Below are 112,562 nucleotides of genomic sequence, written 5' to 3' on the forward strand. Positions count from 1 at the left end.
TCGAACACTGCGACAGGATCGTCTGGTCGAGTTCGCCGGGGCGCTGGGTGATGATGCCGAGCGAGACGCCGTATTTGCGGCCTTCCTTGGCAATGCGGGCGATGGCCTGGCGGGTCGGAACGAAGCCGAGGTTCGGATCCGACGGGATATAGCGGTGGGCCTCTTCACAGACGACCAGCATATGAATGGCGCCTTCGCTCCAGAGCGCGATTTCGAAGGCCATGCGGCAGAGCACCGAAGCGACGGAGTTGACGACTTCGGAGGGGATGCCGGCGAGCTGGAAGGTGCAGATCGGCCTGTTGTCGCCGGGAATGCGGAAGATCTGCGCGATCGTCTCCGTGATCGTGTCGCTGATCGTATTGCTGGAGAACATGAAGTGATAGCGCGGATCGTTGATCGCGGCGATGATGCGCATCTTCAGCGAGCGCAGGAACGGCTTTTCAGCGCGGCCTTCCAGCCTGCCGATGCGCTCATCGATAAGGGCGAGCAGATCGGCGATGCGGTAGGGCACCGGTGTATCGGCCGTGATCGAACTCTTTTCTGTCTGGCGGCGCACCAGCGAACTGTCGCTGCCGCGGAAGGCGCGTTTGGCTTCCGGCAGGATGTCGCGCAGCATGTCGAGCTCTTCCGGCACCGGCGGGCGACCGCGGAAGACGACCTCGGCGAATTCTTCGAGCCGCATCAGCCAGAAGGGCAGATCGAGCGTATCCGTATCGATGGTGACGGCGTGCTTGGGAAAAGCCGCGGCAAATTCGTTGTGCGGATCGAGGATGAGCACGCGCAGCTTCGGATCGGCCTCGATCGCCTTGTGCAACAGCAGCGAGACGGCGGTCGACTTGCCGACGCCGGTCGAGCCGACGACGGCGAAATGTTTCGACAGCATCGAGGGGACATGGATTGCCGCGTCGATGCTTTCATCCTGCGTGAGATTGCCGATGACGGCGGTGGCGCCCTTGCCGGCATCATAGATGCGCATGAGGTCGGCGGCGCGGATGCGGTGGGCGATGGCGCCGAGATAGGGGTAGCGCGAGATGCCGGTCGAGAATTCCTCGCGGCCATCGTCCTCGACGCGGACTTCGCCGAGCAGTTCCGTCTCGATGCGGAAGATATTGTCCTGGCCTTCGCCCCAGCCCTGGTTGCCGGTATTCATGGAATAGACGAGGGCGACGACGCGGTTCCTGCCGACGCTGATCGAAATCAGCCGGCCGACGGACCATAATTCCGTGAGATCGGTGCCGCCAGATTCTGCCACGGCGGCGATGGTGGCGCGCGATCCGCTGCATGCAACGACACGCCCGAGAAACCGATTTCCCGGTGCGAGGCTGTCGCGGCGATCCTGCTCGCCTGCTTTGCCTGTCGTCATCATGTCGTTGTTGAGCAAAGGGTTACTCCCTGCATTAACGGACAGGATATAACCGATCCTTTAACAAATCCTTCAGCCGCAGAATTGGACGGCCCATCGGACGGTGGGGCGGTTGACGGGCTTCCGATTTTTTATTGCGGAATGCGTTGACGCTGCGAAATTTTCTGTCTATCACTTCCGCCCATGACAATTTCGAACGTTCTTATCGTGGTGGGAAAGCGCATGGGCAGGATGGTGTAACCATCCGGCGATAGCCACCCATGCGCTAGACGAAGGCTCCTCGGGGGCCTTTTTTTATGCCCGAAATCAGGGTTTCCGACCACAAACTCAAATCCTCAGCATCAAACGGAACAGACACATGGCGAGCACGGACAATCAGGCGGACAGCAATCGGATGACGGGAGCGGAAATCGTTCTGCGTGCGCTGAAGGATAATGGCGTCGAGCACATCTTCGGCTATCCCGGCGGTGCCGTTCTGCCGATCTATGACGAGATCTTCCAGCAGGAGGAGGTCAAGCACATCCTCGTTCGCCATGAGCAGGGGGCCGGCCATGCGGCCGAAGGTTATGCCCGCTCGACCGGCAAGGTCGGCGTCATGCTGGTGACCTCTGGTCCCGGTGCCACCAATGCGGTTACGCCGCTGCAGGATGCGCTGATGGATTCCATTCCGCTCGTCTGCCTGACGGGGCAGGTTCCGACCTCGCTCATCGGTTCGGACGCCTTTCAGGAATGCGATACCGTCGGCATCACGCGCCCCTGCACCAAGCACAACTGGCTGGTCAAGGATGTCAACGAGCTCGCCGCCGTCATCCATGAAGCCTTCCGGATTGCGCAGTCGGGCCGTCCTGGCCCCGTCGTTGTCGATATCCCGAAGGATGTTCAGTTCGCCACAGGCACCTACACGCCGCCGGCCGATCACGCGATCCAGAAGAGCTACCAGCCGAAGATCCAGGGCGACCTAAACCAGATCCATGCAGCAATCGAAATGATGGCGAATGCCCGGCGGCCGATCTTCTATACCGGTGGTGGCGTCATCAATTCCGGTCCGGAAGCCTCCCGCATGCTGCGCGAGCTGGTCGAGCTCACAGATTTCCCGATCACCTCGACGCTGATGGGTCTCGGCGCCTATCCGGCATCCGGCAAGAACTGGCTGAAGATGCTCGGCATGCACGGCTCCTACGAGGCCAACATGGCGATGCATGATTGCGACGTCATGGTCTGCATCGGCGCCCGCTTCGACGACCGGATCACCGGCCGCCTGAACGCCTTCTCGCCGAACTCGAAGAAGATCCATATCGATATCGACCCGTCTTCGATCAACAAGAACGTTCGCGTCGATCTCGGCATCCGCGGCGATGTCGGCCATATCCTGGAAGATATGATCCGCCTGTGGCGGGCGCTGCCGAAGAAGCCGGAAAAGAACCGTCTCGATGCATGGTGGGGCGATATCGCCCGCTGGCGCGCGCGCAATTCCTTCGCCTATACTAGGAGCAGCGACGTTATCATGCCGCAATATGCGCTGGAGCGTCTCTTTGCCCTGACAAAGGACCGCGACACCTACATCACGACGGAAGTCGGCCAGCACCAGATGTGGGCGGCCCAGTTCTTCGGCTTCGAACAGCCGAACCGCTGGATGACCTCGGGGGGGCTCGGCACGATGGGTTACGGCCTGCCGGCAGCGCTCGGCGTGCAGATCGCCCATCCGGAAAGCCTCGTCATCGACATTGCCGGCGATGCCTCGATCCAGATGTGCATCCAGGAAATGTCGGCGGCGATCCAGCACAATGCGCCGATCAAGATCTTCATCATGAACAACCAGTACATGGGCATGGTGCGCCAGTGGCAGCAGCTCCTGCACGGGAACCGGCTGTCCAACTCCTACACGGAGGCGATGCCCGACTTCGTGAAGCTCGCCGAAGCCTATGGCGCGGTCGGCCTGCGCTGTGAAAAGCCTGACGATCTCGATGCGACCATCCAGGAGATGATCGACGTCAAGAAGCCCGTCATCTTCGATTGCCGCGTCGCCAATCTCGCCAACTGCTTCCCGATGATCCCCTCGGGCAAGGCTCATAACGAAATGTTGCTGCCGGACGAAGCCACGGACGAAGCGGTCGCCAATGCGATCGACGCCAAGGGCCGTCAGCTCGTATAACAATCAGGTAGGAAACCCAGGATCATGAACGCACACCTTCAACCGACCGGCTCTGCCTACTTCATCTCGCCGGAAACGGCAGCCGTCGAGAGCCATACGCTCTCGGTGCTCGTCGATAACGAGCCGGGCGTGCTCGCCCGCGTCATCGGCCTGTTTTCCGGTCGCGGCTACAATATCGAAAGCCTCACGGTTTCGGAGACGGAGCATGCGGCGCACCTGTCGCGCATTACCGTCGTCACCCGCGGCACGCCGCAGGTGCTGGAGCAGATTAAGGCGCAACTCGAGCGCATCGTGCCGGTGCACCGGGTAGTAGACCTGACGGTACGTGCCCGCGAACTCGGCCAGGACCGGCCGATCGAGCGGGAAGTGGCGTTGCTCAAGGTGATCGGCAATGGCGAGACGCGTGCCGAAACGCTGCGCCTTGCCGACGCCTTCCACGCCAAGGTGGTGGATGCGACGGTCGACCACTTCATTCTGGAGATTACCGGCAAGTCCTCGAAGATCGACCAGTTCATCGCGATCATGAAGCCGCTCGGCCTCATCGAAGTCTGCCGCACCGGCATTGCGGCGATGAACCGCGGCGCGCAGGGCATGTAAAGAGACATCCCGGGTATGTAAGGATTATGGCCCGGGCAGGTGATCACTCTTGTGTATGCGGGCGTCGATCTGTCAGACGCCCGCACTATCTGCGATCATTGATTTTCAACAATTCTGGTGCTGTCGACCGGTAGCTGATTGTCAGCTTTCCGAAGCGCGATGCGCTTCGCATTTCCAGTCCATTGGGCGCCTTCCCACGGCGAATATCGAAGGATGTTGGTGCCGCACCGAACCGGATGTAGCTCTTGCCGTTATCAAAAAAACATTCGGCTGGAGAACAGTCGATTGAGACTGTGTTGGAAAAGCCTTCATCCTCCTCAATGTGTATCTTGATCTGCATTTCGTCGTTGTCGCTGCGATAGATCACGCAATCCCGAGATCGCTCGCATCTGGTTTCCGCAGAGATTTTCGCGCCTCCTTCAGGAAGCAATATGTACCTGACCCTAAGCGCCTCATGCGTCAGGCCTTCGGCGAAGGTGACGTCGGGAACGAAACTGATCAGCATTGCGATACCGACCAGGAAATGACGGGAGAGCCGGAAACTTCGGTTGATGTTCATCCGCGGCGACCACAATCAGTGTTGAGGGCGATCGCTGGTTTGTTTCAGCTTTATGGCGAAATTCATGCCGCCACTGGCGCTAGAGCATCTCCAACGGCGTTTTCTTCGCCGGGGGCGGGAAGACCTCGTCGAGGGCTTCCCAGTCCTCGTCGGTAATGTCGAGGGAGACACAGCCGCGGTTTTCGCGGGCGCGCTCGATGTTCGACGTCTTGGGGATGACGAAGACACCGTCGCGTTCCAGCAGGAAAGCGAGCGCCAGTTGCGCCGGGGTCGCCTGATAGGCCTTGGCGATATGGATCAGGTCGGGATGGTGCAGGATGCGGCCCTGTTCGATCGGCGAATAGGCCATGATCGGGATGTTGCGGCCCTGGCACCAGGGCAGGAGATCGTATTCGATGCCGCGGCGGGCGAGATTGTAGAGAACCTGATTGGCGGCGACATTCTGCCCGCCGGGCACAGAGAACAATTCCTGCATGTCGTCGGTATCGAAATTGGAGACGCCCCAGGCGCGGATCTTGCCGGCGGCTTTCAGCGTCTCGAAGGCTTCGACAGTCTCGGTGAGCGGATAGTTGCCGCGCCAGTGCAGGAGATAAAGGTCGATGCGGTCGGTGCCGAGGCGCTCGAGGCTGCCTTCGCAGGCGGTGATCGTGCCGGTGCGACTGGCATTCCAGGGATAGACCTTGCTGACGATGAAGGTTTCGTCACGGCGGCCCTTGATTGCCTGTCCGACGATTTCTTCGGCGCCGCCGTCGCCGTACATTTCGGCGGTATCGATCATCGTCATGCCGAGATCGAGGCCGGCCTGGAGGCTTGCGATCTCTTGCTTCGCATGGCCGGCATCCTCGCCCATGCCCCAGGTGCCCTGGCCGAGCGCGGGGACTTCGGTGCCGTCGGGGAAGGTGATGGTGGGGATGGGGTCGTCCATGGCAGTTCTGGTCCTACAAGTGCTCAGCAGACTATCAGGTAATCCTGTCACCATGACAACAATGTTATGGCCGCTGTGGTTTAGGGCAGTTATGCTGACCTAAATCCAATAGACCGCCGCATCATCGACAAGCGCGGTGTGGGGAGGTTTCATGCCGCTGGATACGTTTCTGGCACTGCTGCTTTTTGCCTTTACGACCTCGATCACGCCGGGGCCGAACAACATGATGCTCTTCACCTCGGGTGTGAACTTCGGCTTCCGCCGCACGATCCCGCATATGCTGGGCATCGGGGCGGGTTTCCTGTCTCTGCTGCTCGGCGTGGGGTTGGGGCTCGGCGCGCTGCTGCATACGGTGCCGGCGGTTTATATCGCGCTGAAATTTGCCGGCGGGGCCTATCTCGTCTGGATCGCCTGGAAGATCGCGACCTCGCGCTCCCTCAGCGAAGGCAAGAGCGGGGTGAAGCCCATGTCCTTTCTCGGCGCTACAGCTTTCCAGTGGGTCAATCCGAAGGCCTGGGTCATGGCGGTGACGGCCATGGCGACCTACACCAACCCGCAGCTCTATATGATCAGCGTGCTGCTCGTCGGCCTCGCCTTTGCGGCGGTCAACGTGCCCTCCGTTTCTACCTGGGCAGGCTTCGGCTCGGCGCTGCGTGAGTGGCTGTCCGACCCGGCGAGGCTCAAATGGTTCAATATCACGATGGCGGTGCTGCTCGTGCTCAGCCTCTGGCCGATGCTAAAATAGCGTCGGCTTGATCAGCATCAACAAGAGAATGCCTGTTACCGCGAAGAAGGCCGGGAAGCCGAAGGCGAACCAGATGCGGTAGAGGCTGAAATAGGCCGGCGGCAGGGCCGTGCCCGCGGCGGCGGCGGTGCGCGCCAGATTGCGCAGCCGGATCTGGATCCAGACGACCGGCAGCCAGAAGATGCCGGTCACGACATAGAGCAACAGCGACAGCACAATCCAGCTTTCCGTCAGGTCCCAGCCGATGATGCGGGCGAGAAGATAGCCTGTCACCGGCTGGAGGATGGCGGCTGTCGCCGTAAAGATCGTATCGGCGACGACGACAGTGCCGGCGACGTGTGCGATCAGCGCGGGTTCGCGGGTGCGGTGGGCCATCACCATGAAGAAGGCGATGCCGGCACCGGTGCCGAAGAGCACGGTTGCGCCGACCACATGGGCAAGAAGCAGCAGCTCGGCGAGCATCAGCGTTCATCCAGAATGGCAAGGGCTGCCAGCGCCAGCAGCAGGGACGGCAGCACCTTGACGAGCGGGCCGAGCGGATCGAGCCAGAGGGCGGGCTTCAGCACCGTGCCGCCCAGGAGATAGACGAGCGAGACGGCGAGCATGCCGATGATGGCGCGGCGAGCAAAGGGTCGGAAGAGCACAGCGGCGCCGAGCGCCATATCGATCAGACAGGTTGTCATCGTCAACGCCATCGCGGCACTCAAGGGCATCAAGGGCAGGAAGTGGGCGCTCGCCTGGCTCGGAGCCAGAAGCGGGATCAGGCCAGAGAGAAGCCAAAAGAGCGACAGGCCGGCAATGATGGGCGCCTTCAGCAGATAGAGGCGAGCGAACCACAAGTCCTGAACGCCCGAGGGATTGGCGGCGAGCGTTGCGGCGGCCGAGAGTGCGGGAAGGCCTGACGGCGTCCGGCGGTTCATGCTGACACCTTCGGACATGACGGTCATGGCGGTGGAGCGCAGCGGCGAGCGCCAGCCGAGATGGCCGGCGATATCGGCAAGCCATGTGACCGGCCTTGCCAGCGCCGGTGGGACGGAAAGGACCGGAGCATCCGGCAGGCCGAGCCAAGCGCGGTGCAGCCTGACGAGATCAGCGAGCGTGTGCCGCTCTTCGGCGGCCAGTTCGATATCGCTGCCGGAGGGCAGCGTTCCGGAGATTGCGGCTGAGACTGCGGCGGCGACATCTTCGGCGGCGACGGTTTCGACTGGGCTATCGGCATGGATGAGCGGCAGGGCAAGCGGGAAGGATGAGAGTGCGCGCAGAAGTGCGGTGCCGCCATGGGCGTTGCGGCCGAGCACGAGGGACGGACGGACGATGACGTAAGGCAGGCCGGATGCCGCAAGCGCCATATCGGCGGCGCGCTTGGTGGCGAGGAAGGGCAGGTCGCTGCCGGCGCCATCCGTTCGGGCGGAGATCTGGACGATGAGCGTCACGCCGGCCGGTTTCGCCGCTTGCTGAAGCGCGATCATTGCGCGTTGCTGGGTGGCTGCGAGATTGTCTGAAAGACCGTCCTGGAGGGCGCCGGCACTGTTGACGACCACGTGCTGGCCTTCCAGCACGGAGGCCCAGTCGGCCACATTGGTCATCTTCTCCAGGTTGGCCAGGATCCAGCGGATAGCGGGCTGGCGAACCCGCGCCCGGTCGGGATTGCGGGCAAGCCCAGTCACTGCGTAGCCGTCCGCAAGCAACCGTGCTGCGATCGCCGAGCCGATGAAGCCTGTGGCACCGAGAATCAGGATGTTCATAGTGAGAGACTACCGAAAAACGGCATATCGAGCAGGGGGCGGCCATATAACGCCCGCGTATCGCTTGCAAGAAACGGTCTTGCTTTCATGCCCGATAGCTCACGCGATAAGGCGGGGATCGAGTTTCGCCATGGGAATAGCGCATTCGGTGACGATCCGCGCCGCCAGAGACGGGTCGAGCGGCGGCCTGACGTGGAAGAAGGCAAGTTCCAACGCCAGGCCGATCGCGAAAGGTCGCCTGCTGATAGGCACGAGATTTCGATCGAGAGCATCGGCCAACTTCGGCCACAGGCGGCGAACGTAGGCAAGGGGCGTATCGCCTGGCCGGTGCTCATCCATCAATCGCGGTATTCCGAACTGCGCATGTCCGATGGTTGAAACCACGTAACGAAGCGTTTCCGTCGCCATTTCTTGCGGGATCACAGCACCGGACCTTCTTGCCGCGCCGTATGTCAGGTTGAGCAGGGCATCATGGCTGTCCAGAAGGAAGGCGTTCGGCAGATTGCCGGTATAATAGCGGGAGCCATCCTCCGTTTCCATGGCGATGAGATCGGCGTCGTCACTGAGCTGTCCGGCGGAAGCAATATCAAAGGCGGTGAGGACGCACGAAAAACCGCCAACCGATCCCAGGGCTGCAAACAGGTCGATCGAATGAACGTTGCCGTCCGTCGCCATTTCCTGAAGCAGGTGATTGAGGAGTGCGCTTGCAACCAGCCCCGGGCTCTGCACGGTATCTTCGATCTCACGCCAGCGCGGATCGGCAGATGCCGAGCCGTCCGCAAGGCTCTCCATCTCCTCACGCGGAGGGGCGGACGGAGGCACGGGCGATCTGGTCGTGCGGCCGAATGTCGGAACTTTCATGTGTGCAATGGTGAGATGAAGCCATTAACGTTTGGTTAGGATGACAGCGAAAAATAAGGAGTTGCTTAATTAGCCTCTTCTTCAACCCTGCCGATGGCATTTATTGCGGCAATTCTTGACGAGAAATACGCTTGGCGGTCCTCCGATCGGCGCATAAGATCGAGCGCTCTACCTTGGGGAGCGCCATGCGGCACAGAGACGACCACGCAGATCATGACCACGATCACCATGATCATCACCACGACAACCACTATTCGGATATGCAGGCGCGCGTGAAAGCGCTGGAGACGCTGCTGACGGAGAAAGGGCTCATCGATCCGGCGGCAATCGATGCGATTGTCGAAACTTATGAGACGAAGGTCGGGCCGCGCAATGGCGCGCGTGTCGTTGCGAAGGCTTGGAGCGATCCGGACTTTGCCGAATGGCTGAAGCGAGACGCGACGGCGGCGATTGCCAGCCTCGGTTATACCGGCCGGCAGGGCGAGCATATGCGTGCCGTCTTCAATACGGCTGACACGCACAATCTCATCGTCTGCACGCTCTGCTCGTGCTATCCGTGGTCGGTGCTCGGCCTGCCGCCGGTTTGGTACAAGGCACCGGCCTATCGCTCGCGTGCCGTCATCGATCCGCGCGGCGTGCTGGCAGAATTCGGGGTGACGCTGCCTGAGAGCAAGAAGGTTCGCGTCTGGGATTCGACGGCGGAGCTGCGCTACCTCGTCATTCCCGAGCGGCCAGAAGGCACCGAGGGTCTGGACGAGGAGGCGCTTGCCGATCTCGTCAGCCGCGATGCGATGATCGGAACGGCGATAGCTGGCAGGCCGGAGGTCACCCCATGAACGGTCCACACGATCTCGGCGGGCAGATGGGCTTCGGGCCTGTCGCGCCTGAAGTGAACGAGCCCTATTTCCATGCCGAATGGGAGAAGCGGGCGCTCGGCATCACGCTTTCCTGCGGCGCTTTCGGCGCCTGGACGATCGACGAGAGTCGTCATGCGCGCGAGAACATTCCGCCGGCCGATTATCTGGCGGCGAGCTATTACGAGATCTGGATCCGCGGCGTAGACATGCTGCTGGAGCGTCACGGCTTTGCAAGCCACGAGGAGCTGCTGTCTGGCCACAAGCAGCACGACGGCACGGTGCCGAAGCGGGTGCTGAAAGCGGATATGGTGGTTGGCGTGCTCGCCAAAGGCGCTCCCTGCGACCGGCCAGTCGAGACTGCGCCGCTCTTCGTCGTCGGCGAGCGAGTGAAGACGAAGAATTTCAATCCCACGACCCATACGCGGCTGCCGCGTTACGCGCGCGCCAAGATGGGTGTCGTCGAGGCGGTGCAGGGCTCTTTCGTCTTTCCCGATGACAATGCCCATGGCAAAGGCGAGAATCCGCAGTGGCTCTATACCGTCGTCTTCGACGGAGCCGAGATCTGGGGCGAGGGTGCCGATCCGTCGCTGACGGTGTCGATCGATGCATGGGAGAGCTATCTTGAGCACGTGTGAGATGCCGTCCGAACTGGCGCAATTGCCCGGCCTGCCGAAGTCACTGCAGGGTGATCCTGCCTTTCCCGAGCCCTGGGCGGCGGAAGCCTTCGCCATGACCGTGCATCTGCATGAGAAGGGGCTGTTTACCTGGAGCGAATGGGCCGAGACCCTGTCGCGGGAATTGCACAGGCACGGCCGGGCCGAGGATGGCAGCGATTATTTCGACTGCTGGGTGGCGGCACTTTCCGATCTGCTCGTCAGCTGTGGCGTGGCGGATGCTGACGCGATCCTCGACCTGCAGGGGAGCTGGCAGCGCGCGGCGGAGGCGACGCCGCACGGCAAGCCGATCGAGCTTGCCAACGATCCCTTGCGCTGAGTTTTATTACGGTTCCCGCTTCACGATGGAAACTGCCGGTAACATTCCTCGGCGACCTTGCGCAGCATGTCGCGGGAGATTTCGCCGGTGACCGCATAGCCGAGTTCGCCGTCGATCCAGTAGAAGGTCTCGACATCTTTTGCGGAGGCGAAGCGGAAGCTCGTCGTCCTGTTTTCCTTGTTGCGGCCGACGATGACGGTCAGGCGTTCGCCGCCCTGATCCTCATACATGAACATGGCGCCCGGTCTTCCATCGACCGGCAGCAGGCGGCCGCCGACGAGGTGGAAGCCGAGGGATTTGAGGTCTGGCACCTTGAGGTCGGGGATCGCCAGCCGTTTGCCGAGCCAGGTCGCCAGATGCGCCTCCTCATTGGCAAAGACTTCGACCGGGTGGCGCACTTCGCTCGCATAGACGAGGAAGGCGGTTTCGGCCTGTTTCGGCAGGGTTTCGGATTCGGCAAGCTGTAGCGGCGGGCGTTCGAAGAGCGGCGGGATGAAGCGGTCGCTGAGCGCGCCGAGCGCAAAGAGCGCGACGGCGGCAGCCGCGAGTGCGGAGCGCATCTTCCAGGGGGAGGCGGGCTCTGCCGGTGTCACCAGCTGGAGATCGGTGTCGCGGCTCTTATCGTAGCCTGCAAACAGGGATTTGATGCCGGCATTCTGCGTCCGCCAGCCGGCGACCATGGCGGCTTCATCGGGGTTTTCGGCGAGATAGGCTTCCACGCGGGCACGGGCTGCCTCCGGCAATTGCCCATCGGCGTAAGCGTGCAGGTCCGCTTCGGTCACGGTGGGATTGGTCTCGTTCATTTCGGTCTCCGAAGCGTAATCACGTTGTCGGCTTTCATATGCTCGCCCATGCGCTGGCGTGCGCGCGACAGGCGCGACATGACGGTGCCGATCGGGATGTCCAGCATGGTTGCCACTTCGCTGTAGCTGTAGCCCTCGATGACGACGAGCATCAGCACGGCGCGGTATTCCTCCGACAGGCTGTCGAGGGCCTGTTCCAGCCGCAGGCGCTCCAGCGGATCGGCCTGAGCTTCGGGATTGGCCATTTCCTCAGCAGCATCGAGATCGACCAGCCGGTCGCGGGGGCCTGCGCGGCGGGTGTTGCGATAGAGGTTGGTCATCGTCGTCAGAACCCAGCCGCGCAGGTTGATGCCGCGCCACTGGCCGCGCCGGGCCAGAACCTTTTCCACGCAATCCTGAAGCAGATCCTCGCCTTCGGCATCCGAGCGGGTGAGGCTGCGGGAATAGCGGCGAAGGGAGGGGAGGAGGGCCAGGATCTGGCCCTCGAACGTGTCGGGTGGGGGCGTCTTCACACTTGCCTCATCAGGGCTTTGCGAGGTCCCAGACACCGCCGACGCCGTCGCCGGTGATGTCGCCGGACTTCATGTCCTTCACCCAATAATAGAGCGGCATGCCGTCCTTGGCCCACTGCTTCTTTCCATCCTTGCGTTCGACGAGCGAGTATGCACCATCGGCCTTGGCGTCGGAAGCGGCGAGGAAGGGCGGCCAGTTGGTGGCGCACTTGTCGTAGCAGTTCGAGACGCCCTTTTCGTCCTTCTTGTAGGTGTAGAGCGTCATGCCCTTTTCGCCGGCAAGAACCTTACCCTTGGCCGATTCGACTGACGTGACGGCGGGGGCGGCGAAGGCTGCGGTGGCGGTGGCAGCGACGAGCGCCAGCACGGACAGGAATTTCACGGACTTCATAGTCTCTCTCCTCGGGTTAGGCACGCATTCTTGCGTTACCGGACATGAGACACGGCAGGCTGCCGATTTATTCCCGCTTTCTTTTTCCCGATCCGCAGCTCCCGTTGAAAGCCACATGGGGTCGCGGCGGAGCGGTTTCGATGACGCTTCGAAGGCTAGGCAGGGTCTCGGAATATGCTAGTGTCGGCCCGCCTGCGTGACTGGCGAGACAGATGGAGAACCATCGGGAAGCGCAGGTTGTCGATGCCGCTCGCCTGGGCACAAAATGAATCCTTGTAGCCGTGTACCATGCCCATGCAGAACCAGAATCCTCGCCTTATCGAAGCCCTTTCGCAACTTGATCAGCTCACCAACTGGGAACAGCGTCCGCGCGGCGAAATGCGCGTCGGACTGGAGCCGATCATTGATCTCTCCGCCCGTCTCGGCAATCCGCACCACGCCTTCCGCTCGATCCATGTGGCGGGCACCAAGGGCAAGAGCTCGACCTCGGCGCTGCTCGAAGCGGGGCTGCGCCATGCCGGCATTTCCGTCGGGCGTTATGCGTCGCCGCATGTGGAGCACATTTCCGAGCGTGTCAGCATCAACAGCCGGCCGGTTGAGGAGGCTGTGCTGGCCGAGGCGCTCTTCCTGGCGCTCGATGCCTTGCGCGCTGCAAGGACGGAAGGGACAGCGGCAGAGGCTGCGACATGGTTCGATATGCTGACGGCGGCCGGCTTCCTGATCTTCCGGGATGCGGGCGTAAAATGGGCCGTGGTCGAGACGGGTCTCGGCGGGAGGCTGGATTCCACCAATATCGTTGCGAGCGACGTTTCCATCATCACCAATATCGGCCTCGAACATACGGAGATATTGGGCAAGACGCGCGCCGCCATCGCCTTCGAAAAGGCCGGCATCATCAAGCCGCATTCGACGGTGGTGACACCGGTTGAGGCCGACGATGAGGCGGGCGCGGTCATTGCCAAGCGCGCTGTCGAAATCGAAGCGCGGCTTATCCGGCCGGATTTTTCCGGGCTGAAGACGATTGCCGAGCGCAATGTCGCCGTTGCAGGTGCCGCACTCGACGTGCTGGGCGAACTCGGCGTGGAGGCGCAGGATGGCCGGAAGGTCGGCGGATGGCTGATCGACAAGGCGGCCGAGCAGGAATCACAATTGCCGGGTCGGTTGGAGCATTTCGTCGTGCCCGTCGCGGGCAGGGGCGTTTCCGTCGCGCTCGACGGGGCGCATGTGCCCTTCAATCTCGAAGCTGTGCTGGACGATCTCTTCGGCATGGAGGGGTTTGCCGGACCGGGTATCGCGGTCGTTGCGATTGCGGCGGATAAGGATGCCGCCGGGCTCCTCGAAGTGATGGGCGGTTACGGTGTCTCGCCGATCTTCACGTCGGTTTCGGACCGTTTTCGTTCGCCTGCCGAACTGCGAGAGCTTGCCGACACGATCGGCCTTGCCAGCGAAGTGATCGACGATCCGCAGAAGGCTTACGAGAAGGCGCTCGAGCGGGCTGCCGGCACCGGCGCCTGGGTGATCCTCACGGGGTCGCTTTATCTCGTTGGGGTTCTACGTGAGCGGATCATTCGGGAAGCCGCGAAAAGCTAGCGGCGCGAAATAGGGCCGATTGCGATCATCCTCGGTCGGCTTGCGATCCTGAAATTTCAGTCTCACGGAAGAGTGAAGCCTTCGTGCGTTCTATTTCTATTGCGCACAATTAAATTGTGCATTATTGATTTTAGCGTTGGCATTCGAAAGGAACACAACATGCGTAATTTTCTGAAGATTGCACTGGTTGCCAGTGCGCTAGCCGCGATGGCTTCTCCTTCGTTTTCGGCAGATGCGAAGCCGACGGTGGTTCTGGTGCATGGCGCTTTTGCCGATGCGTCGAGCTGGAACGGCGTCATCGAAAAGCTCGAAAAGGATGGCTACTCGGTGGTCGCTGCTGCCAATCCGCTTCGCGGGGTTAAGTCTGATGGCGATTATATCAGGCGCGTCGTTGCGGGCATCAAAACCCCTGTCGTACTCGTCGGCCATTCCTATGGCGGCTCTGTGATAACAGAGGCTGCGTCTTCGTCAACAAACGTGAAATCGCTGGTCTACGTCGCCGCTTTCGCACCCGATAGCGGTGAAACGGCGGCGGCGCTCTCGGGCAAATTTCCGGGCGGCACGCTGGCAACCGCGCTTGCCGAGCCCGTTGCGCTCGATGGCGGCGTCAAGGATCTTTATATCGATCAGGCCAAGTTCCATGATCAGTTTGCAGCCGACGTGCCGGAAGACGAGGCCAAGCTGATGGCGGCGACGCAGCGCCCGATCACCGACGCCGCGCTTAACGAGGCAAGCGACAAGGCAGCCTGGAAGACGATCCCGGCCTATTTCGTCTATGGCGATGCAGATAAGAACATTCCGGCAAAGGCTCTGCAGTGGATGGCCGACCGCGCGCATTCGAAGGATACCGTCGTGGTATCGGGCGCATCCCATGTCGTGATGGTCTCACATCCCGACAAGGTCGCAAAGCTGATCGAAGAGGCGGCTTCGAGCAAGTAAGCGATGATGCTGCTCATTGGAGCCAGCGCGAATAAAGCGTGCCGGAGATTTTCGCTCCGGCACGTCTGCGTTTGAGGTGAATTTCCGCCTTGCCTACGCGATGCGAATCCTGCCAAGTCGCTTCCATGCAATTCGCCCCTCAACAGGATGAAGCTCTGAAGGCCGTTTCGAACTGGCTGAAGGAAGGTAGGTCTCCGCTCTTCCGTCTGTTCGGCTATGCCGGAACGGGCAAGACGACGCTTGCCAAGCATTTTGCCGAGCATGTCGATGGCGATGTTCTGTTTGCCGCCTTCACCGGCAAGGCGGCGCAGGTGCTGCGCTCGCGCGGGGCATCGAATGCCAAGACCATCCATTCGCTGATCTACCGGCCGCGCGGCGAGGAAGAGGTGGAGGACGAGGAAACCGGCAAGACCTCGATCGCGCCGATGTTTTCCATCAACCGCCAGAGCCCGGTCGCCAAGGCGGCGTTGATCATCGTCGACGAGTGCTCGATGGTGGACGAGGCGCTCGGCAAGGACCTGATGAGCTTCGGCACGCCGATCCTGGTGCTCGGCGATCCCGGCCAGCTGCCGCCGGTGTCGGGCGGCGGCTATTTCACCAATCAGGAGCCGGATTATCTGCTGACGGATATCCACCGGCAGGCACGCGACAACCCGATCATCAAGCTTGCCATGCAGGTGCGTGAGGGCAACGAGATCATGTATGGCGACTATGGCACGGCGCAGGTGATCTCGAAGAACGAGGTGACGCAGCCGCTGGTCATGGATGCCGATCAGGTGCTCGTCGGCACCAACAAGACGCGGCGACGCTATAATCAGCGCCTGCGGGAACTCAAAGGTTTTACGACCGAACATCCGCAGACCGGCGACAAGCTGGTCTGCCTGCGCAACGACCCGGCCAAGGGCCTGCTCAACGGCTCGCTCTGGCAGGTCATGACCTCGTCCAAGGAAACGACGAAGCCCGGCATCAACCTGCTGGTCCGCCCTGAAGACGACGACATGGATCGGGGGGCTGCGAAGATCAAGCTCCTGAAGCAGGCCTTCGAGAATGTGGAAGGCGAGATTCCCTGGAACACGCGCAAACGCTATGACGAGTTCGACTACGGCTATGCGCTGACGGTGCATAAGGCGCAGGGTTCGCAGTGGAACAATGTCGTGCTGTTCGACGAAAGCTGGGCCTTCCGCGACACGCGCGAGCGCTGGCTCTATACGGCGATCACACGCGCGGCAGAGACGCTTACGATCGTCCGCTGAAGGTTGGCGTCCGCTAGGGATTGGCGTCGGCTGACGGGCCTTGCCGAGAATAATGTTCACGCGCAGGAAAGCGGTGGCGGCCGCTGACGGAGATGGGAATCAGGCCTGCACAACGCCGAGGAGAACCGCCTTGGCGATGGCCTGGAAGCGGTTGTTGGCGTGGAATTTCAGAATGATATCGGCTTCGAGCGCGCGTGCTTCCTCATGCTTGAGGTCGAGAGCGCGGGCGATGCGCGGCGTCGAATATCCCTCGGCCATCAGCTCCAGGCACTGGCGTTCCTGATCGGTCAGGCTTGCCGGATCCCTGTTGTCGTTGATCGGTGGCAGGTCGAGGCTGCTGTCGTAATCGAGAAGGTCGCTCACCTGCTGCAGTTGTCGATGCAAAGTCGACATCTCGGCCGTCAGCTCGCGCCTGCGCTGGGAAAGGGCCTCGTGGAAGATCGACTCGGCCTCTTCCTGCGAGGCCGCGCCGCGCAAAACATCCATCAATTCCTGGATGACGGCGATCGGCATGCCGGTTTCGCGGCAGGCGGTGATGACTGCCATGCGCATGACGTCATCCTGATCGTAAACGCGCATCAGGCCGATGCGGTTTGCGGAAATCAGGCCCTTTTCTTCGTAGAAATGCAATGTCCTGTGCGTGACGCCGAAAGCGTTCGCCATGTCGGCGATCGGAACGGGACCGTGTGGGAGATCCGGCGGCAAAGCGGCCGAAGGCAGGAACCGGTATTTCGACCGGGCCTCCGAAGCGATACCGGCGGCAGCAAACAAACGCTTGGAACCGTCTGGCATGAACCCTCCTGGGGCAGATAGTTGCACCTCATGCGGCTTTGCCAGTTGCTTCCGGAGCGCGGCGAGCGGGGTTTTCCTCTAGCGTTCTTATCGTTGGAAGAAGCAGGACTCGGCGTACTTACTCGTTACGCGACGTCCACATTAGGCGCGGACGTGTTCTTTTGTAAGTGCTAAAAATAACCGTTTTTAAATGGGATAGCAATGTTGCGGCATCTCAATCCGCCTCTTGCTTGACGTGTGGTATGATGAAACCACACTGTTCGCCGTCGTTGACCAATGATCTTCGAAGGGAACGAGAATTACTGTTTTTCGGTCCGCCCTGACTTCAATCATCGTGGCGCGCAGCCATCAAGGCCAGGCATGAATGCATGCGTGAATCTCATTGGCCTTCGCGGGCCGCTTGGCTTAAAAGCAGGGCCAGTTTTTCAAGCGCTGATGGATCTCGCCATGCCCGCCAAACTTTCCGTGAACCTCAATGCCATCGCCATGCTGCGCAACCGGCGCGATCTGCCCTGGCCAAGCGTGGAAGGGCTCGGGCGCATCGCGCTTGCCGCCGGCGCTTCGGGGCTGACCGTGCATCCGCGGCCGGACCAGCGGCATATCCGCTTTTCCGACCTTCCGGTCATCCGCAATCTGATCGACGACGAATTTCCGGAAGCCGAATTCAATATCGAAGGTTATCCGACCGAGGAATTCCTGGAGCTTTGTGCTGGTGCTGCGCCGGAGCAGGTGACGCTGGTGCCTGACGATCCCTCGCAGGCGACCTCCGACCATGGCTGGGATTTCCGCAAGCATCAGGCGTTTCTCACCGATGTCGTGGCGCGGCTGAAAAAGATGGGATGTCGCGTTTCACTGTTTGCCGACGGCGATGGCGACGCGGAGGCGGTGAAAGCCGCGAAGGCGACGGGCGCCGATCGAATCGAGCTTTACACCGGTCCCTATGGCGGCTGCTACGATGCGCCGGAGCGGGTAGGGCCGATTCTCGAGGGGCTCGGCCAGACGGCGGATGCGGCGATAGCGCTCGGCCTTGCCGTCAATGGCGGCCATGACCTGACAGTGGCAAACCTGCCCGCGCTGGTGAAGCGCATTCCTGCTCTCGCCGAAGTTTCGATCGGTCACGGGCTGACGGCGGATGCGCTGGAATATGGCATGGCGGAAACGGTGCGCCGTTTCTGCCGGGCCTGCGGCCAGAAGATCTGAAAGGAGAGGCCCGCCCTCGGTGGACGCGAGGGCGAGCCTTGAGGCCGGCTCAGGCGGTGAGAGCGGCCTTGTTGGCGACGAAATAGTCCTTGAGCGGCTGTGGCTCCTTGCCCGTCAGCTTGGTGAAATCGTCGGTGACGATGTCGAACTTGCCGGCGCGGATCGTGGCGTCGGCAGAAACCAGCATGTCGGCGACGAAGCCCGGCAGGCCGGCGCCGCGGATGCCCTGGCCGAGCTGTTCGTCGGTCACATCAACGACATCAAGCGGTTTGCCGGTGGCCTCGGTAACGAGGGTGGCGATTTCCTTTGATGTCAGCGACTGCTTGCCGGTCAGCGTGTAGGTGCCGGTGCTTCCGGCGGCGAGGACCGAAGCGATGGCGAGTGCGCAGTCGTCACGCGAGATGGTCGAGATCTTGCCGTCGCCGGCCGAAGTGAACCATTTTCCGGTCTGCAGATTGTGCGGCATGCCGTGCAGATAGTTGTCGTGATACCAGGCGTCGCGGACAATCGCGTAGGGGATACCGCTTTCCTTGATGGCGTTTTCGGTGCCGAGATGATCGGGCGCGAAGGTGACGAGCGAATTATCAGGGGCGGGCATGGAGGTGTAGCTGATGTGCTTCACACCGGCCTTTACGGCAGCGGCGACAGCAGCCTTGTGCTGGGTCAGGCGCTTGCCCGGCGTGTCGAGGGCGTCAGTGCTGATGATCAGCAGACGGTCGACACCGGCGAAAGCGGCTTCGAGGCTGGCGGCATCATCGAAATCTGCCTTGCGGGTTACGACACCCGTGGCGGCGAGGGTCGCGAGCTTTTCCGGGCTGCGGGTCGCGGCGACGATATTGGCCGGAGCGACCTTATAGCTTTCGACCAGATGATGGATGACACGCTGGCCGAGTTGGCCTGCAGCGCCGGTGACGAGAATGGTTTCGCTCATGATGTCCTCTAGTGGTTTGACAGGTGGTCTCAAAAAGAGAGTAACACTAGAATAGGAATTGACCTGAGGCTGTAAAGAAGGCAGTTTTTCGGGAGTTCGTTACCAAAAGGGAACCATCTATGGCCGGAACAGTCGTCAGTCTGAAAGCCAGAGCGCGCCAACCAAAAGGACCGGCCGATGGGCCGGGAGGTGCGCGGCGGGAGATCGATCTTGCCAGCCTGGATTTTACCAATTGCCCGGTTCGAGACGTGTTGCAGCAGATCGGCGGCAAGTGGTCGACGCTGCTTCTCGAGGCGCTTGCCAAGCAGCCCTATCGCTTCGGCGAGTTGCGCCGAATGATCCCCGATATTTCCCAGCGCATGCTGACCCAGTCGCTGCGCGACCTGCAGCGGGACGGCTATATCGAGCGGGAGGTTTTTCCGACGAAGCCGCCGAGCGTGGAATACCGGATGACCGAACTCGGGCGGTCGCTTTATACGGCGTTGTCGCAGCTTCTGAACTGGGCCGAGGCGAACCATGACGAGGTTCGCGCCGCGCGGCTGCGCTTTGACGCAGAACAATAAAAGAGGGATCAGGCGGACGAGCCGCCTGATCCGGACTTGATTACTTCTCACGGCCTTCCGTCAGGAAGAACAGGAAGGCGAGCGCCGGGAAGCAGAAGCCGATCCAGGCGGCCATCGTCCAGCCGCCGGTTGCGTAAGCCCAGCCGCCGAGTGCGGAGCCGATTGCGCCGCCGGTGAAGAAAGTCGCCATGAACAGACCATTCAGGCGGCCGCGATGTTCCGGGCTCAGCCCGTAGATCGCGCGCTGGCCGCAGACGAGATTGGTCGTCACGCCGAAATCCAGAAGGATCGCCGCAGCCGTCAACAGCACCAGCGCCATCAGCGAGCCGTCGGTGGCGAACTGGCTGATGAGGAAGGAACCCATGCCGAGCAGCATCGCGAGTGTTGAGGCGACCTTCGTCAGGCCTCGGTCGGCCAGGCGGCCGGCGATCGGCGAGGCGATGGCGCCGGCGGCCCCAGCCAGCGCGAAGAGGGCGATGCCGCTCTGCGATATGCCGAAAGCGGGGCTTGCAAGCAGCAGCGGCGCCGTCGTCCAGAACAGGCTGAAGGCGCCGAACATGCCGGCCTGATAGAGGGCGCGGCGCTGCAGCACGCGTGAGTTCAGCGCCAGATGGCCCATGGAGGCCAGCAGTTCACCATAACGCAGCTTCGTGTGGGGAACGCGGACCGGTAGGTTGGCGCGCAGCACAATGCCGAGTGCGATCATGACGGCAGCGGTGACGTAATAGACCATGTGCCAGGAGGAGGCTTCGGCAACGAGGCTTGCAAAGGGACGGGCAAGCATGATGCCGCAGAGCAGGCCGCTCATGACATTGCCGACGACCTGGCCGCGCGTCGCATCCGGCGCCATACTGGCGGCGAAGGGGACGAGGACCTGCGCTGCGACCGAAGCAAGGCCGATGCAGAGCGAGGCCGTGAGGAACATTGATGGCGTGGAGGAGAAGGCCGCGCCGATGAGGGCAAGTGCCGAGCCGACAGTCAGCGTCAGGATGAGACGGCGGTTTTCGAAGAGGTCGGCAAGCGGCACCAGAAGCAGAAGGCCGAGACCGTAGCCGATCTGCGTCAGCGTGACGATGAGGCCGGTTGCGGCGGGCGAGAAGCCGAGATCGGCGCTGATCAGGCCGGCAAGCGGCTGGCCGTAATAGAGGTTGGCGGCGACGAAGCCGCAGGAAGCTGCAAAAAGGAAGGTTAGCCAGGGGGATAGGGCGCGGGACATGGCCGCATCCGGCGTGGTGGCTGAAACGCTCATCAGAAACTCCACTAGGGCAATAATTGGGGAGGATTGAATGCAATTTAATCGTCTGCCGCCACCCGATCCCTGACCGAATGACGGTATTTCGGTCGTCAAGTCACGAGCCGCATTGCGGCCTCTGCCGCAGCCATCATCTCTTTCTCGCCGCGTCCCGTCCTCCCGATGACGCGCAGGCCCTTGGTGAGGCAGAGGAAGGTGAGGGCCGTGGCATCCGGGTCTACGGTCGGCGGAATGGTGCCATCGGCCTGGCCGATACGGATGAGATCGGCCATCAGCTTTTCGTCGGCGGAAAAGGCGGCGGCTACATGTTCTGCCGCTTCTTCGTCCAGCAGCGAGAGATCGTTTGCGCCGCCGACGACGAGACAGCCCTTGAGGCCAGCTTCGCCATGGGAAAGCTCGGTGTAATACGTGACCATCTGGAAGACCTTTTCGCGGCCGGTCTTTACGGATGCGATTTTCGCCTCCAGCCGGCCGCGGCCGAGTTGACGATAGCGCTTGAAGGCAGCAAGGAAGATGCCGCGCTTGTCCTTGAAAGCCTTGTAGACGCTGCCTGAGGCAAGGCCCATGGCTTCGGTCAGTTCGCTGATCGAGGCGGCGTGGTAGCCGCGCTGGGAGAAGACGCGCAGCGCAGCATCGAGGGCTGCGTCCATATCGAACTCGCGCGGGCGGCCACGGCTGCGGGTCTTCACATCGGATGTCAGGGTGTCAACGGTCATGGCGCCTAATTAGGGAATGACCGTTTCCAAATCAAGTAAAATTTCTGCGACGCAGCAAAATCAGAGATCGAGTACCCACGTCTGGCCATTGGCCTCAGGGCCGAACATTCGGTGTCTCTCCTCGGAGACAAGCCAGAAACCGGCCTTTTGGTAGATGGCGCGGGCAGTATGGAGGAAGTCGTTGGTCCAGAGCGAGATCTGCTTGTAGCCCTTGCGGCGCGAGAAGGTGATGCACTCATCGACAAGCTGTTTGCCGAGACCGAGGCCGCGGGCGGCCTTGTCGACATAGAGCAGGCGGAGTTTGGCGATGCCGTCGCCGCCATTGGTGATCAGCACCGAGCCGAGATTAATGCCGCTGCGCTCGGCGATCCAGCAATGCTCCATCTCGGGGTCGAAATTGGCGAGGAACTTTCCGGCGACTTCGGCGACCAGCCCTTCGAAACGCAGGTCCCAGCCATATTCCTCGGCATAGAAGCGTCCCTGGCTCTGGACGATCCAGCCGATGTCACCGGCGCGATGCGGGCGGATGATGGCGCTCGCCGGTTTTGCCTGAGGGTCAAGGATCGCGCGGATGGTCTGCATGGCGGCAACGGCGGCCTGCGGCTCGCCATCGGCCAGCGTGTCGAAGCGGGCAGCGATCTGGGCATTGGAGCGGCTGCCAAGCTCTTCGAACTGAGCGCGTCCCTTGGCGGTGACAGTGAGAATCTGGCTGCGCTGATCGGCGGGATCGAGCGTTGCCTCGATCAGCTCTTCCTCGCGGAAGCGCTTGAGGATGCGGCTCAGATAGGCGGGGTCTAGCTGCAGGTCGCGGGCGAGGGCGCCGGCATTGACGCCATTGTGGGCGCCGATCTCGAAGAGCACGCGCGCATCCGTCAGCGTGAAGGAGGTATCGAGATAGGCCTTGTTCAGAAGGCCGAGGAAGTTCGTGTAGAAGCGATTGAATTCGCGGGCGGATTCGATGAGGGCAATATCGGTCATGGCAGGGTCTCCTGACAGAAACCCTGCTGCTTTTATTTGACTGAGTCAACTAAATTGATGACTCAAGCCGCGTCTTCTTCTTCGTTTGGGAGTTCTCCCTCGAAGGCGAAATCGACGGCGGCGCGGGCGTGGATCGTCGTCGTGTCGAAGCCGGGCAGGGGCAGATGATCGGGATCGAGGATGAGGCAGATCTCGGTGCAGCCGAGGATGATGCTGTCGGCGCCCTTGGCGTGGGCGCGTTCGATTACGGCCATCAGTTTTTCACGTGAGCTGTCGAGCACCTTGCCGGCGCAGAGCTCGTTGAAGATGATGTCATGGACGGTCGTGCGGTCGGCGGCATCAGGCACGACGATGTCCAGACCGAGGCTCTTCATGCGGTCGGTATAGAAGCCGTGCTCCATCGTGTAGCGCGTGGCGAGTAGCAGCGGGCGCTTGCAGCCTGCTGCATGGATCGTCTTGGCGGTCTCGTCGATAATGTGGATCAGCGGCACGGAGATGTGTGTTGCAACTTCGGGCGCGATCAGATGCATGGTGTTGGTGCAGATGAGCACGCAATCGGCTCCGGCAATCTGCAGGCGCAACGCAACATCGCCGAGGCGGGAGGCAGCCATATCCCAGGCGCCGGCCTTCTGCAGGGCAACGATCTCCTCGAAATTCACTGAATGCAGAACGAGCTCGGCGGAGGCCAGTCCGCCCAGGCGCTCGCGCACCATCTCGTTGATGAGGCGGTAATAGACTGCGGAACTTTCAAAGCTCATGCCGCCGATCAGGCCGATTGTTTTCATGGATGGTCGCTCCCTCTGGTGTTTTAGGATGCGTTGATGATGCGGCAAATCGGGCGCGGTGTGTTTGCGTTGTTTGTGCTTTGGCATTGTTCTGTGCTAAACTTTTGTGTCATTTTTCAGTTTCCTGCAAAATTCCAGCGTAGGTTCATCATGATCGACGATCGCGACAGGCGGATTCTCGATATCCTGCAGAATGATGCGAGCATCTCCGTGACCGATCTTGCAGAACGCGTGGCGCTTTCGGTCTCGGCCTGCTCACGGCGCATCCAGCGGCTGGAGGAGAGCGGTTATATCGCGCGGCGCATCGTCGTGCTCGACCGGGAGCGGATGGGCGTGCCGACGACGCTGTTTGCGCTCATCAAGACGGCACATCACTCCGACGAGTGGACGGAGAGCTTCCGGCGGGCGATCAGTGACATTCCCGAGATTGTCGAGGCGCACCGGCTGACGGGCAATTATGATTACATCCTCAAGATCGTACTGCCGCGCGTGGAGCATTACGATGTCATCTACAAACGGATCGTGCGCAGAATCGAGCTTTTCGACGTGTCGGCTTCGATCTCGATGGAACTGTTGAAACATGGTACGTCCATACCCGTCTCCTATGCCTGACGTTGTGGGGAGATATGCCGAAACGGCGGTTGAATCCTTCGTTCGAAAGGCGACATTTGTTGCAGCGCAATGACGAAAGGGTAGGGTCATGAGCGAACATCATGTCGTCGTTGTCGGCGGCGGCTTCGGCGGGCTGCAGCTCGTCAACGGATTGAAGGGTGCGGGTGCGAAGATCACGCTCATCGACCGGCGCAACCACCATCTCTTCCAGCCGCTGCTTTATCAAGTGGCAACGACAATCCTATCCACCTCGGAGATCGCCTGGCCGATCCGCCATCTCTACGCCGACCGGCCCGAGGTGACGACGCTGCTCGGCGAGGTCAATGGCGTCGATGTCAAGGCAAAGAGCGTTTCGCTGCGCAGCGGCATGGTGCTGAACTACGATACGCTGGTGCTCGCCACCGGCGCCACGCATGCCTATTTCGGTCACGACGAATGGGAGCCGGTGGCACCTGGCCTGAAGACGCTGGAGGATGCGACGACGATCCGCCGCCGCGTGCTGCTCGCCTTCGAGCGAGCGGAAGTGGAAAGCGATCCGGCCGCACGCGACGCGCTTTTGACCTTTTCCATCGTCGGCGCAGGCCCGACGGGTGTCGAGCTTGCCGGTATCATTGCCGAGCTTGCGCATTTCACGCTGCCGAAGGAATTCCGCAAGATCGACACGCGCAAGACCCGCGTCGTGCTGATCGAGGCCGGTCCGCGTGTGCTGCCGGCCTTTGCCGAGGAGCTTTCGGCCTATGCGCAGAAGGCACTGGAAAAGCTCGGCGTCGAGGTGCTGAGGGGAACGCCGGTGACGCAGTGCACGGCTGATGGCGTGACTGTTGGCGAGAACTTCATTCCGAGCCGGACGATCGTCTGGGCGGCGGGCGTGCAGGCCTCGCATGCGGCGCGCTGGCTTGGCGTGCCGGCCGACCGGGCAGGGCGCGCTATCGTCGAGAAGGATCTGACCGCACCAGGCCTGCCCGATGTCTTCGTGATCGGCGATACGGCCTCCGTCATCAGGGAAAACGGCAAGCCGGTGCCGGGCATTGCGCCGGCCGCCAAGCAGCAGGGCGGCTATGTGGCGAAGGTCATTCGCGCCCGCATATCCGGCAAGCCTGCGCCGGCGCCGTTCAAATACTGGCATCAGGGCAGCCTGGCGACGATCGGCAAGAGTGCTGCCATCATCGATTTCGGCCGCTTCAAGCTCAAGGGCTGGCTCGCCTGGTGGATCTGGGGTCTTGCGCATATCTACTTCCTGATCGGCACGCGCTCGCGCTTTACCGTCGCCTGGAACTGGCTGTGGATTTATCTTAGCGGCCAGCACAGCGCCCGGCTGATCACCCAGCGCGAGACGATGCGCGACGACGGGTAGGGAGAGGTATTTTGCTTTCACGTCTTGTGAGGGTGCCGGCAGGAAAAGGGCAGTTTTGACGCTGACATCAGTTTATTGACGAGCGTCTGCTGCTTGCTCGGCGTCATCCTCGGGCTTGTCCCGAGGATCCGCTACGTCGCAGATGCTCGGGACAAGCCCGAGCATGACGAAAGTGCGGATGCGGGCTCAGCAGTCTAAGGGCGGCTTCCGGAGCCGCCCTTTTCATTTCATCAGGCTGCCAGCGAGGCGATGTCGATGACGAAGCGGTAGCGCACGTCGCTCTTCAGCACCCGCTCATAGGCTTCGTTGACCTGCTGGATGTTGATCTTCTCGATCTCGGAAACGATGTTGTGCTTGCCGCAGAAGTCGAGCATTTCCTGGGTTTCCTTGATCGAGCCGATCATCGAGCCGGAAATGCTCTTGCGGCCGGGGACCAGCGAGAAGGCGTGGACCGGGATCGCGTTTTCGGGAACGCCGACGACAACGAAGGCGCCGTCAACCTTGACGAGACCGAGATAGGCGTTCCAGTCGATCTCGGCGCTGACGGTGCAGATGACGAGGTCGAAGGCGCCACGGAGCTTCGTGAAGGTTTCCGGATCGTTGGTGGCGTAATATTCCTTGGCGCCGAGCTTCAGGCCGTCTTCCTTCTTGGACAGCGTCTGGGAGAGCACGGTGATATCAGCGCCCATGGCTGCACCGAGCTTGACGCCCATATGGCCGAGACCACCCATGCCGACGATCGCAACCTTCTTGCCGGGGCCGGCCTTCCAGTGGCGCAGCGGCGAATAGAGCGTGATGCCGGCGCAGAGCAGCGGTGCGGAGGCATCGAGCGGGAGGTTGTCCGGGATGGACATGACATAGCCTTCCTTGACGACGATCGAGTCGGAATAGCCGCCCTGGGTGCGGGTTTTGCCGTCGGCTTCGAACTCGTTGTAGGTGCCGACGAGGCCCGGCATATACTGTTCACGATCGAGATCGCGGGTGGCGCAGCCGACGCAGGAATCGACGAAGCAGCCGACGCCGACGCGGTCGCCGACTTTGAACTTGGTCACTTCGGAACCGACAGCCGTGACGATGCCGGCGATCTCATGGCCCGGTACGATCGGATAAACGGCATTCTTCCATTCATTGCGGACAGTGTGGATATCCGAATGGCAGATGCCGGCAAACTTGATCGCGATCACGACATCATCCGGGTTCGGATTACGGCGTTCGAAGGTGAAGGGGGTCAGCGGCTTGGAAGCGTCAGTCGCGGCGTAGCCTCTTGCGATAGGCATGGGAACCATCCTTTTTCGTTTTTGGAGGGGTGGGTAAGAGGATGGTCGGACTATTGCGCCGAACTGTGCCAAGGCGTTAGAGCGATACTCTCAGCTTTTTGCACGATCCTGCAAAAGTGAGCGGGCCACCTGTTTGCGAAATGAAAAAGGCGGCCTAGATAGAAGCGGTATCCCCGGCGTCGCACAGAAAGAGTTGCCGCATGACATTGCCCTTCAATCCCTATCAGGAAATCGTCGATATCGCGATGCGCTTTGCGCCTGATGATGGCGAGTTCCGGACTGCGATCGGCAATCTTCACATCAGCCGTCGCTCCAATCCGAGCGATCCGCTGCACAGCAGCTACAAACCCTGTTTCGCCTTTGTGCTGCAGGGCGCCAAGAGCCTTCGTCTTGGCAATGAGTTCATCAGCTACGGAACCGGGGACTATCTTCTGACCTCGCTCGATCTGCCGGTCGCATGGCGTATCGCCGAGGCGAGCCCCGAGGTGCCGCATCTCTGTCTGGGGCTCGCGATCGACTCCGAAAAGCTGCTCGAACTCTTGAGCCGCATCGATATTCCGCGCCCGGCCGCCCATACGGACGGGCAGCGCGGCATGACCGTCAACGTCGCACCGCCGGAGCTTCTGGACGCTGCCGTGCGCCTCTTACGCTTGCTCGATCGTCCAGACGACATTCCGGCCATGGCGCCGCTGATCGAACAGGAAATCCTCTATCGGATCCTGACCGGGCCGGATGGCGAGCGGCTGATCAACATCGCCACGGCCGACAGCCACAGCAACAGGATCGCGCGCGCCGTCGCCTGGCTGAAGGAGAATTTCGCCCGGCCGCTGCGCATCGAGGAACTGGCCGACCATGTCAGCATGAGCGCATCCTCCTTTCATCACCACTTCAAATCGGTGACGGCGATGACGCCGATGCAATATCAGAAGCAGCTTCGCCTGCATGAGGCGCGCCGGCTGATGCTGGTGGAGCGGCTGGATGCAGGGACTGCCGGCCATCAGGTCGGCTATCAGAGCCCGTCGCAGTTCAGCCGCGAGTACAGCCGCCTCTACGGCGCGTCGCCCGCACGCGATGTCGATGGCGCGCGGGATGCTGTCGCAGCGGAATAAGCTCAGCCCGGAAATTTCAGTGCCTTGTCGTTGCGGCATTTCGCGAGCTTCAGCTGGCGGAAGGAGAGGATGCGCGTGATGTGTTCCTTGCCATCGGTCTCGACACTCATGCAAGCGCAGGCATAGCCGTAATTGCCGTTGGTGCGCACATAGTCGTGCTCTGAAATGTCGGGGATGAGATCCATGCCTTCGGGCTCGTCATCGCTCCCCTGCGTCATGATCGTCCAGGTGTTTTCCGCATCGTCCAGCCACCAGTTGGCAGGCGTAGGGTTCTGGATCCAGCCGCAGCGCGTCTCGGCGGCAAAGGCCGGGAGAGCGAGGCTAAGCGACAGGGCGGCGGTGAGGGCTATTGTTTTCACGGGCGATTCTCCTTGGGCTTCGATGCTCGGCGATTTGTCTGCCTTCGAACAGCCGAATTCCACTGTTTCATATGATACGAAAAAATCTCCTGACGGTTCTTGACGGGAGCCTACGATCTGGCGCATAAACGCTACGAACCGTACCGTACGGTACGTAACTGGGGAGTTGAAACCGTGTCAGTCGATGTCGCAGAGCCGAGCGAGTTTTCGCCACGCCAGAACGCCGTTCTGGAGCAGGCGCTGCAGCTTCTCGTCGATGGCGGGGAGAAGGCGCTGACGACCTCGGGTGTGGCGCGCGCCGCCAACTGCTCCAAGGAAAGCCTCTACAAGTGGTTCGGCGACCGGGACGGTCTGCTATCTGCGATGATCGCCTATCAGGCGAGCAAGGTGCGCACCTTCGAGCGCAGCGGCGAGCGGCTGACCTATACGAGCCTGCACGACCATCTCGTCATCTTCGCCCGCGACCTCCTGGAGGTTCTGGCCGGCGACGTGTCGCTGGCGCTCAACCGGCTGGCGATCGGCCATGCCAGCGCACATGAGGCGCATCGCGACGGTTCCAAGCTCGGCAAGCTCTTGCTCGAACGCGGCCGCCGGCAGATCGACCGCCGTGCCATGGCGCTGATCGATGCGGGAAAAAGGGCAGGGCTGCTGCGTTTTATGGATGCCGATGAGGCCTATCATACGCTTTACGGCCTCATCGTTTCCGATTTGCATGTGCGCATGCTGCTCGGAGAACCGGGGCTCAAGGATACTGCACGTCAGGCGGAGAAGGCGGTCACAGCCTTCCTGCGCCTCTACGGCACGGAGAAAGTTCTGGCGGAGATGCCGATCCTCGGCTGACCGCTTTACTGACAGTCAACAAGACAAGCAAAAGGGAAGGAATTTCAATGCGCGTCTATTACGATCGTGATGCCGATCTCAACCTCATCAAGTCGAAGAAGGTCGCCGTCATCGGCTATGGTTCGCAGGGTCGCGCCCATGCGCTGAACCTCAAGGATTCCGGCGCCCAGAACGTCGTCATCGCGCTCAAGGCTGGTTCGCCGACCGTCAAGAAGGCCGAAGCCGACGGCTTCAAGGTCATGACGGTTGCCGAAGCTGCCGCCTGGGCCGACCTGATGATGATGGCAACCCCGGACGAATTGCAGGCCGATATCTACAAGGCCGACATCGCTCCGAACATTCGCGACGGCGCAGCCATCGCGTTCGCACATGGCCTCAACGTTCATTTCGGCCTCATCGAGCCAAAGGCTTCGGTCGACGTCGTCATGATCGCCCCGAAGGGTCCGGGTCACACGGTTCGCGGCGAATACCAGAAGGGCGGCGGCGTTCCCTGCCTCGTCGCCGTTCACCAGAACGCGTCCGGCAACGCGCTTGAACTCGCTCTCTCCTACGCCTGCGGCGTCGGCGGCGGCCGTTCGGGCATTATCGAAACCAACTTCCGCGAAGAGTGCGAAACCGACCTCTTCGGCGAACAGGTCGTTCTCTGCGGCGGTCTCGTCGAGCTCATCCGCGCCGGTTTCGAAACGCTCACCGAAGCCGGTTACGCTCCGGAAATGGCCTATTTCGAGTGCCTGCACGAAGTGAAGCTGATCGTCGACCTGATCTATGAAGGCGGCATCGCCAACATGAACTACTCGATCTCCAACACGGCCGAGTGGGGCGAATATGTCACAGGTCCGCGCATCATCACCGACGAGACCAAGGCTGAGATGAAGCGCGTCCTCAAGGACATCCAGACCGGTAAGTTCACCTCCGAGTGGATGCAGGAATACCGCGCCGGCGGCTCGCGCTTCAAGGGCATCCGCCGCCTGAACGACAGCCATCAGATCGAAGAAGTGGGCACGAAGCTGCGCGCCATGATGCCCTGGATCGGCAAGAACAAGCTGGTCGACAAGTCGGTCAACTAAGCGGTTCCAAGATTGTGATTATGAGAGGCCGGGACGAAAGTTCCGGCCTTTTCATTTACTGGCGCTGAGATACAGCCAGCGGGTCGGCTTGTTGTCGTAGCCGCCGCCATCGGCTTCATTGATCGCGATATCCCTCCAGCCTCCGGCAACGAGCAACTCCTGCAGCCATTCGCTCGAAGGATAGTTGTAATAGCGACCGAAGCTGTCATGGCCTTCGGTGGTACCGGCCTTGAAGCTCGCGTGGAAGACGCCCTGCTGCTTCAGGGCGTTGCGGATGAGGGTGAGGATGCTGGGGAGATCTGCGCGAGGCACATGCAGGAGGCTCGCCTCCGCCCAGACGCCACCGAATTCCTCGCTGGCCGAGAGATCTTCGAAGCGCATGACCTTCACCGGCCTGCCGACCAGCTTCTCGGCCTGCCGGGCAAGCTTAGCCGAGCCATCCGTCGGAGTGACGTCGAAGCCCTTGGACAGCATGTAGGCGCAGTCCTGTCCACCACCGCAGCCAAGTTCCAGGATGCGTGCCTGTTCGGGGAGGGCGGCTAGGAAGGCATCGAGCCTTGTGGCCTTCGGCTTGCGATCGCGGGTGGCGTAAGTCTCGGCGTTGTCGTCGTAAAAAGCGGATGTGTCATCTCGGCGAGTCATGGGTATCGATCTCGATTATTGGTCGGGTTGAAGATGTTTTTCGGGGAGTTGGTCAGCTCCGATAATATCAAGGATGAGCACGCCTTCCGGTTCTATGCGATAGAAGGCGACATGCCGTTTGTGAAGGATACGGCGAAGGCCGGCGCCGATAGAAGCAAGCGTTCTAATCGCCGCGAGAGTCCGGCGATCAAAAAACATGATCACGAGTTCTTCTCGATATAAACCACGCGGTCCAGGTTTTTGAAATGCGCGTCCAGTGTCAGGACGTCCGCATCGTGCAATTCGGCTGTGGTATAGATGATCGCATCGGCGAGCGCGAGTTTACGTCTGGCCGACACTTCGGCGGCGCGGCGAGCGAGCGTTGTATCGAGGGGCACAATGATGCAGGTGGCTGTATAGGCGAAGAATGAATCGACGGCGTCCTCACCACGTTCGCGCTCCAGCCATTTGGCGAGTTCGAGTTGGACGATAGTCGGGACGATACATTCTGTGCGCATGGGCATTTCGCCCTGCAGGCGGTCTGCTGCCGGGCCTTGTGTCAGCCATTCGATCCAAGCCGAGCTGTCGACGACGCGCATCAGAACCGGTCTTTCCTGTCGCGATAGTTGGTGGGGTCGGCGCCTTTGGCCATGCCCTTGAGATCGGCGAGTTCGGGAATGGGGATGAGCAGGACACCTTTGCCCTTCGGGATAAAGACGAATTCCTGGCCTGCGGACCAGTGCTGCTGTTCGCGCACTTCCTTCGGAATGGAGATCTGGAACTTGGCGGAGAGAGTTGCGGTTGCCATTCTTACCTTTCCTCTATCGATGATTAGATAGTAAGAATTTGGTTTGCTACGTCAATAGGGAGCCGCTTTCAGCAATAAAAAACCGGGCTGTAAGCCCGGTTTAGACGTGTCATTTTATCGAAAAATCGGTCGGGAACGCCGCAGCGTTCCCTGTATCCGGAGTTCAGAGAACCCGGCGCGTCCAGCCTCGCTCGTCGTTCGTGACGCCCTTCTGCAGGCTGACGAGCTGCTGGCGCAGGTCCGTGGTCAGCTTGCCGGTCTGGCCGTCTCCGATTTTGAACTCGCCGTCGGCATGGCGAACCAGACCGATGCCGGCCAGCACCGCGGCCGTGCCGCAGGCGAAGGCTTCGACGAGTTTGCCGCTTGCCGCATCGGCCTGCCATTCCTGGAAGGAGTAGGGGCGCTGCTCGACGCGCAGGCCCTTTTCTTCAGCCAGCACGATGACCGAGGCGCGGGTGATACCGGGCAGGATCGTGCCGCCGAGCGGCGGGGTGACGACCGTTCCGTCATTCATGACGAAGAAGACGTTCATGCCGCCGAGTTCTTCGACCCAGCGATGTTCGGCCGCATCAAGGAAGACGACCTGGTCGCAATCCTTCTTGGCGGCTTCGGCCTGTGCGACGAGGCTCGCTGCATAGTTGCCGCCGCATTTTGCAGCACCCGTGCCGCCGGCGGCTGCGCGGGTATAGGTGGTTTCGACCCAGAGCGAGACGGCCTTCGCGCCGCCCTTGAAATAGGCGCCGACCGGGGAGGCGATGATGCAGAAGATATATTCCTGAGCCGGACGAACGCCGAGGAACGCTTCGTTGGCGAACATGAAGGGGCGAAGGTAGAGGCTGGCGTCGCCTGAGGGTATCCAGGCCTTGTCAACGCGGACCAGTTCTTCGACCGCCTTCAGGAAGAGTTCTTCCGGCACAGCCGGCATTGCCATGCGGGCTGCCGACTGCGCGAAGCGGCGGGCGTTCTCTTCAGGCCGGAAAAGCAGGATCCGGCCGTCATCCGCCTTGTAGGCTTTCATGCCTTCGAAGATTTCCTGGGCGTAGTGCAGCACGGCGCTCGCAGGATCGAGCTCCAGAGGACGTCTCGGAGTAACCTTCGCATCGTGCCAGCCTTTGTCGGCAGTCCAGCGTGCCAAAACCATGTGATCGGTGAAGACCTTGCCGAAGCCGGGTGCCTCCAGTGCCTTGATGCGGTCGGCGTCGGAAACGGGAGACTTGTGGAATTCGATTTTGATTTCGGGAGAGGTCGACGTCGCGGTCATTGCTGGCACCTTGATAGTCCATTGAATAATGGCGCGCACACTACTGCCGCCGGGCTGGTTTTGGAAAGGTCTGAATCGGCCGGTTTCGGCTTTTTGATCAGAGGAATAATCGCTTGATGTGGCGAACCTTCACGAAACGAGGCAGGTCATTCGGTCCGGTTGGATGAAATCTCTGATGTCAGCCCAATCGGCCCCAAGGCTTTCAATTATAAGAGCTCAATCTTGTCACAGTGACAAGAAAATAGGTCAGCATTGTTGACATAAATTCCGCTGCGTGTTGAGCTGCTGATATTATAAAAAATACGAGGAAACCCCATGCTGAACTGGGACGCAATGTTTGCGACGCGCTCGTCACGGATGCGCGCTTCGGAAATCCGCGAGCTTCTGAAACTTCTCGACCGGCCTGACATCATCTCCTTCGCCGGCGGCATTCCGGACCCGGCGCTGTTTCCGGACAAGGAATTCAAGCAGGCCTATGCGGATATTTTCGACAGTTCGGCCGTGAACTCCGCCCTGCAATATTCGGTTTCCGAAGGCTACAAGCCGCTGCGCGAGTGGCTCGTCAAGCAGATGGCGGAGCTCGGCATTCCCTGCGGGCTCGACAATGTCTTCATCGTTTCCGGTTCGCAGCAGGGCCTCGATTATCTCGGCAAGCTGTTTCTCTCGCCCAATGATACGGCGCTCGTTACCTGGCCGACCTATCTAGGCGCGCTGCAGGCCTTCAATGCCTATGAGCCCTCCTACGATCAACTGACGCCCGGCGGTAACCGCACGCCGGACTCCTATCGCGAGGCTGCGGCGCAGAAGGGCGGCAAGGTGAAGTTTGCCTATCTTTCGGCCGATTTCTCCAACCCGACCGGCGAGACCGTCAACCGCGATGGCCGCGAGAAGCTCCTGAAGCTTGCCGATGAACTCGACATTGCCGTCATCGAGGATGCCGCCTACCAGTCGCTGCGCTACGATGGCGATCCGATCCCGCCGATCCTGGCGCTGGAGATCGCTGAGAAGGGCGATATCAATGATACGCGCACGATCTATTGCGGCAGCTTCTCCAAGACACTGGCGCCCGGCCTTCGCGTCGGCTTCATCGTTGCCAATGCGCCCGTTATCCGCAAGCTGGTGCTGATGAAGCAGGCGGCCGACCTGCATTCCTCGACCATTAACCAGATGGCGATTTCGGAGGTTGCCGAGCGCGGTTTTGATGCGCAGGTCGCCAAGATCAGGGCCGCTTACAGCCATCGCCGCAATTGCATGCTGGCCGCCCTCGAAAAGTATATGCCTGAGGGCACGAGTTGGACAAAGCCGGAAGGCGGTATGTTCATCTGGGTCACGTTGCCCAAGGGCATGGACGGTGCCGAGCTGCTTGCCAAGTCTCTCGAAAGCGCCAAGGTGGCCTTCGTTCCGGGCAAGGCCTTCTTTGCCGATGGTTCGGGCGCCAACACGTTCCGTGTCAGCTTCTCCTGCGCCAACGAGAAAATGATCGACGAGGGTATCAGCCGTCTCGGCAAGCTGATCGCCAGCGAGATCGGCTGATATAATTCAGGAATGGGCGGCGATCAGAAGATCGTCGTCCAGCCTTCATTGGCGGTTTCGCTCTTGCCGTAGCCGACACGATCGGCGACCGCGCCATCGGCATTGGTGAGGATGATGTCGCCGCCCTTATTGGCGAGCTGCGGGCCGCCATTTTCGGGATCAAGCTTTATGGTGCGGAATTCGCCTGGAGCGAGCGAACCTGAAAGCTTCTGACGGCGGCCTTCGCCATCTTCCAGCGCCCAGCCTTCGATCGATGCCGCAACGTCGGAGCGGTTGACGAGCGTCACCGTCTCATCCTCCGTGCCGTCGGGATGGTTCACCGGATTGATCATGGCAGCAACGATGCGCAACGACGAAGCGACGATCGGCTGCGGACGGCGGGTGCCTTCGCCGCGGCCCTGACCGCCCCTGTTGTCGCCGACGGGACGGCCGGTGTTGGCGTCGGTGTTCCAGTTCTGCGACTGGAAACCGAGGAAGATTGCTGCCCAATGGTCTTCGTCCGAGAAGTGGATCAGCAGCGCGCCGTCCTGATTGGGGCCGCTGGTTTCACTGAAACTGCCGCTGTCACCCTGATTCATATGGATGTCGTGAATGCCGTTGCCGGGCTCGAAACCGAAATATTCATCTGGTTTGTTGTTTTCCGGCCCCCAGGCTTCGCCGAAGGCGTAGAAATGGATGGACTTGTCGGCAATGCCTTCCTGCACGATCGGTTCGATGAAATCGCGCAGGTCGTTCTTTGGTCCGTCGAGCTGGAACGGGGCGACATTCATATCCTCGCGCTCGATCATGCCGCCGCGGACATAGTCGATCGCCGAGTCCTTTCGGTCGCTTCTGATATCGGTCAGGCCCATCGGCAGGGCGGCGAGTTCTGCGGTCAGTTCCGCGTGCTGGAAATCCATGACATTGGCGTAGAGCAAGTCATGCGGCGATTCCTTCGAGCGCACGTTCATGGCAATGCGATAGCTCACGCCGCCGGCCTCGATGCGGATTTCGATATGCGGATCGTTGTCGTCATCAAGGGCGAGCGCCGAAGCCGTACCCTTCAGCACCTTGTAATTGCGGAGCATGGTGAACCTCGTGGTGGGGGCGAGGTATCAGGATAGCATGGCGGAAATGCATCTTTTGTGACGCTGACCTTCCGCCATGCAACGCTTTGGAGAGCTTACTTCTTCAGGTGCGGCGCGAAGAGTTCCATGTCGGCTTCGCTCAGCCGCTCATTGGCGGTGTTGAGCTGGTGCCAATAGGGATAGAGGACCGGCGGCACGCTGACATCATCGAGGCGTTTGCGCTCGTCATCCGAAAGCTTCAGTTCAGCGGCGGCGAGATTGTCCTTGAATTGCGCTTCGGTGCGGCCGCCGATGATGACCGATGTGACCGCCTTGCGGCCGATCAGCCAGGCAAGCGCCACCTGGGCTGCGGAAACGCCGCGTTCCTGACCGATCGCCACCAGCGTCTCGACGATGTTCCAGAGGCGGTTTTCGTCGCGGATCGGTGGTTCGGTCCAGCCGGCGAACTGGCGGGTGCCCTCGGGGGCGGCCGCGTTGCGGCGATGCTTGCCGGAGAGCAGGCCGCCGGCAAGCGGGCTCCAGACGAGCACGCCGAGACCCTGGTCGATGGAAATCGGCAGCAGTTCATATTCGGCGTCACGGGCTTCCAGCGTGTAGTGGATCTGCTGGCTGACGAAGCGCTGGTACTTGTATTCGTTGGCGATACCGAGCGCCTTCATGATGTGCCAGCCGGAATAGTTCGAACAGCCGACGTAGCGCACCTTGCCCTGCTTGATCAGGGTATCGAGCGCTTCCATCGTTTCTTCGAGCGGCGTCTGACCGTCCCATTCATGGACCTGGTAGAGGTCGATGACATCGGTCTTCATGCGCTGGAGGCTTGCCTCGCACTCGCGGATCAGGTGGTAACGCGACAGGCCGCGGTCGTTCGGCCCTTCGCCCATGCCGAAGCGGGCCTTGGTGGCAAGCAGCACTCCATCAGGGCGCTTGCCGCCGAGCACTTCGCCGACGATGCGCTCGGACTCACCGTTGGAATAGACATTGGCGGTATCGATCAGGTTGACGCCGGCATCGAGGCAGATATCGACCATGCGGCGGGCTTCCTGCACGCCGAGATCGCCGACCGTCTTTGCCCAGCCGAGGCCGCCGAAGGTCATCGTACCCATGGTCACAGTGGAAACTTTCAGGCCGGAACGGCCGAGCAAACGATATTCCATTGAAATTCCTCCTCATGAAAATGGCCTGAGTGACGTACCGCAATGCCGTGCCGAGACAAGCCGCGGGGCGTTCACGCCTGCGTGAATTTACGCCTTCGCTGACGCCCGCGCGAGCATAAACAGCCGGTCCGGTAAAGACGAAGAGATCGGGGTTCTTTTGACAGCAAAATGCGCTTCGCTGCGTGAAGCCGGCTCGGCCCACGAATCCAGCCGCAAAAAGACTGGTATTTTCGGCGAATCCAAAGATTTCCGGCGCGATCGACAGCGGTGCCATGGCTGTGGTGACCTGTCATACCTTTGTAAAACGCCCCTAATATGGGAGGGGCATCGCAATCCGAGGATTCCTTCCATGAAAACGCTAGTCTCCGCCGCAGCCCTTCTCGCCGCGAGCCTTCTCGCTATCCCGGCTTCGGCTGCCAACCTCGTTCTCTACACCAGCCAGCCGAACGAAGATGCGCAGGCAACCGTCGACGGCTTCATGGCCGCAAACCCCGATATCAAGGTCGACTGGGTGCGCGACGGCACGCCGAAGATCATGGCGAAGCTGCAGGCTGAAATTCAGGCCGGTAACCCGGTTGCCGACGTTCTGCTGATCGCCGATGTCGTCACGCTCGAGCGCCTCAAGGAAGACGGCAAGCTGCTCGCCTACAAGTCGCCGGAAGCAGCAAACTACGACGCCGCTCTCTACGACGCCGGCGGCTACTACTATTCCACGAAGCTGATCACGACCGGCATCATGTACAACACGTCCGCCGCCATGAAGCCGACGAGCTGGAAGGATCTTGCCAAGCCGGAAGCGAAGGGCCTCGTGACGATGCCGAGTCCGCTCGCTTCGGGCGCTGCTCTGATCCATGCCCAGACGCTGGCTGCCGTTCCCGGTCTCGGCTGGGATTTCTACAAGTCGCTCGCCGATAATGCTGCGGTCGCCTCCGGCGGCAACGGTGTCGTCCTGAAGTCCGTTGCTTCGGGCGAAAAGGCTTACGGCATGGTCGTCGATTACCTGCCGATCCGCGAGAAGGCCAAGGGCGCCCCGGTCGAGTTCGTCTTCCCGAGCGAAGGCGTTTCGGCCGTGACCGAGCCGGTCGGTATTCTTGCCAGCGCCAAGAATGCCGATGCCGCCAAGAAGTTCGTCGATTACGTTCTCTCCGAAAAGGGCCAGGAAGGCTTCCTGAAGCTCGGCTATATCCCGGCCCGCAACGGCATGAAGCTGCCCGCCGGTTTCCCGGCACGCGACACGATCAAGGTTCTGCCGATCAATGCCGCCGAAGCACTCAAGAATACGGATAAGGACCTGAAGACCTTTACGGATCTGTTCGGTTCGAAATAATAGACCCATGCAGGGTTATGTACGTGCAAGAAGCAGCCAGCCCGTCTGGCTGTTTCCTTTTATTGTATCGGTGGTTCTTTTCCTCAGCGTGCTGCCCTTGGCGCGGCTCGCGGTCGTCGGCATTTCCGCCTTTGCCAATGGCGGCGTCATGGTGGTTCTGTCCGATCCCATGGTCTGGTCGGCGGTCTATTACACCATCGTCACGGCTGTCATCGGCACGATCATCTCGCTCGTCATCGGCTGCACCTTCGCCTATCTGCTGACACTGACGGATATTCCGGCCAAGAGACCGCTCAGTTTCTTCTTCGTGCTGCCGATGATGATCCCGCCACAGGTGACGGCCCTTGCCTGGGTGCAGATGTCGGGGCCGTCGAGCCCGCTTCTGAAGGCGCTGCATATCGCCCCGCCGCTGGGGTCGCCGCAGCCGCTTTATTCGGTTGCTGGTATTGCGCTGCTCTATGGCGTGCAGCATGCGCCGCTCGTCTATCTGGCGCTGAGGGCAGGGCTGATGACCCTACCGCGCGACGGGGTGGAGGCGGCAAGGCTATCAGGCGCATCGAGTCTCCGTGTCTTTCGCGATATCATCCTGCCGCTGTCGTTGCCGGGTGTCATAGCGGGAGCGGCAATTTCCTTCGTTTCCTGCACCGGTAACTTCGGCATTCCGGCCATTCTCGGCATTCCCGCCTCGATCTTCACGCTGCCGACGCTGATCTTTTCCAAGTTCACGGCCTTCACCGGCCGCACCTTTGGCGATGTGGCGCTGCTTTCTGCCATCATCGCGCTGATCTCGGTCGCCGGACTTGCCATTCAGGATCGGGCGTTGCGTGGGCGTGACTATCGCGTCATCGGTCTGTCGGGCGCAACGGCGGCCTTCGAACTCGGCGGGTGGAAGCTCATTTTCACGCCGCTGCTGTGGATCGTGCTGTTCTTCATGCTGGTGGCACCCTTCTTTGCGTTGGTGGCGGGCGCACTGGTGCCGGCTTACGGCGTGCCGCTGACTTTCAAGACCATGACGTTTCATGCTTTCGAGGAAATCCTCTTCCGGCAGGCGGTGACGCGCACGGCTTTCGTCAATTCGCTGTCGCTCGCAAGCGGGGCTGCAGTCGGCTTGCTGTTCGTCACGGTGCTGGCTGCCTATGCGCTGACGCGGCGCAAGGATATGCTGTCGCGTGTCGTCTCCAGCCTTGTCGAAATACCCTATTCGCTGCCCGGTATCGTCATGGCAGTGTGTTTCATCCTGGTCTTTGCGGCGCCGATCCCGGTGCTGAACGTGACGCTTTACGGCACGGTCTGGATCATCCTCATTGCCTATTTCTCCTCCTTCTTCGCCGTCAGCCTGAAGCCTGTGGTCAGCGCCTTCCACCAGCTCGATCCGGCGCTGGAGGAGGCGGCTCGGCTGTCCGGCGCCGGCTTCTTCCGGCGGCTCAAGGATATCATCGTGCCGCTGATTGCGCCGGCGGCAGGCGCCTCGGTCATCCTCGTTTTCCTGATCGCCTGCAACGAGCTGACGATCTCGGCGCTGCTCTGGTCGGCGGGTACGCAGACGCTCGGGGTCGCCATCTACAATCTCGATGACAGCGGCAGTTCCGATCTTGCCTCGGCACTGTCGGTGCTCGTCGTCTTCATGGTCGTCGCCATGATGCTGCTTCTGGAGCTTCTGGTGAAACGTCTGCCCAAGGGAGTGGTGCCGTGGCGAAGCTGATCCTCAATCAGGTGGCCAAGGATTTCGGTACGGGCAGGGCTGTTGTCAGCGGCTTTTCGCTCGATGTACGCGAGGGCGGCTTCCTGGCGCTGCTCGGCCCGTCGGGCTGCGGCAAGACCACGGTGCTGCGCATGATTGCCGGCTTCGAGACGCCGAGCGACGGTTCCATCCATCTCGGCGAGCGGCTGCTCGCGGACGCCGCGCAATCGCTGCCGCCGGAAAGGCGCAACATGGCGATGGTCTTCCAGTCCTATGCGCTCTGGCCGCATATGAGTGTCGCCGACAATGTCGGCTATCCGCTGAAGGTGCGCGGCATCTCCGGCGAAGCTTATAAGGCCAAGGTGCGTGACGCACTGTCGACCGTGCGCCTCGTCGATTATGCCGAGCGGCGGCCGGCCGATCTCTCCGGCGGCCAGCGGCAGCGCGTGGCGCTTGCCCGCTGTCTGGTGACCTCGCCCGATGTCGTGCTGCTCGACGAGCCGCTCGCCAATCTCGACCGGCATCTGAAACAGGAGATGGAAGAAACCTTCCGCGAGTTCCATCAGCGCTCGGGTGCCACGATGATCTATGTGACGCATGACCAGAGCGAGGCGATGGCGCTCGCAACCGACGTCGCCGTCATGTCCGAGGGGCGGCTGCTGCAGGTGGCGCCGCCGGCGGAAATCTATGCGCGGCCGGAGGGGCGCATGGTCGGCGGGCTGATCGGCCGCGGCGCGATCGTTACGCTGCCGGTCATGGGCGGCGAACGGCAGCTCGAATGGGACGAGTTGGAGGGCGCGCTGCATGCCGCCAATACCGATGGCGTCGATATTCTGGTGCGGCCGGAAGATGTCATCATCGGCGGCGAGGGGGCTCCTGCGACCGTCGAATCCGCGCTCTTCGAGGGTGAGCGTTATGCCGTGAAGCTGATGCTCGGCAACGGCCAGGCACTGCGTGCCTACAGCCGCGTGGCCGTCGTGCCTGATGAGATGGTACATGTCGTCATCCGGAACGGCTGGCGGCTTTGAGGGACAAACAGGGCTTTGCGAGGCGCTCTTTCGTCTTTAGTTGTATCTTTGATGCCAACCGGGAATGCCTGATGTCGCTTCGCCTTGCCACTTTCAATGTCGAGAACCTGCTGACCCGCTTCGATTTCACCCGCCGGGGCAGGAGGTGGAGCGCTACCCGCGTACCGGGTGGGACAGGCCGAAGGCATCCCACCATTGCCCCGTCGTCATGACATTGGATCTCCTATGACACCAAATTTTTCAGAAGATCTTTCAGCCTTTCCGCCGGAACAGACGGTTTTTCCGATCGCCGGCACCAATCTGCGCGTACTTGACGGCGATCATCCGCTGCTGACTGCCAACAGGGCGTCGATCCGCGAGAACTGGGAACGGGAAATCGCCGTCAATCCGGCGCTCTTCGATGGCCGCATGGTGCTGCAGCACCGGCTGAAGCTTTCCGAAGACGGGATTGCGAGCGAGGCTCACACCGTTCCCTTCTCGACCTTCATGTGGTGGCGCAGGCAGCCGGAGCGGAAGGGCGCCATCCATCTCTTCGCCTATCCCGTGCTCGAATCATCGGATGGCGCGCTGGTCGCGATCCGCATGGGGGAGCATACGGCCAATCCCGGCCAGGTCTATTTCGCCGCCGGTTCGCTGGAGCCCGAGGATGTCGTTGACGGACGTTGCGATATCGACAGCAACATGGCCCGCGAAGTGATGGAGGAGACGGGCCTCGATCTTGCCGATGCCGTTGCGGGCGAGGGGTTGCATGCCAGCCACATCCGCCGCTCGGTTTCGATTTTCAAGCTCTTCCGCTTCGATATGACGGCCGATGAGATGGTCGATTTCATTGGCCGGCACATGCTGGTTGCCGAGGACAAGGAAATATCGGGCGCGGTCGCGATCCGCACGGCCGATCCGAAAGCTCAGCCTTACAATGCCGCGATGCTGCCGATCATCGACTGGTATTTCGCGGGCAAGTAGGCCTGAAGCTTGCACTTGCGTGTGCTGTCGGGCAGGTTGGCGGTTCGATGACCGATTCAAGGAGGCCGATGTGGCGTTGAGCTACAGCGTCTATGACGTGTTCACCGACACCAAGCTTGCCGGCAATCCGCTGGCTGTGATCTTCGACGGCGAGGGACTTGGCGATGCCGCCATGCAGGCGATCGCCAGCGAAATGAACCTGTCCGAGACGGTTTTCGTGCAGCAAGCCGATAATCCCGCCTATACGGCGCGGATCCGCATCTTCACGCCCGGCCGTGAATTGCCCTTTGCCGGCCATCCCACGGTCGGTACGGCGATTGCGCTGGCGGAGAAGGCGCATGGGGCAGGATCACTCGACCTCGTTTCGGTGCTGGAGGAAAATGTCGGCCCGGTGCGCTGCGCCGTCAGGCTCCGGGAAGGCGAGGCGAGCTTTGCCGAATTCGACCTGCCGCGCAAATCCCAGCAGATCCTGCTTTCGCTCGACAAGGCCGGCATCGCCGACGCGCTGTCGCTGAAGACGACCGAGATCGGCTTCGAGAATCACGTGCCCTCGATCTGGAGCGCCGGCGTTCCCTTCCTCATGGTGCCGGTCCACGACGTCGGTGCGGCCAGGCGGATGGAATTCGATCCGCAGCTCTGGGAAAAGACCGTGCCCTTCGTCGATGGCGCGCTCGCCTCGGCCTATATCTACTGTCGCGGCGGCGTGAACCATGTCGCCAAGTTCCATGCTCGCATGTTTGCAAGCGGCATGGGCATTTCCGAGGATCCGGCCACCGGCTCGGCGGCGGCCGCTCTCTCCGGCGCGATCAACCATTTCGACCGGCTGACGGATGGGCATTACCCTGTTCTCATCGAGCAAGGCGTGGAGATGGGCCGCCCGTCCTTCATTCATCTACATATGGATATCGAAGGCGGGACCATTTCGAATGCCCGGATCGGCGGCCAGGCGGTTCGGATTGCGACCGGCACGCTCGACCTTTGATTTCATTGCATTTCCGGCCCCTGACAAAAAAACTTCGCAATTAACCAAAGAATTTTCGACAGGGCGCTAGACAAGCCGGACGATCCTATTTATATGCCCCGTCACACCGCGCAGCCAAGCACGGTACGGGTGATTAGCTCAGTTGGTAGAGCAGCTGACTCTTAATCAGCGGGTCGTAGGTTCGAGCCCTACATCACCCACCAATTTCTCTTTCAAAGAGAATGGACGTCGCAGATAAAGCCTTTAATACCAAGGGCTTGTCGGCTTGTTCGGGTTTTCTGATTCCGATGATCCTGCAAGCGGGAATCATCGGCGGCCTTGTCTTCATCATTCTGCGCTTGCCGGAAATCTCGCTCGGTATTTAACTCGTGGGCCGAGGTCACTGCCGCGGCATCTGCCGCCGCTGGCCGAACCCTGGAGGAATGTCGATGCGCAATGATAAGCAGGACCATGCCACCTTGGTCGGCGAACATCGGCTGGATGAGAAAGTTCTCGATGTTCTGCATTCCTATCACCGGCGAATCGATGAGGAGCGCCGCGATCCGCGTCCGGAGGCGCCGGGAGGACGCGATGGCGGGCAGGATCAGCGGATGCGGGCAGTCGGGCCGGAGACTGGGCGGTTTCTCAATATTCTCGTCCGCAGCCTGACGGCGCCGACGATTCTCGAACTCGGCACCTCCTTCGGTTATTCCGGCATCTGGCTTGCAGAGGCCGCGCGGGCGACCGGCGGGCGGGTGATCACCATGGAAGTGCATGGCTATAAATCCGCCTATGCACAGGCGATGGCGGAGACAGCCGGGCTTGCCGAGCATATAGATTTCCGGGTGGGCGATGCGGTCGCCATGATCCGCGAACTGCGGGGCAAGGTGGATTTCGTGCTCGTCGATCTCTGGAAGGATCTCTATCTGCCGTGCCTCGAAGCCTTCTATCCGAAGCTCAATGCCGGCGCGATCATCGTTGCCGACAACATGATTTATCCTGCCACCGAAGACGTGAAGATCTATGCCCGGGCTATCAGAACCAGGCCCGGCATCACCAGCGTGCTGTTGCCTGTCGGATCGGGGCTGGAGGTCAGCCGGTACGAGCCGGCGTGAGTGTAGGGCGATTTTTGATGATAAGCCACTCGGCTCAGTATCGGATCGTGACCTGGTCTAGTTCGTGCCGAATGCCCTGTAGTTCCATACGTGTCGGATATAAAATAAAAGCGATCTGTAGGACACAGATGGCCACTTGCGCCGTTGTCTTAAGAGCGAAATCAAGCGGCAACCCATCGTCATGTAAGTAGATGGTCAACATATGGGTTTCGCCGGGTTCCTCCTTGAGGCGCGTGCTCATGGAAAAACCATGCTCGTTTGGATGAGCTCCGAAGTCGATTAGGCGTTCGTACAATGTTTCGAAATGCTCGCCGATCTTCCTATCGGCCCTTTTTATGGCGCGTTTGATTGCGCCTGATGTGAATTCTTCGCGGACAGCTTTCTTAGCTTTCTCGCTTTCATTGCGATTCATCCAGCGTTTCCAACGTTCTTGATCCCCGTTGATAAAGAAGCCATAAGAAGCGTGCTCAAGACAAAGCCGGAGAAGCGCTTGAGCCTCATAGAGCTGACCGCCTATAACCAGGCCGGCTGCGGCACGATATGCGGAGTGAGCGCGTAGCAAAAAAGCCATTGGCATAAATGGCGACGGATTTTTCGCTCCCTTCAATAACTGTTCGAAGAGCCGGTCGAGGACTATCAAGTCAGCGAGCTGTGGGCGCTTTTTATGGAAAGTTGCCCATTGATTGTCGCGGAATCCTTGAATGTATTTCGATAGTGTGTCTTCGCCCCAGCCTGGCGGCGGTGATTTACCTTGTGTTGCCATCCATAATTCCCGCTGAATGACTTCCAACGAATCCTATATATTCCATCTTCGCACTTCAACTGTTGCGTGTCTATGTGGGTTGAATTGATCTCTAGTTGGTGTGCTTCAGGCGAAGAAGGTGAGGATTCTTGATAGATCGACCCGTTACGAGCTGCGTGAGTGCAGGGCGTTCCGTCACCAAATGCCGGGAACCAGCCGGTATCTTACCTTGAGGCAATAATCCTGATAGCCGGGCAGGTCGCGGCGCAAGTGGCCTTCCTCGTCCAGGAGGCGCAGGATCAGACCGACGAAAATCAGCGGCACGATCACGAGCCCCCACCAGGAACCGAGGGCGAGCGGAATGCCTGACGTGAGCGGCAGGACGGCGGCGTACATGGGGTGGCGCACCAACGCGTAAGGCCCTGTGGAGACGACCTTCTGGTCCTCTGAGATCTGGATCGTTGCCGAGGCGAAGGAGTTTTCCCTGAGGACGACCACGAAGGAAGCGAAGCCTGCCGAGATCAGCAGATTGCCTGAAATCACCGCCCATACGGGAACGGTCGACCAGCCGAAGCGGTAATCGAGTACCGAAACCAGGATGAGGGCGATCATCACGACGCTGGTGAAGAGCTGGATGCGCTTCTGCACCGGTTCCGTTTCGGCGGCCGGCCCGGCGCGCATGCGCTTTTCCAGAAGTGCCGGGTCGCGATAGTAGAAATAGGCCGATGATCCGGCCGACCAGGCGGCGAAGGTGGCGAGGAAGAGCCAGCCCTGCCAATAAGCGAGCGTGCCTGCCGCCAGGAAGACCATGACGGCGAGAGCCACGAGAAACTCGGCGTTGGCTTCGGCGGCCCTGCGGCCGAGATCGGGTGCTGCATTCTGCATGACGCCTCCCTGCGCTCATGCTTCGCGATCCATTTGAGGCTTTGTCTTTAGGATATGCAAAGCAGGTGCATGATATCAAACCATTGCCGGAGGCGCAGGTTTCAGCAGACAGGGCAGGGGTGCTCTGCCTTATGTGCCCTCGGGCGATTGGGCATGCTTTCCTGCGGGGATTGGGAGATTCGGTGGAAATGGGCAAATCCGTTGATGACGGTGGTGTGAAGATCAGGCTTTCCATCGTCGCGCCCTGTTACAATGAGGCCGAGGGGCTGAACGAGTTCTGCCGGCGGGCGCGGGCAGCGGCGGAGGCGGTTGCCGGCCAATCCTTCGAGATCGTCCTCGTCGACGACGGCTCCAGCGATGGTACGTGGAGCGTCATATCGGGGCTTGCGGCAGACATTCCGCAGGTACTCGGCGTCAAGCTTCTGCGCAATCACGGCCACCAGCTTGCGGCGACCTCGGGCCTTGCGGTGGCGCGCGGCGAGCGCGTGCTGCTCATCGACGCCGATCTTCAGGATCCGCCGGAGCTGCTTTCCGAGATGATGGCGATCATGGATCAGGGCGCCGATGTTGTTTACGGGCAGCGGAGCGAGCGCAAGGGCGAGACGAAGTTCAAGCTCATCACCGCCTCGGTCTTCTACCGGCTGCTGACGCGGCTGACATCCATTTCGATCCCGCAAGACACCGGCGATTTCCGGCTGATGAAGGCGCGCATCGTCCATATCCTTCTCAACATGCCGGAGCGGCATCGTTTCATCCGCGGCATGGTAAGCTGGATCGGAGGCAGGCAGGTGGCGCTGCGTTATACACGCGATGCCCGCTATGCCGGCTCGACGAAATATCCGCTGAAGAAGATGATCCGCTTCGCGATCGATGCGATCACCAGCTTCTCGATCATTCCGCTGCGTGTCAGCGCCTGGATGGGGCTGATCTCGGCGGTCTTCGCCGTGGGGCTGCTGATCTATACGCTCGTGCAATGGTTCGAGGGCAATGTCATCACCGGCTGGTCGAGCATCATGGCGGCTATTTCCGCTTTGAGCGCCATCCAGCTCATCGCGCTCGGCACGCTCGGCGAATATGTCGGGCGCCTCGTGCAGGAGCATAAGCGCAGGCCGATGTTCATGATCGACTGCGTGGTGCAGGGCGAGGTTACGTCCGAGTTGCCCGACGATTTCTCCGAACTCGATACCGCCAGCCGCAGGTCGGAACTCGGCAGGCTTTCGGCGGCAAGCGTGACCGCCAAGCCGATTGAAACGGCTGTTGGCCGCTGATCTGGGATTGTTGCCGAGCATGTTGACAAAAGTCTCGGACCTGGCGGCATTTGACCTTTCCGATCCGGCATAAGGGGCGTATGCAGACTGTATCCCTCCGCGCGGCTTGCCCTGTCGGTTCTCCCGCCTTTTCCCGCGCAATCCGGAATTCGCATTTGGCAGATCGATGACTGCAGTTCAGACGAGTGAGAACACAGATGAGGCGGCGAGCGCCCGCCAGGCGAAGATCGTAGCGCTGGTCGTTGCCGTTTCCTTCTTCATGCAGATCCTCGACGGTACGATAGTCACCACTTCGCTGCCGCAGATGGCGACGAGCTTCGGTGTGCAGCCGGTCGCTATGAGCATCGGCATCACTGTCTATATGCTCACCATGTCGGCCTTCATTCCGCTTTCCGGCTGGCTCGGCGACCGGTTTGGGGCGCGGCGCGTCTTTCTGATGTCGATTGCCGTCTTCGCCGTGGCATCATTGTTCTGCGGCCTGTCGGGAAGCCTCACCGAATTCGTTATTGCGCGCGCGGTGCAGGGGGTGGGCAGCGCGCTGATGACGCCGGTCGGGCGCATCATCGTGCTGAAGAACGCCCGCAAGTCCGAGCTGGTGCAGGCGATCGCGCTGATCACCTGGCCGGCGCTGACGGCGCCTGTCGTCGGCCCCGTGCTCGGCGGCTTCATCACCACCTATGCCAGCTGGCACTGGAACTTCCTGATCAACATTCCGATCGGCATTATCGGCATTGCGCTGGTGCTGCGCTTCGTGCCGGAGCAGCGCGAGGAACGCGTCGGACCGCTCGACATCAAGGGCTTTTTCCTGAGTGCAGCGGGGCTGACCCTGCTGCTTGCCGGGCTCGAACTGTCCGTCAAAGGGCAGGGCGGCTTCCTGCCGCTCATCGCGCTGCTTGCGGCCGGCATCGTGCTTTCGGTCATGGCGACGCGGCACTTCCTGCGGGCCGCCAATCCGCTGCTCGATCTCGCCGCCTTCAAGGTGCGGACCTTCTCTATTGCGACGCTTTCGGCGGGCACGGCCTGTCGCGTCGCCGTCAATGCGACGCCGTTCCTGCTGCCGCTGCTCTTCCAGCTCGGTTTCGGCCTGAGTTCGATGGCCGCCGGCACCTATCTGCTGGTCTATTTCCTCGGCAATCTCGGCATGAAGGTGGTGACGACGCCGCTCCTGCGGTTCTTCGGCTTCCGCAACGTGCTTTTCTTCAACGGTGTCATCGCCGCTGCCTCGATCGTCGCCTGTGGTTTCCTGACGCCGGAAACGCCCGAGATCGTCATCTCGGCGCTGCTCCTGATTGCCGGGCTTTCGCGGTCGATGGAGTTCACGGCGCTCAACACGCTCTCCTTTGCCGATATCGGCCCGGCGCAGAGAAGTTCGGCCTCGACGCTGTCGAGCATGCTGCAGCAGATTTCCATGCTGCTCGGCGTTGCGGTGGCGGCCGCCGTGCTGAACATTTCCTCGGGGCTTCGGGGTGCGGCGGATGCTACGCTCGGCGATTTCCGCTGGGCCTTCTTCGTGGTCGGCATGATCGGCTTCCTGTCCTGCCTGCGCTTCCTGCAGCTTGCTGCCGATGCGGGTGCCGAAGTTTCTCACCACCGCCGCTTTCAAAAAAGCTGACCGTCGCGGAACCATTTGCCTTCCCCTGCGTTTAGGGCACTGATTTTCAGTATCCGTGTTCGCATTTTTTTAGAGGGGCTCCGGCCGTGGCCGGGCAGGGGTCGACATTCTCGATGGCATTCTCCTTCGATCTGCCTGATATGAGGCGTCTTCTCGTACCTAAGGCCAAGTGCTGTTTACGCGCGCCTTTCGATGCAATACGACAGTCGCATGCAGAAAGACTCGGCGGCCTCACAGCCGGTATTGCTGCGGGAAAATGCCCGGAGGCAGAATGAGCGAGTCCAGTGGTGATACGGGCGCTCCAATCCGTATCCTCTATATCGATGACGACGAGGCGCTCGCGCAGTTGATGCAGAAGAATCTCGGCCGCCGCGGCTTTACGCTCGAATGGGCAAGCGACGGGGCGACCGGCCTTACGCTGCTTGCCGAAGGCGGTATCGACGCCGTCATTCTCGATCATGTCCTGGAGGCCGAGACGGGGCTCGATATCCTGCCGCGCATCGTGGCGATGCCCGACCATCCGCCTGTCATCTATGCTACCGGCTCCGACGATACGAGCATTGCGGTCGCAGCGCTGAAGGCCGGCGCCGACGACTATGTTCTCAAGGGCATTTCGCCCGACTATTTCGATCTTCTGGCCGCGGCCCTCGAACAGGTGCTGGAGCGGGCGCGCTTCCTCCGGGAAACGGCGCAGGCGCAGGAGGTCATCCGCCAGCAGCGCGACCATGCGGAAATGCTGCTTGCCGAAGTCAATCACCGCATCGCCAACAGCCTCGGCCTCGTCGGCGCGCTGATCCGCATGCAGTCCTCCATGACCAGCGACCAGGTGGCGATCGACGCGCTGCAGGAAACGCAGATGCGCATCAATGCGATCGCCAGCATCCACCGTCGTCTCTACACCAACCGGCAGGTCGGCACGGTGCAGGTGGATGAATATCTGAGCAGCCTCCTGACCGAGATCGAAGCCTCGATGCGAGACGAGAAACGACCGCATCGCGTAGTGCTGACCGCCCAGCCGATCAATCTTGCGACCGACAAGGTCATCACGCTCGGCCTGATCGTCAGCGAACTTGTCACCAACGCCTTCAAATATGCTTATCCGGATGGCGACCCGGGGGAGATCAATGTCATTGTCGAGCAGGAGGACGATGCGCTGAGGGTCATCGTGGAGGATGGCGGCCAGGGGTTCGACCCGTCCGATCCGGTGAAGGGAACCGGTCTCGGCATGAAGATATTGAACGCCATGGCCGGCAGTCTGAAATCCGAACTTGCCTACGATCCGGAGCATCGCGGCACGAGGGCGATACTGGTCTTTTCCGTAAGCTGACCGATCTTTTCTGTAAGCTGACGCTGGGAGAGCCGTCATGAATACCGATATCGTCTGCACACCGGATGAAGTCTATGACTTCTGGTTCGTCCGCTGCAGCCGGAAGGAATGGTTCAGCTCGACTGCCGAACTGGACGAGGAAATCCGGGCGCGGTTTCACGCAACCCACCTGTCGCTTGCCCGCAGCGTGACCGAGGACTGGCGCTCCAGCCCCGAGAGCCGGCTTGCCGCCGTCATCGTGCTCGACCAGTTTCCACGCAATATCTACCGGGCGACGCCGCTTGCCTTTGCGACCGACGGGCTCGCGTTGCGCGAGGCAAAGCTTGCGCTTGCCGTCGGCGCCGATCGGTCGCTGGAGGGCATCAAACGGACCTTCCTGTACATGCCGTTCGAGCATGCGGAAGATCTGGTGGAGCAGGACCGTTCGGTGGCGCTCTTTGCCGCGCTCGGCGATGAGGAATTCCACGATTATGCGCTTCGCCACCGGGCGGTGATTGCCGCTTACGGGCGTTTTCCGCATCGCAATGGCATTGTCGGGCGGCAGTCGAGCGAGGCCGAACTCGCTTATCTCGCGCGCCCCGGCGCCGGTTTCTGAGCGATCATCCGGAAATTCCGCCTTTCTGTTGCCTTTCTTTCCTATAAAAGCGGTCATCTTGATCATGAGACGAATCCACGCGGGGGCTTCTTGCGCTTGACACACTGGCTGCTTCGCACCGTTCTTCTGATATCGCTGGTGGTTGCCGGCCTGCATCTCGATGGGGAGGCTGCCTTCGCGCAGGCGCCGCAGCCGGCGGCTCAGGCCCAGACCCAGCCAGCCCAGACACAGCCAGCGCAGACGCAGGCAGTTCCGGCCCAAGCAGCTCCGGCCGAGGCGCCGCTTGCCAATACCGGCCTTGATCAGGCGCTGAAGGATATCGACAAGGCGAAGAACCAGCTTGTCTCGCTGCAGGACCGCGTCAAGCAGAATGCCGACAACGACGACGCTCTCGTGGAGCTTGCCGGCCAGGTGGATGAACTCGGCCGCGGCGTTATCGCCACATCCGTCAGCCTGCGCCCGCGTTTCGACCAGATCAAGAGCCGCCTGGCCGAACTTGGCGAGCCGCCGAAGGACGGCCAGCCGCCGGAGGCGCAGATCGTCACCGACGAGCGCAATGCGCTGACGGCGGAACGCTCGCAGATCAATGCCGTCACGGGAGACGCGGAAAACCTGTCGATCGCGATCACCAAGCTTTCCAACGTGATCACGGCGACACGGCGCCAGCTCTTTGCCGATACGTTGTTCCGGCGCACCGAAATTTCCGCCTCCGTCATCGACGATGCGGCGGGCGCTTTTGTCCAAGAGGCGAGCGAGTTTTCCCAGACGCTTTCGAGCTGGATCACCTTTGTCTGGAAGTTCAAGAGCCTGCAGCTCTTTGCCGCGATCTTCCTGTCGCTCGCGACAGCCTTGATCCTGCTCTCCGGCGGCTACCGGCTTTTCGGCCAGTATCTGCGGCGCGACGTCAATGTCGAGGAGCCTTCCTATATCAGCCGCCTTGCCTTTGCCTTCTGGTCGACGCTGATCCGCACGGCCGCGCTCGATGTGCTCCTGGTGACGTCGCTGATCTTCCTCGACGGTTTCAATGTGCTGAGAAGCGATATCACGCCCGTGATCGGCGCGCTTTTCGGCTCGATCGGCCTCGTCTATTTCGTCGGCCGTTTCGTCAACGCCGTCTTTGCGCCGAATGATCCGTCCTGGCGTCTGGTGCGCCTTTCCAATCTCGGCGCCCGCTCGGTCGGCTACTGCCTGATCGCCATGGCCGTCGTCAACGCGCTCGACTATCTCTTCGGTGCCGTCGGCGAGGCGATGGGATCGCCGCTGGTTCTGACGGTCGTGCGCAGCCTGCTTGCGGCGCTGATCATCGGCCTCATCCTGATTGCCGTGTCCTTCGGAAAGCCGATGCTGGCCAAGAACGGCGATCCCGATGCGCCGGGCCGCCACTGGCCGCGCGGCATGGCGATCCTGCTGCGGGTCTTCGGCGCAGGCCTCATCCTTGCGGCGCTCTCGGGTTACGTGGGCCTGGCGCGTTTCGTCGCCACCCAGCTCATCATCACCAGTGCCATCATCGTGACGACCTATATCGGCCTGCTGCTCGGCAAGGCGATCTCACGACAGGACAATTTCGGCGATACGTTCCTTGGCCGTTTCCTGGAAACCCGCTTCAAGCTCGGGCCGGTGGCGATCGATCAGGTGGGGCTGGTCGTCGGCCTGCTGATCTACGCGGTGGCGCTCCTGACCGGCATTCCACTCATCCTGCTGCTCTGGGGCTTTCATGTGCAGGATCTGCAACTGCTTGCTTACCGGCTGTTTACAGAGGTGCGGCTCGGGGGCATCAGCATTTCGCTGCTCGGCATCTTCACCGGCATCCTGCTCTTTGCCGGAGGTTATCTTGCGACGCGCTGGGTACAGAAATGGCTCGACAGCAATGTCATGGCGCGCAGCCATGTCGATCTCGGCGTGCGCAATTCCGTCAAGACCGGCATCGGCTATCTGGGCGTAGGCGTTGCGGCGATTTTCGGCGTTTCGGCTGCTGGCATCGACCTTTCGAACCTTGCACTCGTTGCCTCGGCGCTCTCGGTCGGTATCGGTTTCGGCCTGCAGAATATCGTGTCGAACTTCGTTTCGGGCTTGATCCTGCTGGTCGAGCGGCCCTTCAAGGTGGGCGACCATGTCGTTTCGGGCACCGCCGAAGGCATCGTCAAGCGCATTTCGGTGCGCGCCACCGAAATCGAAACCTTCCGCAAGCAGTCGATCATCGTCCCGAACTCGGATCTGATCAACGGGCTCGTCGGCAACTGGACGCATCGCAACAGGCTCGGCCGTTCGGAAATTCCGGTTTCAGTGAGCTACGAGGCCGATCCGCGCAAGGTGATGGATATTCTGCTGGAGCTGACGGCCGCCGTGCCGTTGATCCTGCGCAATCCCGAGCCGCATGTCGAATTCCTGCGCTTCGGACCTTATTCGCTGGATTTCGAGCTGCGCTTCTTCCTGGCCGACATGGGTGACGGCCTGACGGTGCGCAACAATCTGAGGATCGAGATCCTCAAGCGCTTCCGGGCCGAGGGCATCGAGATCCCGCTGCCGCAGAGCGATCTGACCATTCACCGGCAGGCGAATGCAGAAGCCGAGAAGGCGCTTGTCCGGAAGCCTGACGAGCCCGAGGACGAGATTGCCGAAGACGAGGCCGGTAGGAACGAGATGGTGGAAGAGGAGCGGCCGGTGCGCCAATTGCGGGGCAAGACGGCAGACGGCAAGTTAAAAGGCTGAACAGCTCATTCAGCGCTCATTCACGGCTGTGCTGCTATAACCCCATGTAATCGATCGCTGCTGGTGCAGCGACGAGTGCTCCAGGGGAGGGCGTAAAGCCCATGTCGCATACCGTGACACGTTCCGCAGTCGCATTTCTTCTTCTCCTTTCCGCCGCACCTCTCGCGCTGGCGGCTTCCGTCGCCAACAAGGATGAGGCACCCGTGGTGCTCACCGTCACCGAAGGCGGCAACCGCGTGGAAGTCGTCGTCGATGCCGGCGCTTCCGAAAGGGTCTGCCCCTCCGGCTGTTTCATGACGACGCCCGATGGCGACCGTATCGGGCTTTCGGGCGACGAGACGATCGAGATCGTCAAGGGCTCCGCCGTCGTCAAGTGACGGCGGCTTCAGCCCGTTCTCTGCCGATTTTCATGAATTTTCGAGGCTTGCGACTTTTGACGCTTGTCTATTTGCGTGTCGTCGCGGCAAGCTTTTCCCATGTCGTAAACAGGCCTCTCGTGACGCATGCCTCGCGGCATAGTTCACGACATGGTTCGTTCGGTATGGGCTGCCGGACATTCGGTTGAAGAGGGTATTTTCCATGAAGTCACATGCGCGGGCAGTGGTCATCGGCGGCGGCGTGGTCGGCGTTTCGACGCTCTATCACCTTGCGAAGAAGGGTTGGGGCGACAGCGTGCTCATCGAGCGCAAGGAGCTGACATCAGGCTCGACATGGCATGCGGCGGGCCTCTTGCCGCTCTTCAACATGAGCTATTCGGTCGGCCAGATCCATAAATATTCCGTCCGCTTCTATCAGGAACTGCAGCAGGAAACCGGCATGAATGTCGGTTTCAGCCAGGTCTCCAACATCCGTCTCGCCCGTACCAAAGACCGCTGGGACGAGTTCATGTACTATGCCGGCATTGCCGAGACGATCGGCGTAAAGGTCAATATCCTGACGCCCGAGCAGGTGAAGGAGATCTGGCCTCTCTGTGAGACCGACGGCCTGCTTGGCGCAATCCAGCATCCCGATGACGGCTATATCCAGCCGGCGGATCTTACTCAGGCGCTCGCCAAGGGCGCCCGCGATTTCGGCGCCACGATCTACCGCAACACGACGGTCACCGCGATCGAGCAGCAGGCAGACGGGCTCTGGAAGGTGACGACGGACAAGGGCGAGATCACCGCAGAACACGTCATCTCCTGCACCGGCAATTTCGCCCGCAAGACCGGCGAGATGGTCGGCATCAACATTCCGGTCATTCCGGTCGAGCACCAGTATATCGTCACCGAGCCGCATCCCGACATTCTGGCCCGCAAGGCAAAGGGCCTGCCGGAAATGGGCGTGCTGCGTGAAGCCGACAGCGCCTGGTACATGCGCGAGGAAAATGGCGGGCTGCTGCTTGGCCCCTACGAGCAGGGCGCGCCGGTCTGTTATGTCAACGGTCCCTCCGACGAGAGCGAATACGAGTTGTTTCAGGAAGAGCTCGATCGCCTGATGCCGCATATCGAAACGGCGATCGCCCGTGTGCCGGCCTTCGGCGAAGTCGGCATCAAGAAGGTCTATAACGGCGCCATCGCCTATACTCCCGACGGCAACCCGATCGTCGGCCCCGCACCGGGTCTCAAGAATTTCTGGCTGAACGAAGGCCATTCCTTCGGCATCACGGCGGCCGGGGGCGCCGGCTGGCAGCTGGCCGAATGGATCGTCGATGGCGAGCCGACCGTCGACATGATGGGCGTCGATCCGCGCCGCTTTGGTCCCTATGCCAAGGAAGGCTACCTCATCGCCAAGAACGAGGAAGCCTATGCCAATGTCTTCACCATGCACTATCCGGATGAGGAACGTGCCGCTGCCCGCCCGCTGAAGACAACGCCGGTCTATGACCGGCTAAAGAAGCTCGGCGCCGTGTTCGGCTCCGTCTACGGATGGGAACGCGCCAACTGGTTTGCGCCCGAAGGCTACGATCTGCCGAAAGACCAGATCGGCGTCGGCGCCGACGTTTTGACCAACCACAATCATTCCGATCCGACCGAAGACGGCCGCATTCTGGAACGCTGGTCGTTCCGCCGCTCGAATTATTTCGAGCATGTCGGCAACGAGGTCATGAACGTCAACAAGAATGTCGGCGTGCTCGACATGTCGGCTTTCGCCAAGGCGCTGGTCACCGGACCCGGCGCGCGCGCATGGCTGGAATCGATCTTTGCCAATGCGATCCCGAAGAAGCGAGGCCGTATCGCGCTTTGCCACATGCTGACCAAGGAAGGCGGCGTGCGCGCGGAATTCACCGTCTATGAAAGCGCGCCCGGCACTTTCTATCTCGTCTCGGCCGGCGCCTATGAGGCGCATGACCACGACTATATGCGCAAGCTGCTGCCATCAGACGGCAGCGTGAAGTTCACGCCGATCACCCAGGCCTGGGGCGTGCTCGTACTCGCCGGTCCGAAGTCGCGCGATGTCCTGAAGAAGCTGACGCGCACAAGCCTCGACAACAAGGATTTCCCCTGGCTTTCGGGCAAGGAAATCTCGGTCGGTGCGGCGAGCGCCCATGCGCTGCGCGTCAACTTCGTCGGCGAACTCGGCTGGGAACTGCATCACCCGATCGAGATGCAGAATTACATCTTCGACAAGCTGATGGAGGCCGGCGCCGAATTCGGTATCAAGCCTTTCGGTATCCGCGCCATGCTCTCCATGTCGGTCGAGAAGTCCTACCGCCTGATCCCGCGCGAAATGTCGATCGAGTACAATGCCTATGAATCCGGCCTCGACCGCTTCATCAAGCCGGAAAAGGAATTCCTCGGCCGCGAGGGCTTGCTTGCCTACAAGAAAAAGGGCCTGAAGTGGAACTTTGCCACGCTCGTCGTCGAGACCGGCAATGACGTCGATGCGCGTGGTTCGGAAGCGATCTATAACGAGGCTGGCGAGCTCGTCGGCCGCGCCACCAACGGCACTTTCGGCTTCCGCATCAACCGCTCGCTGGCGCTCGCCATGCTGCGGCCCGATTATGCCAAGGAAGGCACGAAGCTGAAGATCAAGATCCTCGGTACGACCTACAATGCGACCGTGGTCGGCGAGAGCCCGTTCGACACGGAGAATGCAGCACTTCGTGGCTGAGGCTCCGTGTTCCATGTTCTAGTTTCTTAAGCATATGAAGAAGAAAAGGGCGGCCGCACCATCGGCCGCCTTTTTCGTAGCTGGCTGCAGCCTCTCGATTAACAATTGTTCAAATGAATTCATGTAACCGTTGCGTTCGGGGACACAATTTCCATTTAAAGGTTTGTCATGGCGTTTCTAGGTATTTCGGGGATGCAATATTCCGGAGAAATGTTTGCCGGCGCGCGCATTATCCTCGCTGAAGATTCCAACGTCTTCACGTCGATGATCGGAAAGCGGCTGAAGGAACTCTTCGATATCGAGGTCGAGATTTGCCGCAGCTTCGAAGAGCTGCAGCTTTCCTACGATAAATCTTCCGATCCGATTACGCTGGCGATTTCCAACATCAACCTGCCGGGCGCCGAAAACGGCGAGGCGCTGGAATATCTGGTCGATCTGTCGATCCCGACGATCGTTTTTACCGGCACGTTCCATGAAGGCATGCGCGACAAGCTGCTTGCCAAGGACATTGTCGACTACATCCTCAAGGACAATGTCTTTGCCGTCGACCTGCTGGCGGAATCGATCTGCCGGTTCCTGACCAACCATCGCCATCATGTATTGATCGTCGATGACAGCGCCACGGCCCGCGCGCTGCTGTCGAGCCGCCTGAAGCGCTACAATTTCCGCGTCAGCACCGCCGAGAGCGGCGCAAAGGCGCTGGAGATCCTCAAGGCTAACAGAGATATCGGCTTGATGGTCACCGACTACAACATGCCCGATATCGACGGTTTCGAGCTGACGCGCCGCATCCGCGCCTCGATCGGCTCGCACGAGCTACGCATCATCGGCGTTTCCTCCTCTTCCAACCGCCTGCTTTCGGCGCGGTTCCTGAAGGCCGGCGGCAACGACTTCATGCTGCGTCCGTTCATCGACGAGGAGTTTTACTGCCGCGTCAACCAGAACCTGGACACACTCCTCCAGATCCAGTCGATGCGCAGGGAACGGGCGGTTGCCTGATCCGGCCGCGAAGATCGGGTGCAGGGAAACGCCTCCGTGATCGGCCCACACCGAAAAGATATGACGGAGGCTCATATTTTTGCAATCACAGGTGTTGTTGCCGTCATTTGCCTCTTCACGGAAGGGGAGGCCTCGGCTATCGTCCGGCACTGCAAGAGAGGGCGAGTCGACCCTCTCGTGCATGTGGAGGGGTAGGTAGCCGTGACATTCCAGAGGGATTTTCAGCGGGAGAATGCAGGTCCTCGGTTCGGAGGAATCCGCATACTTCTGGTTGAGGATTCCCGAATGTTTTCTGCCGTGCTCTGCCATCGGTTCCAGACCGAGCTCAACCTCAGCGTTGTTTGCTGTTCCTCGCTGAAGGCGTTACGTGAAGAGCTCTCGCAGGACGGGCACGGTTACAGCATGGCCGTCGTTGACCTGAACCTGCCTGACGCACCCTATGGCGAGGCGCTCGACTGCACGATCGAGCACGATATTCCGGCCATCGTCTTTACCGCGACCTTCGATCTCAATACCCGCGCCCGCATCCTCGAGCGCAATGTCATCGACTATGTGCTGAAGGATAACGAGTTCGCGCTCGACAATCTGGTCGCGACCGTGCGCCGGGCGATCATGAACCGCAAGACCCGGGTGCTCGTCGTCGATGACGTGCCCTCGGCGCGCCAGGTACTCGTCGATCTCCTGAAAGCCCAGCAATATATGGTCGTCGAAGCCAATTCCGGGCTTGAGGCGATCGCGGCACTCGAGGCCTACAGCGATATCGAGCTCGTCGTCACCGATCATCATATGCCCGATATGAGCGGCTATGAGCTGACGCGGCGCATCCGCCACCGGTTCGGTTCGGACAAGATGCGCGTCATCGGCGTTTCCTCCTCGAACGACCGCATGCTGTCGGCAAGTTTCCTGAAGGCCGGCGCCAGCGACTTCGTCTACCGGCCGTTCGTCGCCGAAGAGCTGCAGTGCCGCATTGCCAACAATGTGGAGACGCTGACGCAGATGAAGCAGCTGCGGGCGGCGGCGGCCTGCGACTACCTGACCGGCCTCTATAACCGCCGCTATTTCTACGACAACGGCCCGAAGCTGGTGAACGAATGCCTGCGACTGAAAATGTCGAGCGCGGTCGCCATTCTCGACATCGACCATTTCAAACGGCTGAACGACACTTATGGCCACGAGATCGGCGACAAGGTGCTGAGGGCTGTCGCAGACAGGCTGCAGGCGATCTTCGAAGGCAGCGACAATCTTCTCTCGCGCCTCGGCGGCGAGGAATTCGCCATTCTCTTCCCGCAGATGGATTCGCTGGCCGCCACCAAGCTTTGCGATGAGATTCGCTCGGAGATTTCCCGCTTGAGAGTGACGGCCGATGACGAGGAATTGTCGGTGACGGTGTCAATCGGATTGGCCGAGATCACCGGTTACGAGACCTTCGAGAACTATCTGAACGCGGCAGACCAGTTCCTCTACATGGCCAAGCACAAGGGGCGAAACCTTGTCTATTCCGACGCCAAGATGACGGAGGAGGCGGCGCAGTAAGGGCGCCCTTGATGCGCGCCTTTCGCCGCTTGGCGTCATCCTCGGCCTTGTGCCGAGGATCTGCGACATACCAAGATATTGGACGGTAGCAGATACTCGGGACAAGCCCGAGTATGACGAAGAGAGTTTGGTGCCCTAGTCAGAATATCAAAGGCGGCTCAGTGAGCCGCCTTTCTGCATTGCCAACTGTATGCCAGCCTCAGGCCGCCACCGCCTGCTGACGGGCTGTCGCCATGGTCATCTTGCGATCGGCGCGCTCCTGCTGCGGCGAGCGCTGGTAGAGTTCGCGATAACACTTGGAGAAGTGCGAGGCGGAGACGAAGCCGCAGGCGACGGCCACTTCGACGACCGGCATGGAGGACTGGACCAGCAGGTGACGGGCGCGGTCGAGGCGGATTTCCAGGTAGTAGCGGGCTGGCGACCGGCCCATTTCCTGGCGGAAGAGGCGCTCGATCTGGCGGCGCGACAGGCCGGCGCCTTCGGCGATCTCCAGCAGTGACAGCGGCTCGGCGAGATTGCCTTCCATCAGCTCGATGATCGACAGGACCTTGGCGTTCTGCACGCCGAGGCGGGCACGCAGCGGCAGCCGCTGGCGGTCGTGCGGGTTGCGCACGCGATCGGTCAGGTGCTGCTCGCAGATGCGGTTGACGAGGCTTTCGCCGAAATCCTCGCCAACGAGGTTCAGCATCATGTCGAGCGAGGCCGTGCCGCCGGCGCAGGTATAGAGATTGTTGTCGACCTCATAGAGATCGGCATAGACCTCGACCTGCGGGAAGGCCTCGGAGAAGCCCGGCAGGTTTTCCCAGTGGATCGCGCAGCGCTTGCCGTTCAGGAGACCCGCCTGGGCAAGCACATGCGCGCCCGTACAGAGCGAACCGACGGCGACGCCGCGATTGTAGGATTCCCGCAGCCAGGCATTGACGGACTTGTTGTTGAAGGTCTCGACATCGATGCCGGAACAGACGAGCACCATCCCGGGCCGGTTTTCGCCGCCCAGATGGCGGCGCTCTTCGGCAAGCGACGAATTGGCCTCCACGCCGATGCCGCAGGAGGAATAGACCTTTTCGCCGTCGACGGAACTCAGGCGCCATGTATAGGCCTGATAGCCGAGCATGCGGTTTGCGATACGCAGGGTATCCACCGCCGCCGAAAAGGGCAGCATGGTGAACTGAGGAACCATGAAGAAGACTACGGAACGTTTCTTGAGCTGCATCTTGTTCATTGGAAAATCCATGCTCGAGGGCGACTGCATATTGGTCGCGTGGAATGCGTCGTTCCGATGTTCCAAAAGCGACACTGGCATGGATAAATGCGGCTAGGAAGAGCAAATCTGCGACATTGGCCACAATTTGCGGCGCGAGCGGAGCAAAAGGCGTCGCTGCGGGCCGGTAGTGCTGTGAAATTCACTGGGGAAAAGGCAGGCGACGGATATGAAAAAGGCGGTGCTGCATGGGGCAGGCACCGCCTTTAGCTTGGGAGGTATGTCGCATTCATTGCATATGGTTGCATTCACGAGCCCTGTTCTTAATGGGTGCGGTCTTTGCCGCTCTCATCGGCGCTCGGCCAGCCGATATCCTTGCGGATGTCGAGGGGCATGGATTCGATCTGGCGTTCCGTCTGCCAGCGGCGCCATGCACGCACGAGCCTGTCGGCATAGGAACCAAGCGAAGAATGTCTGCCGTAGGATGACAGACCCTTGCCGCCATCTCTGTAGGTCATCGAGGTCATTGCCGTTTCCTTTCCTTGCGGGACACGGGATTACCGTATCCTCGAGATGAAATATGCGCTTACGGCACCCATCATTCAAACGAATAGATTTTATAAGTACCATAAGCGATTTTGAACTATCGCTGCTGCTCGTCGAGAGCGGGCAGTGCGCCGATATCGGCCGCGAGATGCGACGGATAATGCTTCATTTCCTGCCTGATATGCTCACGTGCCGCCACCCGAAACATGCGTGCGCGGAAGGCGAAAAAAGCCTGGAGGATATTGAAGCCTACTGTCTGCAACATGACCGGCCTCCTTTTCTTCAGCCTCATCGTTACAACTAAAATATAGGTACTCAGGGCAGTTCAAACAAATGAAATGAACTGGGCTTTAGGTTCAGAGAAATTGAAAGATAGACGGAGAAAGGTGCGTGTGGCGTTTATCTCTTCTTCGACTTTAAAGGGTAAGGCTGGCTCGGTGGCCTTTGCCGAGGTAGGCATACAATCTTTAAAGGAAACAATATGACGGTCTTTTTGCATGCACTATCGCTCAAGTTTTATCGAGGTATTGGTAGCGAGGCGCAAAAGCTGAGGGACTTTCGCGATTTCAACTTTTTCATTGGAACGAATAACGCTGGAAAGTCCACGGTCCTTAACTTCATCTCCAAGTACCTGCCATATCGAGGTGATAATGAAATTGAGGGCAGTGCGACGACACCTATCGAACGGTTCCGAGGCGCTAAGACCGGCTCGATTGAGGCAGCCGTCGGTCTTCCCATAGATGTTTTTATGGATGCTGTCCGCAAGCTGCATACCCAACTTCCTGCACAATTCTGGCCAAGCTTCACGAAGGTTGCGACGAGTTTTGCGGATAACGACGTAGTTTGGCTGAGGCCGAGTGCAAATCAAGCCGGTGCGTCGTTAGCGGCGGGTAAACCCGTAAACCCGGATGTTCTCACATCGCAGGAATGGTACAATCTTTGGACGGCGTTGACCGGTCAGAGCGGCGGAAGCATTTCCCAAAATTGGGTGCCCGAAACGATTAAAAGCCTTCTTGCTGCGCAGACGCTTGAGCTGCCCAACACGCGAATAATCCCTGCAAAACGTCAAATCGGCCAAACTGGTGTCGAGCTTATTGACCTTAGCGGCCAGGGACTGATTGATAGATTGGCTGAAGTTCAGAGCCCAGACCACGATAAACGTGCGGACCGACTACTATTCGACAAAATCAACTTATTCCTGCGGAGCGTTACGGACAGGAAAGACGCGACCATCGAGGTGCCTCATAATCGTCAGCACATTTTAGTGCACATGGATAACAAGGTTCTCCCTCTTTCGTCCTTAGGTACCGGTATACATGAGGTGGTGATGATTGCGTCGTTCTGCACATTATTTGACAATCAAATAATTTGCATGGAAGAGCCGGAGATACATCTTCACCCCATACTGCAGAGAAAACTTATGAAGTATTTGGGGGAGTATACAAAGAATCAGTACTTCGTCGCCACTCACTCCGCGAGCTTTATCGACACTCCGGGTGCCGCTATTTTTCATGTCGCAAATGACGGAGATCAAACGAGAATCTCGGAAAGTATTCTGAGAAGCCAACGACATGAGATCTGCATCGACTTGGGGTACAAGGCATCGGACATTGTTCAGTCTAATGCTGTAATCTGGGTTGAAGGCCCTTCTGACCGCATATACCTCAATCACTGGATCAAAGCCGCGGTGGGGAAGGACGAACAGAAGTTGATTGAGGGTATACACTACTCAATTATGTTCTACGGTGGGCGCCTCTTGAGTCACCTAAGCGCTGAGGCCGACGAAATAAACGAGTTCATCGCACTTCGTTCGCTCAATCAAAATCTCGCACTGATAATGGACAGCGATAAAGGTAGCGCGAAAAATAGCGTCAACGCAACGAAGGTCCGCCTCCAGAGCGAAATCAGCAAGGGGAAGGGGTTTTGCTGGATAACAAAAGGCAGGGAGATCGAAAACTACATCGATCACCAAGCACTTCAACGTGCCGTTGCCGGTGTATACGGCGATGTCTACGATAAAGCCGACGGTAGCGGCCAATTCGATCACGCACTTTACTTCTGGCGCAAGGCACCAAAAGCCAGGGGGAAAGGAGGTTCGTCTGCAGAAGACATGCTTCAAAAGGATGTGGACAAAGTAAGGGTTGCCAAGGCCGTGTGCGAAGGCAAAGCTGATCTTTCCATCCTAGATCTCAAACTGAGAATCAGTGAACTTTTGGAGTTTATTCGCAGCGCTAACGATCTGACGCCGCTGTAGAGCCCTCAAATCACCATCTGCTCTCCGAGTTCCACCACGCGGTTGCTGGGAAGCTGGAAATAGTCCGAGGGGTCGATGGCGAAGCCGGCCATGGCGATGAAGAGCCGGTCCTGCCAGGCCGGAAGGCCGGTGTTCGGATCGCCGACGAGCTTGCGCCTGCCGAGGTAGAACGAGGTCGACATGATCTCGAAGTCGAAGCCCGCCTTGCGGCAGAGCGGCAGGGCCTTGGAGACGTCCTGATCTTCCATGAAGCCGAACAGGAGCTGGATCTTGATGAAGCGCTCCGACAGCCTTTCGATTGTCACCCGCTCCGTTTCCGGCACATAGGGGCGCGGCGCGGTCTTCACGTTGAGGATGACGTTACGCGCATGGAGAACGCGATTGTGCTTCAGATTGTGCAGGAGCACGCCGGGTGTCATGTCGGGAAGGCTGGTCAGGAAGATCGCAGTTCCGGGGACCTGGGCGGGAGCATGATCCGACTTTCGTTCGATCGACGCAAGGAATTGCATCAGGGGTATGTCGCTCCTTGCGGATTTCTCGCGCACCAGCAGGGTTCCCTTCTTCCAGGTCCACATCATCACCATCAGCGCGCCGGCAATCAGGATCGGGACATAGCCGCCATCGTGGATCTTCAGGAGGTTCGCGCCCAGGAAGATGCTTTCAAGCACGAGGAGCGGCAGGAGTGCCGCCAGTGCCGTGGCCACGTTCCATCCCCAGACGACGCGGAGAAACTGGAAGGACAGGATCGTCGTGACGACCATCGCACCCGTGACCGAAATTCCGTAGGCGGTGGCAAGGGCCTCGGAGGAGCCGAATGCGAAGATCAGAGTAAGTACGCCAAACAGCAGTGCCATATTCACCGCCGGGACATAGATCTGGCCGGTGTTGGAGGCAGAGGTGAAGCAGATCTCCAGCCGCGGAAGGAAGCCGAGATGGATCGCCTGGCGGGCAAGCGAGAACGCCCCGGTGATGACCGCCTGGCTGGCGATGATGGTGGCTGCCGTGGCGAGAATGACCACAGGAAGGATCGCCCATTCCGGAAACATCAGGAAGAACGGATCGGACGCAGCCTGTGGGTTGGCAAGCACCAGCCCGCCCTGGCCGAGATAGTTCAGCGCAAGCGACGGGAAGACCACGACGAACCAAGCCGCCTGGATCGGTTTCCTGCCGAAATGGCCCAGGTCGGCATAAAGCGCCTCCGCGCCCGTCACGGTGAGGAAGACGGCGCCGAGGACAACGAGGCCGACAAGACCGGCATGCGTGATGAAGTCGAAGGCGTAGAGCGGATTGAGTGCTGCGAAAATCGCGGGATCGTCGGCGATATGGACAAGTCCGCCAAACCCCATCACGAGAAACCACAGCAGCGTTATCGGGCCGAAGAGCTTCGACACGGACGCGGTGCCGACCGACTGGACGAAAAACAGCAGCAGCATGATCGCGACGGCGATCGGCAGGACATAGGGGGTGAAGACCGGGGTTACGAGCTTCAGCCCTTCGAGCGCCGACAGCACCGATAAGGCAGGGGTGATCATGGCGTCGCCGATGAAAAGCGCGGCACCAATGATGCCTGCGAAGAAAAAGACGGTCGCATGCCGGCTGGTCTTTTTCATGAGGAGGGCCAGCAGGGAAAGGGTTCCGCCTTCGCCCTCGTTGTCTGCCCTCAGCAGAAACAGCACGTATTTGAACGTGACGATGATCGTCAGCGTCCAGATCATCAACGAGATCAGCCCGATGACCTCGTTTGGGGTGACGCCGTCATGGACGAAGGGTCGCAGCGCTTCGCGGAAGGCATAGAGCGGGCTCGTCCCGATATCTCCATAGACTACGCCGATCGCCCCGAGCAGCAGGGCCGCAAACTTTTGCTGGCCTGCATGGGGCCGGTCTGCGTCGTGGGTGGTGGCGGACATGGATATTCCCTGATTGTTGTTCGGCCCTGATTGCTGCTCAGAACGAAAGATATGGGGCGCAAGCCTGAGAATGGCACGTCGGACCGCGAGTAGGGGCAAGGCTGCCAAGCCGGCCGCATCCCGGCCCTGATCGCGCCGATCAGTTCTCCGCCCGTGCCTCGTCTTTCGTCAGCGCACTGACGAGCAGTTTGTCGACGCGCCGCCCGTCGAGGTCGATCACCTCGAATTTCCAGTCGTTCTTGACGAAGGTTTCCCCGAGCTCGGGCAGGTGCTTCAGTTCTTCCAGAACGAGACCGGCGACGGTCTGGTATTCGACGTCTTCATCAACGGGGAAGTTCATGAATTCCGAAAACTCGTCGATCGGCGTCCATCCGGAAACCAGATAGGATCCATCCTCGCGTCGCTTGATCGCCGGTTCCTCGCCGGAGGCCGCGTTGCCGAAAACGCCCATGATCGATTCGAGGATGTCGCCTGACGTGATCACACCCTCGAAGTGGCCGTATTCGTCAAAAACCAGGACCATATGCTGCGACGACTTGCGGATGGATTCGATCACCGATGAGGCGGGAGCGAGGTCCGAGATGATCGGAACATCGTGGACCAGCGTCATGATGTCGACCGTCCGGCTGGCCGCAAGGGCATCGTAATAATCCTTGACGGCGAGAACGCCGAGAACCTCGTCGGAGCTGCCCTTGCGGGCCGGCAGTCGCGTTCGCGCGGTCGACTGGATGGTCTTGCGGATCTCCTCGGCCGAATCCTCGATATCGACAAGCTCGACATCGCGCCGCGGCGTCATCAGCGCGCGCGCCGTTCTGTCGGCAAGGCGCATGACGCCGGTGATCATGGCGGATTCGCCGCTTTCGATCACGCCGGCGCTCTGGGCTTCGGCGAGTACCGTCTTGATCTCCTCGTCGGTGACGCCATCGGCGTTCTTTCCGGACTGGCCGAGCAGGGTGAGAACGAGTTTGCCGGAGCCGTCGAGCAGCCAGACGAGGGGGAGGGCCGCCTTCGACAGATAGGTCATGGTCGGTGCGACCCTGGCGGCGACGGCTTCCGGCGCGCGAAGGGCCATCTGCTTGGGCACCAGCTCGCCGATGATGAGGGAGAGATAGGTGATCGCCACGACGACCGTACCGACGCCAAGCCCGTCCGCCCAAGCATTGGGAAGCCCCTGCGCCAGAAGCCAGGCGGAGAACCGCGCGCCGAGCGTCGCACCCGAGAAGGCACCTGACAGGACGCCGACAAGGGTGATGCCGATCTGAACCGTCGACAGGAAACGGCCGGGATCCTCGGCGAGGCGCAGCGCCAGTCGCGCTCCCCTGCTTCCCTGGTCTGCCATAACCCTGAGGCGTGCCGGGCGGGCGGAGACGATTGCGAGCTCCGACATCGCCAGGACGCCGTTGAGAATGGTGAGGAGGATGACGATGGCTATTTCGGTATACAAACTTAGGCCTGTTTCGATGATAATGATCCGTCGAAACTATGCGATCTCGTCTCGCTTTGCGAGGGTTCCCGTCGAAGATCATGGCTGCTCAAGCAAGATAATTATGGCGAACTTCTCGCTGCCAGCGCAACTGGAGAACCGTAAGACGGCATCTCCTTGAAACAGCGCCTCATAAGTCCGTAGCTCATAAACCCCCTCTTAAGGATCTGTTGACCATAATGAAGGCTTAACGCCGCGCACGTGTGCCGTGCCTGTGATGTTTTCGTGTCTCGCGCCAAGGACGAAGCCTGTGTCCCTTCATCAAGCCATCGCCGCCATCCCGACGACCGCCTCTGCGTGGCTTTTGTCTGTCGTTGCCCATCGCATGGCGATTGCTGCGGCCTTCTTCTTTGCGGTCATTGCCGGATCGGGCGAGGCGGCGGCCGAAGACAGGGCGCTGAAACTCTACTTCACGCATACGGGCGAGCGGGCGACGATCGTGTTCAAGCGCAACGGCAAATACGACCAGCGCGGCCTCAACCAGATCAACCGTTTTCTGCGCGATTGGCGCCGTAACGAGCCGGCGAAGATGGACCCGCGGCTGCTCGACCTCGTCTGGGAAGTCTATCGCAAGAGCGGGGCGAAGGAGACGATCCACGTCGTCTCCGCCTATCGCTCGCCGGCAACCAACAACATGCTGCGCAACCGTTCGCGGAATACAGGTGTCGCCAAGCGCAGCCAGCATATGCTCGGCAAGGCGATGGATTTCTATATTCCGGGCGTCAAGCTTGCGACGCTGCGCGCGCTTGCCATGCAGATGCAGGTCGGCGGCGTCGGCTATTATCCGACATCGGGTTCGCCTTTCGTGCATCTCGATGTCGGCAATGTGCGCGCCTGGCCGCGCATGTCGCGCCAGGAGCTGGCGCGGCTGTTCCCAGACGGACGTACCATCCACCTGCCGGCGGACGGACGTCCGCTGCCGGGCTATCAGGTGGCGCTTGCCGAGCGCAAGAAGGGCATCCGCTCCGCGCCGATAGAGATTGCCGCAAGTGAGGATGAGGATGACGATGCGCCCGTAACGCCAAAGGCAGCGGCACCGGCCCTGCTGACGGCACGCGCAGCACCTGTGAAGGCACCTGATCCCGTCGTGACCGGAAGCCTTGTCACCGCCATGCTGCCGACGCCGCAGAAGCGGGCCGAGATCGGACTGGCGCCGCAGCTTGCCAAGCCGGAGGACAAGGCGGTTGCCGACCGGGCCTTTGCCGATCTTGCCTCACTGACCGTTCCGCTGCCGGTGCTGCGGCCTGTTGAAATCGAGGCCGTGGAAAGCGAGACACCCGCACCTGTGCCCGCGGTTGCGCCGGTTCTGGCATCCGTCCAGCCGGCCCCGGCCGATTTCACGCGCTTCGTCGTCGGTCGCAAGCCGGCCAATACATCAGATATCGCCGACCGGCTGACCCATCCCGCACCGACGGCCGAGCAGATCGCGGTGTTGCCGGTCTCCGCGTCGGAGCATGTCTCGGGCGGCGTCGGCGAGATGTCCGCACGAGCGCTGATTGCCTGGGCGGTACGGTCACCGGAAACGTCAGTTGAACTCACGGCGCCTGCCATGATCGGCAACACCTATCCGAAGGGGGGCGGCGAGGGCAGGACGGTTGCTTCAGGTGCGGCTGGTGCCGCTGGAACCAGCTTCAAGACCAGCCGTTTCGGCACTGAGGGCTGAACTCAAATAGTCTCGATAGTGGTCGCCCTACAAAAATAGGGGGCAGATTGACTTTCAATCAAATGGAATGATAACCTTGGTCATTCAGAAAAATTGAAAGATGTGACGATGACCATCCCGTTTCGCCGTCCCATTCCTCTGCTCGACAATGACGTGCTGCGCACCTTCGTCGCTATTGCAGAGACCGGTAATTTTTCGACTGCGGCCGAGACCGTGTTTCGCACGCCGTCGGCCGTTTCCATGCAGATCAAAAAGCTCGAAGAGCAGCTGGGCGTGATGCTGTTTCGCCGCGATGCGCGCTCGGTGACGCTGACCCAGCACGGCGAAATGCTGCTGTCCTATGCACGCAACATCCTGGCGCTTTCCAACGAGGCGGTATCGCGCTTCATCATGCCCGAGCTCAGCGGCGTGGTGCGGCTCGGCGCGCCCGAGGATATCGGCGAGCGGCTGCTGCCGCAGGTCCTCAAAAGCTTTGCACAGACCTATCCGGGCATCATGGTCGATGTGACGATCGACATGAGCATCGGCCTGAAAAAGCGGATGGAGGAGCAGCGCCTCGATCTCGCGCTCATCAACTGCGCCACGCGGCCTTTCCCGACCAATGGCGAAGTCGTTTATCGCGAACGGCTCGTCTGGGCCGGCGCCAAGTGCGGTTCGGCGCATCGGCGCGATCCGTTGCCGATCTCGATCTGGGAAGACGGCTGCATCTGGCGGCAGGAAGCGATCACCCAGCTCGAGCGCAACAAGCGGCCGTATCGCGTCGCCTATCTCAGCGCCCACACGATGGCGCAGCGCGCCGCCGTGGTCTCCGATCTCGCCATTGCGCCGCTGCCGCTCTCCTATGTCAGCGATGACATGGCGATCCTCGGCATCCAGGAAGGGCTGCCGGAGCTGGGGTCTTTCGATATCCAGCTTTTGACGGTATCGCAGATGACGGGGCCGATCGAAACGGTCGCGGACAGCATCCGTGCATCCTTCGCCGAAAGATCGAAAGCTGCTGCTGCCTGAATTCGGTTAGCCGGTGAACTTTTCGCTCACGAACGCGTTATCCCGCCCGGACGGCATCAGCCGTTCGGGGTTGATTTCATAAAAGGATTTCGCACATGACGACCACGGGTAAAATCGCATCCGCCTTGATGATCCTTCTTGCGCTTTCTTCCTGCGCCAACACGATCCGTGGCATGGGCAGGGATACGGCAAATGCCGTCAATGCCACACAGGATGCCGGCCGCAGTGTCGATCGCGCAGCGAAGAGATAATTGCTTTCAGATTTTCGAAGCCGGATAGGCTTTTTCCAGACCGCCGGATCGGGTCAGCCCGGTCCGGAATGCGGCATAGGCCGGGTGCTGGCTGGAACGCGCCGCCTCCATGAGCCTGATCTGCAGCCGGTCGGGCGCAGCTCCGCCGATCCACTTGCCGAGGGTTTCAAGCTTCAGCGAATTGAGAAGGCGCGAGGCGGAGGCGAGATCGAGGTGCCGATAGAGGCCCGCGAGCAGGTTGTCGTCCTGCACCGGATTTTCCATCAGCAGCGACAGATAGGATTTGTCGGTTTCCGAGAGCGCCGCGAGTTTTTCCGCGACGGTATCGCGATCGGGGAAGGGCACCGTGCCAGTCATAACGAATCGTCCAGTCCTTGTTATCGGAAGGTTTATAGACTGGCCTTGACCTTCTCGGCTACATCGGCCGGAACCCAGCGGCTCCAGAGTTCCTCATAATTCTGCAGAAAATAGAGGGCTGCATTTTCGTTGTCCTCGCCGTTTTCATCCTGCCAGGCGAGGACCTGGCTGATGGTCCCGTTATCCCAGCTGCGCGCCTTCAGATAGGTCATGACGGGGCCGGCGCGGTCGGCAAAGGACCGGGTCATCAGCGTGAAGGCCTGCGACACTGGATAGGCGTTCACCTTGGGCTTGGCGCAGCCGCGAACCGAGGTGCAGGCGTCCCATTCGGCCTGATCGTGCGGCACGCCGAAATCCAGAAGCTTCATGTCATACTTGCCGATGACCGATGTCGGCGACCAGTAATAGCCGAGCCAGCCGACCTTGTTGTCGAAGGCGCGGGCAATCGAATCGTCGAAATCTTCAGGGGTCCGGCTGTCGACCAGTGCAAAGCCGAGCTTGTCGGCATCGAGCGCCTTGAAGAGATTGCCGGTCGAGATCTTGCAGGCCCAGGATTCCGGGCAATTGTGGACGGCGGCGTGCGAGGGGGCGTCGATATCGGGAAAGAGTTCCGGGTGCTTCAGCGCATCCCGTACGGAGCCGATATCCGGGTTTGCATCGGCGATGAATTTGGGGATGTACCAGCCTTCGATCGCGCCGTCGGCAAGAATTTCGGCGCCCTTCACCAGCCGGCCCTCTTTGATGGCGGTATCGAGCTGCGGCTGGACGGCCTTTGTCCAGAATTCCGAGGCGATATCGGGCGTGCCCCTGCCATTCATGGAGGCGAAGGTCGGCAGCGTATCGCCATGGACAATCGAGACGGAGCAGCCGTAGCCTTTCTCGAGGATGAATTTGTCGAAGCTCGCGGCGATGCCGGCGGAACCCCACCTCATCTCGGCAATCGAGACTTTGCCGCATCCGGCGGCTTGCGCAATTCCCGCATACAGACAGACGGCAAGGATGAACGACGTGAAAAATGTCTTCATTATAAGTCCCCCGAAATTTTCTATGTGATCGAACGTGCATGCACCGGGGCAATTAGCCGACAAATCTCTCCGCCGCTTCAGGTGCCCATCGCCCGGCCGGAATATGCTCGGTGGGCCTTCCTGTCTGCGGCGCCGTTCGTCTGGTTTTCCGGCGGCTCGTCGCTGGCCATTTCTATCGATGGCTGATGATGAACAAGCCTACGGATTTGCGGCAAGAAATCAACTCTCTTTTCTGTCTTCCATTAGCCACTAAATAATTGAATTCGAAGAATTTATGCCGGCGCTCATGATGGTGCGACCTTGCGGGCGGTGGAGGCAAATGTGCCCTTGCGGAAAGAGCTGAAAACGGTTTCACACGAGAAAAATTAGAAAAAGTGCAAAAAAGGTCGAAATTCGCTTCAAGGCGCGCTTTCAATAACCATCCGGTAAGAATGTGCCGTTATCAGTTGTGACGCGGCGGGGGACAACCGCTGCTTCTCCGGATCAGGTAGAGCGTCCCGGAGAAAGCGAGCTTCATCGCGTAATGGTGAAGGCGTCAGCGTTTTATGGCAAACCGCGTTGGGCTGATGGCCTGATCGCGGTTTTCGCATTTCTGGGTTCTTGTTGACCCGCCGACAACGCTCATTGTAGGCCTGCGGGAAACGCTTCACGGATAGACCCTAATGACCAGAGCCATCATGCTGCAGGGAACCGGCTCGGATGTCGGCAAGACGGTGCTGGTGGCCGGGCTTTGCCGGCTGGCGGCCAATCGCGGGCTGACGGTGCGGCCGTTCAAGCCACAGAACATGTCGAACAATGCGGCGGTTTCCGACGACGGCGGCGAGATCGGCCGGGCGCAATGGCTGCAGTCGCTTGCCGCCCGCACGCCATCATCAGTGCATATGAACCCGGTGCTCCTGAAGCCGCAGTCCGAGAACGGCAGCCAGATCATCGTGCAGGGCAGGGTGTTCGGACAGGCCAAGGGGCGCGACTATCAGCGGCTGAAGCCGCAGCTCATCTCTTCCGTGCTGGAGAGTTTCGCCAAGGTGTCGGAAGGTGCCGATCTCGTCGTGGTCGAGGGGGCGGGTTCGCCGGCAGAAATCAATCTCAGGGCCGGTGATATCGCCAATATGGGCTTTGCGACACGGGCAAATGTGCCTGTCGTTCTCGTCGGCGATATCGACCGCGGCGGGGTCATCGCCTCGCTCGTCGGCACCCATGCGATCCTTGCCGAAGAGGATCGCAGGATGATTTCGGGCTATATCATCAACAAGTTCCGTGGGGATGCGAGCCTGTTCGACGACGGGATCACGTCGATCGGCAAGTTCACCGGCTGGCCCTGTTTCGGCGTCGTGCCCTGGCTGAAGGTGGCGGGGCGGCTGCCGGCGGAAGATTCCGTCGTGCTGGAGCGGCTGGCCAAGGGCGAGCGAGGGGCGCTGAAGATTGCCGTGCCGGTGTTGCCGCGTATTGCCAATTTCGACGATCTCGATCCGCTGCGGGCCGAGCCTGACGTCGAGCTTGTCTTCGTGCGATCAGGCGAGCGGCTGCCTGATGATGCTGGGCTCATCATCCTGCCTGGCTCGAAATCGACCATATCGGATCTCAGCGATCTCAGGGCGCAGGGATGGGACCGTGACCTTGCCGCTCATGTGAGGCGGGGCGGCCGGGTGATCGGCATCTGCGGCGGCTACCAGATGCTCGGCCGCATGGTACACGATCCGCTCGGTATCGAAGGCGGGAGGGCGGAGATGCCGGGGCTTTCGCTTCTCGACGTCGAGACCGAGATGGCGCCGGAAAAGACCGTGCGCAACAGTGCGGCCCGCTCGACCGAATATGACGTGCCGCTTGCCGGCTACCAGATCCATCTCGGCATGACCCGCGGGCCGGATTGCATCAGGCCTTCGGCGATCGTCGACGGTGTACCGGATGGGGCGCTTTCGGCCGACGGCCGGATCATGGGTACCTATCTGCACGGCCTCTTCGGCAGCGACGCCTACCGCGCCCGGCTGCTTCAAAGCTTTGGCCTTTCGGGCGAAGGCGGCAACTACCGCCAGAGTGTCGACCGGGCGCTTGACGAGGTCGCAAGCGGCCTGGAGCAACATCTCGATCCGCGCTGGCTTGCAGGGCTGCTCGGCTAGGCGGATGTGGCCTGTGTTCATCGGAGTCGTTCTGCTATTGCCAAATTAGTTGACTCAGTCCATTAATTATTGCTCCGACGCACCCGGTCGAGAGCGATGAAACCATGAGCATACTGGATAGATTTTCACTGGCGGGCCAGGTGGCGCTCGTGACCGGCGGCGGCCGTGGCCTGGGTTTCGAGATGGCACGCGCACTGGCCGAGGCCGGCGCGCATGTCGTCGTCACCGGGCGCACGGCGGCGACGCTAGACGGTGCCGTAAGGGCCATTCGCGGCGCCGGTGGCACGGCGGAGGCGGCCGCGTTCGATATCGTCGACCGAGAGGCTCAGCGTGCGCTCATGGCCGACATCGAAAAGATCCATGGCCGTCTCGATATTCTGATCAACAATGTCGGCGCCCGCGACAGGCGGCCGCTGGCCGAATTCGACGACGATGCCATCATCGAACTGTTGCGCACCGATCTGGCCGCGGCGATGACGCTTTCGCGGGATGCTGCCGTGCTGATGAAGCGGCATAATCACGGCCGCCTGATCGCGGTGACCTCGATTAGCGGCCATGTCGTCATGCCCGGTGACTGCGTCTATCCGGCGGCCAAGCAGGGCCTTACCGGCCTGATGCGCGGCATGGCGGTCGAATTCGGCCCGCACGGCATCACCAGCAACGCGATTGCGCCCGGCTGGTTCGCCACCGAGACGAACGCGGCAATGGCTGCGAACGAGGAATTGATGCCCTTTGTGCGCCAGCGCATCCCGGTCCAGCGCTGGGGCCGCCCGGATGAGATCGCCGGCGCGGCGCTGTTTCTCGCAAGCGGCGCAGCTTCCTTCGTCAACGGCCACATCCTGACCGTCGACGGCGGCATGACGGTCAGGATGTGAGGGGAGATCTCCCTTCACTCCTGCAGCGTGCGGCAGATGTCTCAAATCTCGCCTGAAACTTCGCGGCGGCGGCGGTCGAGTTCTTCGCTGTAGCGGCGCAGTGTGTGGCTTTCGCTGAGCTGGCCGATCACCTTGCGCTCGATGAGGTTGTTGACGACGGCGAGCGCTTCGCTTTCGGTCTTGTCGAAGATCGCGGCTGCCTGCTTGGCGTTCATCTGCGGCTGCAGGAAATCGTTTTTATAGCGGATGAAATCACCAAGATTCTGGGCTTCGTCCTGCGCGCTGGTGGGGTTTGCGTAGATTTCCGGCACGAGCACGAGACCGGCATATTTGTCGCCGTCTTCGACGAGAATGACGCGCTGCGTCGAGCCGATCGGGAAGGCCTCCTTGAACGCGTCCATCGTTATTCCGAGTTTTGCGGTCTTCACGTCTGATCGCATCAGCTTGTCGACGGTCAGGTTGCGGATCCAGCCGACATCATGGGCGCTGCGGATGCTCTCGCCGCGCAGGTGAAAGCGCCATGTGGCGAAGGAGTAGCCGAAGGTGGTGCGCACCACGAGTGAGGAGGTGATGACGGCGGCGAGCACGAGGGCGGTGATCGGAAAGTCGCCGGTAATCTCCAGTGCCAGGAAGGTCATGGTCAGCGGCCCGCCGATGACGGCGACGGCAAGCGAACTCATGCCGACGACGGCGTAGATCACGGGCGTTAGTGTCGCATCGGCGAAATAGGGGGCGGAATAGGCAAAGAGCTTGCCGAGCAGGGCGCCCATGAAGAGCGAGGCGAAGAACAGGCCGCCCCTGAAGCCGGAGCCGATCGAGACCGCCGAAGCCACCGATTTCAGCAAAAACAGGCTGATAAGGGCTGGGATCGTCACTTCGTTGGCGAGGTTCAGATGCAGTGCACCATGTCCGGCGGCCAGAATCTGCGGCGAGACCAGCGCCAGCAGGCCGACGACGATGCCGCCGAGCGCCGGGCGAAAGGGCAGCGGGACGGAACTCTTTCGCGCCAGTTCCTCGACGAAGGCGACGCCCTGCATGAGCAGGATGCCGATGCCGGCGCAGAAGGCGCCGAGTGCGATCGCCGGCACGTAATCGGCCGGCTGGACAGCGCCGAAACTGCCGACATCGATGATGAAATCGCTGCCGGCAAGCAGGCGGGCAACCAGCGTGGCGACGAGGGCTGCCACGACGACCGGTGTCAGCGAGACGATGGTATAGGTGCCGATGATGAGCTCGAAGGCGTAAAAGGCGCCGGTCAGCGGCGCATTGAAGGCGGCCGCGATGGCACCGGCTGCACCGCAACCGACGAGGATGCGAAGGTCCGCTCGGCGAAGCTGCAGCTTCAGCCCGAACTTCGAGGCGATGCCGGCGGCAAGCTGCGTGTAGCCGGCCTCCAGCCCCACGGAGGCGCCGAAGCCGTTGGAGACGACGTTCTGGACGGCGACAAGGATGCTGTCGGTCAACGACAGGCGGCCGCCATGCAGCGCATTGGCCTCGATCGGGTCGACCAGCGGCTTCTTGCGCCACTTGGCGAGGATGAAGATCAGGATGCCGAGCAGGATGCCGCCTGCGAAAGGCGCCGTCATCAGCAGGAACTGGTTGTCGATCTGCGAAGCGCTGAGCCGTGTTTCGGTTTCGATGCCGAAGATCAACCGGTGCATTGCCTCGGACACGAAACTCATGGCGCTGACCGCCAGTCCCGCAGCGATGCCGACCAGCGCGCCGGCAAAGACCAGGCCCATTTCACTTTGTCTGGCGAGGGCGCGCAGGCGCCCCAAATCGAAAATGGTTGTGAAGGGCCGGAAGCGGCGGATATCCATTCGGGAGAGCATCATAGGAGAACTAGGCGACAGGAGCGGCGGTCAAGGGTGGTAGGCGGCACTCGCATGCCTGCCAATTGCGGCAAAATACCGGCCGGGCAGTAAAGTTTCTATGGCGTAAGTTTTTGAATAAACACGATAATCTTGGTAGTGTAAGTAGAGATGAACCTCTCTGGCACAGTGCGCGGCAATTGACATGGGGGTTGCGCGCGCCTAACCATGAAACCACATAATGGATGGTTCCGGATCGGCCTGACGCCTTCCGGATGAAAAGGGAATGTGACGAGGCGGACCCAAGCCGGGCGCCTTCATCACAGCCGACCCCGCGACTGTAGAGCAGTCAGGGTCTTCCGTCCGGCATTTCGACTGCCGCGCCGACGGCCCGCATCCTGCGGGCGGGCGAGGTGGAACAAGTGCCGGAAAAGCCACTGGAAATGCATCGTGATCAGCCGGGGCAGGACGCCTCTCTTTCTACGAATCGTCCGCCTTTTCACGAGATGCAGCCGGGAAGGCGAGGCAGATCCGCTGGCACGATCAGGGGCGACCGGAAACGGTTGCCCCTATCGCGGCCGACAACTGCGAGCCAGGAGACCTGCCGTCCGTGCCGGGCATAGTGCCCAACTGGGTGTTTTGCCCGCTGCCAGCACGGAGGTTGTTTTGGCTGAAGAATGTGAATCAGCGCTGCCTCTGGCGGTGCGTATAAGAGATCGCTGGCCGGGAGCTCGAAATGATGGAGCCTTGGTGCCTGTCATTGGACGTCAGCCGGCGCGTGCTTTCCTCTCCTCCCTCATTCCTGTGCTTGTCACAGGAATCCAGCGTGCCCAAGTCCTTGGGCACGATAGACTCATTTCACATTGGCATGGATTCATTCACGGCGCAGACGCGCCGTGGCTGGATTCCTGTGACAAGCACAGGAATGAGGGAAGCAGAGGGGGCCGCGCCCATCCTCCGCAGGCGGTGTTGTCATGACCGCCACCTTCATCCTCGGCGGCGCCCGCTCCGGCAAATCCCGTTTCGCCGAAAACCTTGTCACGTCCGGCGGCCTCGACCGGCACTACATCGCCACCGGCCGCGCCTGGGACGACGAGATGCAGGCGCGCATCGACCAGCACAAGGCCGATCGCGGTCCCTCCTGGACCACGCACGAGGAGCCGCTCGATCTTACGGAGCGCCTTGCGGCCATCGATGGCGAGGGCAGGGCGATCCTGGTCGACTGCCTGACGCTCTGGCTCACCAACCTGATGATGGACGGGCGCGATATCGCTGCCCAGTCCGCAGCGCTCGCCGCCTTCCTGCCGCGGGCGAAGGCGCGGCTCGTCATCGTTTCCAATGAAGTCGGCCTCGGCATCGTGCCTGAGAACCGCATGGCGCGCGAGTTTCGCGACCATACCGGCCGGTTGCACCAAATGATCGCGGCAAATGCCGACGACGTCTATTTCATCGCGGCCGGACTGCCGCTGAAAATGAAGGGTTAGTTCCATGCAGCAGAAAATTCCCGCAACCGTCATCACCGGCTTCCTTGGTGCCGGCAAGACGACCATGATCCGCAACCTGCTCGCCAATGCCGGCGGCAAGAAGATCGCGCTCATCATCAACGAGTTCGGCGATCTCGGCGTCGATGGCGATGTGCTGAAGGGATGCGGGGCGGAAAACTGCACCGAGGACGATATTATCGAACTCACCAATGGCTGCATCTGCTGCACGGTCGCCGACGATTTCATTCCGACCATGACCAAGCTTCTGGAGCGTGAGCAGCGCCCGGACCATATCGTTATCGAAACCTCGGGCCTCGCGCTGCCGCAGCCGCTGGTGGCCGCCTTCAACTGGCCGGATATTCGTAGCGAAGTCACCGTCGATGGCGTGATCACCGTCGTCGATAGTGCCGCCGTTGCTGCCGGTCGTTTTGCCGATGACCACGATGCCGTCGATGCGCGCCGCGTCGAGGATGAATCGCTCGATCATGAAAGCCCGATCGAAGAGCTTTTCGAAGATCAGCTGACCTGCGCCGACCTGATCGTGCTCAATAAGACCGATCTCATCGACAGCGATGGCCTTGGCCGCGTGAAGAGCGAGGTTGCCTCGCGCATCGCCCGCAAGCCTGTGATGATCGAGGCCAGGAATGGCGATGTGCCGGCAAGCGTGCTGCTCGGCCTCGGCATCGGCACGGAAGACGACGTCGTCAACCGCAAGTCCCATCACGAGCTGGAGCATGAGGACGGTGAGCCCCACGATCACGACGAATTCGACAGTTTCGTCGTCGAGCTTGGTGCGATCTCGGACACGGCCGGTTTCGTCGAGAAGCTGAAGGGCATCATTGCCGAGCATGACGTGCTGCGCCTCAAGGGCTTCATCGACGTCTCCGGCAAGCCGATGCGCCTGCAGCTGCAGGCCGTGGGTGCCCGTATCGACCAGTATTTCGACCGCGCCTGGGCATCGGGCGAAACGCGCAGCACGCGCCTCGTCGTCATCGGCCTTCACGAGATGGATCAGGACGCGGTGCGCAAGGCGATCGAAGCGCTCGCATGAGGATATAAAATGCATCTGCTTCTGGCCCAGCAGGGAACGATCAGCGACGGGGACGAGGCAATCGACCTCGGTCAGTCGCCGGGCGATATCCTGTTCCTGTCGGCTGCCGACACCGAGCTTGCGGCAATTGCCGCGGCTCATGCCGGCGGGGCGGCCGAGCATTCGCTGCGGCTTGCGAGCCTGATGAGCCTGAAGCATCCGATGTCGGTCGATACTTACGTTGAACGCACGGCGCGGCATGCGAAGCTGATCATCGTGCGGGCGCTGGGTGGGGCGAGCTATTTCCACTATGCGCTGGAGGCGCTGCATGCGGTGGCGGCGCGCAGTGGTGCGCTGATTGCGGTGCTGCCGGGGGATGCGAAGCCCGATGCGGGTCTGACGCCGTTTTCGAATGTGGCGCTGGATGATCTGAATGCGCTCTGGGCCTATCTGATCGAGGGCGGCGATGCCAATGCGCGGGGCTTTCTTGCCTATGCTTCGGCGATGCTCTCGAGCGCGGAGAAGCCGGCGCCCGCCGCACCGCTGATGAAGGCGGGGATCTGGTGGCCGGGGCGGGGGCTGGTTGGGGTTGAGGAGTGGGAGAGGCTTGTTTCGGGCGTTTCTCCCGCAGCTATCGAGAGCGTAGCACCCCCCTCTGTCCTGCCGGACATCTTCCCCACAAGGGGGGAGATCGGCAAGGGGCGAGACCTTCGCTCTACATCGGTTGTTTGGGGAGAAGCCCTCCCCGATTCGATCTCCCCCCTTGTGGGGGAGATGCCCGGCAGGGCAGAGGGGGGTACCGCAGCGCAGGACCGAAGCGATCATCCACCCGATCTAAGTCCATCACCGGAAATGATGGTAGCGGAGGAGGGATTTGAACCCCCGGCAGTCGCGATCGCCTTCTACCGCGCACTCGTCCAAAGCGGCGAAACCCGCCCCGTCGAAGCCTTGATCGAGGCTCTGCAGGCGCAAGGCCTGCGTCCGCTGCCGGTCTTCGCCTACAGCCTCAAGGACCCGGTCTCCAAAGGCATCCTCGAAAGTATCTTCGTGGACCTCAAGCCCGACGTCGTCATCAACACCACCGGCTTTGCCGTCTCCGCCCCCGGTGCCGATCGTGAACCGACGGTACTGGAGGCGAACGACGCCATCGTGCTGCAGGCGATCTTTTCCGCTTCGTCGCGGGAGGCCTGGGCTGCCTCTTCGCAAGGGCTCTCGGCCCGTGATCTCGGCATGAATGTCGCACTGCCGGAGGTGGATGGCCGCGTGCTGTCGCGCGCCGTCTCCTTCAAGGCTGCTGCCCGCTATGATGCCGCGGTCGAGGCCAATATCGTTTCCAGCGAACCTGATGCCGGGCGCATGACATATGTGGCCGCCCTTGCCGCCAACTGGGCGCGGTTGCGGCAGAGGAATGCGGCGGAGCGGCGTATCGCGCTCGTCATGGCGAATTATCCGAATCGCGATGGACGGCTTGGCAATGGCGTCGGCCTCGATACGCCCGCCGGCACCATCGAGGTGATGCGGGCGATGGCGGCGGCCGGCTATCCTGTCGCCGATATTCCCGCTGATGGTGATGCGTTGATGCGGCATTTGATGGCGGGGCCGACCAATTCCGGCTTTGACGGCAGGGTGGTGCGCGAGACGCTTTCCTTGAGTCGATACACGAGCTTCTTCTCGTCTCTTCCCGTTCAGATTCAAGATGAGGTGACGGGCCGATGGGGCGATCCCGAGGCCGATCCTTATCTGCGAGAGGGTGGCTTCGCGCTGCCCTTTGCCCGGTTCGGCGGGTTGCTGATCGGGATCCAGCCGGCGCGGGGCTATCATATCGATCCGAAGGAAAGCTACCACTCACCCGATCTCGTGCCGCCGCACGGTTATTTCGCCTTCTACGCTTTCCTGCGCGAAGAATTCGGTGCTGACGCCGTTGTTCACATGGGCAAGCATGGCAATCTGGAATGGCTGCCGGGCAAGGCGCTGGCGCTGTCGGAGACCTGTTATCCCGAAGCGATCCTCGGGCCGTTGCCGCATCTCTACCCCTTCATCGTCAACGATCCCGGCGAGGGCGCGCAGGCCAAGCGCCGCACCGGCGCCGTGATCATCGATCATCTGACGCCGCCGCTGACGCGGGCCGAAAGCTATGGGCCGCTGAAGGATCTGGAGGCGCTGGTCGATGAATATTACGAGGCGTCGGGTGGTGATCCCAGGCGGATCCGGTTGCTGTCTCGCCAGATCCTGGAGCTTGTTGCCGATATCGGGCTCGATCGGGATGCGGGAATCGCCAGGGGGGAGAGTGAAGGCGAGGCGTTGAAGAAGCTTGATGCCTATCTCTGCGATCTCAAGGAAATGCAGATCCGGGATGGGCTGCATGTGTTTGGGGTGTCGCCGGAAGGGCGGTTGCTGACGGATCTCACCGTGGCGTTGGCGCGGGTGCCGCGTGGGCTGGGTGAGGGTGGGGATGCGAGTTTGCAGCGGGCGATTGCGGGGGATTTTGGGTTGGGCGTTTTGCCTGTGGCACCCCCCTCTGTCCTGCCGGACATCTCCCCCAAAAGGGGGGAGATTGAATCGCGGCACGGGTCTCCCCAAACGACCGATGTAGGGCGACGGTCCAGCCACTTGTCGATCTCCCCCCTTGTGGGGGAGATGTCCGGCAGGACAGAGGGGGGTAACTCCACCTTCGACCCTCTCGATTGCGATATGGCCGCCATCTGGACTGGCCCCAAGCCGCCAATCCTAGCAGATATCCTCGACGCCCCGTGGCGCACCAACGGCGACACCGTCGAGCGCATCGAACTGCTCGCCGCCAAGCTCGTTTCCGGCGAGATTGACTGCTCAACCCTCTGGTCCCAAACCAGATGCGTGCTCGACGAAATCGAAGCCCGTCTCAAGCCCTCGATCCTCGCCTGCGGTACTGCCGAAATCGCCAGTCTGCTGCGTGGCCTCGACGGCCGTTTCGTCCCGCCCGGTCCATCCGGCGCGCCGACGCGTGGCCGGCCTGACGTCCTGCCGACGGGGCGGAATTTCTATTCGGTGGACAGCCGTGCGGTGCCGACACCGGCGGCCTATGAGCTTGGCAAGAAATCCGCCGAACTGCTGATCCGCCGTTACGTGCAGGATCACGGCGAATGGCCCGTCTCCTTCGGGCTGACGGCCTGGGGCACGTCGAATATGCGCACCGGGGGCGACGATATCGCCCAGGCGCTGGCGCTGATCGGCGTCAAGCCGGTCTGGGACATGGCCTCGCGGCGTGTCACCGGCTACGAGATCATTCCGCCGGCCATGCTGCGGCGGCCGCGGGTGGATGTGACGCTGCGGATTTCAGGCTTTTTCCGAGATGCGTTCCCGGAGCAGATCGCGCTTTTCGACAAGGCGATCCGCGCTGTCGGCGCATTGGACGAGGATGCGGCGGATAATCCGATAGCCGGGCGCATGCGCGGCGAGGCGGCGCGGCTGGCAGCGGCCGGGCTCGATGAGAAGGCGGCGGCAAAGCGGGCGGGTTATCGTATCTTCGGTTCGAAGCCGGGGGCCTATGGCGCCGGTCTGCAGGCGCTGATCGACGAGAAGGGCTGGGAGCGGCGGGCGGATCTTGCCGAAGCCTATCTCGTCTGGGGCAGCTATGCCTATGGCGCGGGTGAGGAAGGACAGGCAGAACGCGGGGTGTTCGAGGAGCGGCTGCGGTCCATCCAGGCTGTGGTGCAGAACCAGGACAATCGCGAGCATGACCTGCTCGACAGCGACGATTATTATCAGTTCGAAGGCGGCATGGCGGCTGCGGCGGAAGCGCTTGGCGGGATGCGGCCGGCGATCTACCACAACGACCATTCGCGGCCGGAAAAGCCTGTGATCCGTTCGCTCGAAGAAGAGATCGGGCGGGTGGTGCGCGGGCGCGTCGTCAATCCGAAATGGATCGAGGGCGTCATGCGCCATGGCTACAAGGGTGCTTTCGAGATATCAGCGACGGTGGATTATCTCTTTGCCTTTGCGGCGACGACGGGTGCCGTCGGCAACCATCATTTCGAGGCGGTCTATCAGGCCTTCGTCGCCGACCCCAAGGTACGCGATTTCATGGCCGAGAAGAACCCGGCCGCCCTTTCCGAGATGAAAGAGCGGCTGGCGGAGGCGATCGAGCGCAGGCTCTGGACGCCGCGCAGCAACTCCGCCCAATTCGACCTCAGTGAAGTCAACGAAACCAGGAAAAGAGCAGGCAGCCAGCCATGACCGAAGAGCCAGTCGTACCAGCCGAAAAGGACGATGCCCGTCACACCGAGAAGATGGCGAAGAAGAAGGCCGCCCGCGACAAGATCATGGCGACCAAGACGGATGAGAAGGGCTTGATCATCGTCCACACCGGCAAGGGCAAAGGCAAGTCGTCCGCCGCCTTCGGCATGATCTTCCGCCATATCGCCCATGGCAAGCCTTCCGCCGTCATACAGTTCATCAAGGGCGCGATGTGGACGGGCGAGCGCGACCTGATCGAGAAGCATTTCTCCGATGTCTGCCAGTTCCATACGATGGGCGAGGGCTTTACCTGGGAAACGCAGGACCGGGCGCGCGATGTGGCGGCGGCCGGTGCTGCCTGGGAAAAGGCCAAGGAGCTGATCCGCGACGAGCGCAACTCCATGGTGCTGCTCGACGAGATCAATATCGCGCTGCGCTACGACTATCTCGATATCAACGAGGTGGTGGAATTCCTGAAAAACGAGAAGCCCTATATGACGCATGTCGTGCTGACGGGCCGCAATGCCAAGGACGAGTTGATCGAGATCGCCGATCTCGTGACCGAGATGGAGCTGATCAAGCATCCTTTCCGCTCCGGCATCAAGGGGCAGCCGGGCGTGGAATTCTGATCCTCGATCTCTTTTTTACGCAATTCCGGACGCAAAACCGCTGCACACTTTTGCTGGAATTGCTCTAGTTCGCGAGATGGCCGCGCAGGATCGCGGCCGTTTCCTCATCGGCCGGGAAGAGCGTTTCGATCGCCAGTTCCGACAGGGTTATATCGACAGGCGTGCCGAAGACGGTCGTTGTCGAGATGAAGGAGAGCAGGCCTGCTTTCGTCGCGAGTTTTAGCGGTACGGCGATGCCGGCAAGGTCGGCATGGCTCTCGCCGGCAGCTTCGGGTGCGGGATAGGAGAGCAGTTCCTTCAGAAGCTTTTCCAAGACGGGATCGCCGGAGACCGATATCTGCTGGCGCACGCGGTCGAGAAGGTGGGCGCGCCATTCGGCAAGATTGGCGATGACAGGCGCAAGGCCCTGCGGATGCAGGCTGAGGCGCAGTACGTTGACCGGTGGTTCCAGCAAGAATGGATTGGCAACAGCCTGGAGCAGGGGTGCGATGGCGGCATTGGCCGCAACCAGCGTCCAGTGGCGGTCGATGGCGATGGCGGGGAAGGGCTCGTGGCCTTTCAGCACCATGTCGATGGCGCGCCGCGCCGGCTCAAGGGCTGGGTCGTCGAGCGCGCGTTCGGCAAAGACAGGGGCGAAACCCGCCGCTAGCAGCAGCGGGTTCCGGTCTCGCAAGGGCACGCCGAGGCGTTCGGCCAGATGCAGCAGCATCTCGCGGCTCGGGGTCGAGCGCCCGCTCTCGATGAAGCTCAAGTGCCGTTGCGAGATATCGGCTTCCAGCGCCAGATCCAGCTGGCTCATGCGGCGGCGCTGGCGCCATTCGCGCAGGTGATCTCCGAGAGAGCGGGCGGTCGGCGTCATCAGGCGGCTTCCGGCAGTTGGTCGATGAAGCCGCAGACGAATTTCAGCTTGCCGCCTTCGAGTTCGGCAAAATCCGTGCCCTTGATCAGTGCTTCGCCATTTTCGGGGCCGAGGCCCCAGGAGAAGCGCAGGACATCGCCATAGCCGTCGGCGGTGCCGATCAGTTCGAAGCGAAAGCCGGGGAAGCGGCTCTGCACGGCCTCGACCAGCGAGTTGATCTGCTCATGGCCTTCGCCGCGCATCAGCGGATCGAGATAGGTTGCGGAATCCGCCCAGCTCTCGGCAATGAGAGCGCGGCGGCGGGCGGCGTCCGTCTCGTTCCAGATGGCGAGGTAGCGCTCGGCGTTGGTGGTTGCGTCGTTTGTCGGGGCATCGTTCATCGGATCATCTCCTTTTGGTTGCCTGTCATGTTCAGGCAGGGCGATCATCGGCGAAAGCGGTGCAGCCTATCAATTACGCGGGAGGTAATGGAAGACAGATCGACGATCGGTTTTCACGCAATTGCGGATGCAAAATCGCGGTACATTTTTGTTGGAATTCCTCATCTCGCGGCTTGGTGATTTGACAGGCGTGGAGGCAGCCTGGAGATTTGCTGCGACCCTTTTGCCCCGGAGGAGACATTGGTGAAAACCCGTAGGTACAAAGCCTTAGCCGCATTCGCCATCGCGCTTCTCAGCGCATCCGCGACGCAGGCGACTATTATCGATGACTGGAATACGATCAAGGTGCCGCCAGCACCGGCGCTGAAGCCGGTCAGCGTGAATACGTCGGATACGGCACTGCTGCTCCTCGATTTCAACGGCGCGCAGGACCCGACCAAGGGGCCATGCAACACGAAGAACAAACCGCGCTGCATCGCCTCGCTTCCGAAGGTGGAGAAGCTAATGAACGAGGCCCGCAAGAGCGGCGTGCCCGTGATCTACAGCATCACCGGTGGTGCTACGAAGGGGGATATCGCCAGCGTGCTGGCACCGAAGGCGGGCGATGCGATCGTACAAGCCGGCGCCAACAAGTTTATCAACACCGATCTCGAAAAGATCCTGAGCGAGAAACACATCAAGACCATCATCGTGGCCGGCACGGCATCAGAAGGCGCGGTGCTGAATACGGCGGCCTATGCGGCGCTGAAGGGCATGAACGTCATCCTGCCCGTCGACGGCATGTCGTCTACCGACCCCTATGCCGAGCAGTATGTCGCCTGGCACTTTGCCAATGCGCCGGGTGTTTCGGCCAAGACGACGCTCACCACGATTGATGAGATCAAGTTCTAGCCCCCGAGCCAGACACGCAGCGGGTTTGTCGGATCGGCCAGAAGCTTGATCGCGAAGGCGATGCAGACGATGACGAGCAGCGGCTTGATGAGTTTTGCGCCGATGCGCATGGCGAGCCGGGAGCCGAGCTGCGCGCCGAGAAACTGGCAGACGCCCATCAAAAGGCCGATCTTCCAGAGCGTGGCGCCGAAGCTTGCGAAAACGACGAGGGCACCGAAATTCGAGCCGAGATTGAGAAGCTTGGTGTGGGCCGTCGCCTTCAGCATGCCGAAGCCGGCGAGGGTGACGAAAGCCAGCATGAAGAAGGAGCCGGTGCCGGGGCCGAAGACGCCGTCATAGAAGCCAATGATAGGTACCAGCGTCAGGCCGAAGAGGAAGGGCGTCATCCGGCGGTGCGTGTCGGAATCGTTGAGGTTCGGTTTGACGGCGAAGAAGATGGCGATCGCCACCAGCAGCACCGGCATGACGGCCTGCAGCACCTGGCCGGGAACGAGCGTGGCGAGTGCGGCACCCAGCGAACCACCCATGACGGCCATCAGCGCCATCGGCAATTGTTCCGAAAGCTTCACATGGCCCTTGCGGGCATAGGCGATGGTTGCCGAGGCGGCGCCGAAGAGCGACTGCACCTTGTTGGTGCCGAGCGTCTGCAGCGGTGGGATGCCGGCGATCAGCATGGCGGGAACGGTGATCAGGCCGCCGCCGCCGGCAATGGAATCGACGAAACCGGCAAAGAAGGCAGCCGCACAAAGCAGCAGAAGCAGATGGAGGGCAATGTCAGGCACGAGGCTATTCCGGGAGGGGCATTCAAGGTGAGTGCACGGGGCGGGGCGTTCGGGCGGCCTTGTTGCATTTCCGGTCCCAAGCTGCAATGGCTCCAGGGACACGGCGGGGCGTAATCGGCTGACGGGAATGAGTGAGATCATCATCGATGAGGCAAGACGGCACGTGCTTGGGCTTGGCTGCGAGCGCGGGGCTCCGGTTGGCGAGGTGATGGCGCTGGCTGTCGAGGCGCTTGAAGCGGCCGGCATCAGCGGGGCGGGGCTTGCCGCTGTCGCTTCGATCGACAGCCGAAGGGAAGAACGGGCAATCCTTGCCGTTGCGGCGCATTTTGCCGTGCCCTCCGTGTTCTTCGATGCGGCGCGGCTGGAGGCGGAGACGCCACGGCTCAGGAATCCCTCCGAGATCGTCTTTGCCCGAGTCGGCTGCCATGGCGTGGCGGAAGCGGCGGCACTTGCAGCTCTTGGCGCGCAGGCGGAACTGACGCTCGGCAAGATCAAATCTCGGCATGCGACAGCGGCTGTCGCCCGCATCGGGTTGCAGAAAGCCTGACGGGCGTTATGGTGGCGGCATCTCGCGGCGCCGTCCGGCAGGCCAGCGATTCACATCTAGAGGATATACATGCACAAGGTCATTTATGACACGGATCCGGGCGTCGATGACGCAATGGCGCTGCTTTTCCTGCATCGCCATCCCGAGATCGATCTCATTGGTATCACCACAGTCTTCGGCAATGCCTCGATCGAGACGACGACGCGCAATGCGCTGTTCCTGAAGCGGGAATGGGATATTGCCGCCCCCGTAGCGAAGGGGGCGAGCGTGACCATCGATCCGTCGCGCCACGAGCGTCCGTGGCCGACCATGGTGCATGGCGAAAATGGCCTTGGCGACATGCCGGTGCCTGATGTCATCGACCTGCCGCTCGATCCGCGTCCGGCGCATCGTTTCATCATCGAGACCGTGCGCGCCAATCCGGGCGAGGTGAGGCTGGTCGCCGTCGGCCGCATGACGAACCTAGCGCTGGCGCTGAAGGAAGACCCCGAGATTGCCAGCCTCGTGAAGGACGTCGTCATCATGGGCGGCAATTTCTATATGCCGGGCAATGTCTCGCCGGTTGCCGAAGCCAATATTCACGGCGATCCGGAAGCCGCCGATATCGTGCTGACCGCGCCGTGGAAGGTCGTCGTCATCGGTCTCGATGTCACGGCGATCACCACGATGAGTCGCAGCTATCTGGGCGACATGGCCGCCAAGGGCGACAAGGCGGTCAAGCAGCTCAACGCACTTTCGCAGTCCTATATCGACTTCTACAAGCATGCGGTCGAAGACGGCATGATGGTGCATGACAGCTGCGCCAGCGTCTATGTCGTGGCACCGGAATTGTTCAAGACGATCACGGGCACGGTGCGCGTTGTCTGCGGCGGCATTGCCGATGGCCAAACGGTCATCAAGCCGGATGGCCGCCACTTCCCACCGGGTCACTGGGATGACCTGCCGAGCCAGATCGTTGCCACCGGCATCGAGTCGGAAAAAGTGATCGGCTTGATCCGCGAGACGCTTCTGCGCGCGTGAGCGACTTCAATCGACGACTGCCGCATGCATCACGCGGCGTCACCCTCGGCCTTGTGCCGAGGGTCTGCTGCGGCCGCTGCAGATGCTCGGGACAGGCCCGAGCATGACGAAAGAGGAGTTGAGCGACTTTGGCGACGGTCGGTGCTGCGGGCAGCCCCGCTTGAGTAATATTACAACATATTCATATCATTGCGTCGCTTTCCTGCGAGATCGAATCCACCTGTTTGCAAAGTGAGTCATCGTCACCTCAGCAACTTCAAGCGAGGTGGGGCGGACGGCGTTGACCTTGCCTCTTGCTGGGCCTAGATCAACAAAATGATGAATAGCGCATTCTCACATCTGCCGGCGCTGGAGTCGGGCAGCGTCTGGCTCGTTGGCGCCGGTCCGGGCGATCCCGGCCTGCTGACGCTCCTTGCTGCCAAGGGGCTCGCCGAGGCCGATGTGATTGTCCATGACGCACTGGTCAATGAGGAATGCCTGAAGCTCGCGCGCTCGGGCGCCGAGCTCGAATATGCCGGAAAACGCGGCGGCAAGCCCTCGGCCAAGCAGCGGGATATTTCTCTGAGGCTTGTGGAGCTGGCGCGGGCCGGCAAACGCGTGTTGCGGCTGAAGGGCGGCGATCCCTTCGTCTTCGGACGCGGCGGGGAAGAGGCCCTGACGCTGGTCGAGCACAATATCCCCTTCCGCATCGTGCCGGGCATTACTGCCGGCATCGGCGGGCTTGCCTATGCCGGTATTCCGGTGACGCATCGCGAGATCAATCATGCAGTGACTTTTCTCACCGGTCATGATTCCTCCGGCATTGTGCCTGATGCGATCAATTGGGAAGCGATCGGCAAGGGTTCGCCTGTCATCGTCATGTATATGGCGATGAAACATATCGCCCAGATCAGCGCCAACCTCATTGCATCCGGCCGCCCGGCATCCGAGCCCGTCGCCTTCGTCTGCAATGCGGCGACCGGCGACCAGCAGGTGCTGGAAACGACACTTGGCGAAGCGGTCGTTGCCGTTACCGCCTCCGGGCTGGAGCCGCCGGCGATCGTCGTCGTCGGCGAAGTGGTGCGGCTGCGGGCCTCGCTCGACTGGCTTGGTGCGCTTGGCGGACGGCGGCTGCAGCCCGATCCTTTTCGACAGGCCGGCGGGCAAGGGAGGGAGAGCGCATGAGCGGGTTGCTGATCGCCGCACCATCCTCGGGTTCCGGCAAGACGACGGTGACACTCGGGCTGCTTCGGGCGCTGCGCAATCGCGGCGTGGCGGTGGCGCCCGGCAAGGCCGGCCCTGATTACATCGATCCGGCCTTTCATGCGGCGGCAAGCGGCGCGCTCTGTCTGAATTTCGATCCCTGGGGCATGCGGTCGGAACTGATTTCGGCCAATGCGACGCTGCACCGTTCCGGCGACCGGGTGCTGCTCATCGAGGGCATGATGGGCCTGTTCGACGGCGCGGCGGACGGGCGCGGCACGGCGGCGGAACTGGCCGCGCAGCTTGGGCTTTCGGTGGTGCTCGTCGTCGATGCCTCGCGGCTGTCGCAGTCGGTGGCGCCGCTCGTCAGCGGCTTTGCCGGGTTCCGCGCCGATGTACGCATTGCCGGCGTCATCCTGAACAAGGTCGGCAGCGACCGGCATGAGGCGATGCTGCGCCAGGCGCTGGAAGCGATCCGCATGCCTGTCGTCGCCGTCATCCACAAGGATGCGATGCTCGCCCTGCCGGAGCGGCATCTCGGGCTGGTGCAGGCGGGCGAGCATGGGGCGCTCGACGCGTTCATCGATTATGCCGCCAATGCCGTCTCGGAAGAGTGCAATTTCGAGTTCCTGCTGCGCATCGCGCGTCAGGGCATGAACCGGCCGTCGGCTGCCAATATCGCCCGGCTGATGCCTTTCGGCCGGCACATTGCCGTTGCCCGCGATATCGCCTTTGCCTTCTGCTACGAGCATATGCTGCTCGGCTGGCGGCGGCGCGGGGCAGAGATTTCTTTCTTCTCGCCGCTGGCGGATGAAGCGCCGGCAGAGAGTGCCGATGCGATCTATCTTCCGGGCGGTTATCCCGAGCTGCATGCCGGCAGGCTTTCGGCCTCGCAGAATTTTGCCGCGGCGATGAAAGCTGCGGCGGCGCGCGGCGTGCGCATCTATGGCGAATGCGGCGGCTACATGGTGCTCGGCGACGGTCTGATCGACGGGGGAGGCGTGCGCCATGAAATGCTCGGCCTGCTGCCGGTCGTTACCAGCTACGAGACGCGCAAGCGGCATCTCGGCTACCGGCGCGTGACGCCGCTTGCGGGCGGCTTCTTCGACAAGCCGATGACGGCGCATGAATTCCACTATTCGACCATCGTTTCCGAAGGCGAGGCCGACCGGCTTTTCGCCACGCAGGATGCGCTCGGCAACGATCTCGGCGTCGCAGGCTTGAGGCGCGGGCAGGTGGCCGGCTCCTACATGCATCTGATCGATCTTGCAGGAGCAACTGCATGAATGCGCCGATCGTGCATGGCGGCGGCATTACCGCGGCGGCGGCGGCCTTCGGCGGCCAGTTGGAGGATTGGCTGGATCTTTCCACTGGCATCAATCCCAATCCGGTGGCGCTGCCGGAGATACCAGCGCGGGTGTGGCATCGCCTGCCGGACCGGCATCTGATCGAGACGGCGCGACATGCGGCGCGGGATCACTATCGCAGCGGCGCGATCCTGCCGCTGCCGGTTCCGGGCACGCAATCGGTTATCCAGCTTCTGCCGCGGCTCGTCGAGCGGGGCAGAAAAGTTGCGATCCTCTCGCCGACCTATGGGGAATATGCGCGGGCCTTTGGTGCTGCGGGTTTTACTGTCGATGCGGTCGGCGATATCGAGGACATTGGTCCGCAGCATGGGCTGGCCGTCGTCGTCAATCCGAACAATCCGGATGGCCGGATACAGACTGCCGACAGGCTGGAAGCGCTGCACGAGCGGCTGAAGGCGGGTGGCGGTTTTCTCGTTGTCGACGAGGCTTTCGGCGATACGAGCCCGGAGGCCAGCCTTGCGCCGCGGGCATCAGGGCTTTCGAACCTCATCATCTTCCGCTCCTTCGGCAAGTTCTTCGGGCTTGCGGGACTGAGGCTCGGCTTTGCCATTGCACGGGGCGATATTCTCGCTCGCTTCGAGGACTGGCTCGGTCCCTGGGCAGTATCGGGGCCGGCGTTGTCGCTTGCGGGCTCGCTGCTGAATTCGGATGTCTCCGCGATTGCCGGCTCGATTGCAGAGCGCCATCGGGGGCTTCATGCCGTTGTTGTCGGCGCCGGCCTTGCCATTGCCGGCGGCACGCCGCTTTTCACGCTCGTTGCCGACGCCAGAGCCGGTGACATTTACACGACTCTCTGCCGCCATCATATTCTCGTCCGCCGGTTCGATTACGAGCCGGACTGGCTGCGCTTCGGCCTAACACCTGACGCTGCTGATGATGCGAGACTGGCTGCGGCCCTTCGGAGCTTTGAGCGATGAGTTTGGATGAACATTTTCTCGTGCTGGTTCTGGCACTGCTGCTCGACCGCATCATCGGCGATCCGCAATGGCTGTGGCTGCGGGTGCCGCATCCGGTTGCGATCTTCGGCCGGGCGATCGGCTACTTCGACCAGCATTTCAATCGTGAGAGCCTGAGCAAGGCGCAGCGTAAGCAGAATGGCGTGGTGGCGATCATGGCACTGTCGGCGCTTGCTGTGGTCACCGGTCTGGTGCTGCACTGGTTCCTCATGCTCTTCGGCCCGGTCGGCATCCTGCTCGAAGTCTTCTGCGTGGCGATCTTCCTGGCGCAGAAGAGCCTGTCGGATCACGTCGCGGCGGTTGCCGCGGCACTGAAGAGCGATGGCCTCGTCGGCGGGCGCAAGGCGGTGTCGCGCATCGTCGGGCGCGATCCGGAAACGCTGGATGAGCCGGGCGTCTGTCGCGCGGCGATCGAGAGCCTCGCCGAGAATTTCTCCGATGGCGTGGTGGCGCCGGCTCTCTGGTATGCGATCTTCGGCCTGCCGGGACTGTTTTTCTACAAGATGCTGAATACGGCGGATTCGATGATCGGCCACCGATCGGAAAAATATGTCGATTTCGGCTGGGCTTCGGCCCGTCTCGACGATATCGCCAACTGGCCGGCCGCCCGTCTTTCCATTCTGCTGATCGCCGTCGGCGCCGGCATCCGCCGCGGCACATCGGCCTTCCGCGAATCCTTCCGTGTCGGCATCCGCGACGGCAAGCTGCATCGCTCGCCGAATTCCGGCCGCCCGGAAGCGGCGATGGCAGGGGCGCTCGATCTCCAGCTTGCCGGCCCGCGCGTCTATTCGGGTATGGTCGTGCGCGAGCCGATGATCAACGGCACGGGCCGGGATGTGGCAACGGCAGGCGATGTGGAGGCCGGGATTTCGGTCTTCCAGGCGAGCTGCATGGCGCTGACGCTGCTTACCTTCGTAGCCTTCGTCTGCCTGCTTTAGGTTCGCTGTCAGCCCAGCCTTTTCTTCGCCATCAGCAGTACCGCCAGTGCACCGCTCAGCAGGCCGAGCGACAGCGGCAGGCCCTGGTGACCTATTATCTGCATCGCCATGCCCGTCGCGGGTGAGCCAACGATGCCGCCAAGGCCCCAGACCAGGGCGAAGGCGGCGTTGCCGGCGACGAGGGACTGGCCAGTGAAGCGCTCGCCGAGCTGGATCAGCGACAGGGTGTAGATGCCGAAGGAGACGCCGCCCCAGACGAAGACCAGTGGCCAGATGAGCCAGGTGTCGAAGACGACTGGAAAAAGCAGGCAGCCGGCGAGGCAGGCGAGGACGCAGCGGAGCAGGGTGCGGCGCGAGCCGAGGTTTTCGGCGATGCGGCCGAGCACGATCTGCAGCACGGCATTGCCTGCGATGAAACAGGTGATCAGCGAGGCGATGCGCTGTTCGGTGCCGTCGAGGGCGGCGCCGTAGACGGCGAAGAGCGCGAGCAGGATCTGCTCGAAACCAGCAGCGACGAAAACGGCAAAGAGCAGGATCGGGGCCAGCTTGAAGAAACCACCGACCGATGTGGCTTCGCCTTCTCGCGGCATGTCCGGCAGGCGAGGGGTGACCGCAAGCACGATCAGGCCGCTGGCAAGGAAGGCTGCGATGCCGATCAGGAAGGGCGGCCAGCCCTCGGTGCCGGCGAGGCCGAGCGAAAGCGGGCCGATGGCAAAGCCTCCCGAAACGATCGAGGAATAGAGGCCCATGATCCGGCCCCGGCGCGTTGCGGGCGTGATGGCGAGCAGCCAGGTTTCGCTGATGACGTAAAGCGGGTTGGCAAAGAAGCCGAGCAGGAAGCGCAGCGGCATCCAGGCCCAGATATCTTGTATCGCGGCAATGGCGATCAGGCTCAGCGCCGCGAGGATCGAGCAGAGGATGGCAAGTCTGATGGCACCGAAGCGGTGCGACAGGGCGGGAATGAAGGGGGCCGAGACGATGAAGCCGGTTGGTGTCATCGCCGCCGACAGGCCGTTCAGGCCGGATGGTATGCCCTGCCGCTCGAGGATGAAGCTCAGAAGCGGATATGTCAGGCCCTGCGCCATGGCAAAGACCGAGACGGTCGCGATGATGCCTGCCATCGCGGCCCATGGGAGGCGCGCGTCCTGCGGCGGTGTCGTGGCGGGCCGGCCGATTGTTGCGGCTCGGGGAAACTGGCTATCGTCTGTCATCGCGGCATTTGCCTCATACGTGCCAGAAGAACCCAGCGGCCTCTGACCCTGCCTGTTGCTGCGTCAGGCCGATGTCATCGAGCAGGGCTGGGCTGATCTTCGACCTTTGTTTCCGCTCCCGGCGGATGTGGACGCGCCAGAACCAGCGCGCGATCACGCTTCGCAGGACGATCAGGCCATGATGCCTGTGCGACGGTCTGCGATGCGAGGCGCATAAAAGAGTGCAGCAATCGCTCATGATCACCTCCATTGGGTTTGTAAGGTTTGGAACCTTCGACTTCGAACGAGTCCGGAGTCTGGAGGATGCGGCGAGTGCCGTAATTAAGCGCTTCCAAAAAGTTCTCAAAAATTTGCAAAGGCGTCGAAAGGTATCCATCTGGCTACCTATGTTGACAGTGGAGCCGCCCTGTGATTACGTAGCCATATGGCTACGTATGAACCCAACCTGCCACGTATTTTTGGCGCACTCTCCGATCCGACGCGGCTCGCAGTCGTCGAAAGACTTGTGAGGGGGCCTGCGTCAGTCTCCGAGTTGTCCGAACCCTTTGATCTGGCGCGTCCTTCCCTTCTCAAGCACCTGCGGGTTCTCGAAGAGGCCGAGCTTGTAACATCCGTCAAATTGGGCCGGGTTCGAACCGTCAGTCTCGCGCCGGATGCGCTGAGTTGGGTCGAGTCATGGGTGCACGAGCATCGCCGTGCCCTCGAAGGCCGCCTCGATCGCTTGGCCACGTTTCTTAATCAGGAGCAATGAGATGACAAATCCAAAGCAAGTTCATGAAACGATCGTGATCGAACGCGCCCTGCCGAATTGCCGCGACCATGTCTGGTCTGCCTGGGCGCTGATGGAAAAGAAGAAAGCGTGGCTCGGCAACGGCATGACCAAGCTGGAGTTCTGGCCAGGCGGGGCCGAGCATCTCACGCATGTCTCGGATATGGGCACGCATACCAACGAAACCCGATATTTCGAGATCGCGGACCGTGAGCGGATCGTCTTCGCCTATTCGATGGCGCTGAATGGGAGAATTCACTCAGTGTCGCTCGCCACCGTCGTATTTGCGGACCACGGCGGCGGCACCCGATTGACCTACACCGAACAGATGTGCGTCATTCCGCCAAGTGACGGTGCCGAAGGCCGCAAGCATGGATGGACGGCATTGCTGAAGGCGCTGGAGGAGTTTTTGGCCACCGATACGATGGTGTCGGCGTGACCCATCAGGACAAAAGGACATGACCGGCTCGCTTTCCTTTCTCGGCCTTCCCGAACGCCTCGCCAAAGGCCGCACGCCGCAGGCGGTGATCTTCTCGGCCGCTCACGGCAGCACTTATCCCGGCAAGGACAGCAGCGGCTATGCGCTCGCCGCCGATGCCATTCGTGCTGCGAGCCAGGAGGATGCCGGTCTGATCGAGCACTGGGATTTCGATCTCGGCGGCCCGCTCTTTGCCGGCGGGCCGGTCTGCTGCGTCGATGCCGGCGAGATCGAAACCAGCATGCACGACAATGAAGGCAACCGGGCGCGGATCGAGGCGAAGACGCGCGAGGTGCTGGCCTTGCCGGCCGTGCCGATCCTGCTCGGCGGTGATGATTCCGTGCCCATTCCCTTCCTTGCGGGTTTCGCGGATCACGGGCCGGTCTGGGTCCTGCAGATCGACGCCCATATCGACTGGCGCGACGAGCTCCATGGCGAGCGCTACGGCTATTCGAACCCGATGCGACGGGTTAGCGAGATGGCGCATGTCGCCGGCATCGTGCAGGTTGGCATGCGCGGCGTCGGCAGTGCGCGGCTGACCGAGGTCGAAGCGGCGCTGCGCTATGGCAGCCATCTCGTGACCGCCCGCGAGATTCATGCCGCCGGCGTCGAGGCCGCCTTGCAGCATATCCCCGAGGGCGCGCAAGTGGTCGTCACTCTCGATTGCGATGGCCTCGATCCAGGGATCATGCCGGGCGTGGCGGCGCGTACCCCTGGCGGGCTCACCTACACGCAGGTGATCGACCTGATCGCCGGCCTTGGCAGACGGGCGCGCATTGCCGGCTTCGACCTCGTGGAGCTTTATCCACCAGCCGACATTGACGGCCTGTCGGCGCTGACAGCATCGCGCCTGCTCGTCAACGCGCTCGGCGCCATCGTCAGGCAGGGCTAACCGGGCTTCCTCTCGCGGCGTATGGGGTCGATCAAAGGCTGTTTTGCCCGAGGCGTGGCTCCGTCCCAGACAGCAGCCGCCTGATATTGGCGCGATGGCGAAGGATGACGTATAGGCCGCCTGCGATCACCAGCAACCGATAGGGCAGCGGTTGCTCCATGCCGCAGACGAGGGCGATGGCCGTCAATGCCGCGAGCATCGAACTCAGAGAAACAATCCGAAAGGCCGCCAGCGCAACGCCAAAAACCACCGCAGCGCCCAAGCCGACGGGCCAGGACATCGCCACCAACACGCCGAGTCCCGTCGCAGCCGACTTGCCTCCCGTAAAGTTCAGCCAGATCGAACGGCCATGCCCCAACAGCACACCAAGACCGGCCAGGCAAACAGCCCAAGGCTCAGAGCTTTGCAGATCAGACGCTGCCGGCGGGATGCCTGATGAGACTGTCGAGAACCAGAGATAAAACCAGCGGGCGAAGACGACTGCTGCGACACCTTTCAGCACGTCGATCAGCAGAACCGCCAAGGCCGGCCATTTGCCCAGGGTTCGCAATGTGTTGGTTGCTCCGGTGGACCTGGAGCCATGCTCCCGGATATCGATGCCTCTGAGCAGTTTTCCAGCCAGATAGCCCGTGGGTATGGAGCCGAGGAGATAAGCGATCGCCAATCCAACCAGATTTGCTATCCAGAAAACCATGGGAACCTCCTCGACGCTCAATTTTCAGATGGTCATTATTTCGTTGTCGCCGCCACCATCTGCTGCTGGATTTACACAGATCGCGTCCTCGATGCCAAGCGCGGTTCCAACCCCGCATGAAAGCCTCTAGGATGCGCGGCCATGCAGGGAGCGCGCTTTGCCTTTGGTCCGTTCGTGCTTGATCCGGATGCGGGAACGCTTCTTCGGAACGACGATCCCGTTGCTGTCGGCCACCGTGGGGTCAGACTGCTTGCCGCGTTCGTCGGACGGCCCGGCGAAATCCTCGGCAAGGCCGAGTTGATGGATGCGGCCTGGCCGGGCATGGCGGTGGAGGAGGGCAATCTCACCGTCCAGATCGCGCAGTTGCGCAAGCTTCTGGGACCGGCCGAAGACGGCGGCGAGTGGATCTCCACGGTTCCGCGCATCGGCTATCGCTTCACGGGGACGATCAGGCAGTTTGCCGGAGCCAAGCGAAAATCGCTGCCGCTGCCCGACAAGCCGTCGATTGCGGTGCTGCCCTTTGTTGGCAGCGATCCCGGGCAGGACTTCTTCGCCGATGGCCTGACCGAGGACCTGATCACCGATCTGTCGCGGATACCGGGCCTGTTCGTCATCGCCCGCAACTCGGCCTTTGCCTACAAGGGAAAGGCGATGGACGTGCGTGATATCGCCGACGAGCTTGGCGTGCGTTACCTGCTGGACGGCAGCGCAAGGCGTGCGGCGGGGCGTGTGCGCATCAATGCCCAGCTGGTCGATGCACTCGCGGGTGAGCATCTGTGGGCGGAGCGTTTCGATCGCAGCCTTGACGATATCTTTGCGGTTCAGGACGAGGTGACCGGCAGGATCGTCGAGGCGCTGCTTGGCCGGCTGCGCACGCTGCCGCCACGCAATCGGCCTCGGAATCTGGAGGCTTACGATCTCTGCGTGCGGGCGCGCACACTGATGGACGATGCGCCGCAAACGGCGCGGGAAACGCAGCTGATGCTGACGCGGGCGATTTCGCTCGATCCAGATTACGCCGAGGCGCATCGATGGCTGGCGCTGAACCACTGGATGGGATGGGTGCATAGCGGCGGGCCGACGGAGGAAAACCGCAGCGTGGCCCTGGAATTGGCGCGCAAGGCTGTTGCGCTCGATCCCAACGATGCCGGCTGCCGATGGGTGCTGGCTTACCTGCTGGCCTATGAGCGCAGTTTTGCCGAGGCCGATGCGGAATTCGAAAAGGCGATCGCGCTCGATCCGAACGAGGCCGACACCTGGGCGGCACTTTCCGATATCGCTGTTCTCGCCGGGCGGATCGACGAGGGTCTTCAGCATATCGGCAAGGCGTTCCGGCTGAACCCGTTTCCGGCAAGCTGGTATTATCTGACGCTCGGCCAGGCCCAGTATGCAGCCGGTGACTACGAAGCCGTTGTCGAGACGCTGCGCCGGGACGAGACCTATCGTACAAGCTCACGCCGTTTCCTGGCGGCGGGCCTTGCCCAGCTCGGCCGGCTCGATGAGGCGCGCGCAGAGGTCGACCTGTTCCTCGTCGCCAATCCGCAATTTTCGATCGGCCATTGGGCCGAAACGGAACCATTCCGTGATGCCGGGACACTTGCGCATTTCGTCGATGGATACCGCAAGGCCGGTTTTCCAGAGTGACATCGCGTGCCGCAATTTGCCCTCATCTGTTAAAAATGTGATTACCATTCGTCTTAAAGCAAAATAACAAGTATTGCCGTAGTCTCTTCCCTCGTTGACGACAATAAGCCTTTAAAGGTTCGATAGAGGGACGACCATGAAGACGTTTTTTGCGGCTGCGACCGCAGTATTATTGCTGCAATTTTCTCCCGTTGCCGCCGAGGCGGCCACGCTGGTTGCCAATATCAGCCTCAGCAGGCAGACGATGACCGTCACCGAGAACGGTTGGGTGAAGTATCGCTGGAAGGTTTCGACGGCGCGCAGGGGCTATACGACGCCGACCGGTTCGTGGAGCGCCAAATGGCTGTCTCGCGATCATCGCTCGAAGAAATACGACAATGCGCCGATGCCGTTTGCCGTGTTCTTCAACGGCGGTTATGCCGTTCATGCCACTTTCGACCGCAAGCGGCTCGGCACGCCGGCCTCGCATGGCTGCGTACGCCTCGATCCGAACAATGCGGCACAGTTCTTCTCGATGACGCAGGAAAACGGCCTTGCCAATACCCGCGTGGTGATCACGCGGTAACGAGGCGCTCCAGCTCGTCCATGTCGGGAACGACGATATGACGGTTGTTCTCGATGCGGATGACGCCCCGCTTGCGCAGTTTCGTCATCTGGCGGCTGACGGTTTCGATGGTCAGTCCCAGAAAATCGGCAATCTCGGCGCGTGAGAGCGGCAGGTCGAAAGCTGCGCTGCTGGTCGTTTCCGGCTCAGCATGCGTGGCGACGAGATAGAGAAGGCTTGCGACCTTTTCCTGGGCCGTGCGGCGGCCGAGCGTCAGCATCCATTCCCGCGCCGCATCCAGTTCCTTCAGCGCCTGGGCATGCAGGTTATGCTGCAGCTCAGGCGTATCCGATATCATCCGGTCGAGCAGTCCGCGCGGGATGACGCAGATTTCCGTCGGCGTGGCCGCTTCGGCCGACAGGGTGCTCTCGGGCACGAAGGGGCGGCCGATGAAATCAGGCGCGAATTGCAGGCCGACGATCTGCTGGCGCCCGTCCGACATCACCTTGCAGAGCTTCACGACGCCATTCATGATGTTGGAATAGGAGGAGACCTCTTCGCCCTGGGCGACGATCTCGCAGCCGGAATCGAGTTTGCGGCGCGTCGAATGCCGGCAGAGTTCGCGCAGTTGGGCAGCCGTCAGCGCGCTGCAGACGACACCTTGGCGTGCCTCGCAGACGCGGCAGGTCGCCGGAATACTTATGTCAGGATCTTCACTGCGCGCGATGTCCATGTTCGATGCCCCGATCCGACCATATTGCCTGCGTCCGTGTTACGCTTCGGCCCCAAGGTCATCTATCCCGATTTCTTGCGTCTGCGTCTTGATGTTTATCAATTCCGACCCGAGGCCTATTTGATCCAGATCAAACTGAGCCGCCGATATGGGCGGCAGGGCACATTGCAGCCCAGGATCAGCATCGTCTCAGCGTCGAGATGGGCGTTTTCGTGATTGCGGAAGGCGAAAAAGCTTTTAGCCGGGTGATCGCCTAGCGCTTCGATGCCTATCTGTCGCAGGCCAAAAGGCGCCGTTCCATTGCTGTTTAGGCAACACCTTTCCGCCAAATTGGCTTGCAACCGGGACGAAAGCATTGGCTTTTGAAATGGATTTGCCTATGAGGAGGAGAATCTTCATTTCCAAGAGGTAGAGCGAGTGACCGCTACATTCGATAAAGTTGCCGACATCATTGCTGAAACCAGCGAGATCGACCGCGCAACGATCACGCCGGAAAGCCACACGATCGACGACCTCGGTATCGACAGCCTCGACTTCCTCGATATCGTTTTCGCCATCGACAAGGAATTCGGCATCAAGATTCCGCTCGAAAAGTGGACGCAGGAAGTCAACGAGGGCAAGGTTTCCACCGAGGAATATTTCGTGCTGAAGAACCTCTGTGCCAAGATCGACGAGTTGCGCGCCGCCAAGGCTTGAAGCAACGTCATCGTGTTTTTTTCACGCCCTGCCGCTGTTGATATGGCGGCCGGGCGATTTTGTTCCTAAGTAGGCCTTCCGACGGGCTTTTGTCCGTCGCGCCGGAGAAGACTGATGCTGCTGGAATATTTCCAGATGATTGACCATGTCGAGGCGGTGGACCTTGAGAAGCGCACGCTTAATGCGCGCTCGGTCGTGCCGGCCAAGAGCCCCGTTTTCGAGGGGCATTTCCCGGGCATGCCGCTCGTTCCCGGCGTGCTTCTCATCGAAACCATGGCGCAGGCATCCGGCATGCTGGTGCTGGCCGCCACCGATTTTACATCCATGCCCTTCCTGATGTCGGTCGATGGCGCCAAGATGCGCACTTTCGTCGAGCCGGAAGCGGTACTCGACATCGAGGCTTTCCTCGAACATGACGGCTCCGGTTTTGCCGTCACCAAGGCAAAGATCACCAGCGGCGGCAAGAAGGTCTGCGATGCGCAGCTGAAACTGCGCACCATGAATTTCAGCGAGATTCCGCTCGGCGATATCGTTAGAAAACGTGCTGAAGAGGTGGGCCTGATGGCCGCCATCGCTGCGCAGGGGGCCAACGCCCAGGGGAGTAAATAATGAGCAAGGCCGCCAATGACGTCGTCATCACCGGCATCGGCATCGTGACCTGTCAGGGTGTCGGCAAGGATGCGCATATCGCGCTGCTAACCGCTGACCGCGCACCCGATCCGGTCGTCGAGACCGAGAAGTTCAAGCCCTATCCGGTTCATCCGCTTCCCGAGATCGACTGGTCGCAGCAGATCGCCAAGCGCGGCGATCAGCGCCAGATGGAAAACTGGCAGCGCATCGGCGTCTTCACCGCCGGCCTTGCGCTCGACGACGCCGGTTTCAAGGACGATCTCGAAGCCTGTGGTACGATGGACATGATCGTGGCGGCCGGCGGCGGCGAGCGCGACATCAATGTCGATACGCTGATCGTCGACGAGGGCCTGAAGCGCAACGACCGCGAGCTGCTGCTGAACGAAAAGCTGACGACGGAGCTGCGCCCGACGCTTTTCCTAGCCCAGCTTTCCAACCTGCTTGCCGGCAATATCTCCATCGTTCATAAGGTCACCGGTTCCTCGCGTACCTTCATGGGTGAGGAAGCATCGGGCATTTCGGCCGTCGAAACGGCTTTCTGGCGCATCAAGTCGGGTGAATCCACCCATGCGCTCGTGGGTGGCGCCTTTGCCGCGGAGCGGCAGGACATGATCCTGCTGACGGAAGCGATCGGCGCCAATACGCGCGGCCAATGGGCGCCGCTCTGGTCGAGATCCGGCCTTGAGGGCGGCGGCATCATCCCCGGTTCTGCCGGTGCCTTTCTGGTGCTGGAATCGCGCAAGCACGCCGAAGGGCGCGGCGCGCATATCTATGCGACGATTGCCGCAGTCGAAGGCGATCGCGGCAATCGCGCTGCGGGCAATTTCGAAGTGCGCATGGAGCAGCTCCTGAAGCCCGCCGCGGACCTGCCGGCCGACAGCACGGCGATCTTCTCCGGCTCGACCGGCATGCATGAGATTGCCGCCCGCGAAAAGACGGTTCTGGAGCATCAGCTTCCGGGGGCTGCGATCCGCGGTTTCGGTGGCGTTTCCGGTCACACGCTCGAGGCGCAGTTCACGCTCGGCCTCGCGCTCGCAGCGCTCGCCATCGATGCCAAGGCCAAGGTTCCGCCTTTCGATGCTGCGCATGAAGCACCGATGAAGGCCGGCACGAAAGCCGCCGTCGTCACAACCGTTGGGCATCAGCGCGGCGAAGGCGTCGCCGTTCTTTCCGCAGAAGCGTGAGGAGTGACTGAAATGACAGCGTCCGCTTATAGGGATCATCTCGGCCGTCCGATCGTTGCGGTCACCGGCATGGGCATCATCACCTCGCTCGGCCAGGGCCTTAGGGATAATTGGTCGGCTCTTTCGTCCGGCACATCGGGCATTCACGAGATCACCCGCTTCCCCACGGACGGACTTTCGACGCGCATTGCCGGTACGGTCGATTTCATCGACATTCCCGTGCCGAACGCCGTCGAGCGCTCCTATGCCTTTGCACGCGAGACGACGATCGAAGCGCTCGCCGACGCTGGTCTGTCCGGCGATTTCAATGGCCCGCTGTTCCTCGCGGCCCCGCCGATCGAGCCGGAATGGAGCGCTCGTTTCGAGCTTGCCGACCGCTCGCCGGCGGCCGACCATCCGGGCGATGCCTATGAGCGGTTCCTTGCCGCCATGCGCCAGCGCCCCGATCCGGCCTTTCATGAGGCGGCGCTCTTCGGGGCTATTTCCGAGCGTCTGTCCGACCGCTTCGGCACGCGCGGCCTGCCGGTGACGCTGTCGACGGCCTGTGCATCGGGTGTGACGGCGATCCAGCTCGGCATCGAGGCGATCCGCCAGGGCCGCACCGAGCGGGCGCTGACGGTTGCGACCGATGGTTCGCTGAGTGCGGAAGCGCTGATCCGCTTCTCGCTGCTCTCTGCCCTCTCGACCCAGAACGATCAGCCGACCAAGGCCTCCAAGCCCTTCAGCAAGGATCGCGACGGTTTCGTCATCGCCGAAGGCGCGGCAACGCTGGTGCTGGAATCGCTGGAATCGGCGGTTGCCCGCGGCGCTAAGATTCTCGGTATCATGAAGGGCGCCGGCGACAAGGCCGACAGCTTCCATCGCACGCGCTCTTCGCCCGACGGAGGCCCGGCGATTGCGACGATCCGCGCAGCGCTCGCCGATGCCGGCATGAGCGAGGACGATATCGGCTATATCAACGCCCATGGCACCTCGACGCCGGAAAACGACAAGATGGAATATGGCGCCATGTCTGCCGTCTTTGGCGAGAAGCTGGTCGGCATTCCCGTCTCGTCCAACAAGTCGATGATCGGTCATACGCTGACGGCAGCCGGTGCGGTCGAGGCGGTCTTCTCGCTGCAGACGATGCTGACCGGCACGCTGCCGCCGACGATCAACTACAACAATCCGGACCCGTCGATCGTTCTCGATGTCGTGCCGAACAAGAAGCGGGAAGCCCAGGTTTCGGCCGTGCTTTCCAACTCTTTCGGCTTCGGCGGACAGAATGCAAGCCTTGTCATGGCGCTCGAACCGGCTTAGAGACCCTCCTTGATTTTGGGGCGAAGTGGTTTTTGACGTCATCCTCGGGCTTGTCCCGAGGATCTACCTGCGTCACTCGATGACCGCTGGCAAATGCTCGGGACAAGCCCGAGCATGACGACGATCCACGTAGAAGAAAGAACTATACATCATGCGCGCGCTGCAACTGATCGATGACCGCAAGCTTGAGATCACCGACCTGCCGGAACCGGATGCCCCGGCCGCCGGCGAAGTGACGTTGCGCGTCAAGGCGGTTGCGCTGAACCATATCGATGTCTGGGGCTGGCGCGGCATGGCCTTCGCCAAGCGCAAGATGCCGCTCGTCATCGGCGCGGAAGCCTCCGGCATGGTCGAAGCGATCGGTCCCGGCGTTGCCAATGTGCTGCCCGGCCAGCTCGTGTCGATCTATGGCGCGCGCACCTGCGGCCTCTGCCGTCCCTGCCGCGAAGGCCGTGACAATCTCTGCGAACATGTGTCCGGCGTGCACGGCTTCCATCTCGATGGTTTTGCGCAGGAGAAGGTGAACCTGCCGGCGCGTCTCCTGGTTCCGGTTCCTCCCGGTGTCGATGCGATCGGGGCGGCGCTTGCGCCCGTCACCTTCGGCACGGTCGAGCATATGCTGTTCGACAATGCCAAGCTCGAACCCGGTGAAACAATCCTCGTGCATGCCGGCGGCTCCGGTATCGGCACGGCGGCGATCCAGCTTGCCAAGAAGATCGGCTGCACAGTTATTACCACCGTCGGCTCCGACGACAAGATCGAGAAGGCTAGGGCGATCGGCGCCGATCACGTCATCAATTACCGCACCGACCGTTTCGAAGGCGTGGTGCGCAAGCTCACCAAGAAAAAGGGCGTCGACGTCGTCTTCGAACATGTGGGCAAGGATACCTGGGCAGGCTCCATGCTCTGCATGAAGCGCGGCGGCCGTCTCGTCACCTGCGGCTCGACCTCGGGCGTCTCGACCGAGATGAACCTGATGATGCTCTTCCAGCAGCAGCTGAAGCTCTTCGGCTCCTTCGGCTGCCGCATGGAGAATATGGCCGACGCCATGCAGAAGATGGGCCGCGGCCTCGTTCATCCCGTCATCGACACGGAAGTCGGCTTCGACGATATCGATCGTGCGCTGGAGCGCATGGAATCCCGGCAGATCTTCGGCAAGATCATCCTGAAGATGGACTGACCGGGTGAAGCTTTTCATCACCAGGATCGTTCTGGCGCTCAGGCGTTTCCAGCAATGGCTGGTGGCGCAGGTGATGTTCGGCTTCCTGAATTTCCTGAAGCTTTTTCCGGCCGATGGCGCGATGCGCTTTGCCGACTGGATGACCCGCCAGATCGGCAAGCGGCTGAAGCGCCATAAGCTGATGCTCTACAATCTGCGCCGGGCCTTTCCGGAAAAGAGCGAGGCCGAGCTCGAAGAGATCGCGCTCGAAAGCTGGGGCAATATGGGCCGGCTTGCAGCCGAATATGTCTTCCTCGACCAGCTCTTCGATTTCGATCCCGAGAGCGACAAGCCGGGCAGGGTGGAGGTCTCGGGCATTCCGATCTTCCTTGAGCTGCGGGACAATCCACGCCCCTTTATCGTTTTTACCGGCCATACCGGCAATTTCGAGCTGCTGCCGGTCGCCGGCAACGCCTTCGGTCTCAGCGTGACCGTGCTCTTCCGCCCGCCGAACAATCCTTACATCGCGCAGAAGGTCTTCGATTTCCGCAGCGGCCGCATGGGTAAGCTCGTGCCCTCACATGCCGGTTCCTCCTTTGCGCTGGCCCGCCAGCTCGAGGCAGGCCAAGGGGTCGGCGTGCTGGTTGACCAGAAGTTCAGCCGCGGGTTGAAGACGACATTTTTCGGGCTCGACACCAAGACCAATCCGCTGCTGCCGAAGCTGGTGCGGCAGTTCAATTGCGAGGTCTATCCCGCCCGCTGCATCCGTCTTCCCGGCAATCGTTATCGCCTGGAGATCGAGCCGAAGATGGAGATGCCGCGTGACGAGAAGGGCAATCTGGATCTTCCCGCTACGGCCCAGATGATGAACGACAAGGTGGAGAGCTGGGTGCGCGAATATCCGGCCCAATGGTTGTGGTATCACGACCGTTGGGATATCAAGCGTTCTGTCAGCCTGTAAGATTCTGCCTGTAAGATTTTGCTCCTGATTTATAATCGATTAAAAGCGACAGGTCCGCTTCGGTTGAAACTGAGTACGGTTCATGTTACGCGTCTCTACTAGGGCGCGTAAAGTGCCTACCGTAAGGCGTAATCTTTCATTAAGCATAGGCCTCGACCGGTTTCGGAGCGTTTCTCAGGAAATGGATATGGGGGTATCTTGCTTGAGCTGTTCAGGGCCTTTTCCTTGCGCTGCGCGCAGATTGAGGAAGCGATAAGGCTAGGGGATGATGGGCGCGTGGAGGCGCTCGACCGCGATATTCAGCCGCTGGTCGAGGCGATTCTCGCATGCAGGGCGTCCAGTCTCATCGAAGTCTACATGCAACTTCAGTTTGTAAGCTACCTCATCGGTCAGGATGCCGATGACGGGGCTTTCGTGACGCAATATGCCGCCGTGCTCTCCTATCTGCTCGACCGTTATTTCGGCGCCCATGCGCCGGACTGGCGCGTGCCGCTACCGGACATGAAGCTCAGGCCGCCGCCCGCCTATGTTCCCGATACCGATAACGGCCAGTTTCTCAACGCGGCGATCCTGCAGACGCTGCCGGACCGCGTGGCGGTTCTGACGAAGGATTATCGTTATCTTTATTCCAATCCGGCCAATTGCGCCCATCTCGGCAAGAATGCCATGCAGCTCATCGGCCGCCATATCGTCGAGTTCATCGGCGAGGAGCGCTTTGCCGACGAGGTGAAGGAAAAGCTCGACGCCTGCTTCGACGGCGTGCCGGCAGATTACACCTACGCGCGGGATGAGCGGCACAATCGCTGCCGGATGGTGCCGCTCCACGACGCAGCGAAGAAGGTGATAGGGGCGCTCATCACCATTCAGAATCTCGGCGCTGCGGACGCCTGATTTCAGTCCTTGCTCCAGACGGCGAGTTCGTAGCCGTCCTTGTCGATAAAATGGAAGCGCCGGCCGCCGGGGAAGGGCGTGATCGGTTTTGCAATGGTGCCGCCGGCCTTTTCGACGCTTGCCAGCACATCTTCCAGCTTTTCGGCATAGAGGATGACGAGCGGGCCGCCTGCGGCACGCACAGGGCCGAGATTGGTGAAGCCGCCTTTCAGCCTTCCATCGTCGAACTCGCAGTAGTTCTCCCCATAATCGGTGAAGCGCCAGCCGAAGGCCGCGCCGTAGAAGGCTTTTGCCGCGTCAATATCGGCGACGTTAAACTCGACATAGTCGATGCGGCGGTCATTTTGAGCGTCGTTGCTGGCCATCTTATTTCTCCATCAGCGATTTGAGTGCCGCCAGATCCTTCTGGACATGAGCGGCATCGGCGGCGAATTGATCGTCGGTCATGCCCGGCAGGCGCAGAAGCGTGAACATCACCTCGCAGCCATCGCCATTCGGCACGATGCGCAGCGCGTTATAGACGCGCAGGCCGGATTCGATGGTGACGGTATGGTCGATGACGCCGAATTCGTTCGCCGGCACGAAGCTCACGCGGACGATGCCGAGCGGGCCATGGGCGATCCAGTCCTCGCCGTCGGGTTCCAGGCCGCTCGCAAGGCCGGAGGCCCACAGCGGCATGTTCTCCGGCCTGCCGGCGAAATCATAGACATCGCGCCAGTCTCTTTTGATCGTGATGTGGACGATGCGGGCGGGCATTGTGTTCATCGGTCTGTCCTTTTGCTTTGTGTCAGACTAGCAGGCCGGCCCGGGCCGTCTTGAACAAAACGGTCAGCGGGTCGTCAATTGAGCGAGCATGGCTGATGGCGTCAGTGTCGTCAGTTCGCCGATCTCTCGGGTCATATGAGCCTGATCGGAAAAGCCGGCGTCGAGGGCGAGAGCGGCAAGGGACAGGGTCTCGCCTGCGCGGCACAAGGCCATGAAACGCTGCAGCCGGCGGACGCGTTCCAGCGTCTTGATGCCGTAGCCGAAATGGTGGTGGGCGTGGCGGCGCAATTGCCGTTCGCCGATATCGAGCCTCTGCTGCAGGTCGCCGATACGGCCCGGTCCATGGTCTGCAGCGGCAAAGATCAGGCGAGCCTCAGGATCTGGCTCCGCTTCTTCCCTTGCCAGTTCACTCAACAGGGCGGCGAAGAGAGGGAGGGCGGCAGCCTCATCCAGACAGTCGGACAGGCGCGGTTCGAGGAGGGCAGCCTTTTCCTGCGCGAGATCGCTCAAGGGAATGGAAAGGCCGGTGATCTCCGACAGCGGCAGCTTCAGCCAGACGGCGCCGGCGCCCGGTGCAAAACGCGCGCCGATAATGCGCATGCCAGGCGCTATCGGCGGGAAGGCGGCGGTGCGGTCTGGTCCGACAACGAAGAGGCGGCCGTCTGCGAAAAGCAGGTCACAATAACCATCGGGCACGATGGCGACAGGGCCTGCGGTTCGAATCTCATGCGACCAGAGGCAGCGGAAATGCGGCGCAAGGGCAGGCGAGGGCGCATATTCGCGGTAGCGCCCCGCTCTCTTTGCGAGCAGCGGCCCGTTATCGCTCTGCCTTGCTGCAGCAGCAGTCATTTCAGCCTCCCAAACCCATGCATATGGTGCTGTCAAGGCCATTCGAAAAGCCTGTTCCGACAGCCTTTTTTCGAGCCGAATCGCGGTCTTCGACCTTGCCGTTTGGCCGAGAGAGTGCCACAACATCGCACCATTTCACTCATCGGAGGTTTGTCGTGGAAAAGGCAGAAATCGGACTGATCGGCCTTGCCGTCATGGGTTCCAACCTGGCTCTCAACATTGCGGAAAAGGGCAACAAGATTGCAGTCTTCAACCGCACGCCTGAAAAAACGGATGAATTCTACGAGAGTGCCGGCGATCTGAAGAAGCAGATCATTCCCTGCAAGACGATCGAGGAGTTCGTCGAGGCGATCCGCCCGCCACGCCCGATCATCATCATGATTAAGGCAGGCGATGCCGTGGACCAACAGATGGAGGCGCTGCGCCCGCATCTCGAAAAGAACGACATCATGATCGATGCCGGCAACGCCAACTTCCGCGACACGGTTGCCCGCTTCGACCGCCTCAAGGACACCGGCCTGACCTTCATCGGCATGGGCGTTTCGGGTGGTGAGGAAGGTGCCCGTCATGGCCCGTCGATCATGGTCGGCGGCACGGAGGATTCCTGGAAGCGGGTCGAGAAGGTTCTGACCTCGATTGCCGCAAAGTATAATGGCGACCCGTGCGTCGCCTGGCTCGGCAATGACGGCGCCGGTCACTTCGTCAAGACGATCCATAACGGTATCGAATATGCCGACATGCAGATGATCGCCGAAATCTACGGCATCCTGCGCGACGGCCTCGGCAAGAGCGCTTCGGAAATCTCCGGCATCTTCGGCGAGTGGAACAAGGGCCGCCTGAACTCCTACCTGATCGAAATCTCCGAAAAGGTTCTGGCCGCTACGGACCCGATTTCCAAGACGCCGATGGTCGACATGATCCTCGACAAAGCTGGTCAGAAGGGCACCGGCAAGTGGTCTGCAATCGAAGCGCAGAACATGGGCATTCCCGCAACCGGCATCGAAGCCGCCGTCGCCGCCCGCAGCCTGTCGTCGATGAAGGAGCAGCGCGTCGCCGCCGAAAAGATCTTTGGCGATCTCGGTGCTGCCTTCCCGATCGCCTACGGCCCTGAATTCAACAAGGATCTGGAACTGGCGCTCTTTGCCGGCAAGATCGGCGCCTATGCGCAGGGCTTTGCCGTCATGGCAGAAGCTTCCAAGGAGTTCAACTGGTCGCTGCCGATGCCAACCATCGCCCGTATCTGGCGCGCCGGCTGCATCATCCGCTCGCAGTTCCTCGACGAGATCACCAAGGCCTTCACCGATGTGCCCGATGCGGCGAACCTCATCGTCACGCCGGCCTTCTCCGGCATGGTCAAGGAATCGATCCCGGCGCTGCGCCGCGTCGTGACCGCCGCACTCGCTGCCGGCCTGCCGGTTCCGGCGCTTGCCTCGGCGCTCAGCTATTTCGACGCCTACCGCCAGGGCCGCGGCACTGCCAACCTCATCCAGGCGCAGCGCGACTTCTTCGGCGCCCACGGCTTCGACCGCCTCGACGGCAAGGACTTCCACCACGGCCCCTGGGGCAGCGGTGCCTCGACCTTCTGAGGTCTGTGGGAATAGAGTTGAAGAGCCCGGCCGTTGCGCCGGGCTTTTGTTATTCTGCCGTCATACGGCTGATTACAACGGGGAAGTCTGCGACATGCTTCATCATGCATCTTTCGGCGTGGTTGATATCGAACATTCGGCCAGGTTCTACGACGCCGCCCTCGGCGCGCTCGGCTATATCAGAGTCTGGGAGGATATTCGCCCCGGCGAGGAGGAGCAGGCTGTCGGCTACGGCGTGCCCGGCGGCGGCGACAAGCTGGCGATCAAATCGGTCGAGGCGGGGCAGGCTGCACCGGGTGCGGGCTTTCATCTCGCCTTTGCGGCACCGGATCGGCAGTCGGTGATCGAATTTCATGCGGCGGCGCTTGCGCATGGTGGTGTCGATAATGGCGGTCCAGGCTTGAGGCAGCATTATGGGCCGAACTATTTTGCTGCGTTTGTGATCGATCCAGATGGGTATCGTATCGAGGCGGTTTTCAATCAGGCGGGGTGAGGGCCGGCGATCCCGTCACTATGTGCCTCGTTCAGATCGATCGCGACTGCAAGTAGGTTGTGTTGCCTGTGGGCCATGCGCCAGTTGCGGTCGTTGCGATAGGCTTTAAACTGCCTGATGCGAAACAATACGGATCTTGGTTGCGGTTATGGTGCGTTTGAAGGGGGAGACAATCGTGCTGCGGCCGGCGTCTTTTGACGATGTGGATGCCCGGCTGTCTCTCGGCAACCCGGCCGAGATCGTCGAGATGTTCGGCATTGGCCGTAATGATGTGACGCCTCTCACGAGAGAGGGTGCTGTTCAGTGGATCCAGGGCCACATCGTTCATCCGCATGCCTGGATCATCGAATTTCAGGGGCGGCTGATCGGCGTAATCCGGCTGGACAGGCTCGATGCTATCGATCGCCGCGCCTCCATGGCGATCGGCATCTACGATCCGCAGTTGCTGGGAAAAGGGCTCGGGAGCGAGGCTATTCGTCTCCTCCTGCATCATGCTTTCGATGAGTTGGGGCTGCATCGGATCGGGATAAGGGTGCTTGCGTACAATACACGGGCGATCCGGGCCTACGAGAAATGCGGCTTCGTGATCGAAGGCAGGGAGCGGGAGGCCGCTTTCGTGAACGGTGTGTGGCATGACTACGTAATGATGGGGCTGCTGGAGACGGATTTTTCGGCGTCTTACCGATGAATGGCGCGGGGTGATCACTGCGCCACGGCGTGCGGCGAAAATCAGGCGCGGGACAGTGAGCCAGTCGGTCCGGGAGAACCACTGGCGGGTTTCATCGACGAATGTTCGCCGACATCGAAGAAGATTGCTTATATGGCGTGGCGGGTGGTTCAGCGGGTTTGTGTCTGGATCACCTTACCGCCCGTCCGGCCATTCCGGCTTGCTGATGGACTGCAGCAGCTCCGCATCCACGCCATCGATCCGCGCAATCACCTGTTTCGCCATCTCGCGGCCGGCGTGGCGGACGTCTTCGTAGGCGGTGATGATCTCCGGGCGGATCCAGTTGAGGATCGGGGCGGATTGTTTGGAGACGAGGTCGACGTCGTGGCCGAGGCGCTTGCCGGCGGCTTCGATGCCGGCGTTGACGGCGATGGTGGCGCTGCCGGCGGATGAGACGATGCCATCGGGCGCGCCCGGCGAGCGCATCAGCTGCTCCACGGCGTCACGGATTTCGGCGAGCGGGGCATCGATATTGACGCGCAGCGGCACTTCCTCGGCGCCGTAGTCGTGCAGACCGGTCTGAAAGCCGATGCGGGTGTGGGTGTAATAGGTGAGCTTGCTCGGCGGCTGGAGCAGGGCGATGCGCTTGCGGCTGCGCTGGACGAGCTTCTGCACGGCCTGATGGGCGTAAGCCTCGTTGTCGAAGTCGTGGTAGGGATGCACGAGGCCGCCATCGGTGCGGCCGTGGGTGGTGAAGGGCATGCCGCTTTCTGCGAGCAGGCGTACGCGCGGATCGTCAGGCTCGACGCGCGAGATGATGACACCGTCGGCAGAGCCGGTTTCCAGGATATAGCGCACCGGCAGCATGGGGTCCTTGCTGTGCGAATGCGGGGTGACGACGATATGGTAGGGCGTGCCGGTCAGCACCTCGGAAATGCCGAAGACCATCTGGCTGGAAAAGCCCATGATCTCCTCGTCGATGCTGAGCACCAGCGCAATGACGTTGGTCTTGCCGGTTCTCAGGCGCACGCCGGCCCTATTCGGCTGATAGCCGAGCTGGCGGGCGACCATGCGCACCCGTTCCTTCGTTTCAGCGCCGATATCCGGTGCATCTTTCAGCGCCCGCGACACGGTCGTCACGCCGAGGCCCGTCATGAAGGCGATCGTCTTCAGTGTCGGGCGCTCGCGCTGAACGGGACTCGATGCCGCTCCGCCGAAATTTCCGTTGTTTTCCATCCCTCTAGGCCCGCCTCGCGCGATTTGCTTCGCCTTATAGAGGCTTTTTGGCGCACTGTAAGTATGCCGCCGCTCAAAAAGCTCTCCTCCCTGAGCGAGACAATCTGTAACGATACAGTAGAAATGTCGAGCCCTTTTTCCGATCAACATTGCAGAGTGTTCCTCTCTGGTTGAATCGCCTGTTGATCCCACGATTTTTTGCGCCTGCGAAATAGGGAAAGACTGAAATTATCAGATTAATCAAAAATTAAATAATAAAATCAGAGATTTAATTTCATGCCGCAACTGCGATATCGTTTGCTTACGCTTTTCGCATCGAGCAAAGATGGGATCGGCAACTGCCCTCATAGGCTGTATTGGCGTCTCTCGCAGAAAATTTTGCGAGCAGGCGGTTGCGCGGATAAATCGATTGTTCTAAGTTTTTCCGGCAACGTTTCAGTGAGGGAGGAGAACTCATGAAAATCCGTATGATGGCGGCCGTGCTTGCCGCTTCCGTGGCCATTCCGTTTGGTGCCGCAAATGCGACCGATCTCGAAGTCACGCATTGGTGGACGTCGGGCGGTGAATCCGCGGCTGTCGCCGAGCTTGCAAAAGCATTCGACGCCACCGGCAACCACTGGGTAGACGGCGCTATCGCCGGTTCCGGCGGTACTGCACGTCCGATCATGATCAGCCGCATCACCGGCGGCGACCCGATGGGCGCCACCCAGTTCAACCACGGCCGCCAGGCCGAGGAGCTGGTTCAGGCCGGCTTGATGCGCGACTTGACCGATGTGGCGACCGCCGAGCACTGGAAGGACATCATTCGTCCGTCGAGCCTGCTCGATTCCTGCACGATCGACGGCAAGATCTACTGCGCTCCCGTCAACATCCATTCCTGGCAGTGGCTGTGGCTGTCGAATGCGGCCTTCACGAAGGCCGGCGTAGCCGTTCCGAAGAACTGGGACGAGTTCGTCGCTGCTGGTCCGGCTCTGGAAAAAGCCGGTATCATTCCGCTCGCCGTCGGCGGTCAGCCGTGGCAGGCTGCGGGCGCCTTCGACGTGCTGATGGTCGCGATCGCCGGCAAGGATACGTTCAACAAGGTGTTCAAGGACAAGGATGCGGAAGCTGCTGCCGGCCCTGAGATCGCCAAGGTCTTCAAGGCTGCCGACGACGCTCGCCGCATGTCGAAGGGCAGCAACGTTCAGGATTGGAACCAGGCCACCAACCTCGTCATCACGGGCAAGGCCGGCGGTCAGATCATGGGTGACTGGGCGCAAGGCGAATTCGCGCTTGCCGGCCAGAAGGCTGGCACCGACTACACCTGCCTGCCTGGCCTCGGCGTGAACGAGATTATCTCGACCGGCGGCGACGCCTTCTATTTCCCGCTGCTGAAAGACGAGGAAAAGTCGAAGGCTCAGGCCGTGCTCGCCAAGACCCTGCTCGATCCCAAGACCCAGGTTGCGTTCAACCTGAAAAAGGGCTCTCTGCCGGTTCGTGGCGACGTCGATCTCGCCGCCGCCAACGATTGCATGAAGAAGGGTCTCGATATCCTGGCGAAGGGCAACGTGATCGAAGGCACCGACCAGCTGCTTTCGGCCGACAGCCAGAAGCAGAAGGAAGACCTCTTCTCCGAATTTTTCGCCAACCCGTCGATGACGCCGGAAGACGCTCAGAAGCGTTTTGCCCAGATCATCGCTTCGGCTGACTGATCGATAGATTCGCTGCCTTTGCGATCCGGCTCCGTAAGAGCCGGATCGTTCCGGACGAATGTCCGGATGGCGGCGTCTCTCCGACATCCCCGGCAAATCCGGGGGGGGCAGGGTGGCAGACGGCCTCATGCCGGTCTGTCGCAGGTCGCAGTTGCGATTTGAGGAGAAGTGTTCATGACGGGGCAAGCGCAAGCAGGCCGGCCAATCAAGTTACTGCGCAATCTGAATGCCAAGATTGCATCCATACCGATGATCCTGACAGCGCTGGTGATTTTTGTCGGCGGCACATTCTGGACCGTCTTTTATTCCTTCA

General features: G+C 61.2%; 110 protein-coding genes, 1 tRNA gene, 1 pseudogene and 2 riboswitches (2 of these 114 cut by a window edge). Of the genes and pseudogenes, 68 read left to right on the forward strand and 44 right to left on the reverse strand.

Annotated elements, in window-relative coordinates:
* On the reverse strand, window positions 1-1,381 hold the 5' portion of the coding sequence (locus FHT82_RS28250; RefSeq protein ID WP_183736020.1) for an ATP-binding protein. The gene continues 650 nt to the left of window position 1, outside the view; only the first 1,381 of its 2,031 coding nucleotides appear in the window; its start codon is at window positions 1,379-1,381; the stop codon falls past the left edge of the window.
* 340 nt (window positions 1,382-1,721) lie between these two features.
* Here FHT82_RS28250 and FHT82_RS28255 point away from each other — a divergent pair, with 340 nt between their 5' ends.
* Both FHT82_RS28255 and ilvN read left to right on the forward strand, forming a co-directional pair.
* Window positions 1,722-3,515, forward strand: a complete 1,794-nt coding sequence (locus tag FHT82_RS28255; protein ID WP_183736021.1) for an acetolactate synthase 3 large subunit — start codon at window positions 1,722-1,724, stop codon at window positions 3,513-3,515.
* Window positions 3,516-3,539: 24 nt separating this feature from the next.
* A complete protein-coding gene (gene ilvN / locus FHT82_RS28260; RefSeq protein ID WP_183736022.1) occupies window positions 3,540-4,112 on the forward strand; it encodes an acetolactate synthase small subunit in 573 nt (190 codons plus the stop codon).
* Window positions 4,113-4,197: 85 nt separating this feature from the next.
* Here the strand turns inward: ilvN and FHT82_RS28265 are convergent, their stop codons facing one another.
* Together FHT82_RS28265 and FHT82_RS28270 are read right to left on the reverse strand one after the other, a co-directional pair.
* Window positions 4,198-4,671 carry a hypothetical protein gene (locus FHT82_RS28265; protein ID WP_183736023.1) on the reverse strand — a complete coding sequence of 158 codons (474 nt, stop codon included), beginning with the start codon at window positions 4,669-4,671 and terminating at the stop codon, window positions 4,198-4,200.
* Window positions 4,672-4,750: 79 nt separating this feature from the next.
* Window positions 4,751-5,596 carry an aldo/keto reductase gene (locus FHT82_RS28270; RefSeq protein WP_183736024.1) on the reverse strand — a complete coding sequence of 282 codons (846 nt, stop codon included), beginning with the start codon at window positions 5,594-5,596 and terminating at the stop codon, window positions 4,751-4,753.
* A gap of 151 nt (window positions 5,597-5,747) precedes the next feature.
* Here FHT82_RS28270 and FHT82_RS28275 point away from each other — a divergent pair, with 151 nt between their 5' ends.
* On the forward strand, window positions 5,748-6,341 hold the full coding sequence (locus FHT82_RS28275; RefSeq protein ID WP_183736025.1) for a LysE family translocator: 594 nt from the start codon (window positions 5,748-5,750) through the stop codon (window positions 6,339-6,341).
* Here the strand turns inward: FHT82_RS28275 and FHT82_RS28280 are convergent.
* From FHT82_RS28280 to FHT82_RS28290, 3 genes are all read right to left on the reverse strand, one after another.
* Window positions 6,333-6,803 carry a DUF2269 domain-containing protein gene (locus FHT82_RS28280; protein ID WP_183736026.1) on the reverse strand — a complete coding sequence of 157 codons (471 nt, stop codon included), beginning with the start codon at window positions 6,801-6,803 and terminating at the stop codon, window positions 6,333-6,335. The two genes, FHT82_RS28275 and FHT82_RS28280, sit on opposite strands and share 9 nt — an antisense overlap.
* Entirely contained in the window at window positions 6,803-8,086 is a 1,284-nt protein-coding gene (locus FHT82_RS28285) for an SDR family oxidoreductase (RefSeq protein WP_183736027.1), read from the reverse strand. The genes FHT82_RS28280 and FHT82_RS28285 overlap by 1 nt, the downstream gene beginning before the upstream one ends.
* A 99-nt stretch (window positions 8,087-8,185) precedes the next feature.
* Window positions 8,186-8,947 carry a hypothetical protein gene (locus FHT82_RS28290; protein WP_246698248.1) on the reverse strand — a complete coding sequence of 254 codons (762 nt, stop codon included), beginning with the start codon at window positions 8,945-8,947 and terminating at the stop codon, window positions 8,186-8,188.
* A gap of 185 nt (window positions 8,948-9,132) precedes the next feature.
* Here FHT82_RS28290 and nthA point away from each other — a divergent pair, with 185 nt between their 5' ends.
* From nthA to FHT82_RS28305, 3 genes are read left to right on the forward strand one after another with little or no spacing between them, the layout of a single operon-like run.
* Window positions 9,133-9,783 (forward strand): nitrile hydratase subunit alpha, encoded by a 651-nt coding sequence (gene nthA / locus FHT82_RS28295; RefSeq protein WP_183736028.1) that lies wholly within the window; start codon window positions 9,133-9,135, stop codon window positions 9,781-9,783.
* Window positions 9,780-10,439, forward strand: coding sequence for a nitrile hydratase subunit beta (gene nthB, locus FHT82_RS28300; RefSeq protein ID WP_183736029.1), 660 nt, complete (start codon window positions 9,780-9,782; stop codon window positions 10,437-10,439). Before nthA ends, nthB begins: the two co-directional genes overlap by 4 nt.
* The gene (locus FHT82_RS28305; RefSeq protein ID WP_183736030.1) at window positions 10,426-10,797 is read left to right on the forward strand and encodes a nitrile hydratase accessory protein; all 372 of its coding nucleotides are present in this window, start codon (window positions 10,426-10,428) and stop codon (window positions 10,795-10,797) included. Before nthB ends, FHT82_RS28305 begins: the two co-directional genes overlap by 14 nt.
* Window positions 10,798-10,817: 20 nt before the next feature.
* On the opposite strand, the gene FHT82_RS28310 is transcribed toward FHT82_RS28305, so the two are convergent.
* The 3 genes from FHT82_RS28310 to FHT82_RS28320 are packed head-to-tail and all read right to left on the reverse strand — an operon-like array spanning window position 10,818 to window position 12,503.
* Window positions 10,818-11,600 (reverse strand): anti-sigma factor, encoded by a 783-nt coding sequence (locus FHT82_RS28310; protein ID WP_183736031.1) that lies wholly within the window; start codon window positions 11,598-11,600, stop codon window positions 10,818-10,820.
* Window positions 11,597-12,112 carry an RNA polymerase sigma factor gene (locus tag FHT82_RS28315; protein ID WP_183736032.1) on the reverse strand — a complete coding sequence of 172 codons (516 nt, stop codon included), beginning with the start codon at window positions 12,110-12,112 and terminating at the stop codon, window positions 11,597-11,599. The genes FHT82_RS28310 and FHT82_RS28315 overlap by 4 nt, the downstream gene beginning before the upstream one ends.
* 10 nt (window positions 12,113-12,122) lie before the next feature.
* Window positions 12,123-12,503 carry a hypothetical protein gene (locus tag FHT82_RS28320; RefSeq protein ID WP_183736033.1) on the reverse strand — a complete coding sequence of 127 codons (381 nt, stop codon included), beginning with the start codon at window positions 12,501-12,503 and terminating at the stop codon, window positions 12,123-12,125.
* A 186-nt stretch (window positions 12,504-12,689) separates the two neighbouring features.
* Window positions 12,690-12,770: riboswitch (ZMP/ZTP riboswitch) on the forward strand.
* 21 nt (window positions 12,771-12,791) lie between these two features.
* On the opposite strand from FHT82_RS28320, the gene FHT82_RS28325 reads away from it, so the two are divergent.
* The 3 genes from FHT82_RS28325 (at window position 12,792) to FHT82_RS28335 (ending at window position 16,285) form a co-directional block, all read left to right on the forward strand.
* Window positions 12,792-14,093, forward strand: coding sequence for a Mur ligase family protein (locus FHT82_RS28325; RefSeq protein ID WP_348647673.1), 1,302 nt, complete (start codon window positions 12,792-12,794; stop codon window positions 14,091-14,093).
* A 207-nt stretch (window positions 14,094-14,300) separates the two neighbouring features.
* Window positions 14,301-15,032, forward strand: a complete 732-nt coding sequence (locus FHT82_RS28330; protein WP_246698252.1) for an alpha/beta hydrolase — start codon at window positions 14,301-14,303, stop codon at window positions 15,030-15,032.
* A 125-nt stretch (window positions 15,033-15,157) separates the two neighbouring features.
* Complete coding sequence (locus FHT82_RS28335) at window positions 15,158-16,285, forward strand: ATP-dependent RecD-like DNA helicase (RefSeq protein WP_183736035.1); 1,128 nt, start codon at window positions 15,158-15,160, stop codon at window positions 16,283-16,285.
* A gap of 99 nt (window positions 16,286-16,384) precedes the next feature.
* On the opposite strand, the gene FHT82_RS28340 is transcribed toward FHT82_RS28335, so the two are convergent.
* Window positions 16,385-17,077, reverse strand: a complete 693-nt coding sequence (locus FHT82_RS28340; protein ID WP_183736036.1) for a MerR family transcriptional regulator — start codon at window positions 17,075-17,077, stop codon at window positions 16,385-16,387.
* 447 nt (window positions 17,078-17,524) lie between these two features.
* Here FHT82_RS28340 and FHT82_RS28345 point away from each other — a divergent pair, with 447 nt between their 5' ends.
* Complete coding sequence (locus tag FHT82_RS28345; RefSeq protein ID WP_183736037.1) at window positions 17,525-18,277, forward strand: pyridoxine 5'-phosphate synthase; 753 nt, start codon at window positions 17,525-17,527, stop codon at window positions 18,275-18,277.
* A 49-nt stretch (window positions 18,278-18,326) separates the two neighbouring features.
* On the opposite strand, the gene FHT82_RS28350 is transcribed toward FHT82_RS28345, so the two are convergent.
* Entirely contained in the window at window positions 18,327-19,208 is an 882-nt protein-coding gene (locus tag FHT82_RS28350) for an SDR family oxidoreductase (RefSeq protein WP_183736038.1), read from the reverse strand.
* A 119-nt stretch (window positions 19,209-19,327) separates the two neighbouring features.
* Between FHT82_RS28350 and FHT82_RS28355 the strand changes: the two genes are divergently transcribed.
* Entirely contained in the window at window positions 19,328-19,771 is a 444-nt protein-coding gene (locus FHT82_RS28355; protein ID WP_183736039.1) for a helix-turn-helix domain-containing protein, read from the forward strand.
* A gap of 40 nt (window positions 19,772-19,811) precedes the next feature.
* On the opposite strand, the gene FHT82_RS28360 is transcribed toward FHT82_RS28355, so the two are convergent.
* The 4 genes from FHT82_RS28360 to FHT82_RS28375 all read right to left on the reverse strand — a co-directional run bounded on the left by FHT82_RS28360 (window position 19,812) and on the right by FHT82_RS28375 (window position 23,502).
* Window positions 19,812-21,020 (reverse strand): MFS transporter, encoded by a 1,209-nt coding sequence (locus FHT82_RS28360; RefSeq protein ID WP_183736040.1) that lies wholly within the window; start codon window positions 21,018-21,020, stop codon window positions 19,812-19,814.
* Between the two features lie 95 nt (window positions 21,021-21,115).
* Window positions 21,116-21,739 carry a TetR/AcrR family transcriptional regulator gene (locus tag FHT82_RS28365; protein ID WP_183736041.1) on the reverse strand — a complete coding sequence of 208 codons (624 nt, stop codon included), beginning with the start codon at window positions 21,737-21,739 and terminating at the stop codon, window positions 21,116-21,118.
* 60 nt (window positions 21,740-21,799) lie between these two features.
* Window positions 21,800-22,717: a bifunctional helix-turn-helix transcriptional regulator/GNAT family N-acetyltransferase gene (locus FHT82_RS28370; RefSeq protein WP_183736042.1), complete on the reverse strand. Its 918-nt coding sequence runs from the start codon at window positions 22,715-22,717 to the stop codon at window positions 21,800-21,802.
* 62 nt (window positions 22,718-22,779) lie between these two features.
* Complete coding sequence (locus tag FHT82_RS28375; RefSeq protein WP_183736043.1) at window positions 22,780-23,502, reverse strand: aspartate/glutamate racemase family protein; 723 nt, start codon at window positions 23,500-23,502, stop codon at window positions 22,780-22,782.
* A 150-nt stretch (window positions 23,503-23,652) separates the two neighbouring features.
* Here FHT82_RS28375 and FHT82_RS28380 point away from each other — a divergent pair, with 150 nt between their 5' ends.
* Together FHT82_RS28380 and FHT82_RS28385 are read left to right on the forward strand one after the other, a co-directional pair.
* On the forward strand, window positions 23,653-24,114 hold the full coding sequence (locus FHT82_RS28380; protein WP_183736044.1) for an Lrp/AsnC family transcriptional regulator: 462 nt from the start codon (window positions 23,653-23,655) through the stop codon (window positions 24,112-24,114).
* Between the two features lie 88 nt (window positions 24,115-24,202).
* Window positions 24,203-25,468 (forward strand): NAD(P)/FAD-dependent oxidoreductase, encoded by a 1,266-nt coding sequence (locus FHT82_RS28385; RefSeq protein WP_183736045.1) that lies wholly within the window; start codon window positions 24,203-24,205, stop codon window positions 25,466-25,468.
* A gap of 230 nt (window positions 25,469-25,698) precedes the next feature.
* Here FHT82_RS28385 and FHT82_RS28390 read toward each other — a convergent pair whose 3' ends face one another.
* The gene (locus tag FHT82_RS28390) at window positions 25,699-26,745 is read right to left on the reverse strand and encodes an NAD(P)-dependent alcohol dehydrogenase (RefSeq protein WP_183736046.1); all 1,047 of its coding nucleotides are present in this window, start codon (window positions 26,743-26,745) and stop codon (window positions 25,699-25,701) included.
* Between the two features lie 200 nt (window positions 26,746-26,945).
* On the opposite strand from FHT82_RS28390, the gene FHT82_RS28395 reads away from it, so the two are divergent.
* Window positions 26,946-27,854, forward strand: a complete 909-nt coding sequence (locus tag FHT82_RS28395) for an AraC family transcriptional regulator (protein ID WP_183736047.1) — start codon at window positions 26,946-26,948, stop codon at window positions 27,852-27,854.
* A gap of 2 nt (window positions 27,855-27,856) precedes the next feature.
* On the opposite strand, the gene FHT82_RS28400 is transcribed toward FHT82_RS28395, so the two are convergent.
* A complete protein-coding gene (locus tag FHT82_RS28400; RefSeq protein ID WP_348647674.1) occupies window positions 27,857-28,213 on the reverse strand; it encodes a DUF4087 domain-containing protein in 357 nt (118 codons plus the stop codon).
* Between the two features lie 174 nt (window positions 28,214-28,387).
* Between FHT82_RS28400 and FHT82_RS28405 the strand changes: the two genes are divergently transcribed.
* Both FHT82_RS28405 and ilvC read left to right on the forward strand, forming a co-directional pair.
* A complete protein-coding gene (locus FHT82_RS28405) occupies window positions 28,388-29,053 on the forward strand; it encodes a TetR/AcrR family transcriptional regulator (protein ID WP_183736049.1) in 666 nt (221 codons plus the stop codon).
* 47 nt (window positions 29,054-29,100) lie between these two features.
* Window positions 29,101-30,120, forward strand: coding sequence for a ketol-acid reductoisomerase (gene ilvC, locus FHT82_RS28410; RefSeq protein WP_183736050.1), 1,020 nt, complete (start codon window positions 29,101-29,103; stop codon window positions 30,118-30,120).
* A 51-nt stretch (window positions 30,121-30,171) separates the two neighbouring features.
* On the opposite strand, the gene FHT82_RS28415 is transcribed toward ilvC, so the two are convergent.
* The 5 genes and pseudogenes from FHT82_RS28415 to FHT82_RS28430 form a co-directional block, all read right to left on the reverse strand.
* Window positions 30,172-30,762 carry a class I SAM-dependent methyltransferase gene (locus FHT82_RS28415; RefSeq protein WP_183736051.1) on the reverse strand — a complete coding sequence of 197 codons (591 nt, stop codon included), beginning with the start codon at window positions 30,760-30,762 and terminating at the stop codon, window positions 30,172-30,174.
* A 15-nt stretch (window positions 30,763-30,777) separates the two neighbouring features.
* A pseudogene (locus FHT82_RS30475) lies at window positions 30,778-30,912 on the reverse strand (type II toxin-antitoxin system RelE/ParE family toxin); the annotation flags it as partial.
* A gap of 50 nt (window positions 30,913-30,962) precedes the next feature.
* Entirely contained in the window at window positions 30,963-31,340 is a 378-nt protein-coding gene (locus FHT82_RS28420; protein WP_183736052.1) for a type II toxin-antitoxin system VapC family toxin, read from the reverse strand.
* The gene (locus FHT82_RS28425) at window positions 31,340-31,549 is read right to left on the reverse strand and encodes an AbrB/MazE/SpoVT family DNA-binding domain-containing protein (RefSeq protein ID WP_183736053.1); all 210 of its coding nucleotides are present in this window, start codon (window positions 31,547-31,549) and stop codon (window positions 31,340-31,342) included. The genes FHT82_RS28420 and FHT82_RS28425 overlap by 1 nt, the downstream gene beginning before the upstream one ends.
* Before the next feature lie 163 nt (window positions 31,550-31,712).
* A complete protein-coding gene (locus FHT82_RS28430) occupies window positions 31,713-32,810 on the reverse strand; it encodes a branched-chain amino acid aminotransferase (protein WP_183736054.1) in 1,098 nt (365 codons plus the stop codon).
* Between the two features lie 315 nt (window positions 32,811-33,125).
* Between FHT82_RS28430 and FHT82_RS28435 the strand changes: the two genes are divergently transcribed.
* Window positions 33,126-34,343, forward strand: a complete 1,218-nt coding sequence (locus FHT82_RS28435) for a PLP-dependent aminotransferase family protein (protein ID WP_183736055.1) — start codon at window positions 33,126-33,128, stop codon at window positions 34,341-34,343.
* 23 nt (window positions 34,344-34,366) lie between these two features.
* On the opposite strand, the gene FHT82_RS28440 is transcribed toward FHT82_RS28435, so the two are convergent.
* Window positions 34,367-35,410, reverse strand: coding sequence for a DUF2278 family protein (locus FHT82_RS28440; RefSeq protein WP_183736056.1), 1,044 nt, complete (start codon window positions 35,408-35,410; stop codon window positions 34,367-34,369).
* A gap of 95 nt (window positions 35,411-35,505) precedes the next feature.
* Window positions 35,506-36,564, reverse strand: a complete 1,059-nt coding sequence (locus FHT82_RS28445; protein WP_183736057.1) for an aldo/keto reductase — start codon at window positions 36,562-36,564, stop codon at window positions 35,506-35,508.
* Window positions 36,565-36,913: 349 nt separating this feature from the next.
* Between FHT82_RS28445 and FHT82_RS28450 the strand changes: the two genes are divergently transcribed.
* From FHT82_RS28450 to FHT82_RS28485, 8 genes are all read left to right on the forward strand, one after another.
* Window positions 36,914-37,891: an ABC transporter substrate-binding protein gene (locus FHT82_RS28450; protein WP_183736058.1), complete on the forward strand. Its 978-nt coding sequence runs from the start codon at window positions 36,914-36,916 to the stop codon at window positions 37,889-37,891.
* A 7-nt stretch (window positions 37,892-37,898) separates the two neighbouring features.
* Window positions 37,899-39,593, forward strand: coding sequence for an iron ABC transporter permease (locus FHT82_RS28455; protein ID WP_183736059.1), 1,695 nt, complete (start codon window positions 37,899-37,901; stop codon window positions 39,591-39,593).
* Window positions 39,581-40,600, forward strand: coding sequence for an ABC transporter ATP-binding protein (locus FHT82_RS28460; protein WP_183736060.1), 1,020 nt, complete (start codon window positions 39,581-39,583; stop codon window positions 40,598-40,600). Before FHT82_RS28455 ends, FHT82_RS28460 begins: the two co-directional genes overlap by 13 nt.
* Window positions 40,601-40,825: 225 nt before the next feature.
* Window positions 40,826-41,563 (forward strand): NUDIX hydrolase, encoded by a 738-nt coding sequence (locus tag FHT82_RS28465; protein ID WP_183736061.1) that lies wholly within the window; start codon window positions 40,826-40,828, stop codon window positions 41,561-41,563.
* 70 nt (window positions 41,564-41,633) lie between these two features.
* On the forward strand, window positions 41,634-42,545 hold the full coding sequence (locus FHT82_RS28470; protein ID WP_183736062.1) for a PhzF family phenazine biosynthesis protein: 912 nt from the start codon (window positions 41,634-41,636) through the stop codon (window positions 42,543-42,545).
* 127 nt (window positions 42,546-42,672) lie between these two features.
* A tRNA-Lys gene (locus FHT82_RS28475) sits at window positions 42,673-42,748 on the forward strand.
* An 18-nt stretch (window positions 42,749-42,766) separates the two neighbouring features.
* The gene (locus FHT82_RS28480; RefSeq protein ID WP_183736063.1) at window positions 42,767-42,910 is read left to right on the forward strand and encodes a hypothetical protein; all 144 of its coding nucleotides are present in this window, start codon (window positions 42,767-42,769) and stop codon (window positions 42,908-42,910) included.
* Between the two features lie 111 nt (window positions 42,911-43,021).
* On the forward strand, window positions 43,022-43,639 hold the full coding sequence (locus FHT82_RS28485) for a DUF1442 domain-containing protein (protein ID WP_210276943.1): 618 nt from the start codon (window positions 43,022-43,024) through the stop codon (window positions 43,637-43,639).
* Between the two features lie 34 nt (window positions 43,640-43,673).
* Here the strand turns inward: FHT82_RS28485 and FHT82_RS28490 are convergent, their stop codons facing one another.
* Both FHT82_RS28490 and FHT82_RS28495 read right to left on the reverse strand, forming a co-directional pair.
* On the reverse strand, window positions 43,674-44,402 hold the full coding sequence (locus FHT82_RS28490; protein WP_183736065.1) for a hypothetical protein: 729 nt from the start codon (window positions 44,400-44,402) through the stop codon (window positions 43,674-43,676).
* Window positions 44,403-44,576: 174 nt separating this feature from the next.
* On the reverse strand, window positions 44,577-45,266 hold the full coding sequence (locus FHT82_RS28495; RefSeq protein ID WP_183736066.1) for an isoprenylcysteine carboxylmethyltransferase family protein: 690 nt from the start codon (window positions 45,264-45,266) through the stop codon (window positions 44,577-44,579).
* Window positions 45,267-45,454: 188 nt separating this feature from the next.
* On the opposite strand from FHT82_RS28495, the gene FHT82_RS28500 reads away from it, so the two are divergent.
* The 9 genes from FHT82_RS28500 to FHT82_RS28540 all read left to right on the forward strand — a co-directional run bounded on the left by FHT82_RS28500 (window position 45,455) and on the right by FHT82_RS28540 (window position 58,402).
* A complete protein-coding gene (locus FHT82_RS28500; protein WP_183736067.1) occupies window positions 45,455-46,534 on the forward strand; it encodes a glycosyltransferase family 2 protein in 1,080 nt (359 codons plus the stop codon).
* Between the two features lie 166 nt (window positions 46,535-46,700).
* Complete coding sequence (locus tag FHT82_RS28505) at window positions 46,701-48,146, forward strand: MFS transporter (protein ID WP_183736068.1); 1,446 nt, start codon at window positions 46,701-46,703, stop codon at window positions 48,144-48,146.
* Window positions 48,147-48,417: 271 nt separating this feature from the next.
* Window positions 48,418-49,473 (forward strand): response regulator, encoded by a 1,056-nt coding sequence (locus FHT82_RS28510; RefSeq protein WP_183736069.1) that lies wholly within the window; start codon window positions 48,418-48,420, stop codon window positions 49,471-49,473.
* A gap of 37 nt (window positions 49,474-49,510) precedes the next feature.
* Entirely contained in the window at window positions 49,511-50,068 is a 558-nt protein-coding gene (locus FHT82_RS28515) for a DUF924 family protein (RefSeq protein WP_183736070.1), read from the forward strand.
* Window positions 50,069-50,158: 90 nt separating this feature from the next.
* Window positions 50,159-52,777: a mechanosensitive ion channel family protein gene (locus FHT82_RS28520; RefSeq protein WP_183736071.1), complete on the forward strand. Its 2,619-nt coding sequence runs from the start codon at window positions 50,159-50,161 to the stop codon at window positions 52,775-52,777.
* Window positions 52,778-52,878: 101 nt separating this feature from the next.
* Window positions 52,879-53,154, forward strand: a complete 276-nt coding sequence (locus FHT82_RS28525; protein WP_183736072.1) for a hypothetical protein — start codon at window positions 52,879-52,881, stop codon at window positions 53,152-53,154.
* A 202-nt stretch (window positions 53,155-53,356) separates the two neighbouring features.
* Window positions 53,357-55,870 carry an FAD-dependent oxidoreductase gene (locus FHT82_RS28530; protein WP_183736073.1) on the forward strand — a complete coding sequence of 838 codons (2,514 nt, stop codon included), beginning with the start codon at window positions 53,357-53,359 and terminating at the stop codon, window positions 55,868-55,870.
* 168 nt (window positions 55,871-56,038) lie between these two features.
* The gene (locus tag FHT82_RS28535) at window positions 56,039-56,869 is read left to right on the forward strand and encodes a response regulator (RefSeq protein ID WP_183736074.1); all 831 of its coding nucleotides are present in this window, start codon (window positions 56,039-56,041) and stop codon (window positions 56,867-56,869) included.
* A 201-nt stretch (window positions 56,870-57,070) separates the two neighbouring features.
* A complete protein-coding gene (locus FHT82_RS28540; protein WP_183736075.1) occupies window positions 57,071-58,402 on the forward strand; it encodes a diguanylate cyclase in 1,332 nt (443 codons plus the stop codon).
* Window positions 58,403-58,601: 199 nt separating this feature from the next.
* On the opposite strand, the gene FHT82_RS28545 is transcribed toward FHT82_RS28540, so the two are convergent.
* From FHT82_RS28545 to FHT82_RS28555, 3 genes are all read right to left on the reverse strand, one after another.
* Window positions 58,602-59,624 (reverse strand): GlxA family transcriptional regulator, encoded by a 1,023-nt coding sequence (locus FHT82_RS28545; RefSeq protein WP_183736076.1) that lies wholly within the window; start codon window positions 59,622-59,624, stop codon window positions 58,602-58,604.
* 302 nt (window positions 59,625-59,926) lie between these two features.
* Window positions 59,927-60,130: a hypothetical protein gene (locus FHT82_RS28550; RefSeq protein WP_183736077.1), complete on the reverse strand. Its 204-nt coding sequence runs from the start codon at window positions 60,128-60,130 to the stop codon at window positions 59,927-59,929.
* 116 nt (window positions 60,131-60,246) lie between these two features.
* Window positions 60,247-60,414, reverse strand: coding sequence for a hypothetical protein (locus FHT82_RS28555; protein ID WP_183736078.1), 168 nt, complete (start codon window positions 60,412-60,414; stop codon window positions 60,247-60,249).
* Window positions 60,415-60,630: 216 nt separating this feature from the next.
* Here FHT82_RS28555 and FHT82_RS28560 point away from each other — a divergent pair, with 216 nt between their 5' ends.
* Window positions 60,631-62,403 (forward strand): AAA family ATPase, encoded by a 1,773-nt coding sequence (locus tag FHT82_RS28560; protein WP_183736079.1) that lies wholly within the window; start codon window positions 60,631-60,633, stop codon window positions 62,401-62,403.
* A 5-nt stretch (window positions 62,404-62,408) separates the two neighbouring features.
* Here the strand turns inward: FHT82_RS28560 and FHT82_RS28565 are convergent, their stop codons facing one another.
* Both FHT82_RS28565 and FHT82_RS28570 read right to left on the reverse strand, forming a co-directional pair.
* Window positions 62,409-64,310, reverse strand: coding sequence for a potassium transporter Kup (locus FHT82_RS28565; protein WP_183736080.1), 1,902 nt, complete (start codon window positions 64,308-64,310; stop codon window positions 62,409-62,411).
* 139 nt (window positions 64,311-64,449) lie between these two features.
* Complete coding sequence (locus FHT82_RS28570; protein WP_183736081.1) at window positions 64,450-65,754, reverse strand: hemolysin family protein; 1,305 nt, start codon at window positions 65,752-65,754, stop codon at window positions 64,450-64,452.
* Between the two features lie 289 nt (window positions 65,755-66,043).
* Here FHT82_RS28570 and FHT82_RS28575 point away from each other — a divergent pair, with 289 nt between their 5' ends.
* From FHT82_RS28575 to FHT82_RS28585, 3 genes are all read left to right on the forward strand, one after another.
* Complete coding sequence (locus FHT82_RS28575) at window positions 66,044-67,456, forward strand: DUF882 domain-containing protein (protein WP_183736082.1); 1,413 nt, start codon at window positions 66,044-66,046, stop codon at window positions 67,454-67,456.
* A 108-nt stretch (window positions 67,457-67,564) separates the two neighbouring features.
* The gene (locus tag FHT82_RS28580; protein ID WP_183736083.1) at window positions 67,565-68,464 is read left to right on the forward strand and encodes a LysR family transcriptional regulator; all 900 of its coding nucleotides are present in this window, start codon (window positions 67,565-67,567) and stop codon (window positions 68,462-68,464) included.
* Window positions 68,465-68,559: 95 nt separating this feature from the next.
* The gene (locus FHT82_RS28585; RefSeq protein ID WP_112569658.1) at window positions 68,560-68,715 is read left to right on the forward strand and encodes an entericidin A/B family lipoprotein; all 156 of its coding nucleotides are present in this window, start codon (window positions 68,560-68,562) and stop codon (window positions 68,713-68,715) included.
* Between the two features lie 6 nt (window positions 68,716-68,721).
* Here FHT82_RS28585 and FHT82_RS28590 read toward each other — a convergent pair whose 3' ends face one another.
* On the reverse strand, window positions 68,722-69,072 hold the full coding sequence (locus tag FHT82_RS28590; protein ID WP_183736084.1) for a hypothetical protein: 351 nt from the start codon (window positions 69,070-69,072) through the stop codon (window positions 68,722-68,724).
* A 32-nt stretch (window positions 69,073-69,104) separates the two neighbouring features.
* A complete protein-coding gene (locus FHT82_RS28595) occupies window positions 69,105-70,097 on the reverse strand; it encodes a glycine betaine ABC transporter substrate-binding protein (RefSeq protein WP_183736085.1) in 993 nt (330 codons plus the stop codon).
* Between the two features lie 662 nt (window positions 70,098-70,759).
* Between FHT82_RS28595 and FHT82_RS28600 the strand changes: the two genes are divergently transcribed.
* Both FHT82_RS28600 and FHT82_RS28605 read left to right on the forward strand, forming a co-directional pair.
* On the forward strand, window positions 70,760-72,214 hold the full coding sequence (locus FHT82_RS28600) for a cobyric acid synthase (RefSeq protein ID WP_183736086.1): 1,455 nt from the start codon (window positions 70,760-70,762) through the stop codon (window positions 72,212-72,214).
* Between the two features lie 104 nt (window positions 72,215-72,318).
* The gene (locus FHT82_RS28605; RefSeq protein WP_183736087.1) at window positions 72,319-73,089 is read left to right on the forward strand and encodes an SDR family oxidoreductase; all 771 of its coding nucleotides are present in this window, start codon (window positions 72,319-72,321) and stop codon (window positions 73,087-73,089) included.
* 41 nt (window positions 73,090-73,130) lie between these two features.
* Here FHT82_RS28605 and FHT82_RS28610 read toward each other — a convergent pair whose 3' ends face one another.
* The gene (locus FHT82_RS28610; protein WP_183736135.1) at window positions 73,131-74,921 is read right to left on the reverse strand and encodes a chloride channel protein; all 1,791 of its coding nucleotides are present in this window, start codon (window positions 74,919-74,921) and stop codon (window positions 73,131-73,133) included.
* A gap of 208 nt (window positions 74,922-75,129) precedes the next feature.
* Window positions 75,130-75,524: riboswitch (cobalamin riboswitch) on the forward strand.
* Window positions 75,525-75,874: 350 nt separating this feature from the next.
* Here FHT82_RS28610 and cobU point away from each other — a divergent pair.
* The 4 genes from cobU to cobO are packed head-to-tail and all read left to right on the forward strand — an operon-like array spanning window position 75,875 to window position 82,255.
* A complete protein-coding gene (gene cobU, locus FHT82_RS28615) occupies window positions 75,875-76,384 on the forward strand; it encodes a bifunctional adenosylcobinamide kinase/adenosylcobinamide-phosphate guanylyltransferase (protein ID WP_183736088.1) in 510 nt (169 codons plus the stop codon).
* Window positions 76,385-76,388: 4 nt separating this feature from the next.
* Window positions 76,389-77,435, forward strand: a complete 1,047-nt coding sequence (gene cobW, locus FHT82_RS28620) for a cobalamin biosynthesis protein CobW (RefSeq protein WP_183736089.1) — start codon at window positions 76,389-76,391, stop codon at window positions 77,433-77,435.
* Between the two features lie 9 nt (window positions 77,436-77,444).
* Entirely contained in the window at window positions 77,445-81,626 is a 4,182-nt protein-coding gene (gene cobN, locus FHT82_RS28625) for a cobaltochelatase subunit CobN (protein WP_183736090.1), read from the forward strand.
* Entirely contained in the window at window positions 81,623-82,255 is a 633-nt protein-coding gene (gene cobO, locus FHT82_RS28630; RefSeq protein WP_183736091.1) for a cob(I)yrinic acid a,c-diamide adenosyltransferase, read from the forward strand. Before cobN ends, cobO begins: the two co-directional genes overlap by 4 nt.
* Window positions 82,256-82,319: 64 nt before the next feature.
* On the opposite strand, the gene FHT82_RS28635 is transcribed toward cobO, so the two are convergent.
* Complete coding sequence (locus FHT82_RS28635; protein WP_183736092.1) at window positions 82,320-83,114, reverse strand: helix-turn-helix transcriptional regulator; 795 nt, start codon at window positions 83,112-83,114, stop codon at window positions 82,320-82,322.
* On the reverse strand, window positions 83,114-83,494 hold the full coding sequence (locus tag FHT82_RS28640; RefSeq protein ID WP_246698249.1) for a nuclear transport factor 2 family protein: 381 nt from the start codon (window positions 83,492-83,494) through the stop codon (window positions 83,114-83,116). The genes FHT82_RS28635 and FHT82_RS28640 overlap by 1 nt, the downstream gene beginning before the upstream one ends.
* Window positions 83,495-83,737: 243 nt before the next feature.
* Here FHT82_RS28640 and FHT82_RS28645 point away from each other — a divergent pair, with 243 nt between their 5' ends.
* Window positions 83,738-84,385, forward strand: coding sequence for an isochorismatase family protein (locus FHT82_RS28645; protein WP_183736094.1), 648 nt, complete (start codon window positions 83,738-83,740; stop codon window positions 84,383-84,385).
* Here the strand turns inward: FHT82_RS28645 and FHT82_RS28650 are convergent.
* A complete protein-coding gene (locus FHT82_RS28650) occupies window positions 84,382-85,167 on the reverse strand; it encodes a TSUP family transporter (protein ID WP_183736095.1) in 786 nt (261 codons plus the stop codon). The two genes, FHT82_RS28645 and FHT82_RS28650, sit on opposite strands and share 4 nt — an antisense overlap.
* Before the next feature lie 127 nt (window positions 85,168-85,294).
* Here FHT82_RS28650 and FHT82_RS28655 point away from each other — a divergent pair, with 127 nt between their 5' ends.
* From FHT82_RS28655 to cbiB, 6 genes are all read left to right on the forward strand, one after another.
* Entirely contained in the window at window positions 85,295-85,714 is a 420-nt protein-coding gene (locus FHT82_RS28655) for a cobalamin biosynthesis protein (RefSeq protein WP_183736096.1), read from the forward strand.
* Window positions 85,715-85,783: 69 nt separating this feature from the next.
* Window positions 85,784-86,734, forward strand: coding sequence for a nucleoside hydrolase (locus FHT82_RS28660; RefSeq protein WP_183736097.1), 951 nt, complete (start codon window positions 85,784-85,786; stop codon window positions 86,732-86,734).
* A 315-nt stretch (window positions 86,735-87,049) separates the two neighbouring features.
* Window positions 87,050-87,898: a uroporphyrinogen-III C-methyltransferase gene (cobA, locus tag FHT82_RS28665; protein WP_183736098.1), complete on the forward strand. Its 849-nt coding sequence runs from the start codon at window positions 87,050-87,052 to the stop codon at window positions 87,896-87,898.
* On the forward strand, window positions 87,895-89,202 hold the full coding sequence (locus tag FHT82_RS28670) for a cobyrinate a,c-diamide synthase (RefSeq protein ID WP_183736099.1): 1,308 nt from the start codon (window positions 87,895-87,897) through the stop codon (window positions 89,200-89,202). Before cobA ends, FHT82_RS28670 begins: the two co-directional genes overlap by 4 nt.
* Window positions 89,199-90,200 carry a threonine-phosphate decarboxylase CobD gene (gene cobD / locus FHT82_RS28675; protein WP_183736100.1) on the forward strand — a complete coding sequence of 334 codons (1,002 nt, stop codon included), beginning with the start codon at window positions 89,199-89,201 and terminating at the stop codon, window positions 90,198-90,200. The genes FHT82_RS28670 and cobD overlap by 4 nt, the downstream gene beginning before the upstream one ends.
* On the forward strand, window positions 90,197-91,177 hold the full coding sequence (gene cbiB, locus FHT82_RS28680; RefSeq protein ID WP_183736101.1) for an adenosylcobinamide-phosphate synthase CbiB: 981 nt from the start codon (window positions 90,197-90,199) through the stop codon (window positions 91,175-91,177). Before cobD ends, cbiB begins: the two co-directional genes overlap by 4 nt.
* An 8-nt stretch (window positions 91,178-91,185) precedes the next feature.
* Here the strand turns inward: cbiB and FHT82_RS28685 are convergent, their stop codons facing one another.
* A complete protein-coding gene (locus tag FHT82_RS28685) occupies window positions 91,186-92,298 on the reverse strand; it encodes an MFS transporter (RefSeq protein WP_246698256.1) in 1,113 nt (370 codons plus the stop codon).
* 514 nt (window positions 92,299-92,812) lie between these two features.
* Between FHT82_RS28685 and FHT82_RS28690 the strand changes: the two genes are divergently transcribed.
* The 3 genes from FHT82_RS28690 to FHT82_RS28700 are packed head-to-tail and all read left to right on the forward strand — an operon-like array spanning window position 92,813 to window position 94,527.
* Complete coding sequence (locus FHT82_RS28690) at window positions 92,813-93,139, forward strand: metalloregulator ArsR/SmtB family transcription factor (RefSeq protein WP_183736103.1); 327 nt, start codon at window positions 92,813-92,815, stop codon at window positions 93,137-93,139.
* A 1-nt stretch (window position 93,140) separates the two neighbouring features.
* Window positions 93,141-93,596 carry an SRPBCC domain-containing protein gene (locus tag FHT82_RS28695; RefSeq protein ID WP_183736104.1) on the forward strand — a complete coding sequence of 152 codons (456 nt, stop codon included), beginning with the start codon at window positions 93,141-93,143 and terminating at the stop codon, window positions 93,594-93,596.
* Between the two features lie 19 nt (window positions 93,597-93,615).
* Complete coding sequence (locus FHT82_RS28700; protein WP_183736105.1) at window positions 93,616-94,527, forward strand: agmatinase; 912 nt, start codon at window positions 93,616-93,618, stop codon at window positions 94,525-94,527.
* 31 nt (window positions 94,528-94,558) lie between these two features.
* Here the strand turns inward: FHT82_RS28700 and plsY are convergent, their stop codons facing one another.
* Window positions 94,559-95,221: a glycerol-3-phosphate 1-O-acyltransferase PlsY gene (plsY, locus tag FHT82_RS28705; protein WP_183736106.1), complete on the reverse strand. Its 663-nt coding sequence runs from the start codon at window positions 95,219-95,221 to the stop codon at window positions 94,559-94,561.
* A 141-nt stretch (window positions 95,222-95,362) separates the two neighbouring features.
* Here plsY and FHT82_RS28710 point away from each other — a divergent pair, with 141 nt between their 5' ends.
* Together FHT82_RS28710 and FHT82_RS28715 are read left to right on the forward strand one after the other, a co-directional pair.
* On the forward strand, window positions 95,363-96,865 hold the full coding sequence (locus FHT82_RS28710; protein ID WP_183736107.1) for a winged helix-turn-helix domain-containing protein: 1,503 nt from the start codon (window positions 95,363-95,365) through the stop codon (window positions 96,863-96,865).
* A 136-nt stretch (window positions 96,866-97,001) separates the two neighbouring features.
* On the forward strand, window positions 97,002-97,430 hold the full coding sequence (locus tag FHT82_RS28715) for a L,D-transpeptidase (protein WP_183736108.1): 429 nt from the start codon (window positions 97,002-97,004) through the stop codon (window positions 97,428-97,430).
* Here FHT82_RS28715 and FHT82_RS28720 read toward each other — a convergent pair.
* Window positions 97,420-98,142, reverse strand: a complete 723-nt coding sequence (locus FHT82_RS28720) for a Crp/Fnr family transcriptional regulator (protein ID WP_183736109.1) — start codon at window positions 98,140-98,142, stop codon at window positions 97,420-97,422. The genes FHT82_RS28715 and FHT82_RS28720 overlap by 11 nt on opposite strands.
* 417 nt (window positions 98,143-98,559) lie before the next feature.
* Between FHT82_RS28720 and FHT82_RS28725 the strand changes: the two genes are divergently transcribed.
* The 7 genes from FHT82_RS28725 to FHT82_RS28755 all read left to right on the forward strand — a co-directional run bounded on the left by FHT82_RS28725 (window position 98,560) and on the right by FHT82_RS28755 (window position 104,962).
* Window positions 98,560-98,838, forward strand: coding sequence for an acyl carrier protein (locus FHT82_RS28725; protein WP_007814022.1), 279 nt, complete (start codon window positions 98,560-98,562; stop codon window positions 98,836-98,838).
* A gap of 114 nt (window positions 98,839-98,952) precedes the next feature.
* Window positions 98,953-99,447 (forward strand): 3-hydroxyacyl-ACP dehydratase FabZ family protein, encoded by a 495-nt coding sequence (locus FHT82_RS28730; protein WP_183736110.1) that lies wholly within the window; start codon window positions 98,953-98,955, stop codon window positions 99,445-99,447.
* The gene (locus FHT82_RS28735; RefSeq protein WP_183736111.1) at window positions 99,447-100,652 is read left to right on the forward strand and encodes a beta-ketoacyl-ACP synthase; all 1,206 of its coding nucleotides are present in this window, start codon (window positions 99,447-99,449) and stop codon (window positions 100,650-100,652) included. The genes FHT82_RS28730 and FHT82_RS28735 overlap by 1 nt, the downstream gene beginning before the upstream one ends.
* 12 nt (window positions 100,653-100,664) lie before the next feature.
* Complete coding sequence (locus FHT82_RS28740) at window positions 100,665-101,951, forward strand: beta-ketoacyl-ACP synthase (protein WP_183736112.1); 1,287 nt, start codon at window positions 100,665-100,667, stop codon at window positions 101,949-101,951.
* A 151-nt stretch (window positions 101,952-102,102) separates the two neighbouring features.
* Window positions 102,103-103,131 carry a zinc-binding dehydrogenase gene (locus FHT82_RS28745; RefSeq protein WP_183736113.1) on the forward strand — a complete coding sequence of 343 codons (1,029 nt, stop codon included), beginning with the start codon at window positions 102,103-102,105 and terminating at the stop codon, window positions 103,129-103,131.
* Window positions 103,132-103,135: 4 nt separating this feature from the next.
* Window positions 103,136-104,071: a lipid A biosynthesis lauroyl acyltransferase gene (locus FHT82_RS28750; protein ID WP_183736114.1), complete on the forward strand. Its 936-nt coding sequence runs from the start codon at window positions 103,136-103,138 to the stop codon at window positions 104,069-104,071.
* Window positions 104,072-104,269: 198 nt separating this feature from the next.
* The gene (locus tag FHT82_RS28755; protein ID WP_183736115.1) at window positions 104,270-104,962 is read left to right on the forward strand and encodes a PAS domain-containing protein; all 693 of its coding nucleotides are present in this window, start codon (window positions 104,270-104,272) and stop codon (window positions 104,960-104,962) included.
* Between the two features lie 2 nt (window positions 104,963-104,964).
* Here FHT82_RS28755 and FHT82_RS28760 read toward each other — a convergent pair whose 3' ends face one another.
* The 3 genes from FHT82_RS28760 to FHT82_RS28770 all read right to left on the reverse strand — a co-directional run bounded on the left by FHT82_RS28760 (window position 104,965) and on the right by FHT82_RS28770 (window position 106,576).
* Window positions 104,965-105,327, reverse strand: a complete 363-nt coding sequence (locus tag FHT82_RS28760; protein ID WP_183736116.1) for a VOC family protein — start codon at window positions 105,325-105,327, stop codon at window positions 104,965-104,967.
* A gap of 1 nt (window position 105,328) precedes the next feature.
* Complete coding sequence (locus FHT82_RS28765) at window positions 105,329-105,727, reverse strand: SRPBCC family protein (RefSeq protein ID WP_183736117.1); 399 nt, start codon at window positions 105,725-105,727, stop codon at window positions 105,329-105,331.
* Between the two features lie 63 nt (window positions 105,728-105,790).
* The gene (locus FHT82_RS28770) at window positions 105,791-106,576 is read right to left on the reverse strand and encodes a DUF6597 domain-containing transcriptional factor (RefSeq protein ID WP_183736118.1); all 786 of its coding nucleotides are present in this window, start codon (window positions 106,574-106,576) and stop codon (window positions 105,791-105,793) included.
* A 155-nt stretch (window positions 106,577-106,731) separates the two neighbouring features.
* On the opposite strand from FHT82_RS28770, the gene gndA reads away from it, so the two are divergent.
* The 3 genes from gndA to FHT82_RS28785 all read left to right on the forward strand — a co-directional run bounded on the left by gndA (window position 106,732) and on the right by FHT82_RS28785 (window position 109,343).
* Entirely contained in the window at window positions 106,732-108,162 is a 1,431-nt protein-coding gene (gndA, locus tag FHT82_RS28775) for an NADP-dependent phosphogluconate dehydrogenase (protein WP_183736119.1), read from the forward strand.
* Window positions 108,163-108,256: 94 nt separating this feature from the next.
* Window positions 108,257-108,655 (forward strand): VOC family protein, encoded by a 399-nt coding sequence (locus FHT82_RS28780; protein ID WP_183736120.1) that lies wholly within the window; start codon window positions 108,257-108,259, stop codon window positions 108,653-108,655.
* 148 nt (window positions 108,656-108,803) lie between these two features.
* Complete coding sequence (locus FHT82_RS28785) at window positions 108,804-109,343, forward strand: GNAT family protein (protein ID WP_183736121.1); 540 nt, start codon at window positions 108,804-108,806, stop codon at window positions 109,341-109,343.
* 174 nt (window positions 109,344-109,517) lie between these two features.
* Here FHT82_RS28785 and FHT82_RS28790 read toward each other — a convergent pair whose 3' ends face one another.
* On the reverse strand, window positions 109,518-110,558 hold the full coding sequence (locus FHT82_RS28790; RefSeq protein WP_183736122.1) for a LacI family transcriptional regulator: 1,041 nt from the start codon (window positions 110,556-110,558) through the stop codon (window positions 109,518-109,520).
* Window positions 110,559-111,013: 455 nt separating this feature from the next.
* Here FHT82_RS28790 and FHT82_RS28795 point away from each other — a divergent pair, with 455 nt between their 5' ends.
* Together FHT82_RS28795 and FHT82_RS28800 are read left to right on the forward strand one after the other, a co-directional pair.
* On the forward strand, window positions 111,014-112,249 hold the full coding sequence (locus FHT82_RS28795; protein WP_183736123.1) for an ABC transporter substrate-binding protein: 1,236 nt from the start codon (window positions 111,014-111,016) through the stop codon (window positions 112,247-112,249).
* Window positions 112,250-112,423: 174 nt separating this feature from the next.
* Window positions 112,424-112,562 carry the start of a sugar ABC transporter permease gene (locus FHT82_RS28800; RefSeq protein WP_183736124.1) on the forward strand. The gene runs 767 nt beyond the window's last position, so 139 of the gene's 906 nt are visible here — the first part of the coding sequence; its start codon is at window positions 112,424-112,426; its stop codon lies off the right edge, out of view.

It is taken from the genome of Rhizobium sp. BK275 (assembly GCF_014193555.1).
Lineage (GTDB): Bacteria > Pseudomonadota > Alphaproteobacteria > Rhizobiales > Rhizobiaceae > Rhizobium.

Coding starts and splice junctions, on each gene's coding strand:
- FHT82_RS28255 (WP_183736021.1), top strand. CDS start 1,722: ATGGCGAGCACGGACAATCAGGCGGACAGCAATCGGATGACGGGAGCG.
- ilvN (WP_183736022.1), top strand. CDS start 3,540: ATGAACGCACACCTTCAACCGACCGGCTCTGCCTACTTCATCTCGCCG.
- FHT82_RS28265 (WP_183736023.1), bottom strand. CDS start 4,671: ATGAACATCAACCGAAGTTTCCGGCTCTCCCGTCATTTCCTGGTCGGT.
- FHT82_RS28270 (WP_183736024.1), bottom strand. CDS start 5,596: ATGGACGACCCCATCCCCACCATCACCTTCCCCGACGGCACCGAAGTC.
- FHT82_RS28275 (WP_183736025.1), top strand. CDS start 5,748: ATGCCGCTGGATACGTTTCTGGCACTGCTGCTTTTTGCCTTTACGACC.
- FHT82_RS28280 (WP_183736026.1), bottom strand. CDS start 6,803: ATGCTCGCCGAGCTGCTGCTTCTTGCCCATGTGGTCGGCGCAACCGTG.
- FHT82_RS28285 (WP_183736027.1), bottom strand. CDS start 8,086: ATGAACATCCTGATTCTCGGTGCCACAGGCTTCATCGGCTCGGCGATC.
- FHT82_RS28290 (WP_246698248.1), bottom strand. CDS start 8,947: ATGAAAGTTCCGACATTCGGCCGCACGACCAGATCGCCCGTGCCTCCG.
- nthA (WP_183736028.1), top strand. CDS start 9,133: ATGCGGCACAGAGACGACCACGCAGATCATGACCACGATCACCATGAT.
- nthB (WP_183736029.1), top strand. CDS start 9,780: ATGAACGGTCCACACGATCTCGGCGGGCAGATGGGCTTCGGGCCTGTC.
- FHT82_RS28310 (WP_183736031.1), bottom strand. CDS start 11,600: ATGAACGAGACCAATCCCACCGTGACCGAAGCGGACCTGCACGCTTAC.
- FHT82_RS28320 (WP_183736033.1), bottom strand. CDS start 12,503: ATGAAGTCCGTGAAATTCCTGTCCGTGCTGGCGCTCGTCGCTGCCACC.
- FHT82_RS28325 (WP_348647673.1), top strand. CDS start 12,792: ATGCCCATGCAGAACCAGAATCCTCGCCTTATCGAAGCCCTTTCGCAA.
- FHT82_RS28330 (WP_246698252.1), top strand. CDS start 14,301: ATGGCTTCTCCTTCGTTTTCGGCAGATGCGAAGCCGACGGTGGTTCTG.
- FHT82_RS28335 (WP_183736035.1), top strand. CDS start 15,158: ATGCAATTCGCCCCTCAACAGGATGAAGCTCTGAAGGCCGTTTCGAAC.
- FHT82_RS28340 (WP_183736036.1), bottom strand. CDS start 17,077: ATGCCAGACGGTTCCAAGCGTTTGTTTGCTGCCGCCGGTATCGCTTCG.
- FHT82_RS28345 (WP_183736037.1), top strand. CDS start 17,525: ATGCCCGCCAAACTTTCCGTGAACCTCAATGCCATCGCCATGCTGCGC.
- FHT82_RS28350 (WP_183736038.1), bottom strand. CDS start 19,208: ATGAGCGAAACCATTCTCGTCACCGGCGCTGCAGGCCAACTCGGCCAG.
- FHT82_RS28355 (WP_183736039.1), top strand. CDS start 19,328: ATGGCCGGAACAGTCGTCAGTCTGAAAGCCAGAGCGCGCCAACCAAAA.
- FHT82_RS28360 (WP_183736040.1), bottom strand. CDS start 21,020: ATGAGCGTTTCAGCCACCACGCCGGATGCGGCCATGTCCCGCGCCCTA.
- FHT82_RS28365 (WP_183736041.1), bottom strand. CDS start 21,739: ATGACCGTTGACACCCTGACATCCGATGTGAAGACCCGCAGCCGTGGC.
- FHT82_RS28370 (WP_183736042.1), bottom strand. CDS start 22,717: ATGACCGATATTGCCCTCATCGAATCCGCCCGCGAATTCAATCGCTTC.
- FHT82_RS28375 (WP_183736043.1), bottom strand. CDS start 23,502: ATGAAAACAATCGGCCTGATCGGCGGCATGAGCTTTGAAAGTTCCGCA.
- FHT82_RS28380 (WP_183736044.1), top strand. CDS start 23,653: ATGATCGACGATCGCGACAGGCGGATTCTCGATATCCTGCAGAATGAT.
- FHT82_RS28385 (WP_183736045.1), top strand. CDS start 24,203: ATGAGCGAACATCATGTCGTCGTTGTCGGCGGCGGCTTCGGCGGGCTG.
- FHT82_RS28390 (WP_183736046.1), bottom strand. CDS start 26,745: ATGCCTATCGCAAGAGGCTACGCCGCGACTGACGCTTCCAAGCCGCTG.
- FHT82_RS28395 (WP_183736047.1), top strand. CDS start 26,946: ATGACATTGCCCTTCAATCCCTATCAGGAAATCGTCGATATCGCGATG.
- ilvC (WP_183736050.1), top strand. CDS start 29,101: ATGCGCGTCTATTACGATCGTGATGCCGATCTCAACCTCATCAAGTCG.
- FHT82_RS28415 (WP_183736051.1), bottom strand. CDS start 30,762: ATGACTCGCCGAGATGACACATCCGCTTTTTACGACGACAACGCCGAG.
- FHT82_RS28420 (WP_183736052.1), bottom strand. CDS start 31,340: ATGCGCGTCGTCGACAGCTCGGCTTGGATCGAATGGCTGACACAAGGC.
- FHT82_RS28425 (WP_183736053.1), bottom strand. CDS start 31,549: ATGGCAACCGCAACTCTCTCCGCCAAGTTCCAGATCTCCATTCCGAAG.
- FHT82_RS28430 (WP_183736054.1), bottom strand. CDS start 32,810: ATGACCGCGACGTCGACCTCTCCCGAAATCAAAATCGAATTCCACAAG.
- FHT82_RS28435 (WP_183736055.1), top strand. CDS start 33,126: ATGCTGAACTGGGACGCAATGTTTGCGACGCGCTCGTCACGGATGCGC.
- FHT82_RS28440 (WP_183736056.1), bottom strand. CDS start 35,410: ATGCTCCGCAATTACAAGGTGCTGAAGGGTACGGCTTCGGCGCTCGCC.
- FHT82_RS28445 (WP_183736057.1), bottom strand. CDS start 36,564: ATGGAATATCGTTTGCTCGGCCGTTCCGGCCTGAAAGTTTCCACTGTG.
- FHT82_RS28450 (WP_183736058.1), top strand. CDS start 36,914: ATGAAAACGCTAGTCTCCGCCGCAGCCCTTCTCGCCGCGAGCCTTCTC.
- FHT82_RS28455 (WP_183736059.1), top strand. CDS start 37,899: ATGCAGGGTTATGTACGTGCAAGAAGCAGCCAGCCCGTCTGGCTGTTT.
- FHT82_RS28465 (WP_183736061.1), top strand. CDS start 40,826: ATGACACCAAATTTTTCAGAAGATCTTTCAGCCTTTCCGCCGGAACAG.
- FHT82_RS28480 (WP_183736063.1), top strand. CDS start 42,767: ATGGACGTCGCAGATAAAGCCTTTAATACCAAGGGCTTGTCGGCTTGT.
- FHT82_RS28490 (WP_183736065.1), bottom strand. CDS start 44,402: ATGGCAACACAAGGTAAATCACCGCCGCCAGGCTGGGGCGAAGACACA.
- FHT82_RS28495 (WP_183736066.1), bottom strand. CDS start 45,266: ATGCAGAATGCAGCACCCGATCTCGGCCGCAGGGCCGCCGAAGCCAAC.
- FHT82_RS28500 (WP_183736067.1), top strand. CDS start 45,455: ATGGGCAAATCCGTTGATGACGGTGGTGTGAAGATCAGGCTTTCCATC.
- FHT82_RS28505 (WP_183736068.1), top strand. CDS start 46,701: ATGACTGCAGTTCAGACGAGTGAGAACACAGATGAGGCGGCGAGCGCC.
- FHT82_RS28510 (WP_183736069.1), top strand. CDS start 48,418: ATGAGCGAGTCCAGTGGTGATACGGGCGCTCCAATCCGTATCCTCTAT.
- FHT82_RS28515 (WP_183736070.1), top strand. CDS start 49,511: ATGAATACCGATATCGTCTGCACACCGGATGAAGTCTATGACTTCTGG.
- FHT82_RS28525 (WP_183736072.1), top strand. CDS start 52,879: ATGTCGCATACCGTGACACGTTCCGCAGTCGCATTTCTTCTTCTCCTT.
- FHT82_RS28530 (WP_183736073.1), top strand. CDS start 53,357: ATGAAGTCACATGCGCGGGCAGTGGTCATCGGCGGCGGCGTGGTCGGC.
- FHT82_RS28535 (WP_183736074.1), top strand. CDS start 56,039: ATGGCGTTTCTAGGTATTTCGGGGATGCAATATTCCGGAGAAATGTTT.
- FHT82_RS28545 (WP_183736076.1), bottom strand. CDS start 59,624: ATGAACAAGATGCAGCTCAAGAAACGTTCCGTAGTCTTCTTCATGGTT.
- FHT82_RS28550 (WP_183736077.1), bottom strand. CDS start 60,130: ATGACCTCGATGACCTACAGAGATGGCGGCAAGGGTCTGTCATCCTAC.
- FHT82_RS28555 (WP_183736078.1), bottom strand. CDS start 60,414: ATGTTGCAGACAGTAGGCTTCAATATCCTCCAGGCTTTTTTCGCCTTC.
- FHT82_RS28560 (WP_183736079.1), top strand. CDS start 60,631: ATGACGGTCTTTTTGCATGCACTATCGCTCAAGTTTTATCGAGGTATT.
- FHT82_RS28565 (WP_183736080.1), bottom strand. CDS start 64,310: ATGTCCGCCACCACCCACGACGCAGACCGGCCCCATGCAGGCCAGCAA.
- FHT82_RS28580 (WP_183736083.1), top strand. CDS start 67,565: ATGACCATCCCGTTTCGCCGTCCCATTCCTCTGCTCGACAATGACGTG.
- FHT82_RS28585 (WP_112569658.1), top strand. CDS start 68,560: ATGACGACCACGGGTAAAATCGCATCCGCCTTGATGATCCTTCTTGCG.
- FHT82_RS28590 (WP_183736084.1), bottom strand. CDS start 69,072: ATGACTGGCACGGTGCCCTTCCCCGATCGCGATACCGTCGCGGAAAAA.
- FHT82_RS28595 (WP_183736085.1), bottom strand. CDS start 70,097: ATGAAGACATTTTTCACGTCGTTCATCCTTGCCGTCTGTCTGTATGCG.
- FHT82_RS28600 (WP_183736086.1), top strand. CDS start 70,760: ATGACCAGAGCCATCATGCTGCAGGGAACCGGCTCGGATGTCGGCAAG.
- FHT82_RS28605 (WP_183736087.1), top strand. CDS start 72,319: ATGAGCATACTGGATAGATTTTCACTGGCGGGCCAGGTGGCGCTCGTG.
- FHT82_RS28610 (WP_183736135.1), bottom strand. CDS start 74,921: ATGCTCTCCCGAATGGATATCCGCCGCTTCCGGCCCTTCACAACCATT.
- cobU (WP_183736088.1), top strand. CDS start 75,875: ATGACCGCCACCTTCATCCTCGGCGGCGCCCGCTCCGGCAAATCCCGT.
- cobW (WP_183736089.1), top strand. CDS start 76,389: ATGCAGCAGAAAATTCCCGCAACCGTCATCACCGGCTTCCTTGGTGCC.
- cobN (WP_183736090.1), top strand. CDS start 77,445: ATGCATCTGCTTCTGGCCCAGCAGGGAACGATCAGCGACGGGGACGAG.
- cobO (WP_183736091.1), top strand. CDS start 81,623: ATGACCGAAGAGCCAGTCGTACCAGCCGAAAAGGACGATGCCCGTCAC.
- FHT82_RS28635 (WP_183736092.1), bottom strand. CDS start 83,114: ATGACGCCGACCGCCCGCTCTCTCGGAGATCACCTGCGCGAATGGCGC.
- FHT82_RS28640 (WP_246698249.1), bottom strand. CDS start 83,494: ATGAACGATGCCCCGACAAACGACGCAACCACCAACGCCGAGCGCTAC.
- FHT82_RS28655 (WP_183736096.1), top strand. CDS start 85,295: ATGAGTGAGATCATCATCGATGAGGCAAGACGGCACGTGCTTGGGCTT.
- FHT82_RS28660 (WP_183736097.1), top strand. CDS start 85,784: ATGCACAAGGTCATTTATGACACGGATCCGGGCGTCGATGACGCAATG.
- cobA (WP_183736098.1), top strand. CDS start 87,050: ATGATGAATAGCGCATTCTCACATCTGCCGGCGCTGGAGTCGGGCAGC.
- FHT82_RS28670 (WP_183736099.1), top strand. CDS start 87,895: ATGAGCGGGTTGCTGATCGCCGCACCATCCTCGGGTTCCGGCAAGACG.
- cobD (WP_183736100.1), top strand. CDS start 89,199: ATGAATGCGCCGATCGTGCATGGCGGCGGCATTACCGCGGCGGCGGCG.
- cbiB (WP_183736101.1), top strand. CDS start 90,197: ATGAGTTTGGATGAACATTTTCTCGTGCTGGTTCTGGCACTGCTGCTC.
- FHT82_RS28685 (WP_246698256.1), bottom strand. CDS start 92,298: ATGGCAGGCATCATCGCGACCGTCTCGGTCTTTGCCATGGCGCAGGGC.
- FHT82_RS28690 (WP_183736103.1), top strand. CDS start 92,813: ATGGCTACGTATGAACCCAACCTGCCACGTATTTTTGGCGCACTCTCC.
- FHT82_RS28695 (WP_183736104.1), top strand. CDS start 93,141: ATGACAAATCCAAAGCAAGTTCATGAAACGATCGTGATCGAACGCGCC.
- FHT82_RS28700 (WP_183736105.1), top strand. CDS start 93,616: ATGACCGGCTCGCTTTCCTTTCTCGGCCTTCCCGAACGCCTCGCCAAA.
- plsY (WP_183736106.1), bottom strand. CDS start 95,221: ATGGTTTTCTGGATAGCAAATCTGGTTGGATTGGCGATCGCTTATCTC.
- FHT82_RS28710 (WP_183736107.1), top strand. CDS start 95,363: ATGCAGGGAGCGCGCTTTGCCTTTGGTCCGTTCGTGCTTGATCCGGAT.
- FHT82_RS28715 (WP_183736108.1), top strand. CDS start 97,002: ATGAAGACGTTTTTTGCGGCTGCGACCGCAGTATTATTGCTGCAATTT.
- FHT82_RS28720 (WP_183736109.1), bottom strand. CDS start 98,142: ATGGACATCGCGCGCAGTGAAGATCCTGACATAAGTATTCCGGCGACC.
- FHT82_RS28730 (WP_183736110.1), top strand. CDS start 98,953: ATGCTGCTGGAATATTTCCAGATGATTGACCATGTCGAGGCGGTGGAC.
- FHT82_RS28735 (WP_183736111.1), top strand. CDS start 99,447: ATGAGCAAGGCCGCCAATGACGTCGTCATCACCGGCATCGGCATCGTG.
- FHT82_RS28740 (WP_183736112.1), top strand. CDS start 100,665: ATGACAGCGTCCGCTTATAGGGATCATCTCGGCCGTCCGATCGTTGCG.
- FHT82_RS28745 (WP_183736113.1), top strand. CDS start 102,103: ATGCGCGCGCTGCAACTGATCGATGACCGCAAGCTTGAGATCACCGAC.
- FHT82_RS28760 (WP_183736116.1), bottom strand. CDS start 105,327: ATGGCCAGCAACGACGCTCAAAATGACCGCCGCATCGACTATGTCGAG.
- FHT82_RS28765 (WP_183736117.1), bottom strand. CDS start 105,727: ATGAACACAATGCCCGCCCGCATCGTCCACATCACGATCAAAAGAGAC.
- FHT82_RS28770 (WP_183736118.1), bottom strand. CDS start 106,576: ATGACTGCTGCTGCAGCAAGGCAGAGCGATAACGGGCCGCTGCTCGCA.
- FHT82_RS28780 (WP_183736120.1), top strand. CDS start 108,257: ATGCTTCATCATGCATCTTTCGGCGTGGTTGATATCGAACATTCGGCC.
- FHT82_RS28785 (WP_183736121.1), top strand. CDS start 108,804: ATGGTGCGTTTGAAGGGGGAGACAATCGTGCTGCGGCCGGCGTCTTTT.
- FHT82_RS28790 (WP_183736122.1), bottom strand. CDS start 110,558: ATGGAAAACAACGGAAATTTCGGCGGAGCGGCATCGAGTCCCGTTCAG.
- FHT82_RS28795 (WP_183736123.1), top strand. CDS start 111,014: ATGAAAATCCGTATGATGGCGGCCGTGCTTGCCGCTTCCGTGGCCATT.